95 protein-coding genes, 1 tRNA gene, 4 pseudogenes and 1 riboswitch (2 of these 101 only partly in view) are annotated in these 114,901 nt (G+C 62.3%); of the genes and pseudogenes, 53 read left to right on the top strand and 47 right to left on the bottom strand.

Annotated elements, in window-relative coordinates; all coding sequences use genetic code 11:
• The 3 genes in view from AC0L2B_RS32200 to AC0L2B_RS32210 are tightly spaced (at most 29 nt apart) and all read left to right on the top strand, a layout consistent with a single transcriptional unit that may run on beyond the window.
• Positions 1–1,169 carry the 3' portion of a CpaF family protein gene (locus AC0L2B_RS32200; RefSeq protein WP_473510190.1) on the top strand. It extends 346 nt beyond the left edge of the window, so the window shows 1,169 of its 1,515 coding nt (coding positions 347–1,515); its start codon lies beyond the left edge, outside the window; it ends in the stop codon at positions 1,167–1,169.
• A 29-nt stretch (positions 1,170–1,198) separates the two neighbouring features.
• Positions 1,199–2,212: a type II secretion system F family protein gene (locus AC0L2B_RS32205; RefSeq protein WP_473748201.1), complete on the top strand. Its 1,014-nt coding sequence runs from the start codon at positions 1,199–1,201 to the stop codon at positions 2,210–2,212.
• A gap of 12 nt (positions 2,213–2,224) precedes the next feature.
• A complete protein-coding gene (locus tag AC0L2B_RS32210; protein WP_287055824.1) occupies positions 2,225–3,241 on the top strand; it encodes a type II secretion system F family protein in 1,017 nt (338 codons plus the stop codon).
• A gap of 249 nt (positions 3,242–3,490) precedes the next feature.
• On the opposite strand, the gene AC0L2B_RS32215 is transcribed toward AC0L2B_RS32210, so the two are convergent.
• On the bottom strand, positions 3,491–4,312 hold the full coding sequence (locus AC0L2B_RS32215) for a tetratricopeptide repeat protein (RefSeq protein WP_473748282.1): 822 nt from the start codon (positions 4,310–4,312) through the stop codon (positions 3,491–3,493).
• A gap of 122 nt (positions 4,313–4,434) precedes the next feature.
• On the opposite strand from AC0L2B_RS32215, the gene AC0L2B_RS32220 reads away from it, so the two are divergent.
• The 5 genes from AC0L2B_RS32220 to pdeM all read left to right on the top strand — a co-directional run bounded on the left by AC0L2B_RS32220 (position 4,435) and on the right by pdeM (position 10,704).
• Positions 4,435–5,799 (top strand): leucyl aminopeptidase family protein, encoded by a 1,365-nt coding sequence (locus tag AC0L2B_RS32220; RefSeq protein ID WP_473748202.1) that lies wholly within the window; start codon positions 4,435–4,437, stop codon positions 5,797–5,799.
• Between the two features lie 66 nt (positions 5,800–5,865).
• Entirely contained in the window at positions 5,866–6,216 is a 351-nt protein-coding gene (locus tag AC0L2B_RS32225; protein WP_095493569.1) for a MarR family winged helix-turn-helix transcriptional regulator, read from the top strand.
• A 32-nt stretch (positions 6,217–6,248) separates the two neighbouring features.
• Positions 6,249–7,109, top strand: coding sequence for a C40 family peptidase (locus AC0L2B_RS32230; RefSeq protein WP_473748203.1), 861 nt, complete (start codon positions 6,249–6,251; stop codon positions 7,107–7,109).
• A gap of 359 nt (positions 7,110–7,468) precedes the next feature.
• The gene (locus AC0L2B_RS32235; RefSeq protein WP_473748204.1) at positions 7,469–9,991 is read left to right on the top strand and encodes a ligase-associated DNA damage response DEXH box helicase; all 2,523 of its coding nucleotides are present in this window, start codon (positions 7,469–7,471) and stop codon (positions 9,989–9,991) included.
• Entirely contained in the window at positions 9,988–10,704 is a 717-nt protein-coding gene (pdeM, locus tag AC0L2B_RS32240) for a ligase-associated DNA damage response endonuclease PdeM (RefSeq protein ID WP_473748205.1), read from the top strand. Before AC0L2B_RS32235 ends, pdeM begins: the two co-directional genes overlap by 4 nt.
• 6 nt (positions 10,705–10,710) lie before the next feature.
• Here the strand turns inward: pdeM and AC0L2B_RS32245 are convergent, their stop codons facing one another.
• The 3 genes from AC0L2B_RS32245 to AC0L2B_RS32255 are packed head-to-tail and all read right to left on the bottom strand — an operon-like array spanning position 10,711 to position 15,320.
• The gene (locus AC0L2B_RS32245; RefSeq protein WP_473748206.1) at positions 10,711–11,646 is read right to left on the bottom strand and encodes a dimethyl sulfoxide reductase anchor subunit family protein; all 936 of its coding nucleotides are present in this window, start codon (positions 11,644–11,646) and stop codon (positions 10,711–10,713) included.
• A gap of 9 nt (positions 11,647–11,655) precedes the next feature.
• On the bottom strand, positions 11,656–12,390 hold the full coding sequence (locus AC0L2B_RS32250; protein ID WP_473748207.1) for a 4Fe-4S dicluster domain-containing protein: 735 nt from the start codon (positions 12,388–12,390) through the stop codon (positions 11,656–11,658).
• The gene (locus tag AC0L2B_RS32255) at positions 12,387–15,320 is read right to left on the bottom strand and encodes a molybdopterin oxidoreductase family protein (protein WP_473748208.1); all 2,934 of its coding nucleotides are present in this window, start codon (positions 15,318–15,320) and stop codon (positions 12,387–12,389) included. The genes AC0L2B_RS32250 and AC0L2B_RS32255 overlap by 4 nt, the downstream gene beginning before the upstream one ends.
• A gap of 279 nt (positions 15,321–15,599) precedes the next feature.
• Between AC0L2B_RS32255 and AC0L2B_RS32260 the strand changes: the two genes are divergently transcribed.
• Positions 15,600–16,502, top strand: a complete 903-nt coding sequence (locus tag AC0L2B_RS32260; protein WP_473748209.1) for a LysR substrate-binding domain-containing protein — start codon at positions 15,600–15,602, stop codon at positions 16,500–16,502.
• Positions 16,503–16,508: 6 nt separating this feature from the next.
• Here AC0L2B_RS32260 and AC0L2B_RS32265 read toward each other — a convergent pair whose 3' ends face one another.
• The 4 genes from AC0L2B_RS32265 to AC0L2B_RS32280 all read right to left on the bottom strand — a co-directional run bounded on the left by AC0L2B_RS32265 (position 16,509) and on the right by AC0L2B_RS32280 (position 23,774).
• A complete protein-coding gene (locus AC0L2B_RS32265; protein WP_473748210.1) occupies positions 16,509–17,765 on the bottom strand; it encodes an Hsp70 family protein in 1,257 nt (418 codons plus the stop codon).
• Between the two features lie 109 nt (positions 17,766–17,874).
• Positions 17,875–18,666 carry a TIGR02186 family protein gene (locus tag AC0L2B_RS32270; protein ID WP_473510170.1) on the bottom strand — a complete coding sequence of 264 codons (792 nt, stop codon included), beginning with the start codon at positions 18,664–18,666 and terminating at the stop codon, positions 17,875–17,877.
• Entirely contained in the window at positions 18,666–19,589 is a 924-nt protein-coding gene (locus AC0L2B_RS32275; protein ID WP_091600326.1) for a sulfite exporter TauE/SafE family protein, read from the bottom strand. The genes AC0L2B_RS32270 and AC0L2B_RS32275 overlap by 1 nt, the downstream gene beginning before the upstream one ends.
• Positions 19,590–19,778: 189 nt before the next feature.
• Positions 19,779–23,774 carry a peptidoglycan-binding protein gene (locus AC0L2B_RS32280; RefSeq protein ID WP_473748211.1) on the bottom strand — a complete coding sequence of 1,332 codons (3,996 nt, stop codon included), beginning with the start codon at positions 23,772–23,774 and terminating at the stop codon, positions 19,779–19,781.
• Between the two features lie 447 nt (positions 23,775–24,221).
• Here AC0L2B_RS32280 and AC0L2B_RS32285 point away from each other — a divergent pair, with 447 nt between their 5' ends.
• The 7 genes from AC0L2B_RS32285 to AC0L2B_RS32315 all read left to right on the top strand — a co-directional run bounded on the left by AC0L2B_RS32285 (position 24,222) and on the right by AC0L2B_RS32315 (position 33,047).
• Positions 24,222–24,683 (top strand): MerR family transcriptional regulator, encoded by a 462-nt coding sequence (locus AC0L2B_RS32285; RefSeq protein ID WP_023802166.1) that lies wholly within the window; start codon positions 24,222–24,224, stop codon positions 24,681–24,683.
• 289 nt (positions 24,684–24,972) lie between these two features.
• The gene (locus AC0L2B_RS32290; protein WP_473748212.1) at positions 24,973–26,769 is read left to right on the top strand and encodes an acyl-CoA dehydrogenase; all 1,797 of its coding nucleotides are present in this window, start codon (positions 24,973–24,975) and stop codon (positions 26,767–26,769) included.
• A 56-nt stretch (positions 26,770–26,825) separates the two neighbouring features.
• Positions 26,826–27,995: an acyl-CoA dehydrogenase family protein gene (locus AC0L2B_RS32295; RefSeq protein ID WP_473748213.1), complete on the top strand. Its 1,170-nt coding sequence runs from the start codon at positions 26,826–26,828 to the stop codon at positions 27,993–27,995.
• Positions 27,996–28,025: 30 nt separating this feature from the next.
• A complete protein-coding gene (locus AC0L2B_RS32300) occupies positions 28,026–29,234 on the top strand; it encodes an acetyl-CoA C-acetyltransferase (protein ID WP_473490486.1) in 1,209 nt (402 codons plus the stop codon).
• Positions 29,235–29,248: 14 nt separating this feature from the next.
• Positions 29,249–31,468, top strand: a complete 2,220-nt coding sequence (locus AC0L2B_RS32305) for an FAD-dependent oxidoreductase (RefSeq protein WP_473748214.1) — start codon at positions 29,249–29,251, stop codon at positions 31,466–31,468.
• An 82-nt stretch (positions 31,469–31,550) separates the two neighbouring features.
• On the top strand, positions 31,551–32,201 hold the full coding sequence (locus tag AC0L2B_RS32310; RefSeq protein ID WP_091600331.1) for a S24 family peptidase: 651 nt from the start codon (positions 31,551–31,553) through the stop codon (positions 32,199–32,201).
• A 9-nt stretch (positions 32,202–32,210) separates the two neighbouring features.
• On the top strand, positions 32,211–33,047 hold the full coding sequence (locus AC0L2B_RS32315; RefSeq protein WP_473748215.1) for a thermonuclease family protein: 837 nt from the start codon (positions 32,211–32,213) through the stop codon (positions 33,045–33,047).
• On the opposite strand, the gene AC0L2B_RS32320 is transcribed toward AC0L2B_RS32315, so the two are convergent.
• Entirely contained in the window at positions 33,010–34,659 is a 1,650-nt protein-coding gene (locus tag AC0L2B_RS32320) for a lysine--tRNA ligase (RefSeq protein WP_473748216.1), read from the bottom strand. The two genes, AC0L2B_RS32315 and AC0L2B_RS32320, sit on opposite strands and share 38 nt — an antisense overlap.
• A gap of 168 nt (positions 34,660–34,827) precedes the next feature.
• On the opposite strand from AC0L2B_RS32320, the gene AC0L2B_RS32325 reads away from it, so the two are divergent.
• Together AC0L2B_RS32325 and AC0L2B_RS32330 are read left to right on the top strand one after the other, a co-directional pair.
• The gene (locus AC0L2B_RS32325) at positions 34,828–35,238 is read left to right on the top strand and encodes a tellurite resistance TerB family protein (RefSeq protein WP_091600334.1); all 411 of its coding nucleotides are present in this window, start codon (positions 34,828–34,830) and stop codon (positions 35,236–35,238) included.
• Positions 35,239–35,252: 14 nt separating this feature from the next.
• Positions 35,253–35,717, top strand: coding sequence for an Imm26 family immunity protein (locus tag AC0L2B_RS32330; protein ID WP_473748217.1), 465 nt, complete (start codon positions 35,253–35,255; stop codon positions 35,715–35,717).
• Between the two features lie 19 nt (positions 35,718–35,736).
• On the opposite strand, the pseudogene AC0L2B_RS32335 reads toward AC0L2B_RS32330, so the two are convergent.
• The 5 genes and pseudogenes from AC0L2B_RS32335 to AC0L2B_RS32355 all read right to left on the bottom strand — a co-directional run.
• A pseudogene (locus tag AC0L2B_RS32335) lies at positions 35,737–35,889 on the bottom strand (transporter substrate-binding domain-containing protein); the annotation flags it as partial.
• Between the two features lie 203 nt (positions 35,890–36,092).
• Complete coding sequence (locus AC0L2B_RS32340) at positions 36,093–36,449, bottom strand: hypothetical protein (protein WP_473748218.1); 357 nt, start codon at positions 36,447–36,449, stop codon at positions 36,093–36,095.
• 30 nt (positions 36,450–36,479) lie between these two features.
• Positions 36,480–36,731 carry a prevent-host-death protein gene (locus AC0L2B_RS32345; protein WP_473748219.1) on the bottom strand — a complete coding sequence of 84 codons (252 nt, stop codon included), beginning with the start codon at positions 36,729–36,731 and terminating at the stop codon, positions 36,480–36,482.
• A 23-nt stretch (positions 36,732–36,754) separates the two neighbouring features.
• Entirely contained in the window at positions 36,755–37,264 is a 510-nt protein-coding gene (locus AC0L2B_RS32350; RefSeq protein ID WP_473748220.1) for a hypothetical protein, read from the bottom strand.
• Between the two features lie 108 nt (positions 37,265–37,372).
• Complete coding sequence (locus tag AC0L2B_RS32355) at positions 37,373–38,191, bottom strand: transporter substrate-binding domain-containing protein (protein ID WP_091600345.1); 819 nt, start codon at positions 38,189–38,191, stop codon at positions 37,373–37,375.
• A gap of 291 nt (positions 38,192–38,482) precedes the next feature.
• On the opposite strand from AC0L2B_RS32355, the gene AC0L2B_RS32360 reads away from it, so the two are divergent.
• The 3 genes from AC0L2B_RS32360 to AC0L2B_RS32370 all read left to right on the top strand — a co-directional run bounded on the left by AC0L2B_RS32360 (position 38,483) and on the right by AC0L2B_RS32370 (position 40,715).
• Positions 38,483–39,217, top strand: a complete 735-nt coding sequence (locus AC0L2B_RS32360) for a helix-turn-helix transcriptional regulator (protein ID WP_023802176.1) — start codon at positions 38,483–38,485, stop codon at positions 39,215–39,217.
• 97 nt (positions 39,218–39,314) lie between these two features.
• The gene (locus AC0L2B_RS32365; RefSeq protein ID WP_027155170.1) at positions 39,315–39,953 is read left to right on the top strand and encodes an acyl-homoserine-lactone synthase; all 639 of its coding nucleotides are present in this window, start codon (positions 39,315–39,317) and stop codon (positions 39,951–39,953) included.
• Positions 39,954–39,968: 15 nt separating this feature from the next.
• Positions 39,969–40,715 (top strand): enoyl-CoA hydratase-related protein, encoded by a 747-nt coding sequence (locus tag AC0L2B_RS32370; protein WP_084646899.1) that lies wholly within the window; start codon positions 39,969–39,971, stop codon positions 40,713–40,715.
• A gap of 70 nt (positions 40,716–40,785) precedes the next feature.
• Here AC0L2B_RS32370 and ppk2 read toward each other — a convergent pair whose 3' ends face one another.
• Positions 40,786–41,694 (bottom strand): polyphosphate kinase 2, encoded by a 909-nt coding sequence (gene ppk2, locus AC0L2B_RS32375; RefSeq protein ID WP_473748221.1) that lies wholly within the window; start codon positions 41,692–41,694, stop codon positions 40,786–40,788.
• 194 nt (positions 41,695–41,888) lie between these two features.
• Between ppk2 and AC0L2B_RS32380 the strand changes: the two genes are divergently transcribed.
• The 3 genes from AC0L2B_RS32380 to AC0L2B_RS32390 all read left to right on the top strand — a co-directional run bounded on the left by AC0L2B_RS32380 (position 41,889) and on the right by AC0L2B_RS32390 (position 45,187).
• Positions 41,889–43,160, top strand: coding sequence for a sensor histidine kinase (locus tag AC0L2B_RS32380; RefSeq protein WP_473748222.1), 1,272 nt, complete (start codon positions 41,889–41,891; stop codon positions 43,158–43,160).
• 202 nt (positions 43,161–43,362) lie between these two features.
• Positions 43,363–44,088 carry a phosphate signaling complex protein PhoU gene (gene phoU / locus AC0L2B_RS32385; protein ID WP_023802181.1) on the top strand — a complete coding sequence of 242 codons (726 nt, stop codon included), beginning with the start codon at positions 43,363–43,365 and terminating at the stop codon, positions 44,086–44,088.
• Positions 44,089–44,179: 91 nt separating this feature from the next.
• Positions 44,180–45,187, top strand: coding sequence for a magnesium and cobalt transport protein CorA (locus AC0L2B_RS32390; RefSeq protein WP_023802182.1), 1,008 nt, complete (start codon positions 44,180–44,182; stop codon positions 45,185–45,187).
• Between the two features lie 119 nt (positions 45,188–45,306).
• Here the strand turns inward: AC0L2B_RS32390 and AC0L2B_RS32395 are convergent, their stop codons facing one another.
• On the bottom strand, positions 45,307–45,825 hold the full coding sequence (locus AC0L2B_RS32395) for a GcrA family cell cycle regulator (protein ID WP_027155176.1): 519 nt from the start codon (positions 45,823–45,825) through the stop codon (positions 45,307–45,309).
• A gap of 355 nt (positions 45,826–46,180) precedes the next feature.
• Between AC0L2B_RS32395 and AC0L2B_RS32400 the strand changes: the two genes are divergently transcribed.
• From AC0L2B_RS32400 to AC0L2B_RS32410, 3 genes are all read left to right on the top strand, one after another.
• A complete protein-coding gene (locus AC0L2B_RS32400; protein WP_287174605.1) occupies positions 46,181–47,380 on the top strand; it encodes an aspartate aminotransferase family protein in 1,200 nt (399 codons plus the stop codon).
• Positions 47,381–47,396: 16 nt separating this feature from the next.
• Positions 47,397–48,308, top strand: a complete 912-nt coding sequence (gene argF / locus AC0L2B_RS32405; RefSeq protein ID WP_128177925.1) for an ornithine carbamoyltransferase — start codon at positions 47,397–47,399, stop codon at positions 48,306–48,308.
• A 147-nt stretch (positions 48,309–48,455) separates the two neighbouring features.
• Positions 48,456–49,466, top strand: coding sequence for an Hsp33 family molecular chaperone (locus tag AC0L2B_RS32410; protein ID WP_023802186.1), 1,011 nt, complete (start codon positions 48,456–48,458; stop codon positions 49,464–49,466).
• Positions 49,467–49,667: 201 nt separating this feature from the next.
• On the opposite strand, the gene apaG is transcribed toward AC0L2B_RS32410, so the two are convergent.
• Complete coding sequence (gene apaG / locus AC0L2B_RS32415; RefSeq protein WP_023802187.1) at positions 49,668–50,060, bottom strand: Co2+/Mg2+ efflux protein ApaG; 393 nt, start codon at positions 50,058–50,060, stop codon at positions 49,668–49,670.
• 257 nt (positions 50,061–50,317) lie between these two features.
• Here apaG and AC0L2B_RS32420 point away from each other — a divergent pair, with 257 nt between their 5' ends.
• A complete protein-coding gene (locus tag AC0L2B_RS32420; protein ID WP_473627990.1) occupies positions 50,318–51,472 on the top strand; it encodes a ceramide glucosyltransferase in 1,155 nt (384 codons plus the stop codon).
• A 45-nt stretch (positions 51,473–51,517) separates the two neighbouring features.
• Here the strand turns inward: AC0L2B_RS32420 and AC0L2B_RS32425 are convergent, their stop codons facing one another.
• Positions 51,518–52,705, bottom strand: a complete 1,188-nt coding sequence (locus tag AC0L2B_RS32425; protein WP_128169183.1) for an O-succinylhomoserine sulfhydrylase — start codon at positions 52,703–52,705, stop codon at positions 51,518–51,520.
• Between the two features lie 73 nt (positions 52,706–52,778).
• Positions 52,779–52,856: riboswitch (SAM riboswitch) on the bottom strand.
• Between the two features lie 125 nt (positions 52,857–52,981).
• Between AC0L2B_RS32425 and AC0L2B_RS32430 the strand changes: the two genes are divergently transcribed.
• Together AC0L2B_RS32430 and AC0L2B_RS32435 are read left to right on the top strand one after the other, a co-directional pair.
• A complete protein-coding gene (locus AC0L2B_RS32430) occupies positions 52,982–54,076 on the top strand; it encodes a 2'-deoxycytidine 5'-triphosphate deaminase (protein ID WP_473627991.1) in 1,095 nt (364 codons plus the stop codon).
• Positions 54,077–54,169: 93 nt separating this feature from the next.
• Positions 54,170–54,943, top strand: a complete 774-nt coding sequence (locus AC0L2B_RS32435) for an ABC transporter substrate-binding protein (protein WP_473748223.1) — start codon at positions 54,170–54,172, stop codon at positions 54,941–54,943.
• A 182-nt stretch (positions 54,944–55,125) separates the two neighbouring features.
• On the opposite strand, the gene araD1 is transcribed toward AC0L2B_RS32435, so the two are convergent.
• From araD1 to chvE, 4 genes are all read right to left on the bottom strand, one after another.
• Entirely contained in the window at positions 55,126–56,118 is a 993-nt protein-coding gene (gene araD1, locus AC0L2B_RS32440) for an AraD1 family protein (RefSeq protein WP_473627995.1), read from the bottom strand.
• Positions 56,119–56,398: 280 nt separating this feature from the next.
• Positions 56,399–57,691: a multiple monosaccharide ABC transporter permease gene (gene mmsB, locus AC0L2B_RS32445; protein WP_128169181.1), complete on the bottom strand. Its 1,293-nt coding sequence runs from the start codon at positions 57,689–57,691 to the stop codon at positions 56,399–56,401.
• Positions 57,688–59,295, bottom strand: coding sequence for a multiple monosaccharide ABC transporter ATP-binding protein (mmsA, locus tag AC0L2B_RS32450; RefSeq protein ID WP_373420473.1), 1,608 nt, complete (start codon positions 59,293–59,295; stop codon positions 57,688–57,690). The genes mmsB and mmsA overlap by 4 nt, the downstream gene beginning before the upstream one ends.
• 23 nt (positions 59,296–59,318) lie before the next feature.
• Complete coding sequence (gene chvE, locus AC0L2B_RS32455) at positions 59,319–60,383, bottom strand: multiple monosaccharide ABC transporter substrate-binding protein (RefSeq protein ID WP_023802196.1); 1,065 nt, start codon at positions 60,381–60,383, stop codon at positions 59,319–59,321.
• A 335-nt stretch (positions 60,384–60,718) separates the two neighbouring features.
• Here chvE and AC0L2B_RS32460 point away from each other — a divergent pair, with 335 nt between their 5' ends.
• Together AC0L2B_RS32460 and AC0L2B_RS32465 are read left to right on the top strand one after the other, a co-directional pair.
• Positions 60,719–61,708 carry a LysR family transcriptional regulator gene (locus AC0L2B_RS32460; protein WP_473748283.1) on the top strand — a complete coding sequence of 330 codons (990 nt, stop codon included), beginning with the start codon at positions 60,719–60,721 and terminating at the stop codon, positions 61,706–61,708.
• 158 nt (positions 61,709–61,866) lie between these two features.
• On the top strand, positions 61,867–62,871 hold the full coding sequence (locus tag AC0L2B_RS32465; RefSeq protein WP_473748224.1) for a L,D-transpeptidase family protein: 1,005 nt from the start codon (positions 61,867–61,869) through the stop codon (positions 62,869–62,871).
• A 655-nt stretch (positions 62,872–63,526) separates the two neighbouring features.
• Here the strand turns inward: AC0L2B_RS32465 and AC0L2B_RS32470 are convergent.
• The 4 genes from AC0L2B_RS32470 to AC0L2B_RS32485 all read right to left on the bottom strand — a co-directional run bounded on the left by AC0L2B_RS32470 (position 63,527) and on the right by AC0L2B_RS32485 (position 66,856).
• Positions 63,527–64,252: a Crp/Fnr family transcriptional regulator gene (locus AC0L2B_RS32470; protein WP_287345642.1), complete on the bottom strand. Its 726-nt coding sequence runs from the start codon at positions 64,250–64,252 to the stop codon at positions 63,527–63,529.
• Between the two features lie 154 nt (positions 64,253–64,406).
• Complete coding sequence (locus tag AC0L2B_RS32475) at positions 64,407–64,655, bottom strand: DUF3606 domain-containing protein (protein ID WP_473490470.1); 249 nt, start codon at positions 64,653–64,655, stop codon at positions 64,407–64,409.
• A 166-nt stretch (positions 64,656–64,821) separates the two neighbouring features.
• A tRNA-Gly gene (locus AC0L2B_RS32480) sits at positions 64,822–64,895 on the bottom strand.
• Between the two features lie 89 nt (positions 64,896–64,984).
• The gene (locus AC0L2B_RS32485; RefSeq protein ID WP_473748225.1) at positions 64,985–66,856 is read right to left on the bottom strand and encodes an acyltransferase family protein; all 1,872 of its coding nucleotides are present in this window, start codon (positions 66,854–66,856) and stop codon (positions 64,985–64,987) included.
• Between the two features lie 264 nt (positions 66,857–67,120).
• On the opposite strand from AC0L2B_RS32485, the gene AC0L2B_RS32490 reads away from it, so the two are divergent.
• The gene (locus tag AC0L2B_RS32490; protein ID WP_027155530.1) at positions 67,121–67,384 is read left to right on the top strand and encodes a DUF6460 domain-containing protein; all 264 of its coding nucleotides are present in this window, start codon (positions 67,121–67,123) and stop codon (positions 67,382–67,384) included.
• 69 nt (positions 67,385–67,453) lie between these two features.
• Here the strand turns inward: AC0L2B_RS32490 and AC0L2B_RS32495 are convergent, their stop codons facing one another.
• The 3 genes from AC0L2B_RS32495 to AC0L2B_RS32505 are packed head-to-tail and all read right to left on the bottom strand — an operon-like array spanning position 67,454 to position 69,812.
• Entirely contained in the window at positions 67,454–68,356 is a 903-nt protein-coding gene (locus AC0L2B_RS32495) for a histone deacetylase family protein (protein WP_473748226.1), read from the bottom strand.
• Between the two features lie 32 nt (positions 68,357–68,388).
• A complete protein-coding gene (locus tag AC0L2B_RS32500) occupies positions 68,389–69,465 on the bottom strand; it encodes a quinone-dependent dihydroorotate dehydrogenase (protein ID WP_473748227.1) in 1,077 nt (358 codons plus the stop codon).
• Complete coding sequence (locus AC0L2B_RS32505; RefSeq protein ID WP_473748228.1) at positions 69,462–69,812, bottom strand: DUF952 domain-containing protein; 351 nt, start codon at positions 69,810–69,812, stop codon at positions 69,462–69,464. The genes AC0L2B_RS32500 and AC0L2B_RS32505 overlap by 4 nt, the downstream gene beginning before the upstream one ends.
• Before the next feature lie 173 nt (positions 69,813–69,985).
• Here AC0L2B_RS32505 and AC0L2B_RS32510 point away from each other — a divergent pair, with 173 nt between their 5' ends.
• Positions 69,986–70,423: a hypothetical protein gene (locus tag AC0L2B_RS32510; RefSeq protein ID WP_128169125.1), complete on the top strand. Its 438-nt coding sequence runs from the start codon at positions 69,986–69,988 to the stop codon at positions 70,421–70,423.
• 125 nt (positions 70,424–70,548) lie between these two features.
• Positions 70,549–71,208 carry a response regulator transcription factor gene (locus AC0L2B_RS32515; RefSeq protein ID WP_287221996.1) on the top strand — a complete coding sequence of 220 codons (660 nt, stop codon included), beginning with the start codon at positions 70,549–70,551 and terminating at the stop codon, positions 71,206–71,208.
• A 9-nt stretch (positions 71,209–71,217) separates the two neighbouring features.
• On the opposite strand, the gene AC0L2B_RS32520 is transcribed toward AC0L2B_RS32515, so the two are convergent.
• Positions 71,218–74,706: a hybrid sensor histidine kinase/response regulator gene (locus tag AC0L2B_RS32520; protein WP_473748284.1), complete on the bottom strand. Its 3,489-nt coding sequence runs from the start codon at positions 74,704–74,706 to the stop codon at positions 71,218–71,220.
• 247 nt (positions 74,707–74,953) lie between these two features.
• Between AC0L2B_RS32520 and mscL the strand changes: the two genes are divergently transcribed.
• Both mscL and AC0L2B_RS32530 read left to right on the top strand, forming a co-directional pair.
• On the top strand, positions 74,954–75,376 hold the full coding sequence (mscL, locus tag AC0L2B_RS32525; RefSeq protein WP_473584950.1) for a large conductance mechanosensitive channel protein MscL: 423 nt from the start codon (positions 74,954–74,956) through the stop codon (positions 75,374–75,376).
• Positions 75,377–75,488: 112 nt separating this feature from the next.
• Positions 75,489–76,655 carry a pyridoxal phosphate-dependent aminotransferase gene (locus tag AC0L2B_RS32530; protein ID WP_473748229.1) on the top strand — a complete coding sequence of 389 codons (1,167 nt, stop codon included), beginning with the start codon at positions 75,489–75,491 and terminating at the stop codon, positions 76,653–76,655.
• A 138-nt stretch (positions 76,656–76,793) separates the two neighbouring features.
• Here the strand turns inward: AC0L2B_RS32530 and hemA are convergent, their stop codons facing one another.
• Positions 76,794–78,071: a 5-aminolevulinate synthase gene (gene hemA, locus AC0L2B_RS32535; RefSeq protein ID WP_077376755.1), complete on the bottom strand. Its 1,278-nt coding sequence runs from the start codon at positions 78,069–78,071 to the stop codon at positions 76,794–76,796.
• Positions 78,072–78,352: 281 nt separating this feature from the next.
• On the opposite strand from hemA, the gene galE reads away from it, so the two are divergent.
• The 3 genes from galE (at position 78,353) to AC0L2B_RS32550 (ending at position 82,613) form a co-directional block, all read left to right on the top strand.
• A complete protein-coding gene (gene galE / locus AC0L2B_RS32540) occupies positions 78,353–79,348 on the top strand; it encodes a UDP-glucose 4-epimerase GalE (RefSeq protein ID WP_473748230.1) in 996 nt (331 codons plus the stop codon).
• Positions 79,349–79,461: 113 nt separating this feature from the next.
• Entirely contained in the window at positions 79,462–80,712 is a 1,251-nt protein-coding gene (locus AC0L2B_RS32545) for a D-amino acid dehydrogenase (protein WP_473748231.1), read from the top strand.
• A gap of 74 nt (positions 80,713–80,786) precedes the next feature.
• Positions 80,787–82,613: an alanine racemase gene (locus AC0L2B_RS32550; RefSeq protein WP_473748232.1), complete on the top strand. Its 1,827-nt coding sequence runs from the start codon at positions 80,787–80,789 to the stop codon at positions 82,611–82,613.
• Here the strand turns inward: AC0L2B_RS32550 and AC0L2B_RS32555 are convergent, their stop codons facing one another.
• The 7 genes from AC0L2B_RS32555 to AC0L2B_RS32585 all read right to left on the bottom strand — a co-directional run bounded on the left by AC0L2B_RS32555 (position 82,614) and on the right by AC0L2B_RS32585 (position 89,746).
• Positions 82,614–83,984: an FGGY-family carbohydrate kinase gene (locus tag AC0L2B_RS32555; RefSeq protein ID WP_473748233.1), complete on the bottom strand. Its 1,371-nt coding sequence runs from the start codon at positions 83,982–83,984 to the stop codon at positions 82,614–82,616.
• The gene (locus tag AC0L2B_RS32560) at positions 83,981–84,298 is read right to left on the bottom strand and encodes an L-rhamnose mutarotase (RefSeq protein ID WP_473748234.1); all 318 of its coding nucleotides are present in this window, start codon (positions 84,296–84,298) and stop codon (positions 83,981–83,983) included. Before AC0L2B_RS32560 ends, AC0L2B_RS32555 begins: the two co-directional genes overlap by 4 nt.
• Complete coding sequence (locus tag AC0L2B_RS32565) at positions 84,298–85,299, bottom strand: ABC transporter permease (protein ID WP_023803290.1); 1,002 nt, start codon at positions 85,297–85,299, stop codon at positions 84,298–84,300. Before AC0L2B_RS32565 ends, AC0L2B_RS32560 begins: the two co-directional genes overlap by 1 nt.
• Entirely contained in the window at positions 85,296–86,273 is a 978-nt protein-coding gene (locus tag AC0L2B_RS32570; protein WP_473748235.1) for an ABC transporter permease, read from the bottom strand. Before AC0L2B_RS32570 ends, AC0L2B_RS32565 begins: the two co-directional genes overlap by 4 nt.
• Positions 86,270–87,811 carry a sugar ABC transporter ATP-binding protein gene (locus AC0L2B_RS32575; protein ID WP_473748236.1) on the bottom strand — a complete coding sequence of 514 codons (1,542 nt, stop codon included), beginning with the start codon at positions 87,809–87,811 and terminating at the stop codon, positions 86,270–86,272. The genes AC0L2B_RS32570 and AC0L2B_RS32575 overlap by 4 nt, the downstream gene beginning before the upstream one ends.
• An 83-nt stretch (positions 87,812–87,894) precedes the next feature.
• A complete protein-coding gene (rhaS, locus tag AC0L2B_RS32580) occupies positions 87,895–88,890 on the bottom strand; it encodes a rhamnose ABC transporter substrate-binding protein (RefSeq protein WP_023803287.1) in 996 nt (331 codons plus the stop codon).
• Between the two features lie 46 nt (positions 88,891–88,936).
• A complete protein-coding gene (locus AC0L2B_RS32585) occupies positions 88,937–89,746 on the bottom strand; it encodes a DeoR/GlpR family DNA-binding transcription regulator (protein ID WP_473748237.1) in 810 nt (269 codons plus the stop codon).
• Between the two features lie 191 nt (positions 89,747–89,937).
• Here AC0L2B_RS32585 and AC0L2B_RS32590 point away from each other — a divergent pair, with 191 nt between their 5' ends.
• From AC0L2B_RS32590 to ggt, 3 genes are all read left to right on the top strand, one after another.
• Positions 89,938–92,040: a bifunctional rhamnulose-1-phosphate aldolase/short-chain dehydrogenase gene (locus AC0L2B_RS32590; RefSeq protein ID WP_473748238.1), complete on the top strand. Its 2,103-nt coding sequence runs from the start codon at positions 89,938–89,940 to the stop codon at positions 92,038–92,040.
• Positions 92,041–92,218: 178 nt separating this feature from the next.
• Positions 92,219–93,511: an L-rhamnose catabolism isomerase gene (gene rhaI, locus AC0L2B_RS32595; RefSeq protein ID WP_473748239.1), complete on the top strand. Its 1,293-nt coding sequence runs from the start codon at positions 92,219–92,221 to the stop codon at positions 93,509–93,511.
• A 362-nt stretch (positions 93,512–93,873) separates the two neighbouring features.
• Positions 93,874–95,607: a gamma-glutamyltransferase gene (gene ggt, locus AC0L2B_RS32600; protein ID WP_473748240.1), complete on the top strand. Its 1,734-nt coding sequence runs from the start codon at positions 93,874–93,876 to the stop codon at positions 95,605–95,607.
• Positions 95,608–95,617: 10 nt separating this feature from the next.
• Here ggt and AC0L2B_RS32605 read toward each other — a convergent pair whose 3' ends face one another.
• From AC0L2B_RS32605 to AC0L2B_RS32620, 4 genes are all read right to left on the bottom strand, one after another.
• Positions 95,618–95,962 (bottom strand): hypothetical protein, encoded by a 345-nt coding sequence (locus AC0L2B_RS32605; RefSeq protein WP_036263803.1) that lies wholly within the window; start codon positions 95,960–95,962, stop codon positions 95,618–95,620.
• A gap of 794 nt (positions 95,963–96,756) precedes the next feature.
• Complete coding sequence (locus tag AC0L2B_RS32610; RefSeq protein ID WP_128177700.1) at positions 96,757–97,197, bottom strand: hypothetical protein; 441 nt, start codon at positions 97,195–97,197, stop codon at positions 96,757–96,759.
• A 435-nt stretch (positions 97,198–97,632) separates the two neighbouring features.
• Positions 97,633–99,273: a P-loop ATPase, Sll1717 family gene (locus tag AC0L2B_RS32615; protein ID WP_473748241.1), complete on the bottom strand. Its 1,641-nt coding sequence runs from the start codon at positions 99,271–99,273 to the stop codon at positions 97,633–97,635.
• Positions 99,274–99,852: 579 nt separating this feature from the next.
• Positions 99,853–100,257 carry a hypothetical protein gene (locus AC0L2B_RS32620; protein WP_473748242.1) on the bottom strand — a complete coding sequence of 135 codons (405 nt, stop codon included), beginning with the start codon at positions 100,255–100,257 and terminating at the stop codon, positions 99,853–99,855.
• Positions 100,258–100,449: 192 nt separating this feature from the next.
• Here AC0L2B_RS32620 and AC0L2B_RS32625 point away from each other — a divergent pair, with 192 nt between their 5' ends.
• Entirely contained in the window at positions 100,450–101,085 is a 636-nt protein-coding gene (locus AC0L2B_RS32625) for a recombinase family protein (RefSeq protein WP_473748243.1), read from the top strand.
• Between the two features lie 78 nt (positions 101,086–101,163).
• Here AC0L2B_RS32625 and AC0L2B_RS32630 read toward each other — a convergent pair whose 3' ends face one another.
• Complete coding sequence (locus AC0L2B_RS32630) at positions 101,164–102,126, bottom strand: DUF429 domain-containing protein (RefSeq protein ID WP_473748244.1); 963 nt, start codon at positions 102,124–102,126, stop codon at positions 101,164–101,166.
• Positions 102,127–103,011: 885 nt separating this feature from the next.
• Between AC0L2B_RS32630 and AC0L2B_RS32635 the strand changes: the two genes are divergently transcribed.
• From AC0L2B_RS32635 to rnhA, 3 genes and pseudogenes are all read left to right on the top strand, one after another.
• Positions 103,012–103,377 (top strand): hypothetical protein, encoded by a 366-nt coding sequence (locus AC0L2B_RS32635; protein WP_473748245.1) that lies wholly within the window; start codon positions 103,012–103,014, stop codon positions 103,375–103,377.
• 73 nt (positions 103,378–103,450) lie between these two features.
• On the top strand, positions 103,451–104,146 hold the full coding sequence (locus AC0L2B_RS32640; RefSeq protein ID WP_473748246.1) for a hypothetical protein: 696 nt from the start codon (positions 103,451–103,453) through the stop codon (positions 104,144–104,146).
• A 126-nt stretch (positions 104,147–104,272) separates the two neighbouring features.
• Positions 104,273–104,743, top strand: a pseudogene (gene rnhA / locus AC0L2B_RS32645) (ribonuclease HI); the annotation flags it as partial.
• Positions 104,744–104,884: 141 nt separating this feature from the next.
• On the opposite strand, the gene AC0L2B_RS32650 reads toward rnhA, so the two are convergent.
• The 4 genes and pseudogenes from AC0L2B_RS32650 to AC0L2B_RS32665 form a co-directional block, all read right to left on the bottom strand.
• Entirely contained in the window at positions 104,885–105,697 is an 813-nt protein-coding gene (locus tag AC0L2B_RS32650) for a competence protein CoiA (protein ID WP_473748247.1), read from the bottom strand.
• A gap of 272 nt (positions 105,698–105,969) precedes the next feature.
• On the bottom strand, positions 105,970–107,199 hold the full coding sequence (locus AC0L2B_RS32655; RefSeq protein WP_473748248.1) for a DUF6538 domain-containing protein: 1,230 nt from the start codon (positions 107,197–107,199) through the stop codon (positions 105,970–105,972).
• Positions 107,200–107,649: 450 nt separating this feature from the next.
• A pseudogene (locus AC0L2B_RS32660) lies at positions 107,650–107,922 on the bottom strand (hypothetical protein); the annotation flags it as partial.
• 10 nt (positions 107,923–107,932) lie between these two features.
• Positions 107,933–108,061 (bottom strand): annotated as a pseudogene (locus AC0L2B_RS32665) (hypothetical protein); the annotation flags it as partial.
• 622 nt (positions 108,062–108,683) lie between these two features.
• Between AC0L2B_RS32665 and AC0L2B_RS32670 the strand changes: the two are divergent.
• From AC0L2B_RS32670 to AC0L2B_RS32695, 6 genes are all read left to right on the top strand, one after another.
• On the top strand, positions 108,684–109,430 hold the full coding sequence (locus AC0L2B_RS32670; RefSeq protein WP_473510108.1) for a thermonuclease family protein: 747 nt from the start codon (positions 108,684–108,686) through the stop codon (positions 109,428–109,430).
• Positions 109,431–109,474: 44 nt separating this feature from the next.
• Positions 109,475–110,938, top strand: coding sequence for a hypothetical protein (locus tag AC0L2B_RS32675; protein WP_473510106.1), 1,464 nt, complete (start codon positions 109,475–109,477; stop codon positions 110,936–110,938).
• The gene (locus tag AC0L2B_RS32680; RefSeq protein WP_473748249.1) at positions 110,919–111,758 is read left to right on the top strand and encodes a hypothetical protein; all 840 of its coding nucleotides are present in this window, start codon (positions 110,919–110,921) and stop codon (positions 111,756–111,758) included. The genes AC0L2B_RS32675 and AC0L2B_RS32680 overlap by 20 nt, the downstream gene beginning before the upstream one ends.
• Positions 111,758–113,068: a hypothetical protein gene (locus AC0L2B_RS32685; RefSeq protein WP_473510102.1), complete on the top strand. Its 1,311-nt coding sequence runs from the start codon at positions 111,758–111,760 to the stop codon at positions 113,066–113,068. The genes AC0L2B_RS32680 and AC0L2B_RS32685 overlap by 1 nt, the downstream gene beginning before the upstream one ends.
• Complete coding sequence (locus AC0L2B_RS32690; RefSeq protein WP_473510100.1) at positions 113,065–114,186, top strand: OmpA family protein; 1,122 nt, start codon at positions 113,065–113,067, stop codon at positions 114,184–114,186. Before AC0L2B_RS32685 ends, AC0L2B_RS32690 begins: the two co-directional genes overlap by 4 nt.
• 178 nt (positions 114,187–114,364) lie before the next feature.
• Positions 114,365–114,901, top strand: partial view of a hypothetical protein gene (locus AC0L2B_RS32695; RefSeq protein ID WP_473510098.1) — the 5' portion only. The gene runs 135 nt beyond the window's last position; only the first 537 of its 672 coding nucleotides appear in the window; the start codon lies at positions 114,365–114,367; its stop codon lies beyond the right edge, outside the window.

Consider the following 114,901-nt stretch of genomic DNA (forward strand, 5'->3'; position numbering starts at 1 on the left):
TAGTCAACGACATCATCGCGATCAAGAATTTCGCGATGTCGATCGCCGAGCAGGAAGAACTGCTCGAGGACATCTGCAATGACGTGCTCGGTTACGGGCCACTGGAGCCGTTGCTCGCTCGCGACGACATTGCCGACATCATGGTCAACGGCTCCAAGGACGTCTATATCGAGGTCAACGGCAAGGTCGAGCAGACCGGCATCCGTTTTCGCGATAACCAGCAGCTCCTCAACATCTGTCAGCGCATCGTCAGCCAGGTTGGCCGCCGCGTCGATGAATCGAGCCCGATCTGCGACGCGCGCCTTCCCGACGGCTCCCGCGTCAACGTCATCGCGCCGCCCCTCGCCATCGACGGCGCCGCTCTCACCATCCGCAAGTTCAAGAAGGACAAGCTGACACTCGACCAGTTGGTCAAGTTCGGCGCCATTTCGCCGCCCGGCGCCGAGATTCTCAAGATCATTGGCCGCGTCCGCTGCAACATCGTCATTTCAGGCGGTACCGGTTCGGGCAAGACGACGCTGCTCAATTGCCTGACCAACTATATCGACCGCGATGAGCGCGTCATCACCTGCGAGGACTCGGCCGAGCTGCAACTGCAGCAGCCGCATGTCGTGCGTCTGGAAACCCGCCCGCCCAACCTCGAGGGCGAGGGCGAGGTGACCATGCGTGATCTGGTCAAGAACTGCCTGCGCATGCGGCCCGAGCGCATCATCGTCGGCGAAGTGCGCGGACCTGAAGTGTTCGATCTTCTGCAGGCGATGAACACCGGCCATGACGGCTCGATGGGCACGATTCACTCGAACAGCCCGCGCGAATGCCTGAACCGCATCGAATCGATGATCGCGATGGGCGGTTACACGCTGCCGCAGAAAACCGTGCGTGAAATCGTGGTCGGTTCCGTCGACGTGATCATCCAGGCCGCACGCCTGCGCGACGGATCGCGGCGCATCACCCACATCACCGAGGTGATCGGAATGGAGGGCGACGTCATCATCACGCAGGACATCGTTCTCTACAACATCAAAGGCGAGGACGCGAACGGCAGGCTGCTGGGCGAGCACGTTTCGACAGGCATCGGTCGTCCGCATTTCTGGGAGCGCGCCCGCTACTATGGCGAGGAACAGCGCCTCGCCAATGCGCTCGAGGCGATGGAGAAACGCGCTGACTGATGCATTTGGAGGCGTAGGGGCCAGGGCCGATGTTTGGAATTGACGGCACCGTGTTGGCATTCATCGTGCTCGCCGGCTTCAGCGCCGGCGCGGTCGCCTATGCTTTTCTGTTCAACCGGATCAGCACCGAAAAGCAGGTCGGCAGGCGGCTTGAAACGATCAAGACCGCCGAGACGGATGGTGCCGTCGTCAAGGCTTCGCGCGATCGCGTGGCGGAAGCGGCCAAGCGGCGCAAATCGGTTCAGGATTCACTGAAGGACCTCGAACAGAAGCACAAAACCAGCCAGAGCCTCGCCAAAAAGCCGCCCCTGAAGGCCCAGATCCGTCAGGCAGGCATGAAGGTCTCGCTCGAGCGCTTCTATCTCTACTCGGCGGTTTGCGGCGTCGTCCTGACGTTTCTTGCCTATTTCGCCGGTGCGCCTTTGTATGTCTTGCCGGGTGCGCTGCTGGTCGGTGGCCTCGGCCTGCCACGCTGGTTCGTTTCGTTTAGCCGCGCCCGCCGGGTCAAGGCGTTCCTCAACGAATTTCCGAACGCGCTCGACATCATCGTGCGTGCGGTCAAATCCGGCCTGCCGCTGAACGACGCCGTCCGCCTGATCGCCAATGAATCGCCCGAACCGGTCAAGACCGAGTTCCGCCGCATCATCGATTCGCAGCAGATGGGCCTGTCGATCCCCGACGCCAGCATTCGAATGGCCGAGACGATGCCGTGCACCGAGGCGAGCTTCTTCGGCATCGTCATCCAGATCCAGTCCCAGGCCGGCGGCAATCTTTCCGAGGCTCTGGGCAATCTTTCGCGGGTACTTCGCGACCGCAAGAAGATGAAGGCCAAGGTCCAGGCGCTGTCCATGGAAGCGAAGGCGTCCGCGGTGATCATCGGCGCCTTGCCTTTCGTCGTCGCCTGTCTCGTCTACCTGACAAGCCCGAACTACATCATGCCATTGTTCACCACCAGCGTCGGCAATCTGATCCTCGGCTGCTCCGCGGTCTGGATGTCGATCGGCATCCTGGTGATGCGCAAGATGATGAACTTCGAGGTTTAGGATTTCGAGCGCATGACCGAGAACGTCGTCAAAACCCTTACCGATCCGGCATTTCTGATTGCCCTGCTGGTCGGCATTGCGGTGTTTGCCACCGTGTTCACGCTGCTGCCTGCCTTTGGCGGAAACCAGCTCAAGGCGCGCATGAAATCGGTGGCGCTGGAGCGCGACGAACTGCGCGCCAAGCAGCGTGCGCGGCTTGCCCTCGATGCCGATCGCCGCCGCAAGGGCCTGCGCGAGCAACAGTCGATCGGCATGCGCAATATTGTCGACCGGCTGGACCTCAGGCGCGCCCTGGCCGATGAAGGCACCTTGCAGAAACTCAAGGTGGCTGGCTTCCGCGGGCAGAATCCGTTGACGCGTTTCCTTTTCTTCCGTCTGATCCTGCCCTTTGTCGGCTTTGCCCTGGCTGCGATCTATCTGTTCGTGCTCGGCGGGTTGCCGGAGCAGCCGCCTCTCATCAAGTTGTTCGTCTGTATCGTCGTCGCCTATGCCGGTTTTTACGCGCCGGTGCTCTATGTCAACAACCGCGCCACCAAGCGCAAGCAGTCGATCCAGATGGCGTGGCCGGACGCGCTCGATCTGATGCTGATCTGCGTCGAATCCGGCATGTCGGTGGAGGCGGCGTTTCGTAAGGTCGCCGACGAGATCGGCGCGCAGTCGGTGGCGCTTGCCGAAGAGTTCATCCTGACCAATGCCGAGCTTTCCTATTTGCAGGAACGCAAGCAGGCCTACGAGAACCTTGCAAGCCGCACCGGCCTGGAATCGGTCAAGTCGGTGTCGCAGGCGCTGGTCCAGGCCGAGCGCTACGGCACGCCGGTGGCGCACGCACTGCGCGTGCTTGCCGGCGAAAGCCGCGACATGCGCATGAACGCCGCCGAGAAGAAGGCCGCGGCCTTGCCGCCGAAGCTCACCGTGCCGATGATCCTGTTCTTCCTGCCGGTGCTGTTCGCCATCATTCTGGGTCCCGCCGGCATCCAGGTCAGCGAGCGCGGCATTTTCGGCGACCAGCCGACATCGAGCAGCCAGTAGGCGACAATGCCTTCGGCGTCTCGTACCCGATCGTTTCGCACCCGTATGCTGGCTGCCGTCGATCTCGACGATCAGCGATCGGCTCCCCCTTCTCCCCTTGTGGGAGAAGGTGGCCGCGAAGCGGTCGGATGAGGGGTGCTCCAGCTTGGCACCGACGGCGCTCCGGCCAACACCCCTCAACCGTCTTGGCGCTGCGCGCCAATCCACCTTCTCCCACAAGGGGAGAAGGCAAGACCGCGCCGAAGCCCGTCAGTTGGTGGCGGGCTTTGTCTTGTCCTGGTCCTTGAGCTGGCTCCAGGCGTTCTGCTGGGCGAGCATCTGGCGAAGGTAAGTCACGTTCGCCTGCGCCTGTTCGGGCGACAGCTCCTGCGAGGCGATCGTCTCGGCCTCGTCGAAGCGGCCCTGCAGGCCGACGACCAGCGCCAGGTTCTGGCGGACGCGGCTGTCGGCATTCGGCTGCTGGGCGGCCGAGCGCATATAGGTTTCAGCCGTGCGCAGGTCACCTTCCAGCACATAGGACATGCCGAGATTGGAAAGGATCGAAGCTTCGTTCGGCTTGAGGTCAAGCGCCTTGCGGTAATTCTGGCGCGCCTCGTCTCTCCGGCCAAGCTGGTCGAGAATAGCGGCTTCCGCCGACACCAGCTTCCAGTCGGGATATTCCGGTGTCTGCGCGCGGCGCACCGCATCGAGCGCCGGCTCGAACTGCCCGTTGGCGGCAAGTGCCTTGCCATAGGCGGCGAGCACGTCGCGGTCCTTCGGCAGCGCGATCGCCAGTTTGCGCATCACGGCGAGCGACTGGTCGGCGTCGCCATCCATTTGCAGCGCCGCGGCGTAATTCGTCGCGATCCGCTTGTCGTTGGGGTTCTTGGCGTAGGACTGACCCAGCGCGATCGTCGCCTTGTGCAACTCGCCGGCCGACATGGTTTCCAAGGGTTTGCCGCTGGGGCGTCCGATCGAGCCGGTCGTCAGCTTGCTGGTCCCGCAGCCTGCAACGCTGGCCGCGAGCGCTATTATGAACGCCGTGGTGATCAGCCGCTTGGCCGTGGCGTTGGTCATGCGGTTGGTCGGCATCTGCACCAGGGCCTCCATTCGTCAAATTGGCTTTTACGTGGCCATCTTCCCTCTCGCAGAAATATTCTGTTAACCCTAACGGATCGTTAAAAAGCGCCGACTCGGAAGCCGGAGATCATCGAATGCCAGTCGAACTCATCGAGGGAAAACTGAAGACCACTTTGCCGGTGTATCTGGTGGCGAAGGATCGACTGGATGCGGCAGGGCTTGCCTCCTCCTCGCGCGCCTGGGCCAGGGCCAACGGCTTTTCCGGTCAGGCCGGCCGGACGCTGATCCTGCCCGACGAAAACGGCGCGCTTGCCGGCGCCCTGTTCGGCACGGGCGACGGCGAAGGCGCGCTTGCCATCGGCGCGCTGGCGAGAGCCTTGCCCGCAGGCGACTGGCATTTCGCCTCCACACTGGCCGAGCCGGAAATCGCGGCCATCGCATTGGCGCTCGGCGGCTATGTCTTCACCCGCTACGGCAAAAAGCCTGGCAAGACGCTGCGTTTTTCGCTGCCGCCCGGCGCTGAAGGGGCTTATGTTCGCCGCATCGCCGAGGGCGTTTTCCTGACGCGCGATCTGGTCAACACGCCGACCAGCGACATGGGACCTGACGAGCTGGAGAAGGCAGTTCGGACGCTGGCCGGGACGTACGACGCCGAAGTGTCGGTGACCAGGGGCGACGACCTGCTCAAGAACAATTTCCCGATGATCCATGCGGTCGGCCGCGCTTCAACAGGCGCACCGCGGCTGATCGACATGATCTGGGGACCGGAGAGCGCCCCGAAGATGACGCTGGTCGGCAAGGGCGTCTGCTTCGACACCGGTGGCCTCGACATCAAGCCGTCCTCGGGCATGCTGTTGATGAAAAAGGACATGGGCGGCGCGGCCAACGTGTTGGGCCTCGCCTCGATGATCATGGCCGCCGGGCTGAAGGTCCGGCTGCGTGTGCTGATCCCGGCAGTCGAAAATTCGATTGCCGGCAACGCCTTCCGACCCGGCGACGTGTTGGTGAGCCGTAAGGGCATCACCGTCGAGATCGGCAACACCGACGCCGAGGGACGGCTGGTGCTGGCGGACGCCCTGGCTCTGGCGGACGACGACGAGCCGCAACTGCTGATCGACATGGCGACCTTGACCGGGGCTGCTCGCGTCGCGCTCGGTCCCGATCTGCCACCGTTCTACACCGGCGATGAAGCGCTGGCCTCCGACCTGGCTGCGGCGTCCGTCGCAGTCGAGGATCCACTGTGGCGCATGCCGCTGTGGAAACCCTATGGCGCAAAGCTGTCGTCGAAGATCGCCGACATCAACAATGTCACGTCAGACAGTTTCGCCGGCTCGATTACCGCGGCGCTTTTCCTGAAGCGCTTCGTCGAGAAGACCGCCGCCTGGGCGCATTTCGACATCTTCGCCTGGAACCCGTCCGATCGTCCGTACGGTCTCGCCGGCGGCGAGGCGCAAGGCATCCGCGCGCTGGAAAGGGTGATCTCGAAACGCTACGCCTGACGGTGCGGTGCAGGACATTCTCGTGACTGAAACGGAACCGAAACAATTTGCCGTCATTGTGGCCGGATGTCGATTTCGATGCGCCCGAGCCAGGCCTTGCGACTGTGGCAGCAGGTGATGCTGTCGCAGGTGCGCGATGATGCGCCGGACCTCACCATGCGCCAGACGGCGATCCTGTTCACCATCTATCTCGATCCACCGCCGCATACGGTGCGCGGCCTCGCCGCCCGGCTCAACGTCACCAAGCCGGTGATCACCCGGGCGCTCGACACGATGGGCGCAATGAAGCTGGTTTCGCGCCATCGCGATGAGCTCGACAAGCGCAACGTGCTGGTCAAGCGAACCGTGGAAGGTGCTCTCTTTGTCGAGCGCTTCGGCGATGTTATCATCGCCAGAGCCCAGGAATTGCCCATCTGACCGAACCGCCCTTCTGACATCGAGTTGCCGATTTGACCGCTAGGGATGCCCGCCTTCACGCCTTCCGTTCCGATCTCGCCGATATCAGGCTGAAAGGCGAGGTCGCCGCCGATCGCTTCGTCGCCGGGCGGCCAGCGCGGGTTTCAGCCGCAGTGGCCGACATCCGCAAGGCGCCGCGGCCGGATGCCGGCGTCAACACGCAGCTTCTGTTCGGTGACGACGTCCTCGTCTTCGAAGATGCCGAGGGCTGGGCCTGGATCCAGTCGGAGCGCGACGGCTATGTCGGCTATGTCGCCGACACCGTGCTGGGCAGACGGGACCATGCGCCCACCCATGTCGTCTCGGTGCCGCGCACCTTCCTCTATCCGGGACCTGATTTGCGGCTTCCGCTGAGCGGGCAACTGTCGATGGGATCGGCGCTGACGGTGACCGGCGCGGCAGAAACGCGCGGCACGCATTATGCGTTGCTGCCGTCCGGCGAGGCAGTCATCTCAGGCCATCTCAGGCCTCTAGGAGAGCCGGCTGCCGACTATGTCGCGGTCGCGGAGACTTTTCTCGGCACCCCCTATCTGTGGGGCGGCGCCTCCGGCTTCGGCATCGATTGCTCCGGCCTCGTGCAATTGGCGATGCACATGACCGGCAGGCAAGTGCTGCGCGATTCCGACATGCAGGCGGCGACCATCGGCGAGCCGCTCGACCCGGGTCCGGATCTTGCCGGGTTGCGGCGCGGCGACCTGGTGTTCTGGAAAGGCCATGTCGCTGTCATGACCGATCCGGAAACGATGATCCACGCCAACGGCCACACCATGCTGGTCTCGCGTGAAGGGTTCAGGCAAGCCGTCGCCCGCATCGGCTATCTCTATGGCGGTCCGACAGCGTTTAGGCGGCCGTAATGTAGCGCTCTCCTTCTCCCCTTGTGGGAGAAGGTGGCCGCGCAGCGGCCGGATGAGGGGTGTTCCAGGGAACGCCAACGCCTCATTTCTTCCAGCACGCCCCATTCGTCTTGCCGCTTCGCGGCAATCCACCTGGCGCGGTTCTTCCTTCTCCCCTTGTGGGAGAAGGTGGCCGCGAAGCGGCCGGATGAGGGGTGTTCCAGGGATCGCCAACGCCTCATTCCTTCCAACACCCCTCATCCGTCTTGGCGCTAACGCGCCAATCCACCTTCCCCCACAAGGGGGGAAGGAAAAGAAAACGATCACCTTTTGTTCCGATTTTGCTTGGCGATTGCACGGCGCCGCGCTACCTCTGGCGGGTGACAGAGCAACCGCGCCTCGCCGAACAGAATGCCGCCGTGCGCTTGCCCGAGCCATTCCTCAAATGGTTCGCGCAAAGAGGCTGGTCGCCGCGCGCCCACCAGATAGAATTGCTGGCGACTGCCCAGGCCGGGCAATCGGTTCTGCTGATCGCGCCGACCGGCGCCGGCAAGACGCTGGCCGGGTTTCTGCCTTCACTAACCGAGTTGGCCGGGCGGCCAGGGAGAAAGCCAGGGCAGGCGCGTCGCGGCATCCACACGCTGTACATCTCGCCGCTGAAAGCGCTGGCCGTCGACATCGAGCGCAATCTCGGCAAACCGGTGGAAGAGATCGGCCTATCTCTCACCATCGAGACGCGCACCGGCGACACGCCCGCGCACAAGCGCCAGCGGCAGAAGCTGGCCCCGCCCGACATCCTTCTGACCACGCCCGAGCAACTGGCGCTGCTGATCGCTGCGCCCGACGCCAGGCGCTTCTTCGAGGATCTGCGCTATGTCGTGCTCGACGAACTGCATTCCTTGGTGACGTCGAAGCGCGGGCATCTCCTGTCGCTCGGGCTGGCTCGGCTGCGATCCTTTGTTCCCGGCTTGCCGACGATCGGCCTGTCGGCGACGGTCGCCGAGCCGGACGAATTGCGGCGCTGGCTGGTCAGCCAGAATCCACCCGGCGGCATGGCCGAATTGATCGTCGTCAGCGGCGGCGCCAAGCCCGACATCTCCATCCTCGACTCGGAACAGCACGTGCCGTGGGCCGGACATTCGGCCCGCTACGCGACACCGGAGATCTATAGCGAGATCAAGCGACACAAGACGACCCTGCTGTTCGTCAACACGCGCAGCCAGGCCGAACTGCTGTTCCAAGAATTGTGGCGGGTCAACGAGGACACTTTGCCGATCGCGCTGCATCACGGCTCGCTTGATGTCGCCCAGCGCCGGCGCGTCGAAAAAGCCATGGGCGAGAATGCCTTGCGTGCCATCGTCGCCACGTCGACGCTCGACCTCGGCATCGACTGGGGCGATGTCGACCTGGTCGTGCATGTCGGCGCACCGAAGGGTGCGAGCCGGCTGGCGCAGCGCATCGGCCGCGCCAACCACCGCATGGATGAGCCGTCGAAGGCGATCCTGATTCCGGCCAACCGCTTCGAGGTGCTGGAATGCCGGGCGGCGCTCGACGCCAATTACCTCGGCGCCCAGGACACGCCGCCGCTGGTCAATGGCGGGCTCGATGTGCTGGCGCAGCATGTCCTGGGTTGCGCCTGCGGCGCGCCTTTTCATGCCGATGCGCTGTTCCAGGAGGTGCGAACCGCCGCGCCCTATGCCGAACTCGACCGGCCGACGTTCGATCGTGTCGTCGACTTCGTCGCCACCGGCGGCTATGCGCTGAAGAACTACGAGCGCTACGCCCGCATCCGCCTGAACAAGGACGGGCTGTGGCGCGTCTCCAATCCTCGCATCGCCCAGCAGTACCGGCTGAATGTCGGCACCATCATCGAGGTGCCGGCGCTCAACGTGCGTTATGTCAAGGCCGGCAGCAAAGGCTCTGCCTCGCGCGGCGGTCGGGTTCTCGGCAAGATCGAGGAGGCGTTCCTCGAAACGCTGACGCATGGCGATACCTTCATGTTCGCCGGCAAGGTGCTGCGCTTCGAGGGCATCCGCGACAATGAGTGCTTCGTGTCGAATGCGCCCGGCAGTGACGCCAAGGTGCCCTATTATGGCGGCGGCAAATTCCCGCTTTCGACTTACCTCGCCGAACAGGTCCGCATCATGCTGGATGACCCGCAGCGCTGGAAGAAGCTGCCGGAACAGGTCGCCGACTGGCTGCGCTTCCAGGCCGACAAATCGGTGCTGCCGAAGCGCGACGACCTGCTGATCGAGACCTTTCCGCGCGGCAACCGCTACTATCTGGTGGCCTACCCGTTCGAGGGCAGGCTGGCGCACCAGACGCTTGGCATGCTGCTCACCCGCCGCCTCGACCGGGCGGGAGCCAGGCCGCTCGGCTTCGTCGCCACCGACTATGCGCTTGCCGTATGGTCGCTGGCCGATATGGGCAGGATGTTCCGGGCGAAGAAACCGTCGCTGGCCCCGCTTTTCGACCAGGACATGCTGGGCGACGATCTCGAAGCCTGGCTGGCCGACAGCTGGCTCTTGAAGCGCACCTTTCGCAATTGCGCGCTCATCTCCGGACTGATCGAAAAACGTCATCCGGGCCAGGAGAAGAGCGGCCGTCAGGTCACCGTCTCGACCGACCTCATCTACGACGTTCTGCGCAGCCATGAGCCCGACCACATCCTGCTGCAGGCGACGCGTGCCGACGCGGCTACGGGTCTGCTGGATGTCAGCAGACTTGCCGAGATGCTCTCGCGTATCCAGGGACGAATCGTGCATAAAGACCTCGAGCAGATTTCGCCGCTCGCCGTGCCGATCATGCTCGAGATCGGCAAGATGCCGGTGCATGGCGAGGCCGATGATACGCTGCTGATGGATGCCGCAACGCTGGTCGAGGAGGCCATGGGGACGAAATGACATTCGCACTCGCCATGACTGCGCTCCTGGCGGATGCCGATCCTATCGGCATCGCCGGCGAGCGTGCGATCTGCGATCGGCGCGGCGTGCTTTATTTTCCCGAGCTTCGGCTTCTGACCGTGTCCGACCTGCATCTGGAAAAGGGTTCGTCGCTGGCACGGCGCGGTACGTTGATCCCGCCTTATGATACCGGTGCGACGTTGCTGCGGTTGCAGGCGGTGATTGCCGATTATCAGCCGGCGATCGTCATCAGCCTCGGCGACAGCTTTCATGACGGCGGCGGCGCCGCGCGCATGCATGCAAGCTTTCGCGAACGCCTGGAAACGCTGATGGCCGGCCGCGACTGGTTCTGGGTTGCCGGCAATCATGACCCGGATGCGCCGGCCGACCTGCCCGGCGAGACGGTGCGCGAGCTGGCCATAGGCTCTCTCGTATTCCGGCACGAGCCTTCGGCGGTGAGAGTGGAAGGCGAGGTATCAGGTCATCTGCACCCTTGCGCCCGCATCGTGCAGCAAGGCCGCTCGGTGCGACGGCGCTGCTTTGCCGGCGACGGCGGCCGCATGATCATGCCGGCCTTCGGCGCCTATACCGGCTCGCTCAATGTGCTCGACCGCGCCTATGCCGGGCTGTTCCGCCGCGAGACGCTGATGGCCTATATGCTCGGCACCGAGCGCATTTTTGCGATTTCCCACGCGATGCTGCGACCGGGCTGAGCTGCTCTACCGGCCGTAGTAGAGGGTGACGGTGTGTTTCGCTTCGGCGAAGAACAGCCAGCGTTCGACCAGCATGCCGGCGAATTGGGCTGATGTGGCGAGTGCCGACGGCACCGCCGCATAGGGCCATGGCAAGGCGAATGCGGCAATCAGCAGCAAGACGGGCAGAGCGAAGGCCAGCACTTGCGTGATCTGGCGCAGCCGCGCCTTGTGCTTGCGGGCGATGCGAAAGCCCATCTCCTTGAGCAGGTAGTTTTCTTCGGTGTGCGGCCATTCCAGCGACCGCACCGTACCGCCGGCAAGTCCGGTCGCGGTGTTGGCGTTGGTCGGGATTTCCAGCCTGTCATTGTAGCGCCAATTTGCCAGCTTCCAGCCCCAGCCGAGCAAGGTCAGCAGCACGCAACCTGTCAGAACGATAGTCGAGCCGAGGGCGAAGCCCTGCAGCAGCGCGTTGAGAAGCACACTGCCGCTCATCGCCGAAAAGATCAGGTAGCCGGGCAAAGTGAAGCGGCTGTGCCACTGGGCGATCGGCTTCAGCGAGGCATAGATCATGCCGGTGGTGCAGACGGTGGCGACCGCGCCGACCGCAGCCAGCAGCCCGGCGACGGCCACCCAGCCGTTTGTGCGGCCGAGGAACAGCCAGCCGACGGCGAACAATCCCGCCGGCACGAAGGTCGCGACCGAGGCAACGCCTTCGCGCGACAGCCATGAGCTGCGCCATTGCGAAAATGCTCTCCATGCGCGTTCTGGTCGGCCGAGATGGTCGGCCGACGACAACAGGCCGGCCGAGATCAGGCCGAGAGCCAGCCCCATGCCGACGAGGCCGAGCCAGAAGTCAGGCGGGACAAATCCTTGTCCGGCCAGCACGCCGAGCAGCGCGAGCAGGCCGTAACCGGCGCCCGTGGCAGTGGTGAAGAAGACGACGGAGAAGGCTGGATGCATGGATGCTGATCAATGCGAAAGCATGCTGTCGACCCAGCCGAGGAAACCGCCTTCGGCCCGCACCGGTTCGAGCCTCGGCGCCGGCACCGATGCAGCGCGCGGCGTGTGGGCGCGCGGCGGCAAATATTTGTTGGTCGGGTGATAGCCGAGTTCGGGCATCAGGTCGACGCCGCCGCGTTCGGCCACCAGTTGCGAGATCGCCGATGCCGGGTCGCCGAGATCGCCAAAGTGCCGCGCGCTGGTCGGACAGGCGGCGACGCAGGCCGGCACGCGGTCTTCTTCCGCCAGATTGTCGTTGTAGATGCGGTCGACGCACAGCGTGCACTTCTTCATCACGCCGACATCGGTGTCGAACTCACGCGCGCCATAAGGGCAGGCCCAGCTGCACAATTTGCAGCCGATGCACTTGTCTTCGTCGACCAGCACGATGCCGTCCGAGGCCCGTTTGTACGAGGCGCCGGTCGGGCAGACGGTGACGCAGGCCGGTGTCTCGCAATGCAGGCAGGAGCGTGGGAAATTGACCGTGCGCCCACCCATCTCCGTCATGTGCTCATAGCTGTGCACGCGGTTGAACCAGACCCCATCGGCATCGCCGCCATAGGGATCGATGTCGGTCAGCGGCGCCATGTGGCCGCCGGTGTTCCATTCCTTGCAGGCGGTAACGCAGGCCTGGCAACCGACGCAGGTGTCGAGGTCGATGACCAGGCCGAGCTTCTTGTCGGTATGGGCGGGAAGGCAGGTCATGGTCTGGAAGCTTCTCTTGCCCGGCGAAACTCGGCGCCAAAACTGAGCTTGTCGGGCGAGGGTTTGAAATGCGGTGGCTGCCGGAAGCGCTCGAACTGCGGCTCGGTGAAGCCGGCTTCTTCAGCCGCGCATTTGACAATGCGGACGCGCAGGTCGAACCATGCCGCCTGGCCGGTGACCGGATCGGAATTCGAGTAGCGCTTGCCGTTCGCATCGGCAGAGATCTGGTCGCCGATGATGTGGTTGAGCAGGAAGCCGCGGTTGGATTCGGCCGCGTCGTCCTTCAGGCCCCAGCTGCCGCGCCGCTTGCCGATCGCGTTCCAGGTCCACACCGTGTCGGCGTTGACCCCGTCGACCAGCTTGATCTGTCCCTTGACCCTGCCGTTGATGCTCTCGATCCAAACCCAGTCGTCATCGGCAAGCCCGAGGCCGGCGGCGGTTTGGCTGTGCACGAACAGCCGGTTCTGGCTGGTGATCTGCCTGAGCCAGGCGTTCTGCGAGCCCCAGGAATGATACATGTGCATCGGCCGCTGCGTCAGCGCATGCAGAGGGTATTTCTCAACGTCGACAACCGCCTCCTCGAAGGGCGTGTACCAGAACGGCAACGGGTCCATATAGGTTTCGATGCGGCTGCGCTCCGCCTCCGGCGGCAGCACCCTGCCATGGCCGCGCGCGGCGAGGCGAAACCGCTGCATCGGCTCGGAATAGAGCTGGAACACGATCGGCTCGGCCTTCGGGATGAAACCCATGGTCTCGGCAAACTCGAGGTAGGATCGGTTGGCCATCTTGTAGTAGCGCTGGTCGTCGGCAAAATCGTGGTGCCAGAAGCCGCCATTGTCGATGTAGCGCTGAAGCTGGTCGGGATTGGCATCGCCCCTGCCGATCAAAATCCCGTCCTTGCCGCGCCAGCCGGCGAGCGGGCCGATGCCTGGCGTGCGCTCATGATTGACGATGTAATCGGCATAGTCGCGGTATTTGGCCGAGCCGTCGTCGGCGACGAAGCCGGGCAGGCCGAGCCGCGCGCCGAGATCGATCAGCACCGTCTGGAACGCCCGCACGTCGCGGTCCGGCTCGACAACCGGATGGCGGATGGCGTCACCCGGTCCATCGGCGTGGCTGATCGGCCGGTCGAGCAGGCTGATGCAGTCATGACGCTCGAGATAGGTCGTGTCGGGAAGCACGAGATCGGCGAACGGCACGGTCTCGGAATAATAGGCGTCGGAATAGATGATGAACGGGATCCTGTACTCGCCTGACGCATCCATATCGGTCAGCATCGCCATCGTCTCGACGGTATTCATCGACGAGTTCCAGGCCATGTTGGACATGTACATGAACAGCATATCGATCCTGTAGGGATCGCCGGCCCAGGCGTTGCGGATGACCGTGTGCATGAGCCCGTGTGCTGCCAGCGGCGCATCCCAGGAATAGGCCTTATCGATGCGGATCGGCGTGCCGACGTCATCGACCAGCAGATCGTCCGGGCCGCAGACGAAACCGAGCGGCATGCCTTCGAGCGGCGTCATCGGCCTGACGTCCTTGCCCGCCGGCTTCGGCCCCGGCGGCGCCGACCGCGGATAAGGCGGCTTGAAGCGAAACCCGCCGGGCACGTCCACCGTACCCAGGAGTACTTGGAGCAGGTGGATGGCGCGGCAGGTGTGAAAACCGTTCGAATGGGCCGAGATGCCGCGCATCGCGTGCATCGACACCGGCCGGCCCTTGATCGTCTCGTGTCGGCGGCCGGCCCAGTCGGTCCACGCCACCGGCAGTTCGATCGCCTGCTCGAAGGCGACATGCGCCAGTTCGGCGGCGATGCGGCGGATGGTGTCGGCGGTAACGCCGCAGCGTTCGGCGACCGCATCGGGAGAATAACTCTCGTGCAGGTAGCGGTCTGCGATAAGCTGGAAGACCGGTACGCAGCGGCGGCCATCGACCTGGAAGTTGCCGGTCAGCGCCGGCTTTGCGTCGGTATCGGTGGCGCTGACGGAGACTTTGGCCAGCCTGTCCCAGGCCAGCGGATTGCCGCCGCTGTCGCGTGCGAACAGCCCGTCATCTGCTGCACCCGGCTCCTGGATGACGAGGACATGGGCGTTGGTGTAGCGCAGCAAATAATCGAGATCGACGCGGCCGGCCTTCAGCAGTTCATGGATGAGAGCAAACACGAACAGGCCGTCGGTGCCGGGCCGGATGCCGATCCAGTCATCGGCAATGGCGTTGTAGCCGGTGCGGCATGGATTGATCGAGACCACCTTGGCGCCGCGCGCCTTGAGCTTGCCGAGACCGATCTTGATCGGGTTGGAATCATGGTCCTCGGCGACGCCGAACAGCATGAAGTATTTGGTGTTGTCCCAGTCGGGTTCGCCGAACTCCCAGAACGAGCCGCCGATCGTATAGAGCCCGCCGGCCGCCATGTTGACCGAGCAGAAGCCGCCATGGGCGGCGAAATTCGGCGTGCCGAACTGGCTCGCCCACCAGCCGGTCAACGATTGCGACTGGTCCCGGCCGGTGAAGAAGGCGAGTTTCTTCGGATCGGTGCGGCGGATTTTCGAAAGCCGTTCCGTCGCGATCGAGAAGGCCTCCTCCCACTCGATCTCGCGAAATTCTCCCGAGCCGCGCGGACCGCTGCGCAGCAACGGTTTCTTCAGCCGGGCCGGGCTGTAGTGCTGCATGATGCCGGCGCTGCCTTTGCCGCACAGCACGCCGCGATTGACCGGATGGTCCTTGTTGCCGTTGATGTAGCGGACCTTGCCGTCCTTGATGTGGACGTCGATGCCGCAGCGGCAGGCGCACATGTAGCAGGTGGTCTTGGCAATGCTGTCGGAGACGTCAGGTGAGGTATCGACGCCGTCGCCCTCGTCGGGCGCGCGGGTGTCGGCAAGCGACCGTTGGGACGGTGCGGAATTGGCGCCGCGCAGCGGTCCGTGGTTCATGATTCGGGGCTTTTGCGGTCTACGAATTTGGCTCTCGTCTTCGGCCCGGGGCCGCGCATGTAGTGTTCTTCCGGATGATAACGGTCGTCGGCAAGCCGACGCCGCAGACCGCGGGTCCAATGGGCAAACAAGGATTTGAACCGCCCGATCACTTTTCTACCCGTTGCAGTTTGGCCGCGATTTTTTTCCAACTCCTCCGGGAAAATTAGAACAAAGCAATCGATCTGTCTAACAAGTTGCTCTTGTAATTCCAATCGAACTTGTTTCTTAATTCTCCGCATGACCCTGGACCAACTGCGGATATTCGTTGCCGTCGCCGAACGGGCGCACATGACCAAGGCGGCCGAACTGCTGGGCATTTCCCAGTCGGCCGCCTCGGCCGCCATCCGCTCGCTCGAACAGCAGCATGGCGTCCAGCTGTTCAACCGGGTCGGTCGCAACATCGAACTGGCGCAGACCGGGCGCAGGTTTCTGCCCGAGGCCAAGGCCGTGCTCGAACGGGCGGCTGCCGCCCACGACGTGCTGGAGCACGTCTCGCAGACGATCACCGGCAGCCTTTCCATCGCCGCCAGCCAGACCATCGCCAGCTACTGGCTGCCGCGCCGGCTGGCCTCCTTCCACGAGGCCTATCCCGCCGTCAGGCTGAGCGTGACCATCGGCAACACCAGGCAGGTTGAGACCACCGTACTCGACGGTACGGCTGATTTTGGCCTGGTCGAGGGGCGCACTGAATCGGACATATTGCGGCGCGCCAAGGTCGATGTGGATCGCCTGATGCTGGTCGTGGCACATTCGCATCCCGAGATCGCCGAAGTCTCGCGCGGGCATCCCGATATCAGGGAACTCCGCTGGATCATCAGGGAAGGCGGATCGGGCACGCGCGAGGTGCTGGAAGATCTTGCCCGCCGCGAAGGGATCTCGTTCGCGGACCTGCGGATATTCCTGGTGCTGCCGAGCAACGAGGCGGTCCGTCAGGCGGTCGAGGCCGGCGCCGGCGCCACCATCATTTCGGAGCTCGTTGTCGAACGCGCGATCGCCGAGGGCAGCCTGCGAGCCGTGCCGATCGATCTCCCAAAGCGCGATTTCGCCATGATCACGCATCGTGACCGGCAGGCAAGTCTGGCCCAGATGGCGCTCAAGGCGCATCTGGGCGCGAGGGCCGGCGAGACCGTCCGCGGGTAAGCCGGGTCAGCCGAATTTCCGCTGCGCATCGAGCGCCAGCCCAAGCCCGACCGAGCCGAACATATCACCTTCGATGACCGACGCCTGCGGCACCAGGGCCACTATCTGCTGCCTTGCCAGCGGGATGGCGGTCGATCCGCCGGTCAGGAACACCGCGGTGATGTCGGACGGTTTCACCTGCGCGTCGCGGATCGTCTCGCCAACCGTCGCAGCCACCCGTTCGATGTCCCTGGCGATCGTGTCGTCGATCCCGGCGCGCGTAATTTCGGTCGCAAACTTCGCTCCCGTCAGCGCGACCATCACCTCGGCGGACGGTTGCTCCGTCAGCTCGATCTTGGCCCTCTCGACCAAAGCGGCCAGCGCGTGCCCGTAACGATGCTCGACGATGTCGATGAAGCGGTCGACCAGGTCGGCGCGTTCCGCCTCGTAGCGGATTTGGCGCAGATGCGTCATCGCGCGGGCGGTGTAGACCAGATTGATGCGCTGCCATGTCGCCAGGTCGATGAAGTAGCTGGCCGGCAAGTTGCGCTTGCCGTCCTTGGTCGGCGAGAGGTAGCCGAGTTGCGGCATCACATGGGCGATGCTCAACAGCCGGTCGAAGTCGGTGCCGCCGATGTGGATGCCTCGGCTGGCCAGGATGTCGTCCTTGCGATCGAGGGAGCGGGCGCGCTGCGGCGAGACCCGCACGATCGAGAAATCGGACGTGCCGCCGCCCATGTCGACGATCAGCGCCAGCTCTTCGCCCGTCACCGTCTGCTCGTAGTCGAGCGCCGCCGCGATCGGCTCGAACTGGAAGGCGATATGCTTGAAGCCCTGGCTGCGGGCCGCGTTTTCGAGTTCACCTTCGGCCTTGGCATCGGCCTCGGCATCGTCGTCGACGAACTGCACGGGACGACCGAGCACCACGCTTTCAACCGTATCGTCCGCATCCTCTTCCAGCCTTTCCCTGAGGTGGCCGACGAACAGGCCGATGATCTCGGTGAAGGCGATCGATCGGGTTTTGATGCGCGTCTTTTCATGGACCAGCGTACCGCCGAGTACGCTCTTCAGCGAGCGCATTAGGCGACCTTCGATGCTGTCGGTATAGTTGGCGATGGCGCGGCGCCCGAAGTAGGTGCGGTTGTCCTCGAAATTGAAGAACACCGCGCTGGGCAGCGTCACCTCGCCGTCTTCCAGCGCCACCAGTTGCGGCTGCCCGTCCCTGATCACGCCGACGGTGGAATTCGAAGTGCCGAAGTCGATACCGCCGAATGCTGGTCGCATCGCAAAGTCCTGTATTTTTTATTTGGGGAGCGACAGCCGGTGTTCGGCCGGGCCGGGGTCGCGGTCTAACCCACGAGCGTAAAAAGGGGAACCGCCTTTTGAAGAGAGTTTAATCCTTCCGGAAGACGAGCCTTCCGAGCCAGCCTGTCAGCATGGCCAACGACACCGCGAAGACGCCATACAGGAAAGAATAATCGTGGGCGACGCGGAAGATCGACTGTTCGAAACCGGATTTGCGGATTTCGAGCTGGGCGGAGCTTTCCTTGATGAACAGGCCGCTCTTGAACAGGAACGCACGAGCCTTGTGGGTGCCGACCGGAACATTGGGGGCGAGCCTGACGGTGGCGCGGAACAGGTTCTGCGACAGGAATTGCACGCCGCCGACATTCACGCTGTAGAGGCCGGTCGCCGTCTTGCGCTCGCGCAGCGCTGCGGTGAATTCCTGGATGGTCGCCGGACTGTCGCCAGCGTCGGCCGGCTGCATATAGATGTTGGCGGCGCCGAGCGACAGTTGCTTGTAGCTGTTGGGGTCGGTGACGTCCTGCAGCGGCCGCGTCGTCGCCACCGAATAGGACACCGGCACATTCTTGAAGGTCTCGGACTCCAGATTGATCCAGATGCCGAGCACCCGGTCCTTGCGGCGCACGACGACCTTCCGGGCCGGACCCTCAAGCACGACGACGATGTCGTAGCGCCCCTGGCGCGCGACACGCGGGTCGGCATTTTCCAATGAGCCGAAGATGGTGAGGTCGGCGCCGGAAAAGCCGGCGGTGATCGAGACATGGTCGGTGGACAGGCCGATCTGGATGTTTTCGGTAACCGGCGTCTGCGTTCTTGCCGGTGACGAGGCGGCGAACAGCGACAGCGAGGCAACGGCCAGGAACGTCCTAAAACCCGCCATCAGGTCGGATCCGCGCCGGACAGCGAATAGAGGCTGGGCGGCGTCACGAACAGATCGATGGCGAGCCGGATGGCAACCGCTAGGACCAGCAGTGCGAGCAGCGCCCTGAGCTGCTCGCCGCGCAGCCTTTGGCCGGCCTTGGCGCCGTATTGCGCGCCGGCGACGCCGCCCGCCATCAACAAGAAGGCGAGCATGACGTCGACCGTCTGGTTGGTGGTGGCATGGACCAGCGTGGTGTAGGCCGAGGTGAAGATGATCTGGAACAGCGAGGTGCCGACGACCACGTTGGTCGGCACTTTCAAGAGATAGATCAGCGCCGGCACCATGATGAAGCCGCCGCCGACGCCCATGATCGACGACAGGAAACCGATGCCGGCGCCGAGGCCGAGCACCGGGATGACGCTGACGAAAAGCTTTGAGGCCCTGAACCGCATCTTCAGCGGCAAGCGGTGGATCCAGTTGTGCTGGCCGGATTTCTTCAGCACCGGTGCCGCGCCGCTGCGCGCGGCGCGCAGCGCATTGACACTCTCGACCAGCATCAGCCCGCCAACGGTGCCGAGCAGCACGACGTAGAGCAGCGAGATGAACAGGTCGAGCTGGCCGAGCCGGCGCAAGAAGCCAAAGACGAAGATGCCGCCGGTCGAGCCGACGATGCCGCCGGCCAAAAGCACACCGCCGAGCTTGAAGTCGAGCGTGCCGCGCTTCACGTGCGACAATGCGCCGGAGAAGGAGGAGGCGATGACCTGGTTGGCGCCGGTGGCGACTGCGATCGCCGGCGGTATGTTGTAGAAGATCAGCAGCGGCGTGATCAGGAAGCCGCCGCCCACTCCGAACATGCCCGAGAGGAAACCCACCGCCGCGCCCATGGCCAGCAGCACGAAGATGTTGACGGAAATTTCCGCGATCGGGAGATAGATGCCCACCCGTCAGTCTCGATCAGTTTGCCCGTCGGCGAATGCAACCGTGGCGGGCATTCGCGCCAAAAGCCTGTCCGTTCTTGCGCCGGCCGGGCGGCGAAGTCAAACCTCGCCACGTCGCCGAAACAAAAAACAACTCAATCAGTTAACAGGCAAATGTGTGGCAAAGGCGTCGCGGAAACGACGCATCTGACGTTATTTGCGCGCAAGCAGCGCCTTGACCAGCTTTTCGTCGACCGTGCCGGTGGGCTTCAGGTCGTTGTCAGTCTGGAAAGCCATGATGGCATCCTTGGTTTTCTGGCCCATCACGCCATCGTCATTGCCGGCCTCGTAGCCGTTCTTGTTGAGAATGCGCTGGATGTTCTGAACGACCTTCTTCATGTCGACGCTGGCGGTCGTCTGCGGCGTGCCGTCCTGCCACGATTCGGGAATATCGGCCGAATTGGCCGCGGGATCGAGCGGCTTTGCCTTCCACAGCTCCGTGGCGGCGCGTGCGCGTTCGAGCTGCTCGGGCCTGAGCGCCTTGGCGATCTCGTCGCGCTTTGCCGCCGCATCCTTGTCGCCGGTCTTGGCGACGAGCGCGAACCATTTGTAGGACTCTTCGAGATTCTGCTTCATGCCGACGCCCTTCGCCGCCAGGATGCCGAGATTGAACTGGCTGTCCTTGACGCCGAGATCGGCGGCGGCCTGGAACCAGTGCGCGGCCGATTCATTGTCGGTCACGCCGTCCGCCGCCATGGCGAAGAGCACGGCGAGGTTGTGCATGGCGCTGGCGTTGCCCTGCGCGGCGGCGAGCTGGTACCAGGTCTTCGCCTTCTTGACGTCGCGCGCGACGCCGGTGCCCTTCTCGTAGAAGTTGCCGATGCGGTATTCCGCCGGTGCGAAGCCGAGCTCGGCTGATTTCTCGTACCATTTGGCGGCCGCTGCCATGTCTTGCTTGACGCCGCGCGATTCGGCGTAGCGCGAGCCGATCTCGAACAGTGCCTTGGCGTCGCCGCCGGCCGCTGCGTCACGCAAGGCAGCCGGGCCGGCATCGGCTGGAATGTCGATCTTGGCAGTGGCCGCCGCCGTCGAAGCAACCGCTGACGTGACCGTGCCGGTCATGTCCTGGGTCGCGGGCGTGGCGTCCGGCGCGGTGGCCATTGGTTCGGCGTCCGCAGCCGTCGGGCCCGCAGGTGCCGACGCTGTCACGTTCGCCGCCGCCGGATCGGGCGACGTCGTTGAAGCCATTGGCGCAGGAACAGGCTCGGCCGCGGACCCTGAGTCGATCGGCGTTTCGGCATCCGCCGATCTTTCGCCATATGACGGCGTGACGATGGCGGCCTGCGCCGGCATGTCGTCCTCGGCTACCGATTCGGATGGCTCTGCCTGTCGGACAGCGTGGTCTGGTGCGCTAGCCCCTGCAGTTTCTGTGTCCGTCTTCGGCTCGTTGACGGTACCGACCGATGCGGTTTCCGCTGGCTGCGCGGCCGCCATCGGCGCCGTATCGTTGCTGGCTATTTCGACCGGGTCGGAGACAAAGGCCTTGCCCAATTGCAGGCCGGCGAGCGCCAGCATGACCGCGGCGGCTGCCATCAGAATCGGCTTGCGTCGCGCCTTGAGCAAGTCGCCGATCCTGAGCGCTTTTACCGGCCCCCTCATCGTCGATTGCCGCTTGAGAGCGTCGGCCTCGGCAGCGGCCGCTTGCGCCGCGCGCCTGGCAGCGGCGATGAAGTCGGATTTCGAAGCGTCGGCATTGCCGGCCCCGCCGGGCGGGCCGCGTTCGTCGCGCACGCGCTTCATGATGGCGTTGAGGTCAGGTGGGCCGGAGCCGGGCTCCAGCGGCCGGTTGGCAACCTTCGGGTCCAGCGGCTCGTCGAGATCGGCAATCGGTATCTCGACATCAGGCGCGGAGCCGGCAAGCGGTGGAACAATCGTCTCCTTCTTGGCCTTGAAGGCGCGCGCCAGTCCGCCGAGCATCGACTTCCGGCCGCCGGTCGGCTGGCTTTTTTCCGCCGTGTCCGAGCCAAGCGCCGCCATGGCCGCGGCCGCGGCGGCTTCGGCCGGCGTACGCGTGCCCGGGTCGCTACGCGTGCCCAGGTCGCTACGCGTGCCCGGTTCGCTATGGGAACCTGGTTCATCACTGATCATGGCAGAGACATGGCTGTCGAGGTCGGCCATGTCTTCCGTCAGCGGCGATGGCTGGTCTATGTCCATGGACGGCGCGTCACGTACGGCCATCTTTGACGATCGCACGCCGCGCCAGCTGTCCGGCTCGGCCGGCTGCGTATTCAGAAGTTCGCTCACAGCGTCGGCCGGCTCGTCGGTTTCCAGCGAGCCCAGCCGGTCGACGATCTTGAGCAGCGTGTCGTGGATGGCTTCGAAGGTCCTCGAATTGCGCTCGTCGGAACGGCGCGTCAGTGCTTCGAGCGTCTTCAGATCCTGGGCGAGGCCAGAGACGGCCGCCGTGTTGGCACTGGAGCCCGCCAACGAACGGACGGCGCTCTCGGCTGCCTCGCGCGCCGCGCTGAGGATGGAATCGCGGGTGCCAGCCAGCGACTTCTCGATTTCGTTGAGACGAGGGCTGATATCCTCCAATTCCGGCAGTGGCGCGCCGGGTTTCGAAAGGTGCGCCGACAGGCCCGCGACCTGCGCTTCCAGGCTGCGGATCAGGGCCGGGTCGATGCCGGCGACTTGTGCCGCCGATGAATCCAGCCGGACTGAAATGTCTTCGAGCCGGCTTTCCAGGCCACGGATCGCCGCTTCACCTGCGTGATCAGGAACGCGCGTCTCCAAGCGCTTGGCCAGCGCGCTGAAGCGGGCGTCGAGGGCGTCCATGATGCCGGCCCCGTCGATCTGCGGCATGCGCTGGTCCAGCCTGTCGGCAACTTCATCCAGCCGGCGCTCGAGATCGCGAAACAGCATGTTGCCTTGTTCGATCGCGTCGCCCTGGCGGCGCTCCATCATGCCGGACAGCACGTCGAAACGCTGTTCCAGCCCCTGGAAGATATAGTCGGCGTCCGGCATGGCAGGCGCCCGGTCGATCTTGTCGGCAATAAGCGCGATCTGCTTGTCGAGACGCTCCATCGCCTGCTCAGGCAAATTGGCCCGGTTGGCAAGATCGTCGACCCGGCTCGACAGCATGTTGAGGCGGTCGATGACCTCGCCGCTGGGGTGGACTTGCGTCACTTCCTCGATCTGTTCGGCAAGCGAGGCGATCCGCTTCTCGATACGCTCGAATGCTTCGGGGTCGAATGAATTGGCCTGCGCAGCGACGGTCGAGGCGACGATGGCGCGGGAAATCTCGTCCAGCCGCTCGTCGATCATCGCCAATGTGCTGCTGCCGAGGCTGTCCTGCTGGCGGGCGAAATGCTCAACGGCGCCGGCAAGCGTGCGGACCTTCTCTTCGAGCGAGCGCAGCGACAGCGATTCTGGCAGATTGTTGACGGCATTGCTGATCTGTTCGAGCCGTTCGGTCAGCATCGAAAGACCGGGTGCGTCCGACCGCTGTCGCTGATCGGCATCGACACGATCCTCGAACGCGGTCCAGCGGCGGTCGAACTCGTCCCAGCGGCGGCCGACCTCCTGCACACTCTCCTCGCGCGCCAATGTGTCGAGCGCGGCCTTGACCTGCTCCAGATCGAGCCGGAGCATGTTGACGCTTCTGTCGTCGCTCTTTTCGGCCAGGGACTGGATGGCGCCGGAAAGCCGCTCGAACTCGACGCCGAGTTCGGCGCTGCCTTTGCCTCCCGCCGATAGGCCACCCGTCTGGGTGCTTGCCTGGAAAGCCCGCTCGATGTCGTTGCGCAGCGCTTCGAATTCGCGCTGCAGGCCGGCGGTCATCTGGTGGCGCAGTTCCTCGCGCAGGCCGCGCAATTCGCCGGCGATCTTGCCGACCACGGCGACGCCGTCCTCCTGGCCGCGCACGCGGTCGATGTCGCGGGCGATCGCCTGGTAATTCTGGTCGAAGGCAGCCGGCGCTGGGCTTTTCGGCGGCTGCTCGGGGCGCGGATCCTCATAGGGCCGGGCGCTGGCATAGCGCGGCTCCGCGCTCAGCCGGCGCGGATCGGGACGTTCGCTCAAGTCCTCGCGCGTCCGCTCCAGCCGTTGCTCCAGCGTTTCCAGGGAACGGTTGAGCTGTTCAAGCGTGGTGTACGGCCTGCGCTGCCGGCCGGTGTTGAGTGTATCGAGATAGGACCGCTTGCTGTTCATCGATGCGCCCGTTCAGTTTCACTGCTGGCTTTATAACCAGTGTTCCCAAAGTCCTGCCGGAAACGAAGGCGGCCGCGGTTTTGCTGCGGTGGACTCCGAAAAACCGTGAAAAATTCGCTACAGGATAAACACGGGGAACCGACATGCGTACATTTCGCCCAACGTGGTAAACAACGCGTTAACCAAGCTTAAGAAGTTGCAACGATGTTGACGAGCGCCTGAAGCGCCTGGCCATGCGCTGGCGGATGCGGCAAAAAGGTCCTCCCGCACGACGCCCTTGCTTCGTGAGGCGGCTATCGGTATAGAATTGACGTAAACGTAAGGGTGCAAGATTGTGCCGTTTGCGATTTGTTTGTTGAAACCACGAGTGGAAGCACGCCCCCGCTTCGACTCAGGCGACGCACGGTCCAGGACCGCGGCGCCACCAGATGGGGAAAGCCAGTGACCATGAAACTTGTTTCGCCCGGCGAAGCCGCGGCCAATACCAATGACATGTCCGATAAAGCCGGCGAGGATCTTGTCCGCATCGGCGAGATGGCCAAGAAATACGGAGTAACGCTGCGTACGCTGCGTTTCTACGAGGACAAGGGCCTTCTCAATCCGCAGCGCGACGGCTCGACCCGTCTCTACACGCGCCGCGACAAGGCGCGGCTGAAGCTGATCCTGCTCGGCCGCAAGGTCGGGTTCTCGCTGCGCGACGTCAAGCAGATGATGGACCTCTACGACCCCAGCGGTTCCAACACCAAGCAGTTGCGACTGACGCTCGACAAGTCGGAGAAGCAGCTTGCCCGTCTGCAGAAGCAGCGGGCCCTGATCGACGATGCCATCAACGAGTTGAGCAACTCGATGGCGGCGGTGCGTCAGATGCTGAGCGAACGCTCGGCGCCGCAGGCCAGCGTCGCCGGATAATTCTTCGCCGGCTTCCGGTGAACGGCCTTCTGGGAGAGAGCCGCGTGTGCCCTGGCTGCGCGGCTCTTCCCGTTGTCTTGCGGCTGCGCCGGGATTTTCAATCTGTTCGGACTGGCTACGGCCAGCGCCGTTACGCTATGAGCGAGCGCCGGGGAAAATTTGTCGCATCAAAAAATTGACGTTTACGCAAACGTCAACTTTTGCTATTCCGACCTGAACATTGGTCCGCATGCCCGTCTGACTTCACATTGGGGGATTCGGGGCCAAGGCCGCATGGTGGAGGAAATGCATGCCGATCTACAGGGCGCCGGTCCAGGACACGCTGTTTGTGCTGAACGAAGTGCTGGGCTACCAGCGCTATTCCAATCTTCCCGGATTTTCCGACGCGACGCCGGACGTGGTCGAGGCCATCCTTGCCGAGGGCGCCAAGCTCGCTGAAAATGTCATGCAGCCGCTGAACCGCGTCGGCGACATGGAAGGCTGCGAGCGCCATGGCGACGGTTCGGTGACGACGCCGAAGGGCTTCAAGGAGGCCTTCAACCAATACCGCGAGGGCGGCTGGTTGGGGCTGGCCGCACCCGTCGAATTTGGCGGCCAGGGTCTGCCTTACGCGGTGCATACCGCTGTTTCCGAATATATGATTTCGGCCAACATGTCGCTGATGATGTACCCCGGCCTGACGCAGGGCGCCATCGCCGCGATCATTACCCATGGCACCGACGAGCAGAAGGCGCTCTGGTTGCCGAAGCTGGTCGAAGGCGTCTGGACTGGCACCATGAACCTGACCGAGCCGCATTGCGGCACCGATCTCGGCCTGCTGCGCACCAGGGCGGTTCCCAATGGCGACGGCACCTACAGGATCTCAGGTCAGAAGATCTTCATATCGGCCGGCGAGCACGACATGGCGGACAACATCGTCCACCTGGTGCTGGCCCGCATCGACGGCGCGCCGGAAGGCGTGAAGGGCATTTCGCTGTTCATCGTGCCGAAGCTCAAGCTCGATGCATCTGGCAATCCTGGCGAGAAGAACGCCGTCTCCTGCGGCTCGATCGAGGAGAAGATGGGCATCCATGGCAATTCGACCTGCGTCATGAATTATGACGAGGCACAAGGCACGCTGCTTGGCGAGACGAATGGCGGGCTGAAAGCCATGTTCACGATGATGAATGAAGCGAGGCTCGGCGTCGGCCTGCAGGGGCTTTCTGTGTCGGAGGTCGCCTACCAGAACGCTGTGTCCTATGCCAAGGATCGCCTGCAGGGACGCTCGCTGTCTGGGCCGAAGGCGCCGGACAAGAAGGCCGACCCGATCATCGTCCACCCCGATATCCGCCGCAGCCTGATGACCATGAAGGCCTTCAACGAGGCCGGTCGCGCACTGGCACTGTGGACGGCGATCAAGTCCGATATCGCCCACCGTGCCAGTGACGACAAGGACCGCCAGGCTGCCGACGACTACACCGGGCTGATGACGCCGGTGGTCAAGGGCGTGCTCACCGACAAGGGTTTCGACCACGCGGTGATGGCGCAGCAAGTGCTCGGCGGGCACGGCTATATCGAAGAGCACGGCATGAGCCAGTTCGTGCGCGATGCCCGCATCGCCATGATCTACGAGGGCGCCAACGGCATCCAGGCGCTCGACCTCGTCGGCCGCAAGCTGGCCTTGAATGGCGGCCGTGCCGTGCAGGCCTTCTTCAGGGAGGTCGGCGAGTTCTGCGAGGAGAACCGCACTGATGAGAAGATGGCGCCCTTTACCAAGGCGCTGAAGAAGGGCCTCAACGATCTGCAGGCGGCGACGATGTGGCTGATGCAGAACGGCATGGCCAAGCCCGATAACGCCGGCGCCGCCTCGACCGACTACATGCATCTCTTCGGCCTGGTGGCGCTGGGCTATATGTGGGCACAGATGGCCAAGGCAGCCGGGGCAAAATTGGCGAATGGCGCCAATGGTTCTTCGGCCTTCTACGACAGCAAGCTGGTGACGGCGCGCTTCTTCATGGAGCGGATCATGCCGGAAACGTCGGCACACCTCGCCTGCATCTCCAGCGGCGCCGATACATTGATGGCACTGCCGGCGGAAGCGTTCTAAGCTCGATTTTCCCTCCCCTCGAGGGGAGGGGAACGTCGGCGCAAGGGAGAAACAGCATGACCAACCCCGCCGAAATTCTTTGCCTTCCCAAACCTGCCTGGGCGGCGGACGAGGTCGGCATGCTCTATGACATGGCGCACCGCTTCATGTCGGAAGAGATCGTGCCGCGCTATGACGAGTTCGAGAAGAACGAGATGGTCGACCGCGAGAGCTGGCTGAAGGCGGGCGCGGCCGGTCTGCTCTGTGCCTCGATGCCGGAGGAATATGGCGGTTCGGGCGGGACGTTCGCGCATGAGAGCGCCATCATCGAGGCGATCGGCCATGTCGGCGTCGACGGTTTCGGCATCGGCCTGCACAATTCGATCGTCGCCCCTTACATCCTCCACTACGGCTCGGAGGAGCAGAAGAAGAAGTGGCTGCCGAAACTGGCGACCGGCGAGCTGATCGGCGCCATCGCCATGACCGAGCCCGGCGCCGGTTCCGACCTGCAAGGCGTCAAAACGCGCGCCGAGAAGGACGGCAACCAGTACAAGGTCAACGGCTCAAAAACCTTCATCACCAACGGCCAGCTCGCCCATTTCATCATAATCGTCACCAAGACCGACCCGGAGAAGGGCGCCAAGGGCACTTCGCTGATCGTCGTCGAGACCGACGAGGTGGAAGGGTTCGAGCGCGGCCGCAACCTCGACAAGATCGGGCTCAAGGCCAACGACACGTCGGAACTGTTCTTCAACGATATGCGCGTGCCGACCTCCAATCTGCTCGGCCACGAGGAAGGCCAGGGCTTCGTCCAGTTGATGCAGCAATTGCCGCAGGAGCGGCTGCAGATCGGCACCGGCGCCATCGCCATGGTCGAACGGGCGCTGGCGTTGACCATCGACTACGTCAAGGAGCGCAAGGCTTTCGGCAAGGCGATTATCGATTTCCAGAACACCCAGTTCAAGCTGGCCGAACTGAAGACCGAGGCGACCATCGGCCGGGTCTTCTACAATGACTGCGTCGCCCGCCATATCAATGGAGGCCTCGACCCGGTGACGGCCTCGATGGCCAAATACTGGCTATCAGACCTGCAGGGAAAAGTCGTCGACGAATGCCTTCAACTGCATGGCGGCTATGGCTACATGAATGAGTATCCGATCGCCCGCATGTTCCGCGACGCCCGCGTCCAGCGCATCTACGGCGGCACCAACGAGATCATGAAATTGCTGATCGGGCGCTCTCTCTGAGAGACCTTCAGCAAACCAAGGAGCAGGAAAATGGCCGAAGCTTATGTCTATGACGCCGTGCGCACGCCGCGCGGCAGGGGCAAGAAGGATGGCTCGCTGCACGAGGTGCCGGCGGTACGGCTCGGCGCCAAGGTGCTTGCGGCGATCCGTGACCGCAATGGGCTGGACACCGGCGCCGTCGACGACATCATCTTCGGCTGCGTCGATCCGGTCGGCGAGGCGGGTTCTGTCATTCCGCGCGCCGCCGCCTTCGAGGCCGGTTACGACACGAAAGCGCCCGGCATGCAGATCTCGCGTTTCTGCGCCTCTGGTCTGGACGCCATCAATTTCGGCGCCGCCAAGATCGCGCAGGGCGCCGACGAGATCGTCATCGCCGGCGGCGTCGAATCGATGTCGCGCGTCGGCATGGGCGCGTCCGGCGGCGCCTGGTTCATGGACCCCTCGGTCGGCCTGCCGGGCTGGTTTGTGCCGCAAGGCATCTCGGCCGATCTGATCGCCACGAAATACGGCTTTTCGCGCGACGACGTCGACGCCTATGCGGTCGAAAGCCAGAAGCGCGCCGCCAAAGCCTGGGGCGAAGGCCGCTTCAAGAATTCGGTGATCTCGATCAAGGACCAGAACGGCCTGACCATCCTCGACCACGATGAGCATATGCGGCCTTCGACCGATATGCAGTCGCTGGCGGCCCTCAACCCGTCTTTCGTCATGCCCGGCGAAATGGGCGGCTTCGATGCCGTCGCGGTGCAGAAGCACCCCGAGGTGGAGGAGGTCAATCACGTCCATCACGCCGGCAATTCGTCCGGCATCGTCGACGGCGCGGCGGCCGTTCTGCTCGGCTCGAAGAAGGCTGGAAAGTCGCTCGATCTGAAGCCGCGCGCTCGCATCCGTGCATTCGCCAATATCGGTTCGGAGCCGGTGCTGATGCTGACCGGTCCGGTCGACGTGACCGAGAAGCTGCTGAAGCGCGCCAGGATGAAGCTGTCGGACATCGATCTGTTCGAGCTCAACGAGGCGTTCGCCTCGGTGGTACTGCGCTACATGCAGGCTTTCGACATTTCGCACGACAGGATCAACGTCAATGGCGGCGCCATCGCCATGGGCCATCCGCTCGGCGCAACCGGTGCGATGATCTTCGGAACCGTGCTGGACGAACTGGAGCGCCGCGACCTGAACACCGCGCTGGTGACGCTCTGCATCGGCGCCGGCATGGGCACCGCAACGATCATCGAACGCGTCTGACGGGAGAGAGACCGATGAGCTACACCAACTTCACCCTCGACATCGACGCCGATGGCATCGCGCTGGTCACCTGGGACATGCCCGACCGCTCGATGAACGTCTTCACCGAAGAGGCGATGCTGGAACTGAACGCCATCGTGGACAAGGTGGCGAGCGACGCGTCGATAAAGGGGGCGGTGATTACCTCCGGCAAGGACACGTTCTCCGGCGGTGCAGACATCACCATGCTGCAGAAGATGCTGTCGAAGTTCGCAGCCGATAAAGCCAAGGACCTGGACAAGGCGACCAAGGCATTGTTCGACAATGCCGGCTACATGACCGGCCTGTTCCGCAAGCTGGAGACCTCAGGCAAGCCGTGGGTATCGGCGATCAACGGCACCTGCATGGGCGGTGCGTTCGAGCTGTCGCTCGCTTGCCATGGCCGTGTCGCGGCCGATTCCGACAAGGTCAAGATGGCGCTCCCCGAAGTGAAGATCGGCATCTTCCCGGGTGCCGGCGGCACTCAGCGCGTGCCGCGGCTGACCGACCAGCAGCAGGCGCTGCAGATGCTGACTTCCGGCCAGACGCTGTCGCCGCAGAAGGCCAGGTCGATGGGCCTGATCCATGAGATTGCCGAACCGACGAAGTTGGTCGAAACCGCCAAAGCCATGATCAAAAATGGCTTGAAGCCAGTGGCGCCGTGGGACGAGAAGGGCTTCAAGCTGCCCGGCGGCCCGGTCTATTCGGTGGCCGGCGCCAATCTGTGGCCACCGGCAATCGCCATCCTGCGTCGCGAGACCTATGGCAACTATCCGGCTGCCGCAGCCATCCTGAAATGCGTCTATGAAGGCCTACTGGTGCCGTTCGATACCGGCTTGCGCATCGAGCAGCGTTATTTCACCGAGATCATGCAGACCAGGGAAGCGGCGGCGATGATCCGCTCGCTGTTCGTGTCGCTGCAGGAACTGAACAAGGGCGCGCGTCGTCCGGCCGGCGTGCCGGAAACCAAGTTCAAGAAGATCGGCGTAATCGGCGCCGGCTTCATGGGCGCCGGCATCGCCTATGTCACGGCCAAGGCCGGCATTCCGGTGGTGCTGCTCGACCGCGACATGGACGCTGCCGCCAAGGGCAAGGCGCATTCGGACAGCCTGATCTCGGATCAGGTCAGGAAGGGCCGCGCCAAGCCGGAGGATAAGGACAGGCTGCTGTCGCTGATCACGCCGACGGCGGACTATGCCGACCTCGCAGGCTGCGACCTGGTGGTCGAGGCGGTGTTCGAGGAATCGGGCGTCAAGAAGGACGCCACCGAAAAGGCGGAGGCCGTGCTGAAGCCGGCGGCGGTCTTTGCGTCGAACACGTCCACCATCCCGATCACGTCGCTGGCGAAGAATTCGGCGCGGCCGAAGAATTTCATCGGCATCCATTTCTTCTCGCCGGTCGACAAGATGATGCTGGTCGAAATCATTTTGGGCAAGAAGACGGGCGACAAGGCGCTGGCCACTGCGATCGACTTCGTCCGCGCGATCAAGAAGACGCCGATCGTCGTCAACGACACGCGCGGCTTCTACGTCAACCGCTGCGTGCTGCGCTACATGTCGGAAGCCTACAAGATGCTCATCGAGGGGATTCCGGCGCCGATGATCGAGAACGCGGCGAAGGCCGCCGGCATGCCGGTCGGCCCCTTGGCGCTGACGGACGAAACGGCGATCGACCTCGCGCAGAAGATCATGAAGCAGACCATGCGCGATCTCGGCGACAAGGCGGTCGACCCGAAGCAGATGACGCTGATCAACACGCTGGTCGACACGCATGGCCGCTTCGGCCGCAAGAACGGCAAGGGTTTTTACGACTATCCGCAAAAGCCTGCCAAGAAGAAGCTGTGGCCGGGCCTGAAGGATCTCTATCGGCAGTTGCCGCCTGAAGAGGTCGACTATGAGGAACTGAAGCAGCGGCTCCTGGTCACCATCGCGTTGGAGGCGGCCCGGGTGATGGAGGAGGGCATCGTCACCGATCCGCGCGAGGCCGATGTCGGCTCGATCCTCGCTTTCGGCTTCGCGCCCTTTACCGGCGGCGTGCTGTCCTACATCGACGGCATCGGCGCAAAAAAATTCGTCAAGATCGCCAAGGGTCTTCAGAAGAAGTATGGCGGCGAGTTCAAAGCGCCGAAGCTCCTGCTCGAGATGGCAGAGAAGGGCGAGACTTTCTACGAACGCTTTGATCCCTATGCCAGGAGCGAGGCCAAGAAGGCGGCGTGACGCCGCCTTCGGTGGTGGACAAAATCACGGCCACCGGTTAGAACGGAGAAGGTATTTTTTCCTGTTCGGAAGGGGAGCAAAAGTGCTCTCGCATGATCGCGTTTGGGCCGCCATCGATGCTCTCGCCGAGCGCTATTCGCTCTCGGCGTCGGGGCTGGCGAAACGCGCGGGCCTCGATTCGACCGCCTTCAACAAGTCGAAGCGGCTGTCCTCGGACGGGCGGCCGCGCTGGCCGTCGACCGAGTCGCTGGCCAAAATCATCGAGGCGACCGGCGCCTCGCTCGACGAATTCACCGGACTGGTCGAAGGCCGGGGCAAGACCGTCCCCGGATCTCTGCCGGCACAGACGTCTTCGGTGCCGCTGCTCGGCTTCGCCCAGGCCGGCGCCGGCGGCTTCTTCGACGATGCCGGCTTTCCCGTGGGGCAGGGCTGGGACCTGATCGAGCTTCCAGCGCGGGCGACCGAAACCTCCTATGCGCTGCAGGTCCAGGGCGATTCCATGCTGCCGCTCTACCGCAACGGCGACGTGCTGATCGTCGAGCCGGGCGCCGCCACCCGCAAGGGCGATCGCGTCGTCGTCAAGACCAATGCCGGCGAGGTAATGGCCAAGGTGCTGGACCGTCAGACGGCGAAGTCGATCATGCTGGTCTCGCTCAATCCCGATCACCCGGATCGCGACATCCCGATGCGCGATGTCGAATGGGTGGCGCGGATTGTCTGGGCAAGCCAGTAGGGGCCGCCGGTGAGTCCGCTTCATGCCGCCGCCGCGGTATTGACGATCCTGGCAATGGGGGCTGCGATTGCCGCAGGTGGCCGCGCCGTGCTGCAGGACGAAAATGGGCGCGTCGCGGCTCGGGCGCAGGCCAGCATCGCGGCGCAATCCCAAGCGCCTGCTACATCAGCAAATCCGCGACCCAAGGCGGCGAGCCCAGAGGCGCGTTCCAGGGCCATCGATCCCGAAGTCGTCGCGCCGCCGCAGCTTCAGCCGCAAGAGCTTGAGCGGGTCGAGCCGCGCGCGCCGCTGAGTGAGTTGGCGCTGGCTGGACCGCCCAAGCCGCCCAAAACGAAAATGCCCGACGACTGGAACGGGACAAAACTGTTCCAGCCGGTTGCATCGGCCGCCGGTGTGATCGAGGCCAAGGGCTACTCCGTCGCGATTTCCGGCGTCGACATCGTCAGGCAGGACGAAACGTGCACCGACGGCGGCAAGTCGTGGACGTGTGGCACCCGGGCGCGAACGGCGTTCCGTGCCTTCCTGCGCGGTCGGGCGGTGGTCTGCACGGTGCCACCCGAGGGCGGCCGCGACCTGATCACCGCCGAATGCCGCGTCGGCAACCAGGATGTCGGCCAGTGGTTGATCGAAAACGGCTGGGCGCGCGCCGCCAAGGGTGGCCCTTACGTCGAGGCCGGCGAGAAGGCCCGTATGGCGAGGACGGGCATTTTCGGGCCGGCGCCCAGTCTCTCCGGCCTGCCTCCGGCACCAGCCCCCTTTGCGGCCACAGCGCAGCCGACGCAGCCGATTCTCGATCCTTCGGCGGCGGCTACGCCGCCAGCTGACCAGCCAGCGCCTTCTGAATGAGCGCGCGGGTTTCTGCTATTCCGTAGAGCGCAGCGAAGGAACCGAAGCGCGGGCCGCGCTCCTGTCCGATCAAAATCTGGTAGATCATCTGGAAGAAGGCGACGGAGACGCCCGGCCCGCCTTCCGGGCTCTGCTTCGAATGGTCCTGATAGCGCTCGATCTTGCGCGCGACGTTGAGAGCGGCATTCTGGATCGCCTCGCCATCGGCATCTGTCGGCAATGCGGCGAGCGCTTCGGACAGTTTCGTCAGCGCCTCGCGCTCGACCGCATCGGCGGCCCGGTACACCTTGGCCGGCTTCACGAAATCGTCGAAATAGCGGATCGCATACTCGGCCAGCCGGTCGAGCTCGGGATGGGTCTTCGGCGTCACGCCTGACGTGTGGCGCAAAATGAACCCCCACAGCACGTCCTTGTTCTGGGCGTTCGAGGCGCTGACCAGATTGAGCAGCAGCGCGAACGATACCGGCAGGTCGACGACAGGCGGGTTGCCGTCATGCATGTGCCAGACGGGATTTCCCAGCCGCTCCTTCCACTCCTGCCGGCGATAGGCGGACAGAAAGGCGTAATACTCGTCCACCGCCTTCGGAATGACGTCGAAATAGAGCTTCTTGGCCTGCCGCGGCCGCTGGTACATATAGAGCTCGAGGCTTTCGGTCGGCGCGTAGGTCAGCCACTCGTCGATGGTCAGTCCGTTGCCCTTCGACTTCGAAATCTTCTGGCCGTTCTCGTCCAGGAACAGCTCATAGACGAAATGCTCGGGAGCGCGCCCGCCCAGGATATTGCAGATACGGTCGTAGATCACCGCATTCGTCTGGTGGTCTTTGCCGAACATTTCGAAATCGACGCCGAGCGCGGCCCAGCGCATGCCGAAATCCGGCTTCCACTGCAGCTTCACCCTGCCGCCGGTTATGGGCAGCGTGGTTTCGGTGCCGTCATCGTCGAAGGTGATAGTGCCGGCCTTGGCGTCGACATGCTTCATGGGGACGTAAAGCACGCGGCCGCTTTTGGGGGAAATCGGCAAGAACGGACTGTAGGTCGCCTGACGCTCCTCTCCGAGCGTCGGCAGCATCACGTCCATGATTTTGTCGAAACGTTCGGCAGCGCGCAGCAGAACGTCGTCGAAATGGCCAGCCTTGTAGTATTCCGTCGCGCTGGCGAACTCATAGTCGAAGCCGAACGTGTCCAGGAAACGGCAAAGCATTGCGTTGTTGTGGTCTGCGAAGCTCGCATAGTCGCCGCCAAAAGGATTGGGAACGGACGAGAGCGGCTTGTGCAGGTGCGGCTCGAGTGCGGCGCGATCGGGGACGCTGTCCGGAATCTTGCGCATGCCGTCCATGTCGTCGGAAAAGCACAAGATCTTGGTCTTGACGGTGTCCCGGGTGAGGACGCGGAAGGCGTGGCGCACCATCGAGGTGCGTGCGACCTCGCCGAAAGTACCGATGTGCGGCAGCCCCGACGGACCGTAGCCGGTCTCAAACAGGACAGTCTCGGGAAAGTCAGCCCCTTTGTAGCGATCGACGATCTTCCTGGCTTCCTCGAACGGCCACGCCTTGCTTTCGGCCGCTGCCGCAAGCACCTCGGGATTGAGATCGATGATGTTTGATCCCGCCATGTCACTGTTTTCCAAATTATTCGCTGGCATCGTCGCAAGAAGGGGCCGGATGATTTTTTCAACCGGTCTCTAGGCGTGCCTGCCGTGGGCGTCAACGATCGCGGCGCTTTTTCCTTGCGACGCCGGTGCCGCGTTCCTAACTTCGGAGCCCGTTTGAGGAGTTTTTAAATGCCATTGCCACCGCACGAAGCCCTGATCTATCTTATGGTCATCACTTCCGCGTCCGATCGTGACATGACCAATGTCGAATTGGCGCGGATTGGCGACGTCGTCCGCTCATGGCCGGTGTTCGAGGACTTCGACCACAACCGGCTGGTCGGCGTCGCCCAGGACTGCCAGAAGTTGCTGCACGAAAAGGACGGGTTGGAAGGCGTTTTGGCGCACGTCGCTGAAGCACTGCCCGAGCGCCTGCTTGACACCGCCTATGCCGCAGCCTTCGAGGTCGCGGCCGTCGACCTCGAAATGCGCCTGGAGGAGGTGAGGGTGCTGCAGCTTATCCGTCGCCAGCTCGATCTCGACACGCTCACCGTCGCCGCCATCGCCCGTGCTGCCAAGGCTCGCCTGCGCACGCTGACTTAGAGCGCTGTTCTCAAATGAAACGCCTCAACTATCAGGAAGGAACGTGGTTCCTTGTTCCCCTGAGAAGCAGTGGCTATGCCGTAGGCCTCGTTAGTCGAATGGCGCCCAAAGGGAGGATAATATTGGCATATTTCTTCGGCCCGAGACTCGATAGCCTCCCCACCCTTGACGAAATACGCGGATTTCAGCCGAAAGACTCGGTGAGATGTCTGCACGTTGGTGACCTGGGACTCGTCAATGGCGATTGGCGAATTCTTGGAAGATCGCCGGATTGGGATGGCAGCCAATGGCCCGTGCCCCAGTTTGTCAGACGGGACGAGCTTTCGAAGCGCAGTTGGCTAGTCACGTACTCTGATTTCGACCCCAGTGTGGTCGAGAAGGAGGAGCCGTTTCGATCCGATCAGGTGCTGGAGCGTGATGCCCTGTATGGGTACGGAGCGGTAGAACTCTTACTCACAAAAGTGATCGAAACTCGCTGAACATTGCTCGTTCAAGTGATCAGAAAAAGCTGACCGAGAAATAGCGCAGATAAAATTCGGCGAAGATGCCCTGCACCGAAATCTGCTGCAGTGCGTAGTCGAACGCTGCGGCCAGCGCTGGATCGTTGGCCCTGGTGGCGATGGCCATACCCGATCCCAGATAGCCAGGCGCTTTTCGAACGCGCCGCCAGCTCGATTTTCATCTTTCTGTAGCGTTGCGACTTCCTCTACTATCCCGACTGGGGTCTCCGGCAGGGAGGCAAGCGGGGCAAGCTTCTCATGGACGGTTCGCAGAGTTGTCAGGCGCGGTAGGCAGCGAGCAGACGTTGAATCTCGTCGATACGCGACTGGTGCGCCGCGAGGCGGACAGTCCGGCTATTTGCGAACGATGCCACGCAATCGACGCTGCGCCGCCGTCTCTTTAATCACGCCAGCAATCTTGCGGACAAATGCCGGACTGAACGCGCCGATCGGCCTCGTCGTCATCAGATCATAGGCTTTATCGACCTGCACCCGGTTATATTCGTCCAGGACCAGCCATGACGGATAGTCGAGGCCGCCGCGGCGGCATTCGATTTCGCTGATGGCGAGGTGCGGGCGCGACCGGTCGGGTTTTGCGAAGTCAGCGGAAAGAGAAACAAGGCTGCTGGCGTTGCGGGCGTCCGAACCACGATACAGACCGGCCTCGCCTTGCGTCCGGATTCCTCGCCGGCGTCTGCTTCCCGCGCCCATAGGTAATAAAATCGGAGCAGGTCGCCGGCTTTAAGCATCGGGCGTGTCGCCGGAAATTATTGCATCCAGTCCAGTCATGAGTTCATTGTGGACTTCATCCGGTGCGTCCTCGATCGTAAAAGCGGCCGAATGCGGCTGGCCGACGAGCTGATGGTACTGAGCAGCGGACAGGATGACGAGCTTTTCCTTGCCGCGCTTGGTCAGGGCCACCGGCTCGATCAAAGCCGTTTCGAGGATTTCGCCTGACACGCGATTCATGTCCGAGAATGTGAATTGCTTCATGATCGTACTTCCTTTTGAAGTACCTATAGTAGGTAATTCACGTAAGAATAGCAAGGATGGGTGGCGCGCGCGCCACCATTCTTATCAGGATCGATCCGCTCGAAAGAGCGGGATTGCTCGTTCAATTCTTTTGCTGCTTGCCGTCGCGCCCCAGTATCCAGCCCTGCAGCGTTACGAAAGGCAGATCGGCGGCGGTCACCAGCCCCGCATTTTCCTTGATCTCGACGGCTCCCGGCCTGTGTCCCGACCTTTTGGCTTTGCGTTCCGCGCTTAAGCATCCGAGAAAGAGATTTCAGACGCCCTGCGGGCGAACGGATTCCTGCATGGTTGCCCGCCGTGTCGAATCCGCGTTTCCATTGCCGGTCGGCCGGCACGACTCCGCGTGCCGGCACTTCTGCCGAAAGGTGGGGCCGGGCGACGATCACCGCAATCATGGCTGCGTCGTCGGCGCCGTCTTTTTCCATGCGCGGATAATGGAGTTCGCGGCCTTCATTTTGCCGATCGACAAGGCCAAGTTCCTCGATCTTCGCCATGATCCGTTGCAACACCGATGGATCGCCCAAGCGGATCGGCTCGTCATCTGCGCGGGGACAACTCGTCAGTTCGCCGTTCGCGCGGATCAAAAAGCTGACCGGGCCGGATCAGAAAAAGCTGACCGGGAAATAGCGCAGATAGAATTCGGCGAAGATGCCCTTCACCGAAATCTCCTGCAGTGCGTAGTCGAACGCTGCGGCCAGCGCTGGATCGTTGGCCCTGGTGGCGATGGCCATACCCGACCCCAGATATTCGGGCGCCAGATAGGGACCGCCGGCAAAGCGGCAGCAGGCTGCGGCATTCGAACTGCCCAGCCAGAAGGCGAAGCGCATGCCGTCGCCGAAGCCGGCATCGACCTTGCCGGCCTTGAGACCGTCGTAGAGCTCTTCCAGCTGCGCGAAAGGAACGACCTGGACGGTGCCGAAGTAATCGCGCAGCATCCGCTCATGCGCGGAGCCTGCGACGACGCCGACGCGCTTGCCACGCAGTCTGTCGAAGATAGGCTCCGTGAGCGCCTTTGCCTTCGGCATGATGAAGCGCGCCGGAAACTGCAGGTAGGAACGCGAGAAGGCATATTTTGACCGCGACTCCGGCGTGGCGGCAATGCCGGCAATGATCGCTTCCCCTTCGCCCTTCTGCAGTGCCCCTTCGAGCTCGGCCCAAGGCAGCGCCTGGATCTGGCATTTTTCGGCGATGCCGAGCTCGGCGCAGATCGCGCGCGCCAGATCGACATGGAAGCCGGACAAGCGGCCCGCTCCGTCGAGGAAGTTGAACGGCGGGAAATCGGTGGTGGTCAGGAATCTCAGACGCGGCAGCGCGGACAGGTCAGGCTTCGGCAGCCGCTCCTTGGCATCCCACAGCACCGGCACTTGCGGCTCCGCGGCACGCGCTCCCGTGAGCCACGCTGCCCCCGTCATTGCCAGCATCAAGACGATGGTCATCCACCGAATCGTCACGATCGAGCTCCGCCCTGTCCTGTCCAATGTGGCTTTTGGTACGAAAATGCCACAGGCACAACGGTTTTTGATTTCATCACGCCGATTTAGGGCTATGCTTCAGCGAGCTTGCAAACATGTGTGGCGGTCGGCTGGAGGGTAGCCGCAAGCCGCTGCAAACTGAGGGGAGCAGGTTTGTAATCCGGGGTCGAGGGCAAAGTGCGGGTCAAGCACTGGGCCGTTGATCTCAACGCGGGAAGGCAACATGGGGTAGATGTTGCAATGGGCCACTTCGATCGCACACTGGAATTCATAGATCAGCTGCAGCACGCCGATACGGCGGCCGCGGTCTGCGAAAAGCTGCTTGGCATAACCTCGGAGTTCGGCCTGACGGCGCTGATGGCCGGAACGGTTCCGCAGCCGGGCACGCCAAGAGGCCAGCAAAAGGACCATGTGCTGCTTTGCGAGTGGCCGGGAGAATGGCTGGAGCGCTATGTGGCGCGCAACTATGTCGACCATGACCCCGTCGTCAGCCATATGAAGCAGCTGCAGGCGCCGTTCCAGTGGCGGGAAGCGTCCCAGAGCATCCGCATCGACAAGAGCAGCGGCGAAGTGATGGGCGACGCCGGCGAATTCAAGCTGCGCGACGGATTGGCCTTCCCGCTGATCACGCTCGATGGCCAGATCGTCATGGTGTCGCTGGGCGGCGAGGCCGTCGAATTGTCGGGCGCCGATTTTGGGCTGGTGTCGCTGGTGGCGACCTATGCGATTGGCCGCGCCATGCAGATCCACACGATGGCGGCCAAGACCCTCGACCACCACGTCGAACTGACGCCGCGTGAGCGCGAATGCATGCAATGGGCCGCCGTCGGCAAGTCCGAATGGGAGATTTCACAGATTCTCGGCATTTCGGAACACACATCAGAGAAACACCTTCTTAACGCCAAAAGCAAACTCGGTGCCGTCAACCGGGTGCAGGCGGTCGCGGAAGCGATAAGGCGCGGCTATATTAGCTAGCTCGGCCGTGCCGGCCTAGAAATTCTTGCCTACGTGATCGCGTAATTTCCTCGGGACAGCCCGGCCGTATCTTCCTATTGAACCTAGGAGACGGCAGATGCTTTTTTCCCTTACAACACAGGAACTTATGGAACGTCCCGACCTTTGGGAGGCCGTTCATCGCTTACGCTACAAGATTTTCGTCGAGGAGATGGGGTGGACCGATCTGCAGCGCCCCGACGGCCTTGAGATCGATCAGTTCGATCATGACGAGGCGGTGCACCAACTCGTCATCCGCAATGGCGAGCTCGCCGGCTATCAGCGGATGTTGCCGACAACGCGTGCGCATCTTCTGACCGAGGTGCTGGCGGACCTCTTTGAAGGGACGCCGCCATCCGGGCCGAACGTGTGGGAACTGACCCGCTATGCGGTCGCGCCGGGCTTTCGTGACGGCAAGCGCGGCGTCTCGACGGTCGGCACCGAGCTCATTGCCGGCTTCGTCGAGTGGGGGCTGAAGCGGAATGTCAACCAGGTGATCATCGAGTTCGAACCGATGTGGGTCCTGCGGGCGCTGCAGTTGCACTTCCTGGCGAAGCCGCTTGGCTACCAGCGCACCTATGGCAACCAGCAAGTCGTCGCCACACTGCTCACCTTCAACGAGCACACGCTTGAGGTGGTGCGGTCGCGTCGCAGTCATTTCGCGCCGGTTCTGGCCAGGGGATATCCCGACAGGCTCGGAATGAGGCAGGCCTCGTGAGAATTGGAGACAGCCATGAACATCCACCCGCAAACAGAGTTCCGCAATCATTCGTTGATCGTCACGGTGTCGTCGGATGACGGCCGGCCGGTGCTGGACGGGCGAGCCTATGAAAGCCTGGCCAGGATCTTCCACGAAGCTGCAATCGACGATGATGTGCGCGTCGTGGTGCTGCGCGGCCTCGCCGGCTGCTTCTGCCTCGGCGGCGATTTCTCCGAGTTCCTCGACGCCACCAAGCATCAACGGTTGATCGCTGCCGTCACCGACATGTTCCGCACGTTGGCGACGTTCCCCAAACCGGTCCTTGCCTGTGTCGACGGCGATGCCGTCGGTGTCGGCTGCACCATCCTGTTCCATTGCGACATGGTGATCGCATCTGACGAAAGCACGTTCCGGGTGCCGTTCGTCGATTTCGGCCTCGTGCCGGACGCGGCGACCAGCATCCTGGCGCCGCAGAAACTCGGTTATGCCGGCGCTTTCCGCTTCTTCTGCCTGGGCGACACGCTCAGTGCCGCGGACGCCAGGATGCTGGGCCTGGTCACGGAGATCGTGGTCGGCGACGTCGAGGAAGCCGCACTTGGCAGAGCCAGGCAACTCGCCAAGAAGCCGGTTGCCGCACTGCTGCAGACGCGCGACCTGCTCAAGGGCGACACAGGCGCACTCTGCGATCGCATCGACCAGGAGATTTCTCTGTTTCAGCAGGCTTTGCAGGACGATACCACACTGCGGCGGCTGCAGCGGATTGCCCGGCTGGCGGCATGAGACGTCATTCGGCAGAATGACAGGAATATCCGGAATCGTGCCGCGCGTCTTTGGGGCGCGCGGCAGCGCTTCAGGCCTGTCTTCCCAGGAAGGAAGGCGCTTCCCCGATGATCTTCTTGTCTTCCTTGCCGATGGCGTCGAGATCGCGGCCGTCATAGGGAAGCGACAACAGGATGCGCCGGATGATGGCAAGTCGCGCGCGCCGCTTGTCGTTGGCCTGTATGATGATCCAGGGCGCGAATTCCTTATGCGTGCGTTCGAACATGAGATCGCGCGCTTTGGTGTAGTCGTCCCATTTGGCGATGCCGGCAATATCGATCGGCGAGAATTTCCAGTTCTTCAAAGGACTCCAGCGGCGATCGTGAAACCGCTCGAGCTGTGTTTCCCGACCGATGTTCAGCCAGAATTTGAAGAAATGGATGCCCTCGTTACAGATCATCCGTTCAAAATACGGCGTCTCGTCCAGGAATTTCTGATGCTGCTCCGGCGTGCAGAAGCCCATAACCGGCTCGACGCCGGCGCGATTGTACCAGGAGCGGTCGAAGGTGACGAACTCGCCGGATGTCGGAAAGTGCGCGACATAGCGTTGGAAATACCATTGCCCGATTTCGGTTGGGCTAGGCTTGGTCAGCGCCACGTTGCGCGCTGTCCTGGGGTTCATGTACTGGCGCAGCGCGAAGATTGTGCCGCCCTTGCCGGCGGCATCGCGTCCTTCGAACAGCGACATCACCCGCTTGCCCGTCGATTGCAGCCATGCCTGCGCCTTGACCAACTCGATCTGCAGCCGCTCGAGCGTCTCGTCATACTCGTCGCTTTTCATTTTCTTGTCGTAGGGGTAGCCGCCGGCGGTCAGCTTGTTGTCCTCGATCCAGTCCGGAAGCTTGGGATCCTCTATGTCGAACTCGAACTCCTTGCCGTTGATCCGGATCTTTTGCGGACCTGGAACAGGCGCGGCGGCATCTTCCTTGGGGTTTTTCATCGAGATGAACCTTTCCAGCTTCCGGACTCATGCTATTGGGAGCCTTACTGCATCGGCCCGAAAATCGGAATCGATTTTCGAAAGGAACGATGCAGCAGATTTAGTAATAGCGCCGGTCAGCGGGAAGTTTCCAACCTGCCGGTCGGGGTGGGGACGGAGGCACAGTGCGCGCGAATGGCTGACAGTAGCTGACAATGGCTGATATGGGCGGCGCAGAACAGCGAACCACGGCGCAAGCCGTCGCCACCCGGTTGTGGAACAGCCGCTGGCTGCTTGCGACCGGCATCGTCGCGATCTTGACGGTCTATGGTTTCGCAGACATGTCCTTCCATGTTGTGCTGCTGGCATGTGCTGTGCTGCTGCTCGCCGCCGCGATGCTGCCGGCCGGCGTAGCGCGCCAATCCGCGGAGGATGCCGCGGCGATCGAGGCGGGCGGGCTACAACAGCTGTCGGGAGAATATCTGGCGGCCGCCGTTGCCGATCCGCTGATCATCTTCGATCGCACCGCGACGATCGTCCATGCCAACGCCGCCGCCTTCGCTGCCTTCGCCGGCATCGCACCGGGCATGTCGCTGTCGCTGAAATTCCGCGCGCCCGAGATGCAGGCCCTGCTGGACAGTATCCTGTCGGGCGCCGCCGCTGCGGACGTCGTCGAATACACCGAAAAGCTGCCGGTCGAACGGGCCTATCGGGTGAGTGCCTCTTCGGTCGGCCACGGCACCGACCTCTATGTGCTGGTCTTCAAGGACCAGAGCGAGGCGCGCCGGATCGACCGGATGCGGGCCGACTTCATCGCCAATGCCAGCCATGAGCTGCGAACTCCGCTCGCCTCGATCTCCGGTTTCATCGAGACGCTGCGCGGCCCGGCCCGCAACGACCCGGCGGCGCGCGAGCAGTTCCTGCAGATCATGCACAACCAGACCGGCCGCATGGCGCGTCTGATCGACGACCTGCTGTCGCTGTCGCGGCTGGAGATGAAACCCTATCTGAAGCCGGGAACCGAGGTCGATCTCCGCCAGACCCTCGACAGCGTCATCGATTCGCTGGGTCCGCTTGCCCGCGAAAACGGCGTTGCCATCGAGCGGGATTTCGCGAAAGGACCACTCAATGTGCCGGGGGATCGCGATGAACTTTTCCAGGTTTTCGAAAATCTGCTGGAAAACGCCTGCAAATATGGACAGTCGGGTGGACGTGTCGTGGTGACGATTGCCCACAGCGATGACGGTCCCGAACCGGGCATCGACGTCACCATCCGGGACTTCGGCCCCGGCATTCCCGAGGAGCACATCCCGCGCATCACCGAACGTTTCTACCGCGTCGACGTCGAAAACAGCCGGACCCAGAAGGGCACCGGCCTTGGCCTGTCCATCGTCAAGCATATCCTGACGCGCCACAATGCCAGGCTGTCGATCACATCGGAGGTCGGCAACGGCGCAGCTTTCACGGTGCATTTGCTGGCGCACTGACATCTCACTATCTAAGTACGCGCCGGCCCGAGTACCGGAAGACTTTAGGACCGCCGGATGCGTGGATACAGGACTTTAGAGCCTATTCTGTGGCCTAGTGGACGCACGTCGCTCTAACGGTTTCTTTTTTCTGTCATCCGGCTAGCGTATCAGCGGGGATTCGAGGAACGACTCGGACCAGAAGACCCGGGAAGGCATCTCCATGCAGTCCGTGCACATCGTCAGCGCCTATGACGAGGAGCTGAAATATCTGTCGAAGCGCATTGCCGCGATGGGCGGGCATGCCGAACGCATGGTCGAACAGGCGATTGCCGCTCTGGTCAACGCCGACCCTGGCCTTGCCCAGAAGGTCATCCGCGACGATGCCGTTCTTGACCAGGGGCAGCGCGAGATCGACGATAAGGCGATCATCATCATCGCCAAGCGCCAGCCGATGGCGACGGATTTGCGCGAGATCGTTGGCGCCATCCGCATCTCGGCGGATCTCGAACGGGTCGGCGACCTCGGCAAGAATGTCGCCAAGCGCGTGGTTGCCGTCATAGAAGGGCGCCAGCCGACCAGCCTGTTCCGCGGCATCGAGGCTTTGGCGGACCTGGCGTTGACGCAGCTCAAGGAAGTGCTCGACGTCTACGCGTCGCGCTCGGTGGAAAAGATCGGCTTCGTGCGTGACCGCGACGATCAGATCGACGCCGTGTACACCTCGCTGTTTCGCGAGTTGCTGACCTACATGATGGAAGATCCGCGCAACATCACGCCCTGCACGCACCTGCTGTTCTGCGCCAAGAACATCGAGCGGATCGGCGACCACGCCACCAATATCGCCGAGACGATCTACTACATCGTCACCGGCGACCAGATGCCGGCCGAGCGGCCGAAGGGCGACAAGACAGACAAGATTGTGCTTCCCGCAACGCTACCGGCGAAGTGAGCGGCTGCCTCTCGAACCCATTGCTGATTTAGGCTAAGCTTTACCGAACGTTCCTGATCCTGACCCGAGGCCATGCCTCCAGGAGGTAGCGATGGAAACCGTTCGGAACCTGACGCCGGCCCCGCCGACATCGGCCATCGTCGCTTCCAGCGTCTATACCGCCGGCCGGCGTGTCGCCGACATTCCGATCGAGGAAGCCGGCGAATGGGCCAAGAAGCCAGGTCATGTCGTCTGGATCGGCCTGCTGGAGCCGGACCGCGACCTGTTGCTTCGTGTCCAGGCGCAATTCCACCTGCACGATCTGGCGATCGAGGACGCCGAGCATCCGCATCAGCGGCCGAAGATCGAGCAATATGGCGATGCGTTGTTCATCGTTGCCCGCACGGCTCAACTGATCGACAGGCGCGTCACCTTCGGCGAGACGCATCTGTTCGTCGGCGCCGGCTACATCGTCAGCGTCAGGCACGGTCCGTCGACTTCTTATGCCGCCGTTCGCCAGCATTGGGAAAGCTGCCCGCATTCGCTAGCCAAAGGCGAGGATTTCGTCCTCTATGCCATTCTCGATTTCATCGTCGACAACTACATGCCGGTGCTCGAGCAGATCGAGGACGAGGTCGAGGCGATCGAGGACAGGGTTCTGCTGAAGCCGATGACCGGCTCCGACATAGAGCGGCTCTACATGCTGCGCCGCGATCTCTTGCGCCTGCGCAACGCCGCGCTGCCGCTGGTGGAAGTCTGCCGCCGGTTGACCAGCGCCGACCTGCCGCAGATCCATGCGGCCATGCACCCGCTGTTCCGCGACGTCACCGACCACATCCGCACCGTCCAGGAGAAGATCGACAGCTTGCGGGAGGTGCTCGCATTTGCCTTCGAGGCGAGCCTCCTGGTTGGCCAGAGCCAGGAAACGGCGATCACCAAGAAGCTCGCCTCATGGGCTGCAATCCTGGCGGTGCCGACGGCGCTCGCAGGCATCTACGGCATGAACTTCAACGACATGCCGGAACTTAGGATGGAATATGGATATCCGGTCGTTCTGGGAGCGATTATTTTGGTCTGCTCGGTTCTCTACTGGCGCTTCCGCAAGAGCGGCTGGCTGTGAAAGAGAAGGGAGTAAGGGAGTAGGGCAGTAAGGGAGTATGTAGTGCGTTGCCTTGCCAAGGTCGCACTCACTAAGCCTGATCTTTACCTACTCCCATACTGCCCTACTCCCTTATTCCCTTATCTGCTCCGCCGCCGCTCCGAAGCGGGCTGAAACGCAACGCGAGCGTGATACTTGCAATAGGGTCCGGTTTCGGCCGCGTCGTTGCCGCAGAAATGGAACTCTTCCGAAAGCGGATCGCCATTCGGCCATTTGCATGTCCGCTCGGTCAACTCGACGAGCTGCAGATGCCGCGAGATCGGTACGACGACGTTCTCGACCGGACGGACATAATGACGCGTCACCGGTACGGCGTCGAATTGCGCCTGCAGCGCGGTCGCGCCGATCGACGTGGTGATATGCCGCGCAGTGCTCGCGGCCCGCGACACCGATTTCTGCACGGTCGATCCCTGCACGCTCTTCTTCTGGCGTGCCGGCGTGGCAGTCGCGCGTCCGCGGCCCGACAGTTTCAGCCGATGCACCTTGCCGATGACGGCATTGCGGCTGACACCCCCAAGCTGTGCGGCGATCTGGCTGGCGCTCAGCCCCTCCGACCACAATTTTCTAAGAAGTTCGACCCGCTCGTCAGTCCAATTCATGAGACCGCGCTCCTGCTGAAATGTGCGGCGATCGGAATCCTTCCACGATCCGGCTTCCGCCGGGCAGACACCACATATATCGGGTGATTAGGTCCGCCGCACGAAATCTAGTTATTTCTCGACCTACAATTACCTTATGCGCTGACTCGGTGACAAGAGTCCGAGGGCCAACACGAATCGGTTTTTTCGGTTTTCCCCAACTTGCCCGGTCGCTGATGAGCCGGCGTCTCGCTGGAAAGCTTGCCGCGCGTCCTTGCACGACGTTTTCGTTGACTTCATGGCCGAAAAACACGATAAGCCGCACAGGCCGCCGCTTTGGCGGCTTTTTGATTTTCCGGTTCCGGAGACGCATATAATGAGCGGTTCGGCGCTTTTCGAGACCTTTACCCGCGCACCCCTGGCCTTCGACCATGGGGAAGGCACTTGGCTGGTCACCGACAAGGGCGAGCGATATCTCGATTTTGGCGGCGGCGTTGCCGTGAATTCGCTGGGCCACAGCCATCCGCATCTGGTCTCGGCACTCACCGAGCAGGCGGCCAAGCTCTGGCATGTCTCCAACCTCTACGAGATTCCGGGGCAGAGCCGTCTGGGCGAGCGGCTGGCCGACGCAACCTTCGCCGACAAGGTGTTCTTCACCAATTCCGGCGCCGAGGCGCTGGAATGCGCCATCAAGACGGCGCGGCGCTACCATTTCGTCAAGGGCCATCCCGAGCGCTTTCGCATCGTCACCTTCGAAGGCGCTTTTCATGGCCGCACGCTGGCGACCATCGCCGCCGGCGGCCAGTACAAATACCTGGAAGGTTTCGGCCCCAAGGTCGAAGGTTTCGACCAGGTCGGTTTCGACGACATCGAGGCCGTCGAAAAGGCGATCACATCAGAGACCGCCGCGATCCTGATCGAGCCGGTGCAGGGCGAGGGCGGTATTCGCCCGGTGCCGACACAGTCGCTGAAGCGGTTGAGGCAGCTCTGCGAACAGCATGATCTGCTGCTGATCTTCGACGAGGTCCAGTGCGGCATCGGCCGCACTGGAAAACTGTTCGCGCATGAATGGGCTGGCGTCACGCCCGACATCATGGCCGTCGCCAAGGGCATCGGCGGCGGCTTCCCGGTGGGCGCCTGCCTTGCCACCGACGAGGCCGCCGTCGGCATGACCGCCGGCGTGCACGGCACCACTTTCGGCGGCAATCCGCTGGCGATGGCGGTCGGCAACGCCGTGCTCGACGTCGTGCTGGCAGACGGTTTTCTGGAGGATGTGCAGCGCAAGGCGTTGCTGCTGAAGCAGGGGCTGGCGGGCGTCGCCGACGAATTTCCCGATGTCATCGAAGACATCAGAGGCAGCGGCCTGATGCTCGGCCTGAAATGCGCCGCGCCCAACACCAAGGTGAACATGGCATTGCGCGACCAGCATCTGCTGGCGGTTCCTGCCGGCGACAACGTTCTTCGCCTGCTGCCGCCGCTCACCGTCACCGACGCCGAGATCCATGCGGCGCTCGACCGCATCCGCGCCGGCGCCCGGGGCCTGTCGGACGCCATCGCCGCGGCTGCGGCGAAATAACAGTCGGAAGACCCACATGAGCCTTCGCCATTTCACCGATCTTTCCGCCGTTTCCGAGGGCGATCTGCGCCTTATGCTGGACGATGCCGTCGTGCGAAAGGCAAGGCTCAAGGCTGGCGAGCGGACAAAACCGCTTGAAGGCAAGGTGCTGGCGATGATCTTCGACAAGCCGTCGACGCGCACGCGCGTGTCCTTCGACGTCGGCATGCGTCAGCTCGGCGGCGAGACCATCATGCTGACCGGCGCCGAGATGCAACTCGGCCGCTCCGAAACCATCGCCGACACGGCCAAGGTGCTGTCGCGCTATGTCGACGCGATCATGATCCGCACCACATCGCATGACCGGCTGCTGGAACTGACCGAGAACGCCACCGTCCCCGTCATCAACGGGCTGACCGACGATACCCATCCCTGCCAGCTGATGGCCGACATCATGACCTTCGAGGAGCATCGCGGCCCGGTCGCCGGCAAGACCATCGCCTGGACCGGCGACGGCAACAACGTGCTGCATTCACTGCTGGAGGCCTCGGCGCGGTTCCGCTTCAACCTCAACGTCGCCGTGCCGGAAGGCAGCGAGCCGGCGCAGAAGCATGTCGACTGGTCGAGGGCGCATGGCGGCAAGTTGAACTTCACCCGCTCGCCCGAGGAGGCCGTCCACGAGGCCGACTGTGTCGTTACCGATTGCTGGGTGTCGATGGGCCAGGAGCACCGTGCTCGCGGCCACAATGTCTTCTCACCCTATCAGGTCAATGCGGCACTGATGGCGAAGGCAAAGTCCGACGCCTTGTTCATGCACTGCCTGCCGGCGCATCGCGGCGAGGAGGTCACCGACGAAGTCATCGACGGCCCGCATTCGGTGGTGTTCGACGAGGCCGAGAACCGGCTCCACGCGCAGAAGGCGGTTTTGGCCTGGTGCCTCGGCGCTTGATCCGGGTCACCGTGATCCGGGCCGCCGTTATCCCAGCCGCCTTGATCCGGGAGTGCGTGATGCCTATCTCAGGCGCATCACGCAAATCGAGCGCGTTTCGACGCATGCGCCCCGGAGGGCGGCATCGCCGCGCCCCGGAGCTTTGTCATGTTGGAAACCCGTCAATTGGCTGAACATCAACCCAAACTCGGCGAATTCGGCTACGCCGGCGACGATCATGTCGTGCCTTTCGAGGTCGGCCCGCTCGACGTGCGCGGCCGTACCGTCCAGCTCGGGCCGATGCTCGACGCGATCCTCGGTCGGCATGACTATCCCGAGCCGGTCGCCCGCCTGCTGGCGGAAGCTTGCGTGCTGACGGTGCTGCTCGGCACCTCGCTCAAATTCGAAGGCAAGTTCATCCTGCAGACCCGCACCGACGGGCCGGTCGACATGCTGGTGGCGGATTTTTCCACGCCGCATGCGCTGCGTGCCTATGCCCGCTTCGACGCCGACCGGCTGGAGGCACTGACGTCTGCCGGCGAGACCTCGCAGCGGACGCTGCTTGGCAGCGGTGTCCTGGCGCTGACCATCGACCAGGGCGCCCACACGCAGCGCTATCAGGGGATCGTCCAGCTCGACGGCGAGACGCTCGAGGAGGCCGCGCGCACCTATTTCCGGCAGTCGGAGCAGATCCCGACCGATCTCAGGCTTTCGGTGGCCAAGCTGTTGACGCCCGGCATCGGCGGTGCCCGCGAGCAATGGCGCGCCGGCGGCATCCTGGCGCAGTTCCTGCCGCAATCGCCCGAACGCATGCGCGTGCCCGACCTTCCGGGTGGCGACGGCGATCCGCGCGAGGAGATCCATGATCCGGCCGACAATTCCTGGCAGGAACTGCTCGCGTTGCTTGGCACCATCGAGCCGACGGAACTGATCGACCCGACGATCGGCGCCGAGCGGTTGCTTTACCGGCTGTTCCACGAGCACGGCGTGCGCGTCTTCGGCGGCGTGCCGGTAGCCGACCAGTGCTCATGCTCCAGGGAGAAGATCCGCGGCATTCTCGGAGGCTTCTCCGCCGACGAGATCAGGGACAGCACCGAGGATGGCGGCATTCACGTCGCCTGCGAATTCTGCTCGAAGCAATATGACTTCGACCCGGCGGAATTTGCTGCGGCTCAATAGAATTGAAATCACCGACGAAGCGTTGGCGCTGCCCCTCACCCTTACCGTCTCCCCGTGAAGAACGGGGAGAGGGGGCGCCAGCGTTGCGACAGGTTGTCCAGTTGATAGATAGATGGGTTCCCTTTTCCCCGTTCACTATACGGGGAGAAGGTGCCGGCAGGCGGATGAGGGGCAGCACGACCTTCCGGCCATCTATCTCTCTCAGTTCACCGTCCGCCGCGTGCCCGGCAGGTCGAGCGAAAAGGCGGGGATGGCGACGTCGAACGTTTCGCCCCGCTTGTTGCGCATCGTGTAGTGGCCGACCATGATGCCGGATGGCGTCGAGAGTGGGCAGCCAGACGTATACTGATAACTGTCGCCTGGATTGAGTTCAGGCTGGTCGCCGACAACGCCGGCGCCGCGCACCTCCTCGACCCGGCCGGTGCCGTCGGTGATCTGCCAGTAGCGCGACAGAAGCTGCACGAATTCATCCGACTGGTTGTCGATGGTCACCTGGTAGCCCCAGACATAGCGGTTCTCCGAAGGGTCGGAGCGATCTTCCAGATAGAACGGCCTGACCTGCACTTCGATGTCGCGCGTGACGGCGCTGTACATAAATCACTCCACACTATGCAGACGGAACATTCGACCCTCTCCGCAGTTCGGTCAACGGGGTGCGTCGCCTCGGTGTCTGCCATCGTTGCCCGAATTTGTTAAGCGCAGGTGCCGAACAACAATGTCATTTAAGTGACACGTGACAATGATGGTGTGCAGGGCCGGGGATGGTGTGCAGGGCCGGGCGACTCAGCATTCTGTCGAACTGTTGAAAACGGCTTCATGCGGCCGGTTTTTTCTGGAGCGACCAGATATTGATGGAATTGACAGTCACAGCCGCCTTGCTTTCCATAGTTCTGCTTGTTGTCAATCTCGCCAGCATCCTGCTCGCTTCGTTGAAGCTGAAGCGGCCTGGCAGGATCACGCCGCCAGCCGCCAAGGCGCCGCCGGTGTCGATCGTCGTGCCGTCGCGCGGCGTCGAGCCGTTTACCGAGGAGACGCTCGAGCGCGCCTTCTCGCTCGACTGGCCGCACTATGAGCTCATCTTCTGCGTCGCCCATGCCGACGACCCGGTGGTCGGGCGGATCACCGATGCGATCGCCCGCTTTCCGGCCGTGCCGGCCCGGCTGCTCGTCGGCGACGACCGCATCAGCGGCAATCCGAAACTCAACAATTGCGTGAAGGGCTGGGAGGCCGCGCGCCACCACTGGGTCGTCCTTGCCGATTCCAACGTCCTGATGCGGAGGGACTATGTCCAGCATCTGATGACGGCATGGCGGCAGGACACCGGCCTCGTCTGCTCGACGCCGATCGGCTCGCGGCCGGACGGGATCTGGGCGGAGGTCGAATGCGCTTTCCTCAATACGCTGCAGGCGCGCTGGCAATATACCGGCGAGGCGCTCGGCCTCGGTTTTGCCCAGGGCAAGAGCATGCTGTGGAACAAGCCATTGCTCGACGCCAATGGCGGCATCCGTGCGCTTGCTGCGGAGATTGCCGAGGATGCCGCTGCGACCAAGCTTGTCAACGGGCTCGGACTGCGCGTCAATCTCGTTGCCTCGCCGTTCGAGCAGCCGCTCGGCTTGCGCACATTTGGCGAAATCTGGTCGCGCCAGGCCCGCTGGGCACGCCTGCGTCGCGTCACATTCCCACTGTTCTTCGCGCCCGAGATCCTGATCGGAGCGGCGCCGCCGCTGGTGCTGGCGCTGGTTGCGGCAGCAGGCGCCGGTTTCAGCCTGCCGGCTACCGCCGTCGCCGTGCTGATAGTCGCCTATCTGCCGGAATGCGCTCTCGCCTCGGCCAAGGGCTGGCACCTGTCGCTGCGCATGATCCCGGCGATGGTTGCGCGGGACGTGATGCTTCCCGCCATCTGGGTGCGCGGCTGGCTCAGCGGTGCCGTCGACTGGCGCGGCAACACGATGACCATCCAAACCAGCGCCGTTGCGGAATTGGAAGAGTCGCCGTCGGGCGCCTGACCGCGCCGCTTTGCAGATCAGAGCGCAGCAGTTCGGCGCGTATCCCTATCTGGCGGCTAAGGCCTGCTCGATGTCTTCGAGCAAGTCGTCAGTGTCCTCTAGTCCGACGGACAGCCTGAGCGTGCCTGGCCCGATGCCAAGTTCGGCCCGCGCCTCGTCGCTCAGATTCTTGTGTGTCGTCGTCGCCGGATGGGTGATCAGGCTCTTGGCGTCACCGAGATTGTTGGAGATCAGCACGACATCGAGCGCGTTCTGGAAGGCGAAGGCCGCCTGCTTGCCCCCCTTGACGTCGAGGCAGATCAGCGTCGAGCCGCCCGACATCTGCTTCTTGACGATCGCCGCCTGCGGGTGATCGGCGCGGCCGGGATAGATGACGCGGACAATTTCCGATCGCTCGGCGAGGAAGTCAGCGATCCGGCCGGCACTTTCCGTCTGCTGGCGAACGCGCAGCGGCAGCGTCTCCAGCCCCTTCAGCAGCGTCCAGGCATTGAAGGGCGAGAGGCTGGGACCGGTGTGGCGGAAGTAGTCGTGCAAATTCTCGTCGATCCACTTCTTGTCCGACAGGATGATGCCGCCGAGGCAGCGTCCCTGGCCGTCGATGTGCTTGGTCGCCGAATAGACGACGATATGGGCGCCGAGCTGCAACGGCTTCTGCTGCAAGGGCGTGGCAAAGACGTTGTCGACGATCAGCCGCGCGCCGATCGAATCGGCAAGCGAGGCTACGGCTGCGATGTCGACGACCTCCAGCGTTGGATTGGTCGGGCTTTCAAGGAAGAACAACTTGGTGTTGGGCCTGACCGCCTTTTCCCAATTGGCGATGTCGGTGCCGTCGACCAGCGTCGCCTCGATGCCGTATTTCGGCGCCAGCGTCTCGACCACCCAGCGGCAGGAGCCGAACAGCGCGCGCGCCGCCACGATGTGGTCGCCGGCCCGGGCGCTGCACAGCAACGCCGCCGTCACCGCCGCCATGCCGGATGCGGTGGCGCGGGCATCTTCGGCACCTTCCAGCGCACACATGCGCTTCTCGAACATGTCGACCGTCGGATTGGCATAGCGCGAATAGATGAAGCCCGGTTCCTCGCCCTTGAAGCGGGCTTCCGCCGCCTGCGCCGTGTCGTAGACATAGCCTTGCGTGAGATACATCGCCTCGGAGGTTTCGCCGAAGCCGGAACGCAGCGTTCCTGCATGCACGAGGGCGGTCTGAGGCTTCCAGTTGCGCGTTTTGCTCGTCATCACCTTGTTCCAAACACAAAAAATGGTCCAAACACAAAAAAACCGGCCGCGAAAGTCGCAACCGGTCGTACGGCCTTTCGGCCCGACGGTCCTTTAGCGACTTGTTTAACGTGGCTGCAAGCCGACCGGCCAAATCACCACGGGATAACGATCCTTTAGACCTGCACCGCGCTTGCGTCAATTGCCGGCATGATTAAGAGGTTTGTACCAGCGGGTTCCACGGCAAGAACCTGCGACAAGACGAGACCACGCCCGGCCTTCGAGCGGAGCCAGACTTTGCGGCAGACAGGCATTCTTCCGGATCAGGATATTTCCGCGCTGTACCAGTCGGGCGCGCTGAAGTCGCCGCGCGCGCTCGACGCCGACCAGGTCCAGCCGGCCAGCCTGGACCTCAGGCTTGGCGACAAGGCCTGGCGGGTGCGCGCCTCCTTCCTGCCCGGCCCCAACCACAGGGTTGCTGAAAAACTCGACCGCCTGAAGCTGCACGAAATCAATCTCACCGATGGTGCGGTGCTGGAGACGGGCTGCGTCTATATCGTGCCGCTGCTCGAGAGCCTGGCGCTTCCGGCAAACATTTCCGCCTCGGCCAACCCAAAAAGCTCGACCGGGCGGCTCGACATCTTCACCCGCGTGATGACCGATCGCGGCCACGAGTTCGACAAGATCGCTGCCGGCTACAACGGCCCGCTCTATCTCGAAGTCAGCCCGCGCACCTTTCCGATCGTCGTCCGCACCGGCTCGCGGCTGTCGCAGATCCGGTTCCGCACCGGCAACGCGCTTTTGTCGGAAAGCGAGCTGCACGAATTGCACCGTGCCGAGACGCTCGTCGCCACCGAGCCGCCGAACATTTCCGGCGGCGGCATCGCACTGTCGATCGACCTCGATGGTGACAAGGACGGGCTGGTCGGCTACCGCGGCAAGCACCACACCGGCCTGGTCGATGTCGACAAGCGCGCCGCGCAGGATGTCGTCGATTTCTGGGACCCGCTCTACAAGAGCGGTGCCGGCGAACTGGTGCTCGACCCGGACGAATTTTATATCCTCGTCAGCCAGGAAGCGGTGCATGTGCCGCCGCTCTATGCCGCCGAGATGACGCCCTTCGATCCGCTGGTCGGCGAATTCCGCGTCCACTATGCCGGTTTCTTCGATCCGGGTTTCGGCCATTCGGCCTCGGGCGGCACCGGCAGCCGGGCCGTGCTCGAAGTGCGCAGCCACGAAGTGCCGTTCATCCTCGATCACGGCCAGATCGTCGGACGGCTGGTCTACGAGCACATGCTGAAGCGGCCGCAGGCGCTCTACGGCACAGATCTCGGCTCGAACTATCAGGCGCAGGGCCTGAAACTGTCCAAGCATTTTCGCGCCGCGCGCTGATCGCCCGCTATGATCAGACCATGCTTGCCTGACCTTACGGGTCGTGCTTGGCTGTCTTAGCCGTCAATACGGTTGGAACAAGGGGAACAGAAAATGCAGATTTCAAGATGGATCGCATCGGCAGCAACAGCCGTCATGCTGGCGATGTCAGCCGGGTCGCTGTCGGCGCAAGCACAGGAAAAGTTGAAGATCGCCACTGAAGGCGCCTATCCGCCGTTCAACACCATCACCGCGGATGGCAAGCTCGTCGGCTTCGACATCGACATCACCAAAGCGCTTTGCGCTCAGATGAAGGTCGAATGCGAACTTGTCACGCAGGACTGGGACGGCATGATCCCGGCGCTCCAGGCCAAAAAGTTCGACGCCATCATCGCGTCCATGAGCATTACCGAGGAGCGCAAGAAGCAGGTCTCCTTCACCAACAAATACTATACGACGCCGCTTTCGCTGGTGGCCTTGAAGGACAGCGATATTGCCTCGACCGAACCGGCGGCACTCGCCGGCAAGACAGTCGGCGCCCAGGCTTCGACCACCCAGGCCGACTATGCCCAGGATGTCTATGGCAAGGCCGGCGCCGAGGCGAAGCTCTATCCAACCCAGGAGGAGGCGGTCGCCGACCTGATGAACGGCCGTCTCGATGCCGTCCTTTCAGACAAATTCGTGCTGATGGACTGGATGAAGAAGTCGAGCGACGACTGCTGCAAGATGGTCGGCGACGTCAAGGGCACGGAGACCGAAGCCGGTATCGCCGTGCGCCAGGAAGACAATGCGCTGCGCGAAAAGCTCAACGCCGCAATCGACGCGATCGTCGCAGACGGCACCTACAAGAAGATCCAGGCCAAATATTTCGACTTCGATATTTATTGAGGCGCTGAAGCTGCGCGTTCTTCCTTCTCCCCTTGTGGGAGAAGGTGGCCGAGCGAAGCTCGGTCGGATGAGGGGTGTTCCAGGGAACACCAACGTCTCATTCCTTCCAGCACCCCTCATCCGTCTCGGCGCTGCGCGCCGATCCACCTTCTCCCACAAGGGTAGAAGGAGAAGGTTGGCGCCTAAAGCGCCTTGACCGCCACCTTCACCGGCTGCTCGATTTCAAGCGGGTTGCGCAGCGGCAGGCCAAAATCCTTGGCCTCGATCTCGAAGACGTCGCCGGCCTCGGTCCTGACGCCGTCGGCGAAGGACAGTGTCGCGGTGCCGAACATGTGCACATGCACGTCGCCCGGCTGGCGGAAGGCCGAATATTTGAAGTGGTGATGTTCGAGATTGGCGATGGTGTGTGACATGTTCGCCTCGCCCGACAGGAAAGGCTTTTCCCACAGCACCTGGCCGTCGCGGAGGATGCGCGATGAACCCCTGACGTCGGACGGCAGCTCGCCGATCAGGATTTCCGGCCCGAACGAAGCGTTGCGCAGCTTGGAATGCGCGAGGAAAAGATAGTTCACGCGCTCGGTGACGTGATCGGAAAACTCATTTGACAGCGTGAAGCCGACGCGGAACGGGACGCCGTCGTCGCCGATGATATAGATGCCGGCGACTTCCGGCTCTTCGCCGGCATCCTCGGCGAAGGCGGGCGACAGAAGTGCCGCACCGGGCGCCACTGCCATGGTGCCGTTGCCCTTGTAGAACCATTCCGGCTGCACGCCGGTCTGGCCCTTGGCCGGCTTGCCGCCCTCCAGCCCCATGCGGAACATCTTCATGGAATCGGTGAGCTGCTTCTCGCCGTCGCTGCTGAGCTTCTTGTGCATGGAATCGCGGGTCGCGGCGGAGCCGAGATGTGTCAGCCCGGTGCCGGTGAGGTGGAGATGCGCCGGGTCGGGATGGTTGATCGGCGACAGCAGCCGCCCCTTCTTGTAGGCGGCATCGAGGTCGACCGCTTCACCAAAACCCTTGCGCTCGATGAGGGCGACGAGCCCGGTGCCAGTGCGCGCGGCCTCCATTGCCAGCGAATAGACGCTGCGGGCGCCGTTGATGATTCTGGTCTTGCCGCCGTTGCGGGCGACGACGCGGATGGTCTCCGCCTCGTCGAGGATCTGGGAAATCAGCATGACGTACCCTCTCTCAATTGCCTTGGCCGGCCTGCCGGTCTGGCAAGCTTTTCCTGGCGCAGCTCGGACGGTGTCCGCGCCACGGGTGAAATTCTTCGTCCGGATTGCTCGCGGGCCCGGTCCCCTGGGGGACTTCCTTGCGCCGCCCGGCAGCGCCGCGATGTGACCCGTGCCTCCTAAAAGCGCGCCGCCTTTGAAAAGCGGCCCACTTTAATCCTTGCTTTCATGCATGCCGTTGTCCCAACACGCTGCACACGTTTGGCGACATGCATGAGTTCCCTCAAGCCTTGTTCTTGTTGTAGACGTCGAAGACCACGGCGCCGAGCAGCACCAGGCCTTTGACCACCTGCTGCCAATCGACATTGACGCCCATGATCGACATGCCGTTGTTCATGACGCCCATGATGAAACCGCCGACCACCGCGCCAACAACCTGACCGACGCCGCCCATCGCCGAAGCGCCGCCGATGAACACGGCGGCGATGACGTCGAGCTCGCTGCCGAGGCCGGCCGCCGGCACCGCCTGGCCAAGGCGCGCCGCAATAATCAGCCCGCCGAGCGCCGAGAGCACGCCCATATTGATGAACACCATCAGGGTCAGCCGCTCGGTCTTGATACCCGATAGCTGCGCCGCCTTGGCATTGCCGCCCATTGCGTAGATGCGGCGGCCGACCGTCATGCGTTTGGTGACGAACACGAACAGCGCGATCAGCACGCCCATCACCACGAGAACGATTGGCAGACCCCTGTAGGTGGCGAATTGGTAGACCAGGAACAGCGCCAGGGCGCTGGTCACCAAGGTCTTGACGACGAACAGCGAGAAGGGCTCGGCTTCGTAGCCATGCCGCTCGCGGCTGCGCCGTGCCCTGAGCCCGAAATAAGCATAGGCGACCACGGCGACGATGCCGAGCACGATCGTCGTCATGTGCAGCGTCAGGCCGCTGCCGACGATTGTCTTGCCGGCGGCGTTCACCACCGGCGGTATCAGCGTCAATGAGCCGATCACGTCGGGAATGAAGCCGGAACTGAGCGCCTTGAAGCCGACCGGAAGCGGCCCCACGGAAGACCCCCCACCCAGCAGCGCCTGGCAGATGCCGCGGAAGATCAGCATCCCCGCCAGCGTGACGATGAAGCTCGGTATTCGGTGATAGGCAATCCAGTAGCCTTGTGCCGCGCCGATTGCACCCCCGACGATCAGGCAGATGATCGACACCACCAGCGGATTGCTGAAAGGGCCGAGAGGCCAGATGACCATCATCATCGCCGCCAGCGCGCCGATGAAACCGGCGACGGAGCCGACGCTGAGATCGATATGGCCGGAGACGATCACCAGAAGCATGCCCAGCGCCATCACGATGATGAAGCTGTTCTGCTGCACCAGGTTGCTCAAGTTCACCGGCTTGAACAGCGTTCCGGACGTCGTGTACTGGAAGAACACCATGATGGCGATAAGCGCCAGGATCAGGCCGTATTCGCGCAGGTTGGTGACCAGCGCCGAGACAGCGATGCGCGGCCCTTGCTGCACATCTTCGGCGACGCCGCTTTTCGGGACGGGACCGCTTTCGGTGCTCATGATGCTTTTCCTTCTCCGCGAACGATGGCGCGCATGATCTTTTCCTGGCTGGCATCACTCGCCGCCATTTCGCCGACGATACGTCCTTCGTTCATGACATAGATACGGTCGGTGATGCCGAGCAGTTCGGGCATCTCGGACGAGATGACGATGATCGCCTTACCCTCCGAGGCGAGCCGCGCGATGATCGTGTAGATTTCATACTTGGCGCCAACGTCGATGCCGCGCGTCGGCTCGTCGAGGATCAGCACCTCCGGATTGGCGAACAGCCATTTCGACAGCACCACCTTCTGTTGATTGCCGCCCGATAGATTGCCGGTCATCTGATAAACGCTGGACGAGCGGATGTTGGTCTTGGCCTTGTAGTCGTTGGCGACGGCGAGCTCGCGCATGTCGTCGATCACGCTGTGGCGCGACACGCCGGGAAGATTGGCCAGCGTGATGTTGTGCTTGATATGATCGATCAGATTGAGACCGTAGGTCTTGCGGTCTTCGGTGACGTAAGCAATGCCGTGTTCGACTGCCTTGCTGACAGAGGAGACATCGATGGGCTTGCCCTTAAGCAGCACCTCGCCGGTGATGCGGCGGCCATAGGAGCGGCCGAACAGGCTCATCGCGAATTCGGTGCGTCCGGCGCCCATCAGCCCGGCGATACCTACCACCTCGCCCTTGCGGACGTCGATATCGATACCCTTGATCACTTGCCGCTCGGCATGGATCGGATGATAGACCGACCAGTTCTTCACCTGGAGCACGACCTCACCGATGTCAGGCTCGCGCGACGGATAGCGGTCGTCCAGCGAGCGGCCGACCATCGAGGTGATGATGCGGTCTTCCGAGATGTCCTTCTTGGGCAGCGTCTCGATCGTCCGCCCGTCGCGGATGATCGTGACCTTGTCGGCGACCCGGTTGATTTCGTTGAGCTTGTGCGAGATCAGGATCGAGGTGATGCCCTGCCGCTTGAATTCGAGCAGCAGGTCGAGCAGCGCCTGGCTGTCCTTTTCGGACAGGCTCGCCGTCGGCTCGTCGAGGATCAGCAACTGCACTTCCTTGCTGAGCGCTTTGGCGATCTCGACCAGTTGCTGCTTGCCGACGCCGATATTGGTAATCAGCGTCTTGGGGTCTTCCTTGAGGCCCACCTTCTTGAGCAGAGCGCTGGTGCGCGTCTCGTTGGAATTCCAGTCGATGATGCCGTAGCTGGCGTGTTCGTTGCCGAGGAAGATGTTTTCGGCGATCGACAGCATCGGCACCAGCGCGAGTTCCTGGTGGATGATGACGATGCCGCGGCGCTCGCTGTCGTGGATGCCTTTGAAATGGCACTCATCGCCGCGATAGACGATTTCGCCATCATAGGTGCCGGCTGGATAGACGCCCGACAGCACCTTCATCAGAGTCGACTTGCCGGCGCCGTTCTCGCCGACAACGGCGTGGATCTCGCCTTCCTCGACGCTGAGGTTGACATTCGAAAGCGCCTTGACGCCGGGAAACGTCTTGGTGATGTCACGCATCTCCAAAATCGTCTGGGCCATCGGGAATACCACTCCTGCGAGGTCCGGAAACATACCGGGTCGTTCACTGGCGAAGCGGGGCCCTGCGTTGCGCAGGACCCCGGGTTTTACGTCTGCGGTTACTTCAGCTCTTCGGCCTTGATGTAGCCGGAATCGACCACCAGGGCCTGGTAGTTCGACTTGTCGACATCATGCGGCGTCAGCAGGATCGAGGGGACGACCTTGACGTCGTTGTTGTAGGTCTTGGTGTCGAGGCCCTCCGGCTTGCCGCCCGAGAGCACCTTGTCGACGAGCTCGACCGTCGCCTTGGCGAGTTCGCGGGTGTCCTTGAACACGGTCGAGTACTGCTCGCCGGCGATGATCGCCTTGACCGAAGCGGTTTCGGCGTCCTGGCCGGTGACGATTGGCCATGGCTGATCGGCCGTGCCGTAACCAACGGCGCGCAGCGAGGCGATGATGCCGCGCGACAGGCCGTCATATGGCGAGAGCACGCCATCGACGCGGCTGCCATCCGAGTAGTGGGCGGAGAGCAGATTGTCCATGCGGGCCTGGGCGGTGGCTGCCAGCCAGCGGAGCGTGCCGACCTTGTCCATGCCCATCTGGCCGGACTTCACGACGAGGGTCTTGTCGTCGATCAGCGGCTGCAGAACGGACATGGCGCCGTCGTAGAAGAAGAAGGCGTTGTTGTCGTCAGGCGAGCCGCCGAACAGTTCGACGTTGAACGGCCCCTTGTTCTCGGGATAGCCGAGGCCCTTGAGCAGCGATTTCGCCTGGATGACGCCGACGCCGAAATTGTCGAACGTGGTGTAGTAGTCGACATTCGGGGTTTTCTTGATCAGCCGGTCATAGGCGACGACGACGACGCCGGCGTCAGCCGCCTTCTGCAGCGCGTCCGACAAGGTGGTGCCGTCGATCGAGGCGATGATCAGCGCCTTTGGGCCCTTGGTGATTTCGTTTTCGAGCTGGCTGAGCTGATTGGGGATATCGTCCTGCGCATATTGCAGGTCGACAGTGTAGCCCAGAGCCTCGAGCTGGGACTTGACGGCGTCGCCGTCGTTGATCCAGCGCTGCGAGGTCTTGGTCGGCATCAGCACGCCGATGAGGCCTTCGCCTGCCTGCGCCGGGACCGTCATGGCCGCGATGCTAAGGGCCGCGACGGCGGCCAGTGTCTTGATGATCTTCACATTAACTCTCCCTGGTTGATGGACGCGCACCCTGGGTTTCGTGGGCCGCGCGATCGTGCAGGAGCGCCAAAACGCGCCGCTGCCGCCATATCGATCTCCGGTATCCTCCCAATCGGCCCTGAGACTCTGGTTCCGGTCGATGCGATTTTTCTCGCTGGCGACGGTCAGGTTTCAGGACGCGCAAAGGTGTGGCGCTTTGCCATAACTGTCAAATGCGATCTTTGGTAGTTGCTATACCCAAACTGGTATACTGAAAGTGGCCAAAAGAATTGAAAGTGGCCAAAAGATCGGGCCGGGATTGCCGGCCGGCCACCAGCGAGGAGCAAACAGACATCATGGCGGCGCTACGGGATTCTGGCGGACTTTCAGAGGGTTATGGGGAACGTCCCGGCAGGAGTGAGACCTTGCTGCGCAGCGGCCTCAGTCTGCGCCACATGCGCATGATCGCAGCCCTCGACGAACATGGCCGGGTCAGCGCGGCAGCCCAGGTCATGAACATCTCCCAGCCCGCCGCCTCGCGCATGATCGCCGAGATGGAGGCGGTGCTCGACGTCAAGCTGTGCGAGAGGCTGCCGCGCGGCATCACGCTGACGCCCTATGGCAAGGCGTTGGCGAGGCGCGCGCGTTCGATCCTGCTCGAGATGCGCGAAGTCGACCGCGAGATATCCGAGCTCAAGGCAGGCAAGGGCGGCTCGGTGTTCCTGGGCGCGGTGACGGCCCCTGCAATCGAGCTCGCCGTGCCGGCGATCCGCGAGATCCGGCGCATCTATCCGCGTATCGAGATCACCATGCAGGTCGAGACCTCCAATGTGCTGGCGCGCGAACTGATCGCCACACGTCACGATTTCATCATCGCGCGCATCCCCGAGGACCTCAATCCGCGGCTGTTCGAGGCCCGCGTCATCGGCGTCGAGAAAGCCTGCCTCATCGTGCGCCGCGGCCACCCGCTGGCCAAGGGCAAGGCGGTGCGGCTGGAGGAGACCGCCGCCTATGACTGGGTTTTCCAGTCGGGCGGCTCGCCGCTGCGCCAGGCGATGGAGAGCAATTTCCTGAACCGCAACATCGCGCTGCCGGACCGCATCCTCAACACCAGCTCGCTGCTGCTCACCCTGGTCATGGTCGCGCAGTCGGACGCCATCGCGCCGGTGTCGATCCAGGTGGCGAAGTTCATCCAGAACCCCGAGGGGCTGGCCGGCGCCATCGACGTCGTCCAGACCGAATTCGACATCGAGGTCAGGCCATACAGTCTGATCACCGTAAAAAATCGCGTGCTTTCGCCGGCGGCCAAGATGCTGCACGACTTCATTTTGCGCGAGGTGGGCTGACGGCGTTAAATCAAGCGATCCATTGCCAATCCACTCTTCGGCCATGTCGCTTCAATCCCGGGTCGCTTCAATCAGAATATCGCTCGAGCGAAGGAACCACACCGGGCCGTGCCGCGTCATAGAAGCGGGCTCCTGTTGCAGGGCCCAGGGAGCTATCGATGATCAGGCTTCTCCTCGTCTTCGCCGCGATGCTTGCCGTCGCGTGCGGCGGGGCGCGTTCGGCCACGCTGGACCTGGCGACCGTCAATCAGGCCCAATTCAGCGCTGGCGAACCGAAGGAGGTCGATCCGACGGTGCTCAAGGCGCAGATTCTTTTGGATCGCGCCCGCTTCTCGCCGGGGCTGATCGACGGTCGCCTCTCAGAGAACTTCGCCAAGGCACTCGCCGCCTTTCAGCAGGCGAACGGACTCCGATCCGATGGCAAGCTCACTGCGGAGACCTGGCGCAAGCTCACGGCGACCTCCGCCGACCCGGTGCTGGTCACCCATGAGGTGACGCGCAAGGATTTGCGCGGACCTTTCACCAGGCGTATTCCGGCTCGCATGGAGAGGATGGCCCGTCTGCGGCGGCTCGCCTATCGCAACGCGTTGGAGAGGCTGGCGGAGCGCTTCCATGTCAGCGAAAAGTTGCTCAGGATGCTCAATCCGGGCGCCGGCTTCAGGAAGCCCGGCAAGACCTTGATCGTGCCTGATGTTGGCCGCGGCGATCCTCCCGCGGCCGTTGCCGGCATTGAGGTCGACAAGGGCGCTCGCCTGGTGCGCGTGCTCGATGCTTCCGGCAAATGGCTCGCAGTCTACCCCGCCTCGATCGGCAGCGATGAAAAGCCGGCACCAAGCGGCACGGCGCAGGTCAAGCGCGTGGTGCGCAATCCGACCTATCACTACGATCCGGATTTTGCCTTTAAGGGAGTCAAGACCAAGCGTCCCTTCACCATCGCCGCCGGGCCGAACAATCCCGTGGGATCGGTGTGGATCGATCTCTCCATCGAAAGCTACGGCATCCACGGCTCGCCCGAACCTGGCAAGATCGGCACAACCTTCTCGCATGGCTGCATCCGATTGACCAACTGGGATGTCGAAGATCTCGGCTCCATCGTGCAGCCGGGCACGAAAGTCGAGTTCAAGGACGAGATCGCCCGCGCCGTCGACGAGCTTGCCCCGTAGCAAAGCGGACTGGCCAGCCGGATGCTCTCGCAAGGCCCGGGCGCGCGCCGGAGACGATGCCGGATGACGTCCTATGGACCTGGCCTTCAGGCCGGTGGCGAGCTACGAGGTGGCTGAAGACCCGTCCGACGACCCCGGCAAACGATCGCGAATGGCTTCCTCAGTTCTGTTTGCGGTCGATTCCACAACTTTGCCGACCTTGCCTGCTAGGGTGCCGGCATCTCCACCCGAGCCTTGCCGGTCGGCCTCTTCCTTGACCGTTTCGTAGGCCTCGGAAGGCTCATGGTCGGACTGCATAATGACGTGCCACGCCTAGCTCTCATTAAGGTCAAAGCTCACCGGAAGGTTGTAGTCTATTGCACGATTGGCAATCATGTTCGCCAGGTCGGAATCTGAGACCGAACATGCCGGTACGATCTGTTTGAGCGCCTTAACGGCGAGCCCCGTCGATATGAAACTATGGCGCCGCCTCCGACTATTTACATACTGTTCGATGAGATTTTCGAGCTCACGCATGTGCAATCCTTCTTTGACGTCAACTGTGCCAATTGAATCCAGCCGTAATCGATCCGGAGCGAGGGCTCATTCACATTGTTTATTTGACGAGAAATCTTGATGCCGCATCAGTGCGCCGACGCGTCTTGGCCGAGGGCGGTCACCGTGGCTCATGGAAGAGATTTAGGTAAGTCGTATCAAAGTCGGCCAGTAAGGCCAATCGCTGGAAATCAAGGATAACAATCCTCCGGTCTTTCCAGATAACCAGGTCCTTCGCTCGAAGCTCCTGCAGTGTCCGATTCACGTGAACTACAGATAGACCAAGCACGTCCCCCATTTCCGCTTGCGTCAGTGGAATAGCGAACTTCTGGTCAGAGGCCAATCCGACTATCTCTAATCGGACATACAACTCGCAAATTATATGTGCGAGATGCTGTTTGGCGGAGCGACGCCCGAGGCAGGTTATCCAGGTCCTTTGGATCGAGGCGTCGATAGTCGTCGAAAGCCAGAGCATCCGGGTGAGATGTGGACTTCCACCCATTGCTGTAAGCAGGTCTTTGTGTCGAATGAAAACTACATCGCACGAACCCAGCGCGCTCACGCTGTGGTCCATCACTTTTAGCAGTAAACTATGCAGATCGACAAAGTCACCCGGCACGTGAATTGCCGTTATTTGACGCTTTCCTTCCCGAATAGCCTGGTTTCGAACTGCGAACCCATTCGCGACAAGGCAGCTTTCGGTGGGTCGGGATCCCTCCCTGACGATCTCCTCATCGGGTCCGAAAGTTACCGGCCGAACCGGAAGAGCCTCAATGAGCGCGATCTCGTCTGGCGGCAGGGTGTCGCGGCGGTCGAGCATGTGAACCAGGAGGTCTTTGCCGAACATCGCGGTGCCTTTTGAGCAGATCAGGCATCGAGTTCCAGCGGCTCGTGCCAATTGACATGCCGCAGGTCCCGAGCATCTACGACTTGGCCGCCTGTCGGACACAGACAGAAAAGGTCGCTCTCATGTTCGACTTCTTCGCTATGTCGCTTGCCGGTCATGGGCGGCTCTGGTTGTGAAAAGTTCGGTCGTCGTTCGAGATCCGTTCTTGTGTGGTCACGGCGTTTCCGAGCTTCCGAGCCTCCCGATACAGGGTCTCGCGATCATTGCCGTGCTTGCCAAAAAGCTCGCGGATCTGCGGTATTGAGAGGCCGAACTTGGTAGCGAAATAGCGGAATTCATAGTCTTGGTCGCGCGCGACGCGGTTTCCGTCGCCAGAACCTCTATTGCCCTTGTCGTCGGCCATTTTGGTTCCTCCCTGGCTGGCCTTCAGATCAAACGCAACGCGGATCGGCATCTTTTGTTGCCGCCTCTTATTAGAATCACGTTATGTTCTATCCGGCTGATGTTTGCCGCTCACCTGATCATGTGGTCCTGTGAGGTGCGGCGCCGGCCGGCCCGACTGGGCAAGCTGGAGCGGGTAGCGGGAATCGAACCCGCGCGTTCAGCTTGGGAAGCTGACAAGCTACCATTACATCATACCCGCGCAGCAGCCTCGTTACCACGCAAGCCGGCATTCGGGCAATCGTTATGCGTATACTCGTGTGCACTCGTGCCTTGCCAGCGGGCCGACTGTTACTCCGTCGTGGCAACGGCATCGTCTGTGGCAAAGGCCGGCCAGTATTTCGAAATGGCCAGAGTGGCCCCGATGGTAGAAAAATGGCCATAGTCGAAATAGAGGAACTGGCCTGCGTCGGCGTAAGAGCAGCGTCCGGCGCTACAGAGGAAATTCAGCGGATCGATAAAGGTGGCGCCTTTGGTAAATGCGCGCACACGGTTGTTGATGTCGGGATCCATGGCCATTGGCCACGACGTATCATCGAGATTTTCGCGCTTTGCGAAGAACGCGATTTTCCGAACATCGGTTATGAACTGCGGGGACTGGCCGATGACAAACACACGCACACCCAGACCACGAACGGTATCGATCGTTTGCTGGAGACCGTCGAAACTTCTGGCCTCATAATCGGTCCACCGACCGCTGAGCACGACCGTCTTGATGCCAGCGTCCTGGATAATCTTCAGGGCTTGCTGATTGAACCGCATGCAATCCGGGCGTCCATAGGAGAAGTAGGAGAGAATCGGGGGACAGCCCGCGTAGGTGTATTCCACGATATTGGCCCGGAGTTGATTTATGTTGGCGTCCAGGCCAGGAACATAGTGGGCGGCGAACGAGTCACCCCACAACAAAACGGTTGTAGGGAAGCCGCGTGTGCGCGTGCAATCCTCGATATTCCAGTTTTCGATCCGGCTGAAGCCCTCGTTGAAACAGGTGCCATTGCCCCAGTCCCCGACAGGAATCCGCTGTTGGACATAGTCTGGAAAGCGTTGCGGAAAGCCGTTGCCGAGCGCCCCCGCCGCCCCGCCAAGGCAAAGAACAGCGATTGCGCCCGCTGAAAAGGCGAAGATGGGCGCCGGGGCGGTGAAGCTCCTTTTCTGCCGAAACGGCTGCTCGACGTACTTCCAGGAAAACGCAGCCAGCGCGAGGCTTGCTACCGTCAACGCAACGGTCATCGACGGGTCGAATTCTTCTAGTGAGAGATAGTGCGCGAACGCATTGATCGGCCAGTGAACAAGATACAGCGAATAGGAGATGAGGCCGATCCAGACCAGCGGCCGGACTTCTAGTATGCGGCTGGCGATCGTCGAGGGGCTGTTTTGGCCAACATAGATAAGCAGGACCGTTCCGACGCAGGGATACAAGGCGTTGTAGCCCGGGAACGGATCGCTCTCCGAGATCGCAAAGAACCCGATAGCGAGAAGGCCAAATCCGGCCAACCCGAGCAGTTCCATAAGAAACCGGCTGCTCAGGGGCGGGGGGCGTTTCAGCATGAGCACGGCGCCCAGCATGAGCTCCCAGATCCGTGTCGGCAGCAGGTAGAATCCCGCGTTTGGCGCCAGCCACGTCGCCATGACCGCCAGCACGAAACTGCCGAGGATGATCGGCAGGAGTATCGTCAGCCAGCGTTTGGCAAAAAAGCGGTAGATCAGGAACATCAGGATCGGGGCAAAGATATAGTACTGCTCCTCGACCGAAAGCGACCACGTATGCAACAGCGGTCGGAGCTCGGCATCGATCGAGAAGTAATTTGACGTTTTCCAGAAATAGATGTTCGACCAGAAAGTCGAAGCCGCTATGACGCTGAGACTGAATTCATGCAGATCCGACGGCAGAAGAATGAACAAGGCCGCAACGCAGGTGAGAAGCGTGACAAAGATCAGCGCCGGCAGAATGCGCCGGGCGCGGCGCCAGTAGAAGCTGACGATCGAAAACTGGCCGCGTTCAAGGTCGTCCAGAAGGCTTCCGGTGATCAGGTAACCAGATATGACGAAGAAGATATCGACGCCGGTAAAACCGCCTGGAATTGCCGAGATGCCGAAATGGAAGAGTACGACCGGCAGTACCGCAACGGCCCGAAGACCATCGATATCGCGCCTGTACTTCATTCAAGAAGCCCTGTGTTGGCGAGCCAGGGTAAGACGGCGCAGTCCGTCCATCACCGGGCGATGAGTCTGGCAGTTCGATATCAACTGGTTACCCTCTGTCGCCCAATTTTGCTGCACTGCAACATAAGTGTCAAGAGCACAATTCGGCAAAGCGCCGCCCAGAGCAACTGAGTAGCAACTGAGCGATCGCCTTGATGCCGGGCGGCCAAGTGCGTATTTCTGGAGTTGTGCCCGAATCGGGGCAACCGAATCTGGAGACACGCCTTGTCCGCACTGACGCGCTTTCTCGGCGACACGCCGCTCCGGGTGCTCCTGAAACTGCTGGTGCTGTCGTTCCTCGTCGGCCTTGTCATGAACGCTTTCGGCTGGTCGCCGATGGATGTGCTCTACGGCATCCGCAATGTCTTCGTCGATCTCTGGAACCTGGGCTTCCGCGCTATTGACCGTTTCCTCGGCTACATCCTTCTCGGCGCGGCGATCGTCATTCCAGCCTTCATCCTGCTCAGGATCGCCAACTACCGGAAATAGAGCAGACGCCGAACCGAAGGTTAGCGTGCGATAACGGAAGCCGGATTCGAGGCCAAAACCGTAAGGCGGTTAGGCGAAGCCTGAGGCCGTTTCGAACAGGATGGCGTGGCGCGCGGCCAAAGCCGCCACGTCAGTCGAATAGCCGCCGCCGATAACGCCGCAGACCGGGATGCCGAGCGCGCGGAAATGACGGATCACCATGTCGTCGCGCGCACGCAGCCCGTTGTTCGACAGCGACAACCTGCCGAGCCGGTCCTCGGCATGAACGTCGACGCCGGCATTGTAGAAAACGATATCCCAGCGCGCCCTGGCGGTGAGTTCCGGCAGCATGCCGCCCAACCTTTCGAGATAGGCCGCATCGCCGATGCCGTCGGGCAGGGCGATATCGAGGTCGGAAGCGATCTTGCGCGTCGGATAGTTACGATCGCCATGCATGGAAAAGGTGAAAACGCGCCGTTCATCGCCCAAAATGTCGGCCGTGCCGTCGCCCTGATGCACGTCGAGATCGACGATCAGGATATTGTCGGCGGCGGCTTCGGCAAGCAGCACCAGTGAAGCCACCGCAACATCGTTGAAGGTGCAGAAGCCGGCGCCTTGCGCGCGCCGCGCATGATGGCTGCCGCCGGCGGTATTGCAGGCGATGCCGTTCAGCAACGCCAGCCGCGCCGCCAGCACGGTGCCACCCGTTGCGAGCTGCGCCCTGAGCGAGACGCGCGGGCCCACCGGAAAGCCGATCTCGCGTTCGATTTTTTCTGGCACTTCGCAGGTCAGCACCTGGTCGACATAGCCGGCGGCATGGGCAAGCTTCAGCCATGATGCCGGGGCCGGCTCGGGCATGTTGAGCGCGGCGTGGCCGGCCAGTCCGCGCGCGCCCAAGGCTTCCATCAGCAGCTTGTATTTGCTCATCGGAAAACGATGGTTGACGGCAAAACCGGCGTCGTAGTCGGGATGATGAACGATCTGCAGGGGCATGAGCGGCAGGTGCTTTTTAGAGCGACTTCGGGTTAGAGCGGCTTGGATGCCCATCGGTCGAGGCTGGTGTCGCGCAACTCGCGCAGTGATTTGAGCCGTTGCATGTCGGCGAACCGGACCATACCCGCAACAATGCGGCCCGGCAGTGCCGGCCCGGCATAGATCATGCCGGTGTAGAGCTGGACGAGATCGGCGCCGGCGCGGATCTTTTCGAGTGCCGTCTCCGCGGAATCGACGCCGCCGACGCCGATGATGGCGGGGTCCGGGCCAAGCAGTTTGCGCATCTTTGCCAGCACGATGGTCGAGCGCTCGAACAGCGGTTTTCCCGAAAGCCCGCCGGTCTCGCCGGCAAGATCGGCGCTGCGCAGCCGCGGCCGCGCGATGGTGGTGTTGGAGACGATGACGCCGTCTATTGCTTTCTCGGTGACCTCGGCGGCGATGTCCTCCAGTTCGGCCTCAACCAGATCCGGCGCGATCTTCAGAAAGATGGCCGGCTGCGCGGCCGCTGCCGCACGTGCGGCCACGACGCGCGACAGCAACTCGCCAAGCTGTTCACGCGCCTGCATGTTGCGCAGGCCCGGCGTGTTCGGCGAGGAGATGTTGACCGTCAGATAGCTGGCGTAGGGCGCAAACCTGGCAACGCCGCGTTCATAGTCACCGACGCGGTCTGTGCTGTCCTTGTTGGCGCCGATATTGACGCCGACGATGCCGGCGCGGCCCTTGCGGGCGGCAAGCCGTTGTTCGGCGGCCGCGTGACCCTCGTTGTTGAAGCCCAGCCGGTTGATCACCGCGTCGTCGGATGTCAGCCGGAAAATGCGCGGCTTCGGGTTGCCGGCCTGCGGCAGCGGCGTGATCGTGCCGACCTCGGCAAAGCCGAAGCCAAGGCCAAGCAGCGCATCGGGAACCTCGGCGTTCTTGTCGTAGCCGGCGGCCATGCCGAGCGGATTGGGGAAATCGATGCCGCAGACGCTGACTTTCAGCCTGTCGTCGCGCACGGGTCTCCCGCCTATCGGCAGCCCGCATTTCAGCGCCGCGATCGACAGGCCGTGGGCGGCTTCCGGATCGAATGCGAACAGGAACCTCTGGCCGAGCCGGTCGAGCACGCTCATTCGGCCTCCAGCGTCGGGAATTGGTGCCGGCCATCGGTGCCGAGCGGCAATGGTTGCACCCAGACGACGGCGTTGAGGTCGAGCGGGCCGTAAAGATGCGGGAACCGCGCACCACCGCGCGAGACCTCGTATTTCAGCGCATCACCCAGTCTGGCGCCATCGACGGCGACCAGCAGCAGCCCGGTCCGGCCGGCAAAGTGTTTTGCCGCGGTTTCCCTAGCCTGGCCGGCGGTGGAAAAATGAATGAAGCCGTCGGCGACATCGATCGGCGCGCCGGTGAAGCGGCGATTTCTTTCGGCCTCGCGCCACAGCGGTTCAGGTACTATCTTGTAGATAAGCTGAGACATGGTTGCGCTATAGTCCGAACCAATCGTACGGGGAAGAGGCAAGCAGGTTCCGGAAAAGTGTCACACGGTTTTCCGACAGGAACCTGCGTCAAGGTAAAGGCCAGGGTTCTTCCCCATTTCCGGCGCAAACATGCGATAAGATTGCGCTTACTGGCCTATGGAGGACAAACAATATGCGTCCGCAGCACGTCTTGATCCCTGCAGCCCTCGTCTCGCTCGTCGCGGCATCAGCCTTTTCCGAGGAAGCCGACCGCTACCGGTTGGAAAAGTCGGCCACCGGCTATGTCCGCATGGACACGCAGACCGGTGCGATGTCGATCTGTGAGGAGCGTTCCGGCCAGCTCGTCTGCAAGATGGCGGCCGATGAACGCGCCGCATTCCAGGACGAGATCGACCGGCTGCAAAATTCGGTGAAGGCGCTCGACCAGCGCGTCGTCAAGCTCGAGAACTCGCTTGCCGCCCGCTTTGAGTCGACATTGCCCAGCGAGGAGGATTTCAACAAGACGATGAGCTACATGGAGCGCTTCCTGCGCGGCTTCATGGGCATCGTCAAGGACATGGAAAAGGACAGCGGCGAGGATGGCGCCAAGCCCAATTCGCAAAAAACCTGAGCACCGTTCACCGGGGAAGCCCGGCGCACCGGCTTGCCGCTTGAAAACGGCTGATATCGCCGCATAATCGTTCGACTGATCCCGTAAGAAGCAGACAATCACCAATGGGATTCGGGGAGGGCCATGTGCCGTCGGGCTATACTTTCGTCGTCGCTGACGATCATCCGCTTTTTCGCGGCGCGCTGAGAGAGGCGCTTGCCGGCATCGGCGACGTCGCCGGCATTCATGAGGCCGGCGATTTCGAAAGCGCCAAGGCGCTGGTCGTGGCCAATGAGGACGTCGATCTGGTGCTGCTCGACCTGTCGATGCCGGGCGCGAGCGGCCTTTCCGGCCTGATCTCGCTGCGCGGCATCCATCCGACGGTGCCGCTGGTGGTGGTGTCGGCGCATGACGATCCGGTGACCATCCGGCGCGCGCTCGACCTCGGCGCTTCGGGTTTCATCTCCAAATCGGCCAGCATGGAGGAGATCCGCAGCGCCGTGCAGTCGGTGCTTGCCGGCGACATCGCTGCGCCCACCGGCATCGATCTCGGCGTCGAGCGCGATCCCGAGATATCCGATCTGATCAAGCGGCTGCAGACGCTGACGCCGCAGCAGACGCGCGTGCTCGGCATGCTGGCCGAAGGTCTGCTCAACAAGCAGATCGCCTACGAGCTCGGTGTCTCCGAAGCGACGATCAAGGCGCATGTCTCGGCCATTCTGCAGAAGCTTGGCGTCGACAGCCGCACCCAGGCGGTGATCCTGCTGTCCAAGATCGGCAGCGACCCGCTGGCGGCGGCCGGCTGACCTCCGGCGCTACTCGGCTGCCGACGCCAGCGGTCTGACCCTCGCCATCATCGAGCGCAGCACCGCTGGTTTGAGCGGCTTGTTGATCACCGGCACGTCGATCCTGCCGGCGCTGGCGCGCACCTCGCTCGAGCGGTCGGCGGTGACCAGCACCGCCGGCATATCATGGCCATGGATAGCGCGCAGTTTGGCGATGGCGTCAAGGCCGGTCTCGCCGTCGAGATGATAGTCGGCAAGCACGATGTCGGGCCGACGCATGCCGGACCCCTCGAGATCCCTCGAGCCGGCAAACGTGTCGACGCTGCAGCCCCAGCCTTCGAGCAGCAGCCGCATGCCGTCGAGGATGCGGGCGTCGTTGTCGATGCAGAGCACGCGGAGCCCGGCAAGCGAAGCAGCCGTGCGGACCGGCGCCTTGGCCTCGATCTCGCGCCGCGGCTCCTGCACTGCCGCGACCGGCAGGACGACGGAAAAGCGTGTGCCCTTGCTCGGGCTTGAAAATATCTGGAGTTCGAGGCGCAAGACACGAGCGATGCGGTCGACGATCGAAAGGCCGAGCCCCAGGCCTTCGGCTTCGCGGGCGCCCTCATCGAGCCGGGTGAATTCGTGAAAGACCGTGTTCAGCTTGTCGGCGGCAATGCCGATGCCGGTGTCGATCACCTGTATCTCGGCCAGTTCGCCGCGCCGCCGCACGCCGACCAGGATGCGGCCATGGCGGGTGTATTTGATGGCATTGGATACGAGGTTCTGGATCAGGCGGCGCAACAGATTGCGGTCAGTCGTCACGCTGAGCGACGATGGCATGATCGTCAGGCTGAGTTTCTTCTCGGCGGCAAGCGGCTGAAAGTCGTTGCCGATCTGGCGCAGCAGTCCGTCCAGGCTGAAGGCCGTGTCGTCCGGTTTCATCGCGCCGGCGTCGAGACGGGAAATGTCGAGGACTGCGCCGAGAATGGTCTCGACCGATTCCAGCGAGGATTCGATGTTGATCGCGGCCTTGCCCGCAGGTCCCTTGCCGGCCTTTTCGATCAGCGACGAGCAATAGAGACGAGCAGCGTTCAGCGGTTGCAGGATGTCATGGCCGGCGGCAGCGAGGAAGCGGGTCTTGCCGAGATTGGCCTCCTCCGCCAGCATCTGCGCCTGTGCCAGCTCCTCGTTGACGCGGGTCAGTTCGACGGTGCGGTTCTTGACGCGCTGTTCGAGCGTTTCATTGGCGCGCTTCAGCGCCAGGTCCTGTTCAACGCGCCCGGAAATGTCGGCATAGGTGGCAACGATGCCGCCATCCGGCATCGGGTTGGAGCGCAATTCCAGGATGCGGCCGCTGGTCTTCAGCTCCATCTGCCAAGGGCTGACGAAGCTGGTGAGGCGGTTGAGCATCGCCACCCGCTGGTCGGCCGGAATGTCGCCGCGCTCGGCAAGGTGGCGCAGGATGCGGTCGAGCGAGACGCCGACCTGGCCCATCTCGTCGGGCAGGTCGAACAGCGCCCGATATTGGCGGTTCCAGCAGATCAGCCGGAAATCCCTGTCGAAGACGGTGATGCCCTGTTCCATCTGGTCGAGCGCGATCTGCAGCAGGTCGCGGTTGTGCTGCAGCGCTTCGGTGGCGTCGTCGAGCAGGCGAAAGGCGTCCTTGGCCTCTCGATCATTGCGGCGCAGCAGCAGCGACAGGATCAGCCGCGCCGAAGAGGAGCCGACGGCACTTGCCAGAAGCTGCTCGGAGAAACGGATGACGTCCATGCTGGCCTGCTCGTTGCCGTGCAGCGAAGCGCCGTTGCTCTTTTCGAACGACTGAAACGACCGTTCAGTGCGTTCGACGCCGAGATAGCGCGCGATGGTGTCCTTGAGGTCGTTGACGGTGACGGTGGTGCGGAAGCGGCGCAGGCTCGGCATCGGGCTCGCCTCGCGCGGCACGAAAATCGACGCCTGGATGCGCTCCAGCGGCACCGACGCGCGCGACAGCGAGCCTAGCACGAAGAACAGCGTGTTGACCGACAGGCTCCACAGGACACCGTGGTTCAGCGGCTCGGCGACGGTGCCGAACAGTGCTTGCGGCCGCAACGCTTCGAAACCGAACAGGCCGTGGACGACGATGCCGGTATCGGACGCGGCGAGCGAAGGAAGCAGCAGCGTATAGCTCCAGACGACGATGCCGGCGACCATGCCGAGCGCCGCCCCCCTGCCGTTGGCGCCGCGCCAGATCAGTCCGCCGATCAAGGCCGGCGCGAACTGCGCGATCGCGGCGAACGACATCAGGCCGATCGAGGAGAGCCGCGCGCTGTTGGTGCTCTCGCGATAATAGAGGAATGCGACGAACAGCATGATGAAGATCGCCGCCCGTCGCACGTTGAGGATGAGCGCTGACCAGTCCTCGTTCTCGGATGTCGTGGTCTTGAGCAGGCGACGCACAAACAGTGGAATGACGAGATCGTTGGAGATCATGATCGACAGCGCGACGCTTTCGACGATCACCATCGCGGTCGCCGCCGACAGGCCGCCGATGAACGCCGCCATGGCCAACACATCGTGACCGCTGAGCAGCGGCAGCGACAGGACATAGAGGTCGCTGCTGGTCCTGGTGCCGACCAGCGCCAGGCCGGCGAGCGCGATCGGCAGCACGAAAAGGTTGATCGCCACCAGATAGAGCGGAAACACCCATGTCGCGGTGCGCAGTTCGGCCTCGCTGCGGTTCTCGACGATGGTGACATAGAACTGGCGCGGCAGCATGATGATGGCGAAACCGCTCAAACACGTCAGCACCAGCCAGGTTGCGAGCGAGGTGCTGTAGCTCATCGCTTGCTGAACTTGCGAATTCTCGGCGAGCTTGTCGACCATATCGCCCGGGCCGCCGAAGATCAGGAAGGTCACCATCAGGCCGATCGCCAGGAAGGCGGCGAGCTTGACCACAGTTTCGACCGCTACCGCCAGCACCAGCCCGTCCTGGTGTTCGGTGGCGTCGGCGTGTCGCGTGCCGAACAGCACCGCAAATAGCGCAAGCAGCATGGCGACGACCAGCGAGATGTCGCTGACGAATGGATCGAACGAAGGCGGCGAGCCGGTATAATGCTCGACCATCAGGCTGACCGAGCCGGAAATCGCCTTCAACTGCAGTGCCATGTAAGGCACCGCGCCGATCGTCGCGATCAGCGTGGCGATCGCTGCCACGGCAAAACTCTTGCCGTAGCGGGCGCCGAGGAAGTCGGCGATCGAAGTGATCTTCTCTGTCTTGGCCAGCCTGACGATGCGCCGAAGCAGCGGAAAGCCGAACACGAACACCAGCACCGGGCCGATATAGATGCCGAGGAATTCGAGGCCGCGCTCGGAGGAAAGGCCGACCGAACCGAAGAAGGTCCAGGAGGTGCAGTAGATCGCCAGGCTGAGCGCATAGATGAAGGGCCGGGCCCGGTCAGGCCCGGATGTCGTCGAGCGTTGGTCGCCGAGGCTGGCGATGACGAACAGCAACGTCACATAGGCGATCGCGATGATGACGATGAACCAGCCCTGCACGGCCCAAAAATCCTCCCTTGCCGGTTTTTGCATCCGGCCTGCTGAGACGCAATCACAGCTTGGCGATCAAGTCCATCGCGGCTTTCGGCGCAGGATGGCTGCGGCTTCGGGAAATTTTGGCCGGAACCGGTCTATTGCCGATGCTGCAACCGCAGGTTTTTGCTATTGTGCCAGTGGGGGGAACGAAGCGGCGCCGAACGAAGCGGGCAGAGGCGGCGGCCTGGCCCGTCAGGACAAGGAGGGTCGGATGCTGAAAGAATTCCAGGAATTCATTTCCAGGGGCAATGTCATGGACCTGGCCGTCGGCGTCATCATCGGCGCCGCCTTCGGCAAGATCGTCGAATCCCTAGTCAACGACATCATCATGCCGATAATCGGGGCGATTTTCGGCGGACTCGACTTCAACAATTATTTCCTGCCCTTGTCCTCAGCGGTCAACGCCACATCGCTGGCGGAAGCCAAGAGGCAGGGCGCAGTCTTCGCCTATGGCAGTTTCATCACCGTGGCGCTGAACTTCATCATCCTCGCCTTCATCATCTTCCTGATGGTCAAAGCGGTGAACGATCTGCGCAGGCGGCTGGAGCGTGAGAAGCCCGTTGCGCCTGCTGCCGCTCCGCCGGCCGATGTCGCGCTGCTCACCGAAATTCGCGATCTCCTCGCCAGGAAATAGCGCAGGGGCAAGATCTCTGGACCAAAACCCCGGTCGATTTCGGCCGGGGTTTTCTATTTTCGCCTGTCGCAAAACACGCTAGCTGTCCGGAAGGCGAAAAACGGATCCATCCATGACCCTGATCGAGAATTTGCGCGCCGCGGCCCGGGCTGCGCCCGAAAGCGGCATTGTCGCCGTCATGAACCGCGGCCGCGACCGCGACGGCATGATCCCGCTCTGGGCCGGCGAGGGCGACCTACCGACGCCCGCCTTCATCACCGATGCCGCTGCCCGGGCGCTGGCCGGCGGTGAAACCTTTTATACCTGGCAGAAAGGCATCCCCGAACTGCGGCAGGCGCTCGCCCGCTATTATATCAGGCATTTCGGCAAGAGCTTCGCCGAGCAAGAATTCATCGTCACCGGCTCTGGCATGCATGCCATCCAGCTGGCGCTCGACGCTGTCGCCGGCAATGGCGACGAGGTCGTCTATCTGTCGCCGGCCTGGCCGAACTTCGCCGCAGCCGCCGGCGTGGCGGGCGCCGTCCCGGTCGCAGTCACGCTTGACCAGTCCGGCAATGGCTGGTCCTGCGACATCGGCAAGATCGAGGCGGCGATCACGCCAAGGACAAAGGCGCTGTTTGTCAACACACCGTCCAACCCGACCGGTTGGACCGCCGACAGGCAGACGCTGCAGGCGATCCTCGACCTTGCCCGCGAACGGGGGCTGTGGATCATCGCCGACGAGATCTATTCGCTGTTCCACTACGGCGACAGCCGCGCGCCGTCCTTCATCGACATCATGGCCGACGAGGATCGCATCCTGTTCGTCAACAGTTTTTCCAAGAACTGGTCGATGACCGGCTGGCGGGTCGGCTGGATCAAGGCCCATCCCTGCCTGCAGCAGGTGTTCGAGAACCTGGTCCAGTATTCGACCTCCGGCGTTGCCCAGTTCATGCAGCGCGGCGCGGTCGTCGCCCTCGACGAAGGCGACGCCTTCATCGTCGAGCAGGTGGAGCGGGCGAGGGCGGCGCGTGACCTGGTCTGCGGCATCCTGGCTGCGACCGGCAGGGCACGCTTTACCGTGCCGCAGGGCGCGTTCTATCTGTTCTTCGCAGTCGACGGCATCACCGATTCACGCGCCGCCGCCTTCGACATCGTCGACCGCGCCAATGTCGGCCTGGCGCCCGGAACCGCGTTCGGTCCTGGCGGCGAAACCTTCCTCAGGCTATGCTTCCACCGCCGCCTCGACCAGCTCGAGGAGGCCGCGCACCGGCTGGCGAAGTGGATGAAAAGTGTGTGAGGTTGTTGAGGTCCGCGCCAAGCCGGACAGCTGCGAACCGTTGCACTCCTTGGCCAACGTAACGGCATGGGTCCTAGGGGTCTGCGCCGCGTCGCTTCGCTCCTTGCTACGCCCTAGGAAGACGAAGGTAGCGGAAGCTCAGCCGCCGGACTTCGGCACCAGCAGCGGAATGACGCGGTCGCTTTCCCTCACCGCCGGCCGGCCCGCAGAACCGTAAGAGATGCCCAAGGCATCCCAGGTCTCGACCAGCGCGTCCTGAAGCGCCGCGATCAGCTGATCCGAATGGAATGGCGTCGGGGTGATGCGCAGCCGTTCGGTGCCGCGCGGCACGGTCGGGTAGTTGATCGGCTGGATGTAGATGCCGTGGACGCCGAGCAGGCGGTCGCTGGCCATCTTGCACAGTTCGGGATCGCCGACGAGCAGCGGCACGATGTGGGTAGCGGAGTCCATCACCGGCAGGCCCGCGGCGGTAAGAACCTGCTTCGTCCGCGTCGCCTGGCGCTGCTGCGCGGCGCGTTCGGCCTGTGAGCGCTTGAGATGGCGGATCGACGTGGTCGCCGCGGCGGCAATGGCCGGCGGCAGTGCCGTGGTGAAGATGAAGCCCGGCGCATAGGAGCGCACGGCATCGATCACCGCACTTGTGCCGGTGATATAGCCGCCGAGCGTGCCGAACGCCTTGGCCAGCGTGCCTTCGATGATGTCGATACGGTCGGCCAGCCCTTCGCGCTCGGTGATGCCGCCGCCGCGCGGTCCGTACATGCCGACGGCATGCACCTCGTCGATATAGGTCATGGCGTTGTAGCGCTCGGCAAGTTCGACGATCTGTTTGATCGGCGCGATATCGCCATCCATCGAATAGACGCTCTCGAAGACGATCAACTTGGCGCGCTCGCGGCCCGCCGCCTGCAGCAGGCTTTCGAGATGCGCAACGTCGTTGTGGCGGAAGATCTTCTTCTCGGCGCCCGAACGCCGCACGCCCTCGATCATCGAGGCGTGGTTCAACTCGTCCGAGACGATCAGGCAGTTGGGCAGCAGCCGCGCAATGGTCGAGATCGAAGCTTCGTTGGAGACGAAGCCGGAGGTAAAGACGAGCGCGGCTTCCTTGTCGTGCAGGTCGGCCAGTTCCAGTTCGAGCTCGACCAGCGGATTGCTGGTGCCGGAGATGTTGCGGGTGCCACCGGCGCCGGATCCCATCTTGCCGGCGGCGTTCTGCATCGCGGCGATGACGTCGGGATGCTGGCCCATGCCGAGATAGTCGTTGGAGCACCAGACGGTGATTTCCTGGGCGCGGCCGTTGGCGCGCCAGATGGCGCGTGGGAAGTTCCCCACGATGCGCTCGAGGTCGGCGAAGATGCGATAGCGACGCTCGGCGTGGAGCTGGTCGATCGCGTCTTCGAAGAACCGCTGATAGTTCATTTCGGCTTCCCAATTTTTCCGTGGGATCATAATCATTGCCCTATTCGCCGTCTACTTGGCCTTTTTGGTCAAAATGCCACGCCCCAAGCCTGTTCCTAACGGCCACGGATCATGGCCTATTCCCTTGATGTAGATCAATTTTGTTTCAGGACGATGCCATGCGCCGATGAGACTGGTTACCGCAGGCACTGATGGACATGGACTAATGGCCTGGCGGCAGACTTTCCAGTAAGGCGGGTGTTGAGACAGCTTCCGACAAATCTTGAGCAGCGAGGACACGGATGACGGTTTTGGTGACAGGCGGCGCCGGCTATATCGGCAGCCATATGGTCTGGGAACTGCTGGACGCGGGCGAGAGCGTTGTCGTTCTCGACCGGCTTTCGACCGGCTTCGAATGGGCGGTGGCGCCGGAGGCAAGGCTTGTCGTCGGCGATGTCGCCGACAAGGAGCTGGTCGGCGGGGTCATCCGCGACAATCATGTCGATGCGATCATCCATTTTGCCGGCTCCATCGTGGTTCCCGAATCGGTCGCCGACCCGCTCGGCTATTACGAGAACAACACCTGCAAGACGCGCACGCTGATCGAGACCGCGGTGCGCGAAGGCGTGCCCAATTTCATCTTTTCCTCGACCGCCGCCGTCTATGGCGGCGCCGGGCTGGAGCCGGTGCGCGAGGATGCGCGCCTTGCACCGGAATCGCCCTATGGCCTGTCCAAGCTGATGAGCGAATGGATGCTGCGCGACGCCGCAATCGCCCACGGCTTGCGCTATACGGCGTTGCGCTACTTCAACGTCGCCGGCGCCGATCCGAGGGGCCGCACCGGCCAGTCGACGCCGGGCGCCACGCATCTGATCAAGGTCGCCTGCGAGACGGCGCTCGGCAAGCGGCCCTTCATGGAGGTGTTCGGCACCGACTATCCGACGCCCGACGGCACTTGCATGCGCGACTACATCCATGTCAGCGATCTGGCGGCGGCGCATCGGCTGGCGCTGGAACGGCTGCGCGCCGGGGGACCAAGCCTCGTCGCCAATTGCGGCTACAGCCACGGCTATTCGGTGCTCGAAGTTATCGACAGCGTGCGCCGCGTCTTTGGCCATGATTTCGACGTGCGGATCGGCGAGCGCCGTGCGGGCGACGCGGCGGCGGTGGTCGCCAATTCGGAGCTGGCGCGCCGCGAGCTCGGCTGGACCCCGCAACGCGATGACCTCGACCAGATCGTCGCCGACGCGCTGGCTTGGGAGCGTATCCTGACCGGCAAGAATTCGGCGCGGAGCTGAAGTCCCGGTTTTTCCTCCGTGGGCTCGTAGATCGAGCGTGGAAGCGCTATTGAAGGAGCTGCGCGGCTGAAACGTGGAGGCGTTTCGGCCGCGTCTGATCCTTTGGGGGTTGCATGAAGATATTGGTCCTTGGCGCTGGCGTCGTCGGCACGGCGGCGGCCTACTATCTGGCGAGCGACGGCCACGAGGTGACCGTGATCGAGCGCCATCCGATGGCGGCGCGAGGCACCAGCCAATCGAATGCCGGCCTGGTGTCGCCCGGCGACGCCACCGCTTGGGCCTCGCCCGCTGCGCTGAGGACGTTTTTGCGCGCGCTCTACAACCACGATCTCGGCATCAAGGTGCGGCTGCGCTTCGATCCTTATTTCTTCGCCTGGAGTCTGCGCTTCCTGCGCCAATGCACGCATGCGCGACTGCGCGCCAACACCGACATCAAGCTGCGCCTGGCGCTTTATTCGCGCGACTGCATCAACGCCATCTCGGCCGACACCGGTATTCACTATGACGAGCGCAAGAAGGGCATTCTCTATTTCTTCCGCTCGCAGCAGAGTTTTGATACCGGCACCGACAATTACCGCTATCTCGCCGAGCACGGTCTGCCGATCGAGATCGTCGGCCGCGAGCGGCTGGTCGAGCTCGAGCCCGGCCTTGCCGGCGCCAGGGACAGAATAGCCGGCGGCGTCTATTCACCGATCGACCAGACCGGCGACTCCAGCCAGTTCACCCGAAACCTCGCTGCCTATGCCGCCGAGAAACTCGGCGTTCAATTCCTCTACGCCACGACGGTCGAAGGCCTCGACATCGAAGGTGATCGGGTGCGCGCGGTGATGACCTCGGCCGGCCCAATAACAGGCGACGCCGTGGTCATCTCGATGGGGCCGGAGAGCGGGCTGCTCGGCCGCCGCTACGGCGTCGACCTGCCGGTCTATCCGGTCAAGGGCTATACCGCGACCGTGCCGCTGGAGGACGAGAGCAAGGGCCCGACCATGGGCGGCGCCGACGAGGATCAGCTTATCGGCTATTCCAGGCTCGGCAACCGGCTGCGGCTTGCTTCGACCGCCGAGTTCACCGGCTTCGACCGCAGCCACAAGCCGAGCGATTTCGCCGCCATGTTCAGGACCGGCAAGGAGCTTTTCCCGGGCGCCTTCGACGAGAACAAGGCCGAGCTCTGGGCCGGTCTGCGGCCGATGATGCCGAACTCGGTCCCGGTCATCGGCCGGGCGCGCTACAGCAATCTCTATCTCGATACCGGCCACGGCCATGTCGGCTGGACCATGGCCTGCGGCTCGGGAAAATTCCTTGCCGATGTGGTCGCCGGCCGCAAGCCGGAGATCGATCCGCAAGGGCTGGTCTATGTCAATTGAGGGAGAATTAACCGTCGTGTCGGCACCGGGAAGATAAATGCGTCTAATACCGTGCACAAATTCTGAGTAGAAAAATGTCGGGACCGCAAGTCGCCATCGACCTTGGCCGCATCGAGCGCAATGCGCGCACCGTCGTCGACCGCTGCGCCCTGTCCGGCATCAGGGTATTCGGCGTTACCAAGGGCACCTGCGGCATGCCGCAGGTGGCGCGCGCCATGCTGCGCGGCGGCGTCGCCGGCATCGCCGAATCGCGGTTCGAAAACATCCGCCGGCTGCGCGAAAGCGGTATCAATGCCCCGATCATGCTGCTGCGCAGTCCGCCGATGGCACGCATCGAGGAGGTTGTGCGCACCGTCGACATCAGCCTGCAATCCGAACTCGCCACCATCCGCGAACTATCGCGCATCGCCGAGCGTATGGACCGCGTCCACGACATCATGCTGATGATCGATCTTGGCGACCTCAGGGAAGGCATCTGGCCGAACGACCTCATTCCGACGGTCGAACAGATACTGGCGCTCAGCGGCGTGCGCATCGCCGGCATCGGCACCAATCTCGGCTGCTTCGGCGCCATCATGCCGACGCAGGAAAATCTTGGACAGCTCGTCGCCCATGCCTACAAGACCGAGCGCCTGTCCGGCGCAAGGCTCGACTGGATCTCGGGCGGCGCGTCATCGTCGCTGACGCTGCTGCTCGAAGGCAGGCTGCCCGCCGGCATCAACAATCTGCGGGTCGGCGAGGCGATCCTTCAGGGTGGCGTCGAAACCTTCCGCGAGACGCCGTGGGCCGAACTCGAACCCGATGCCTGCCGGCTGACCAGCGACATCATCGAGGTCAAGTTGAAGCCGTCGCGGCCGATCGGCCAATCCGGCTACGACGCTTTCGGCAACCAGCCGGTGTTTGCCGACGATGGCGACCGGTTGCGCGCCATCGCCAATATCGGCCGCGAGGATGTCTTGATCGAAGGTTTGACGCCGATTGTCAAGGGCGTGCGGGTGCTTGGCGCCTCCAGCGACCATCTGCTTCTCGACGTGACCGATGCCGAGCCGCCACCCGCCGTCGGCGATCGTGTCGCCTTCCGCATGAGCTATGGCGCCATGCTGCTGGCAATGACCTCGGAATATGTCGAAAAGGCCCCGATGCACGATGTCGAGGATTTCTCCGGCCGCAAGATGGTGTCGATTTCAGCCGAACCGGCGGCCGCCGGCATCCTCGCCAGGGAGGTGACCGGCGCCCGGCTGGAGGCGATGAATTTCGATGTCGTCGAACTGGCCGATATCGAGCGGCCGCCGTCCGGCCTGGTCCGGCTCACCGCCGGCAGCGACCGGCGCATCGCCCACAAGGCGCTGACGGCGACCGCGCGGGCGACGCACTCGTTTGGCCTGATCTGGATCGATTCCATCGCCGCGCTCATGCCCGAGGAAGAGGATGGCATCGACCTGCCGGAACGTTCGGTGCTGGCGCGGGCGCTGGGTCTCGATCACAAGCCCGGCGCGCTGCAGCCGCAGCTCTCGCCGGAAAATGTCGTCATCATCGGGCTCCGCCATGCAGATCCGGCCGAGGCCCGGGTGCTGAAGGATTCGCGCGTCTGCGCCTTCACCATGACCGACATCGACGCCATGGGCATGCGCGATGTGATGCACGAGGCGATCCGCATCGCCTCCTCCGGCACGCAAGGCTTTCATGTCAGCTATTCGCCTGAGGTGACCGAATTCGCCGGCTGGGCGGCGGGCTCCGGCGGCATCACGGTGCGCGAAACGCATCAGGCGATGGAGGCGATCGCGTTGTCCGGCGGGCTGTTGTCGATGGACGTTTCCGGCCTGACATCAGGTCTGGAACGGCGATTGGCGGCGGAAACGGTCAATTTCGTCATGTCGGCGTTTGGCAAGCGGATTTTGTGATCAGCCCTGTGCGTCGACCGCCGCGCGCCATGAACGTGCATAATCCGCCCAGGCCGGGTCGGCTGGCAGTTCGACCCTTTCGCCTTTGCCTTGGATTTTTCTTTGGTCCGACGCCAGCAAGGCAGCGCCGATGCTGGTGCCGGTGGCCGCATCGGACGCGATGACGGCACGCGCCGTCGCTGCAGCGAGCATGCGCGTGAAAAGCCGGTTGCGGGCGAACGGCCCCTCGACGGTCGTCGGGCCGCCGGCGTCGATCAGTTCGAGGCAGGTCGCGGTCATCAGCGCCAGGTGGAAAGAGATGGCGGCAAAGCGCTGGCCGCCGTTGATGCCGTCGGCGTCGAGCCATGCTGCCCTGTGATGCGGGAACGGCCCCGAACCCTGTTGGGTCGAAGGCAGCAGGGACGTCTTCCGCGCGAGCACTGTGGCGATATCCGCTTCGGTCCAGTCTTCCGATTGGCCTTCCCTCAGCAGCGAAAACTCACGGCCGCCCATGAAACGCGCCGACGGCACCGGATCACCGAGCGCGTTGACGTTGACGAGCGTGTCGCGGGCCGGGTCGAGCGCGATCTTGTTGCCGCCAACCGCCATCGACACCACCCAGGTGCCGGTCGAGACGACCGAGAACGGCGGCGTATCGGACAGGAGGTGCGGCAGCAGCGAGGCGTTGGAATCGTGCAAGCCGCAAAACACCGGCGTTTGCGGATCAAGCCCGGTCCGTATCGCAAGCGCGGGCAGGATCGGGCCAAGGCGATCTTTCGCCGGCCGCACCGGCGCCATCAGATGACGCCATTGCATCTTGTCGACCAGCGACGAAAAATCGGCCTTCCACGGGTTCCACAGATCGGTGTGGCAGCCAAGCGAAGTCACTTCGTTGGCGGCGACGCCGGTCAGGCGCAAGGCCCAGTATTGCGGGTACATCAGTATCGCGGCGGACTTGGCGAACTCCGCCGGGAAGCGCTTCTGCTGCCAGAACAGCTGCGCGCCGAGATTGAGGCCGACCGGCAGGCGCGGCGTGCCCGTCTCGGCGAAGGCCGGACGGTTCGTGTCATAGTCCTCGGCAAGGGTGTCGGGCCCGGCAAATTCATAGTCGAGCACCGGCAGCGCCAACTCGCCGGCAGTGTCCACCAGCACGCCCGTCGCGCCATGGGTGGTGATCGATATCGCGTCGATGCGCTGTTCGCGATTGATCTCGGCGAGGCTGTCGAGGATGAACGACCACAGAAGCTCAACATCGTGGTGCGGGTAGGGACCGTCAAGGACAGGCGCGTTCGCCATGCGGCGCAGCGCGATTTCGCGTACATCGGCGAGATCGACCAGCGCCACCTTGGCGTTGGTCTTGCCGATATCGATGACGGCGACGTAGCGGGTCATTCCATATGGAACATTGTTTCCAGCGGCACTGCCACCGGCTCGTTATCAGGCCCGGTCTCCATGATGTCGGCCATTTCAGCCCACCAGCGCTGCATCACCTTGTGCTTCGGCAGGTCGTCCATGCCGTGGCCGTCGCGCCGCCACAGCACGCCGAACAAGGTGTTGGTCTCATCGTCGAGATGGATCGAATAGTCGGAAACGCCGGCCTGTTTCAGCAGTGCGGCCAGCGACGGCGAGATGTCGTCATGACGCCTTTTGTATTCGGCCCTCATGCCGGGATTGAGCTTCATCTTGAACGCGTATTTCTCGGCCATCAGGTAAAACGCTCCCGCCGCACCCGCCGCCAGACGATCGGCAGCGCGATGACGATGATCAGCAGCAGGCCGATGAAGATCGACATGACGATGCCCGGCACATTGAGCAGCCCGAGGCCGAAAGTCACCAGCCCCATGATGAAGGCGGCGAGCACCACGCCCAAAATGCTGCCGGCGCCGCCCAGGATGCTGACACCACCCAGCACCACCATGGTGATGACTTCCAATTCATAGCCTTGCGCGATCGATGGCCGGGTCGAGCCGAGCCGCGAGGTGATCAGCACCGAGGCGATGCCCGCCATCAGCCCGGTCAGGCAGAACAGGATGAACTTGATGCGGCCGACACGCACGCCGGAAAACTGTGCCGCGACCGGGTTGTTGCCGATTGCGAAGACGCGGCGGCCGAAGCTGGTCCGGTGCAGAAGGAACCAGTAGATGACCGCCGCGACGAGGAACAGCGTCAGCTCGAACGACACCACCCACCAGACATAGCCCTGGCCGAAGAAGGCGAAGCTGGAGGGATAGCCTTTGTAGGCCTGGTCGCCGAGGACGATGAAGGCGATGCCGCGAAACAGGCTCATCGTGCCGATGGTGACGACGATCGACGGGAGGCCGAGCCTGGTGACGAGCAGCCCGTTGAAGGCGCCGCAGCCGAGCCCGACCAGGATGCCGATCGCCACCAGCACCGGCGTGCCGGCGCCGGCCTGCACCGCCATGCCCATCATCGTCGAGGCAAGCGCAATGATGGCGGCGACCGACAGGTCGATCTCGCCGGAAATGATCAGCAACGCCATGGCAAGCGCGATCAGCGCCTTCTCGGTGAAGTTGAAGGTCAGGTCCGACAGCGACCACGCGTCGAGGAAATAGGGCGAGGCGAAGCTGTTGACGGCGAAGATGGCGACCGCCACCGCGACCAGCAGCGCCTCCCACGAGAAGATCGCCGAGTTGAGCGGCGTGTCGAGCCGGTCGGGAATGTGGCGCGGGGCTGGGGTGTCGGTCATGCCGCTTCCGCCTTCTTGAGAATAATGCGGCCTTGCCGGCGTTCGCCGCGCGCGTTGAGCACAACGGCCAGGATGATAGCGCTGCCCGAAATCGCCATCTGCCAGAACGGCGAGATGTTGATGACCGGCAGCGCGTTGGAGATGATGCCGAGGAACAGCGCACCAAGCACCGCGCCACCGACCGAGCCGATGCCGCCGGCGATCGAGATGCCGCCGATGACGCAGGCGGCGATGATGTTGAGCTCGTAGCCATTGGCGACCTCGACCGAGGCGATGACATAGCGCGAGATCCAGAGATAGCCGCACAGACCGGCGGCCATCCCCGAGATGCAGAAGACGATGAACTTGGTGCGGCCGACATCGATGCCGGCGTAGATCGATGCTGTCGGATTGACGCCGATGGCATAGATCGAGCGGCCGAGCGCGGTGCGCGTCATCAACAGGAAGAACAAGGCGATGACCAGTATGGCGATCCACGACAGCACTGGAATGCCGAGAAAGGCCGCGCGCTGCAGGCCGATGAAATCAGGGCTCATCTGATCGGCATTGACCCAGGCGCCGCCTGAAATGACGAAGGTGGCGCCGCGATAGATGGTGAGCGTGCCGAGCGTCACCACGATCGAGGGAATGTTCAGCCGCCATACCAGCAGGCCGTTGATCGCGCCGAGCACCAGACCGATCAGAAGTGCGATGACGATCAGCAGCGGGATTGGGATTGCCGGATGCGCGGCGTTCAGCATCGCCACCACCATGCCGGTGAAGCACAGGTTCGACGCCATCGACAGGTCGATCGAGCGGGTCAGGATCACCACCATCTGCCCCAGCGCCAGGATCATCAGGATCGAGGTGTCGTTGAACACCTGGCGCAGATTGCCGAAGGTGGCAAAGCCCGGAAAGCGCATCGAGATCAGCCCGATCAGCACGACGATTGCCGCGAGCAGCCAGACTTCGCGATATTTGAGAAAAACCTTCATGCCGCGATCCCTGCTGCCGTCTTGACCAGCGTTTCGGCGTCGAGCCCCTTGTTGTCATAGACCGAGGCGATGCGGCCCTCGCGCATGACGACGACCCGGTCGGACATACCGAGGATCTCGGGCAGTTCGGAAGACACCATGATCACCGACAACCCTTGAGCGACCAGCTCAGCCATGAAGCCGTGCACGGCGGCCTTCGAGCCGATGTCGATGCCTTTGGTGGGCTCGTCGAGGATGATCACCTTGGGCGCGGTCGCCAGCCATTTGGCGATGACGATCTTCTGCTGGTTGCCGCCCGACAGCGTGCCGACATCCTGGCTGAGCGAGGCGGCGCGCAGGTCGAGCCGCTCGGTGTAGGCACGGGCTAGCGCGAACTCTTCGGCCAGCTGCAACACACCTGATTTGGACGTCCGCTTGAGCGAGGGCAGCGAGATATTCTGGAAGATCGGCAGGCCGATCACCACGCCTTGCTTGCCGCGCTCTTCCGGCACGTAGACGATGCCGGCGTCGATCGAATCCGCCGCCGATTTCGGCATGATCGTCTTGCCTTCCAGCGTGATGGTGCCGCTGCTGGTGCGGGTGATGCCTGATATCGCCTGCATCACCTCGCTGCGCCCGGCGCCGACAAGGCCGTAGAAGCCGAGGATCTCGCCTCTGTGCAGCTCGAAGCCGATGTCGTCGAACTCGGTCGGGTGCGACAGGCCGGAGACGGCAAGCACCGGCGCGCCGATCTCGGCCTTGCGTTGCGGAAAGATGTGATCGACGGCGCGGCCGACCATCATGCGCACGATCTGGCTCTGGCCGGCATCCCTGATCAGGCCTTCGCCGACCATCTCGCCGTCGCGGAACACCGTGTAACGATCGGCGATGCGATAGATCTCGTCGAACTTGTGGCTGATGAACAGGATCGCCTTGCCTTCGCTCTTCAGGAACTCGACCAGCAAAAACAGCTCCTCGATCTCCTTCAGCGACAGCGCTGCGGTCGGCTCGTCCATAATGACGATCTGGGCGTCGATCGACATGGCGCGGGCGACTGCGACGAGGTGCTTGTTGGCGATGCCGAGATCCTTCAGCCGCGCATCGGCGTCGATGTGGCCGGCGCCCATGGTGTTCAGTACTTCACGGGCATTCTTGCGCATGGTGCGCCAGTCGATGGTGCCGAGGCGCGATCGCGGCGCATGGCCGAGAAAGATGTTCTCGGCCACCGTCAGGTCGTCGAACAGCACGGTTTCCTGGTGGATGGCGGTGATGCCGTGCCCGAAGGCGGCATGCGCGCTGGGCAAGGTCACGGCCTGGCCATCGATGCTGATCGTGCCTGTATCAGGCTGGTAGATGCCTGTCATGATCTTGACCAGCGTCGACTTGCCGGCGCCGTTCTCACCGATCAGCGCGGTCACCTGGCCGGGGTAGAGCGACAGGCTGACATCATGCAGCGCGCGCACGCCGGGAAAACTCTTCGAGATGCCGGCCAGGGTCAGGCGCGGAGCCGCAGCCAAAGGCTGCTCAGTGGTCGGGTCGAGTTGGGCTGTCGTGTCCATAGTCGTATCAAGCCCTTAAGCAGGTCCGTTTGAGGACGCGGCGGAACTTGAGCTCCGCCGCGCCGGCTTGAAGGGCTCCAGGATCAATAGATCTTGGAGAACTCTTCGATGTTCGACTTGTCGAACTTGAAGGGCGGAGCCATCGCGGCCGAGTTGGTGTCGTCGAGGGTGACCTTGCCGACACGGCCGATCGACAGCGTCGCACCCGGCTTGGCTTCTTCCTTCTTCACCGCCAGATCATGGGCGAGGTAGACGGCCGAGTAGCCGAGATCGATCGGGTTCCACAGTGCGACAGCCTGGCTGGCGCCGTTGTCGATGAACTTCTTGAACTCCGACGGCAGCGCCAGGCCGGTGACATTGACCTTGCCGATCAGGCCCTGGTCGGTCACCACCTGGGCGGCGGCCACGACGCCGACGGTGGTCGGTGCGATGATCGCCTTGAGGTTCGGATAGGATTTCAGCAGGCCCTTGGCCTCGTCCGTGCTCTTGGCCGAGTCGTCGTCGCCATAGACGGTGGCGACGAGATTGATCTTGGGGAATTTCTCCGGCAGCACCTTCTTGGCCGCTTCGATCCAGGCGTTCTGGTTGGTCGCGGTCGACGAAGCCGACAGTATGGCGACATCGCCGCCTTCCGGCAGATAGTCGGCGGCAAGCTTGATGATGGTCTCGCCGATCAGGTTGGTGTCCGAGGGGTTGAGGTGGAGTTGGCGGCCTTCCGGAGCGACGCCGGAATCCCACGAAATGACGGTGATGCCGCGATCCATCGCCTTCTTCAGCGCCGGCACCAGCGCGTCGGCGTCATTGGCCGAAATGGCGATCGCGTTGACCTTTTGGGCGATCAGCGAATTGATCACCTCGATCTGCGCTTCGGCGGTCGCCTTGGTCGGGCCGGTGTAGATGATATCGACGTCGCCGAGTTCCTTGGCCGCCTCTTCGGCGCCCTTGTTGGCGGCATCGAAGAAGCCGTTGCCGAGCGACTTCACCACCAGCGCGATCTTGACGTTCTCGGCATAGGCCGCATTCACGAAGATGGCGGCGGAGAACGCCGCCGTAACCATCAATTTCTTCAGAAAGCTCATCGAATATCCTCCCTTGAGCGTTGCATTCCATCGCCGCTGCGAACCCTCAGGCCTGCAGCGAAGATTCTTCCCTATTGCCTGCCGTTATGCGGGCGACGACCAGCGTCACACCGGCCTCCTCCAACATCTTGGCCTCGCGATCCTCGATGCCGTCGTCGGTGATGACCGTGGCAATGCGCGACAGGCCGCACAGGATCAGGCTCGAGCGTTTGCGGAATTTTGACGAGTCGACCAGCACCACCAGTTCGTCGGCCTGATCGATCAGTTTCTGCTCGGCCTGGATCAGCAGCGGATCGCCTTCCATCAGGCCGAGTGGCCCGAGCCCTTGCGCGCCCATGAACATGCGGCGCGCATAGAAATTGCGCGTCACGTCATTGTCGAAGGGCGACAGGATGATGTTCTGCTCGCGGTAGATGGTGCCGCCCGACAGCATCACCGTGTTCTTGGAGTGCTTGAGCAGGTGCTCGGCGATCGGAAAGGAATTGGTGAAGATCGGCATGCGGCGACCGGTCAGGAAATGCACCATCTGGAAGGTGGTGGTGCCGCCATTGATGATGATCGGCTCGCCGTCCTTGCACAGTTCCACGGCGTCCCGCGCGATCGCCCGCTTCTGCGCAGCGTTGATCGTCTCGTTGACGGAAAAAGGCCGGCCGGCAAGGCCGATGAATTGCGGCGGGGTGATCGCCTCGGCGCCGCCACGCACCCGGCGCAGGCGCTTTTGCACATGCAGTGCGGCGATGTCGCGCCGGATCGTCGCCTCGGACGAGTCCGTCAGGTCGACCATCTCCTGCACCGTCACCACAGGCTTTTCCTGGACGGCGGACAAAATGATCCTGTGGCGCTCTTTTTCGTGCATGGTTCCTCCCTGCCAGCACATCTAGGCACTCAAAACGCGCAGTGTCAATCATTTCCGATCAGATAAATTCATTGTGCAGTGCAATATGATCGATGTTGATCGTTTGTGATTGACAACGCCGCCGCTTGCGTAGAAATTCGGCCCAAAGGGACCGCACCGTTTGCGCGTCTCACGTCACGGGAGGATTACCTATGCTTGACAAGCGCTCCGGCACGCGCCTCGCCAATCTTTGGGATGAGGCGACAGCCCTGGGAATGAGCGAGCCGGAACGTCTCGTCTATCGCTCGAATGTTCTTGGCTCCGACAAGCGCGTCACCAACTATGGCGGCGGCAACACCTCTTCCAAGATCTGGCAAAAGGATCCGCTCACCGGCGAAAGCGTGGAAGTGCTGTGGGTGAAGGGCTCGGGCGGCGACAGCGCCTCGATTAAAACAGACGGTTTCGCCACCCTCTACATGGACAAGTTGCGCGCGCTGAAGGGTCTCTATCGCGGCCTCGAGCATGAGGACGAGATGGTCGCCTATCTGCCCCATTGCACCTTCAATCTTAACCCTCGCGCGGCCTCGATCGACACGCCGCTGCACGCCTTCGTGCCGAAGCCGCATGTCGACCACATGCATCCCGACGCCATCATCGCGATTGCCGCCGCCAAGGATTCGCAGGCGCTGACCAGGGAGATCTTCGGTGACGCGATCGGCTGGCTGCCATGGAAGCGTCCGGGCTTCGAGCTCGGCCTGTGGCTGGAAAAATTCTGCTCCGAAAACCCTGAGGCCAAGGGCGTTGTGCTGGCAAGCCATGGCCTGTTCACCTGGGGCGACACTCCAAAGGAATGCTACGAGACGACGATCTCGGTGATCAACCAGGCGATCGGCTGGTTCGAGCGCAAGTCTGAAGGCAAGCCGATCTTCGGCGGCGAAGTCGTCAAATCGCTCGATGCGCCGGCGCGTCGCGCCGTGGCGGCAAGGCTGATGCCGAGGATCCGCGGCCTGATCTCGGAGAAAAGCCACAAGCTCGGCCATTTCGACGATTCGCCGGCCGTGCTCGAATTCGTCAACTCGAAGGATTTGCGCCCGCTGGCGGCGCTCGGCACCTCCTGCCCGGATCATTTCCTGCGCACCAAGATCCGGCCGCTGGTCATCGAATTCGACCCCAAAAATTCTGATGTCGACGCCGTCATCGCCCGTCTCGCCGACGATCTGGCGGAGTATCGCGTTGGCTACCAGGCCTATTATGACAGGTGCAAGCATGCGGATTCGCCGCCGGTGCGTGATCCGAACGCCGTGGTCTATCTGATGCCCGGCGTCGGCATGTTCACCTTCGCCGGCGACAAGGCGACGGCGCGCATTTCGGGCGAATTCTACGTCAATGCCATCAATGTCATGCGCGGTGCCTCGACAGTGTCGACCTATGTCGGCCTGCCCGAGCAGGAAGCCTTCGACATCGAATACTGGCTGCTCGAAGAGGCAAAGCTGCAGCGCCTGCCCAAGCCGAAATCGCTTGCCGGCCAGATCGCGCTGGTCACCGGCGGCGCCGGCGGCATCGGCCGGGCGACGGCCAACCGGTTGCTGCGCGAGGGCGCCTGCGTCGTGCTGGCCGACATCGACGAGACCGCCCTTGCCAGCGCCAATGACGAATTGACCAAGGCCCATGGCAAGGATTTCGTGCGGCCGGTGGTGATCGACGTCACGTCAGAGGACCAGGTGATCTCCGGTTTCGCCGAGACGGCGGTCGAGTTCGGCGGCATCGACATCCTGGTGTCGAATGCCGGCCTGGCAACCTCGGCGCCGATCGAGGAGACGACGCTGGCGCTGTGGAACAAGAACATGGACATCTTGTCGACCGGCTATTTCCTCGCGTCGCGCGAAGCATTCCGGCTGTTTCGGGCGCAGAAGATCGGCGGCAATGTCGTCTTCGTCGCCTCCAAGAACGGGCTTGCCGCATCGCCCAATGCCGCCGCCTATTGCACGGCCAAGGCCGCCGAAATCCATCTGGCGCGCTGCCTGGCGCTGGAAGGCGCGGAGGCCCAGATCAGGGTCAATGTCGTCAATCCCGACGCCGTGCTGCGCGGCTCGAAGATCTGGACCGGCGAGTGGAAGGAACAGCGCGCCGCCGCCTACAAGATGTCGACTGACGACCTCGAGGAACACTACCGCTCACGCTCGATGCTGAAGCGTTCGGTGTTCCCCGAAGACATCGCCGAGGCGATCTATTTCTTCGCCTCCGACATGTCGGCCAAGTCGACCGGCAATATCGTCAATGTCGACGCCGGCAACGCCCAGAGTTTTACGCGCTAGGCGATCATTTTTTGAGGGTGGCGCTGCCCCTCACCCTTACCCTCTCCCCGTGAAGAACGGGGAGAGGGGGTCGCCAATGCCGGACACGCTTGTCCTTCTCCCCGTCGCTATACGGGGAGAAGGTGCCGGCAGGCGGATGAGGGGCAGCGCCAACCGAACGCATTTGGGAGGAAGCACCATGTCCGAAACCATCATCTCCGCCGACATCGTCGACAAGGGCAATCTCGCGCGCGCGGCCGAGCTCAAGCGCGATTACGATGCGCTCGGCGAACGCCTCGACCGCCGCGGCATCGCCGTCGACGCCATCCGCGGCAAGGTCGAAAAATTCGCCGTGGCGATCCCGTCCTGGGGCGTCGGCACCGGTGGCACCCGCTTTGCCCGCTTTCCCGGCGCCGGCGAGCCGCGCGATATCTTCGACAAGATCGAGGACTGCGCCGTCATCCGGCAGTTGACGCAGGCGACACCCACCGTCTCGCTGCACATTCCCTGGGACACGGCCGACCCGAACCGGCTGAAACAGGCGGCCTCGCGCTTCGGCCTCGGCTTCGACGCCATGAACTCCAACACCTTCTCCGACGCCAAGGACCAAAAACTGTCCTATAAATTCGGCTCGCTGTCGCATGCCGACGCCGGCACCCGCCGGCAGGCGGTCGAGCACAATCTCGAATGCATCGAGATCGGCAAGAAGCTGGGCTCCAAGGCGCTGACGGTGTGGATCGGCGACGGCTCGAATTTCCCGGGCCAGGTCAATTTCGCCAAGGCGTTCGAGCGTTATCTCGACGCAATGAAGGAGATCTACGCCGCGCTGCCTGACGACTGGAAGCTGTTCACCGAGCACAAAATGTACGAGCCGGCCTTCTATTCGACGGTCGTGCAGGATTGGGGCACCAACTACATCATCGCCAAAGAGCTCGGCGACAAGGCCTTTTGCCTGGTCGACCTCGGCCATCATGCGCCCAACGTCAATATCGAGATGATCGTGTCGCGGCTGATCCAGTTCAAGAAACTCGGCGGCTTCCATTTCAACGATTCGAAATATGGCGACGACGATCTCGATGCCGGCTCGATCGATCCCTACCGGCTGTTCCTCGTCTTTAACGAGCTGGTCGATGCCGAGCTTGCCGGTGCCGAAGGTTTTGATCCGGCTCACATGCTCGACCAGAGCCACAATGTCACCGACCCGATCGAAAGCCTGATGTTGTCGGCGGTCGAGGTGCAGCGCGCCTATGCGCAGGCGCTGCTGGTCGATCGCCAGGCGCTGGAAGGCTATCAGGATGCCAACGACGCGCTGATGGCGACGCAGACGCTGAAGTCCGCCTATCGCACCGACGTCGAGCCGATCCTCGCCATGGCGCGGGTGAACACGGGCGGCGCCATCGATCCGGTCGCCACCTATCGTGCCGCCGGCTACCGAGCCAAAATCGCGGCGGAACGGCCGCCGGTTGCCGGCGGCAGCGGTGGGATTGTTTGATGTCGGCTTGAAACAAAAAAACCCGCCTGAGGCGGGTCGCGGCGCGATGCGAGAGGCGTCGGCTAATTTCGAAAGCCTTCGCTTGTCATCAGCCTACCTACGCTGCGACGCAACTGCCAAATCTCCGCCATCTGCGATTAGCTACAAGCCAACACGCCTTCGTCATCCTAGGGCGGAGCAGGAGCGAAGCGACGTCGCGGAGATCCTAGGATCCATGCCGTTACATCAGCCGAAGATCGCAACTGTGGTTACGAACCGAACCGGCGCAGGCGTGCAAGCCCGCCGAAATCTTCCTTATTGTCAGTAGACTCGCCCGCTCCAAACGGCTTTTCTAGGCGCATCCCACGCATCGGAGAACGGCCATGCACCGCCGCACCCTAATCGCACTCAGTCTTTCCCTCACCTTGACCTTTGCGCCGCTGGCGGCCGCATTAGCCGCCTCGCCGCAGCCGGCGAAGGGCGAGCATGGCATGGTGGTGACCGCCCAGCATCTGGCGTCTGAAGTCGGCGTCGAGGTGCTGAAGAAGGGCGGCAACGCCGTCGATGCCGCGGTCGCCGTCGGCTACGCACTGGCTGTGGTCTATCCAAACGCCGGCAATATCGGCGGTGGCGGCTTCATGACCATCCGCTTCAAGGACGGCCGCTCGACGTTCCTCGATTTCCGCGAGCGCGCGCCGCTCGCCTCGACGAAAACCATGTATCTCGACAAGGACGGCAAGCCGGTGAAAGGCGCCAGCCTCGACGGCTATCTCGCTGTCGGCGTGCCGGGCTCGGTGGCAGGCTTCGAGACCGCACGGGAAAAATACGGCACGCTGACGCGGCAGGACTTGATGGCGCCGGCCATCCGCTATGCCCGGGATGGTTTTGTGCTGGAGCAGGGCGATGTCGCCTCGCTCGAAGGCGGCGCCGCGCGGCTGGCCAAGGACCCGGCCGCGGCCGCCATCTTCCTGAAGCCTGACGGCAAGCCCTATGCCGTCGGCGAGCGCCTTGTCCAGGCCGATCTCGCCGCCTCGCTCTCGGCCATCTCGGAACGAGGTCGTGATGCCTTCTACAAAGGACCGATCGCCGACGGCATCGTCAAGGCGAGCGCGCAGAAGGGCGGCATTCTGGCCAAGGCGGATTTCGAGACCTACGCGATCCGCGAACTCGAGCCGGTGACCTGCAATTACCGCGGCTATGAGATCACCTCCTCGCCGCCGCCGAGCTCGGGCGGCGTCATCATCTGCGAGATCCTCAACGTGTTGGAATTCTATCCGCTGTCCTATCTCGGCGCGGGTTCTGCCGAAACCGTCAAAGTCATGGTCGAGGCGATGCGCCATGCCTATGTCGACCGCAATTCGGCGCTCGGCGATCCCGACTTCGTCGACAATCCGGTCGAAAAGCTGCTCGACAAGAACTATGCGAAAGAAATCCGCGAAAAGATCGATCCGTTCCGGGCCGGCGTGTCGCAGGATCTGATGCCGAAGGGTTTTGGCGAGAGCCAGGAGACGACGCATTATTCGATCGTCGACAATGAAGGCAACGCCGTCGCGGTGACCTATACGCTGAACGGCTCGTTCGGCGCCGCCGTCGTCGCCGACGGCACCGGCATCCTGCTCAACAACGAGATGGACGATTTCACCCAGAAGCCGGGCGTGCCCAATCTCTACGGCCTCGTCCAGGGCGAGGCGAATGCGATCGCCCCGAGGAAGACGCCGCTGTCGTCGATGAGCCCGACCATCGTCGCCAAGGAAGGCAAGCCGTTCATGGTTATCGGCAGCCCCGGCGGATCGCGCATCATCACCATCACGCTGGCAGCGATCGTCAATGTCGTCGATCACGGCATGAACATCCAGGAGGCGATCGACGCGCCGCGCATCCATCACCAATGGCTGCCCGACACGGTCTATGTCGAACCGTTCGGCCTGTCGCCCGATACCGAAAAACTGCTTGCCGGGATGGGCTACCGCCTCGACGTCACCGATGCGACCTGGGGTCAGGCGGCCGGTATCCTGGTCGGCGGCAAGAGCCTGGCCGAGATCGAAAAGGGCGGCGGCGCCCGCTACAATGGCGCCATCGACAGCCGCGCCGCGTCCGGCGAGGCGATCGGATATTAATTTCTTTCGGTCAGATGACCAGCGTGATGGTGGACGCAATCAGCATCACCGCCGCGATGCCGACGAACAAGGCATAGATACGCGGCCGATCGAGCAGCAGCGCATTTCCCGATATCCACGCCGCGGTGGCGCCGCCAAGCGCGTACAGGAAGCCGTTGCGGTGCCCCAGGGCAAGGTTTGCGGCCATCAAGCCGCCAATGATGAGGGCGCCGAACACGATGATCACGGCGACCGCGTATTTCTCGAAATCGTTGCTGGCCACACCCGGACCCATCACGTTCAACGTCGTCAGGTCGTCCGGGTCGAAGGGGCTGGCCGACCCATATTCGTCTTGACCGGCAGGCTCGTGCATCATTCATTCTCCTTGAAGCGGCAACAAATCATCAAGCCTTGCCGAGTGCAACCGGATCGCGACGCGTTCAATGCCATCGGCACGGTCTTCAACACTTTCTGGCCGCGGCTTGCTACCGTCTTTTTGGATTTAATGCATGTCGCGCACAAGCATGCCCTCGGGCCTGACCCGAGGGTGTGCAGCGGTTTTGCGGTAACGACATGCAAAAAAACAACAACCTGAAGCGCGTCGCCGGTCAAACGCGACGCGCTTCAGGTCGGATCGTGCTGCCGCTCTAGGCGATCTGTCGCACTGGAATCGCCAGTCAGGGCGTTTTGACATGAAAGGCCGCCGCTCTGGAGCAGAACCGCTGTCCTGGCTTCGGCCTGGCCGCGCGTGACGTTGCCGGTGGCGAAGATTGGGCCGGTGGCCAAGATTGGGCCGGCGGCGAAGATTGGGTTGGTGGTGAAGAGTGGCCGGCGCCACCTTGGGGGGGCGTTGGGGTAGATTGCCTGATGGGCGCCGGCCAAGCGGAAATCAGGTCCGCCGCGAGCAAACATAGCAAGGAATGGCGCGGTATGGCAGTGGTGTGATCGCGGAAGATGGTTCGCGCTTTCCCGGTGCGGTGTCCCATTATCGGTCAACCCGTCTGGCACCTGAATTGCACAGTAACCAATGCCGGGGCAACGGCCCGGAAGTCGTTCCCGAATATCGGGCCTCGCCGCTTCGCAAATGGAGCGGCGGGCCTTTTTGGCTAGAGCATCGGCCCCGAACGTGGCTACCGGTTGCGGCAGCGTTTCGCAGCCCGCCGAGATTTGTCAGGCGGCGGGAGCCGGCGGCAGTTCGAACAGATGGGCGCCATTCTCCTGGCCCCGCTCGACATAACCGATTATCCGGAACCATTTTGCGACGTCCGGTCTCTGCAGCCAGCTGCGCGAGTGAATGGGGAGGTTGCCTGCAAGCGCCTGGATATGGCGAATGTGCCGCTTGCAGAAGCGAACGGTCGCGGCGCTGAAGAAATCTTCCTGCGCGGCGAACAGCGTATCGGCAGCGTCGCTATTCTCGTGCCAGGCGATGAGCGCTACGGTTTTTTCGCCCTGCACGAGCGCATGAGCACGGCCTTCCTTCAAGTTCATCATCAGATTGTCGTAGGCGATCTTGCTGTCCTTGCCGGCCGCGACGTACTCGTCCGATATCCGCTTCGACAGATCACGGAAAACACTTTCCAGATCTCCAACCGTTGCTGCGCGTGCTCTCATTTCGCCTCCTGGAGCCCCAGCGGGCAGTTTGCCCTAAGGATAGGGGATCACCAAGCAAATCAAATCCGTCATTCGCCCAATGCGAGCAAACAGTTTCGGCAGTGCCGGCCCGGTCGGGCGCGGGAAAAATGATTGGAGGTCGCCGAGAACCGCTACGCAACCTGCCGCAACACGGCGACCTGAATTCCCCCAACCGATTTCAGCCAAGCGGGCGTTATGCGCAACTTGCTGAAATTGCCTTGGAAAAATGGTGCCCAGAGGCGGATTAGGGAACCAAAATCAAACCGTAGGCGAAAGCCTGATTTCTCTTTGATTTACAGGTGCTTAGCCTGAACCGACGTTGTGGCCTCATTCCGCTATTGTGGACCTCTCGCGGTGCGAATGTGTACCGCGCCTTAGGATGCTAGCTGATCGAGAAAGATAAACAAGCCCGTGCTAAGCCCGAAGCTTTGATCGAGGCTTCTCGTTGATCCGGAAGAAGGAGTGCAACATTTTGACCACCCTGGCGCTGGCCTCGTCACCGACCTCTTGCACGCCAACTATCGGGCGGCCACGATGAGAGTACATAAAGGGCTCATCCGGTGAAAGCTTCAGACCTACGGCACCCACCCTGTATAAGACCGCTGCTGCGGTTCTCACAAACTGCTTCCGGCTGTAGTCGGTGTTGGTGTCACAGTGTGCAACCGCCGACCTTGTTAGCGGGTCAGTAGCCGCTTTTCCTTGGCCCACCGCCTCCAGCGCGATGTGGTCAACCTCCCCATCGTCTAGGCCAGAGAGCTTAAATGACACCTCTTTGGTGCGGAGAATTTCAAGCGCCGCCGCTAGAGAAGGGAAAGCGACCCTCCATTCGTCTACCAGCGCCTCATACCTAAACTGGGAATAACTTGTCTCGGCGGCGTAGACATCGCTCGGCGATATGCTGCTCTTATTCTCCGCAAGTTTAAAGCATTCGTTTACAAAAGAGATCAAGTCTCTTGGGCGCAGCAGGGTTCTCTCCAGTAGATAATCGAACGGCATCTGGTTGCGAATTTTATCAGCAAAAACGTCCTCAAAAAGCACTTGTCGTTGTGGGGAATATTTTCTGCGGAACGACAAGCCTATTCGTTTGTCTATGAGTTCCTTAAGTTTCTTTTCATCCCATTCTATGGCGACCACATAGTCTCGGAACTTCTCCCTCTGAAAACCGCTGTCTGCGTTTTCTTGGATTGATCGTTCGATTACGTCAGACCTAAGAGCTACTATGACCTTTAGATTGCGAATTGTCCGGAATTTCGTAAGAGCTTCGACAAGGGAGTTGATCATCCGGTACTTCAAACTATCATCTATCCACCGCTCATCCAGATGATCGACCAACATGTAGTATTTTTCGTTATCAGTTCGTTCGGCAAGCAGCGCGATAACTCTGGAAAGGTCCTGCAATTGCTCAGAATTCATCACCTTTCTAACCCGAGCTATAAATTCACTCTTGTTTTGTTGGCTTAAGTTAGCGCCGTACCCTGCCTTCGTGGCGAACTTAGACACGTCAATGCCGAGCTCCGCCTGAAACTTCTTTTCGTATGACTGAGTGAATTGTCGAAGATTTTCATCCATCTCAATCCATAGGCTTCCCGCGTAATCACGCAGATATTCTATCGCCCGGCTTTTGCTTTTGTCGCCTTTGACGCGATCATAGATCGAAGAGAACCAATTCTGAGACTGTTGCTCATCGCGAATTTTGTATCGTAACCGAATGAACTCCACCAGCAGCGCGTGCTTCCAAACTGCTTGGAAGAAAAGGTTTAAATCAGCGCCAATGTCGTGGAGAAACCGCAATATGTCAGAATTCGCGATATGCGTCATCGCCATCTCGCTTGGTGATATAAATGCAGCATTTTTGGTCCGCGTTATATACTGGATAATGGCGCTTTTTCCGGAGCCCGTCCGGCCGGACAGTATCGACGCATTTCTCGTGACATCAAGCGTCTCCGATAAGGCAGAGTTGCCGACGAAACACTCATAGAGAAGATCTTCGTCTTCTTCGGCCGCGTTTTTTCCAACACGAATGTCTCTCGTTATAAGGTGATTATTTCGTGCCACGGCTTCTCCCCCTGAGGACATAGTGCACATGCGCGGTTTCGGCTGCAACCGCCCAATGTCGCCTCTGCACACGTTTTGTGGTCACCGACTTTGCCGGCGGCCTTTGGCAGGGGCCTCACGGAGAATACAGCGCTGACTTCTGCGCCCTCCGAAGGCCGTGGCCGGCTGTATGGGCACCTGCAGGGCAAGATCACGCCGGATGAACTGGGGCGCGTGTTGGCAAAGGTAGCGAAGGAAGAAGGCGTCTAGTGCTGCCCGCCGATTGACCAGAAGTGGCCCTGAAGGGGGCGTCTCAAAATGAAGGAAAAATCCGAGGGGTCGAACTCGACAGTTGCAGCGGCGCGATACCCCCGGTGGGGGTCGTTCCGCGCTCGCACCTTCGGCCACCAATAGGCCTCTTTCATGCCCGGTAGCGGCTGGAGTGGCTTCAAGGGTCCGGAAGGTAGAATGTACCGTCCGGACCCGAACGGCGCTCCAGCCACGCTCTATTTGTCAGCACAACGAACGTTGGAATTAGACACACGCCTACTAGGCGCTTTGTCAGGCACAACTGGCAAGGGCCAAGTGATTAGCATGCACCTATCCTCCGGTTGGCCGCCCAACTAACCACGCCAACGCAATAACGAGAGCAGGCAGAAGTATCATGATCATGATATTGACGGCCGCGCTTCGGCGCCCTTCAGGACTAGAGCGTTGTGCATACAGAGCATAAGTCTCACGATCTGCCGAATGTTTGTTGCGCTCGGCCGTTTCTGCCTGCTCGCTAGCCTTTCTCTCCTGCTCTCTTGTCTCTTTCTCCTGCCTAGCGACTTGTGCTTCCTCCGCATCCTTTTTGTCCAAGCAAGCGGCGTCCTCATTCGACAGGCGAACACGTTGCCCGTCTATCCGCTCCGTGCGCTCATTGCGATAAGGATAGCCGCAGTGTGGGCAAGTTGCTGCCTTCAGACTTAGCTTTTGTTGGCATTCGTGACACAGCACCAGCATGTCGGCCCCTCCCATTTCCGACTGTGCCGCCAGGGGGGCAAGCATGTAAAGACCAAGAAATCCGCGGCTGTCCACTAGGGTATAGCCCAGCGTACAGACATGGCAGTGTCCGGAACGCTGTCCGTTAGGGTTGACATAGCTCAACGGACAAGTTAGTCAGCGTACATCACGCTAACGGACACCGAGTAGCACATGTCCAAGACCATTCTTTATGCCCGCGTATCGACTGCCGACCAGGCGCTCGATCACCAACGGACCCATGCGGAGGCCGCCGGGTTCACCATTGACGAGGTAGTGGCCGACCATGGGGTGTCCGGGGTGAGCACTACGCTTGCCGAGCGCCCCGAGGGCCGAAGGCTGCGGGACATGCTGCGCCGGGGCGATACGCTTGTGGTGCGCTGGGTGGACCGGCTTGGCCGCAACTATCAGGACGTTTGCGACACAATCCGGGAGTTCATGCGCAAGGGCGTGGTTGTCCGCACGGTGATCAATTCCATGACCTTCGACGGGGCAACTACAGACCCGATGCAGCAAGCCGTGAGGGACGCACTCATTGCCTTCATGGCCGCGACCGCCCAAGCACAGGCCGAGGCCACGAAGGAGGCCCAGCGGGCAGGCATAGAGGCCGCTCGGGCGCAGGAGGACCGCTATAGAGGCCGCAAGCCCAGCTACGACAGGGCCGCGCTACGGGCTGTCACTGACATGCTCGCGCAGGGACACGGCACGTCCGCCGTTGCCAAGTCGTCAGGGCTTACGCGGCAGACCGTGCTGCGGATCAAGGAAGACCCTGCGGCGGCCGAGAAGGCGCTCGCGGCTTGGGGCATGTGAAGGAGAGCACAGCAATGGCCTACACACTAGCAATGACCTTCATGGTCCTCTACGGAATTTGCGGAGCAGTTGCGGTTATCAGGATGATCGTGGGCCGGTAGAGAATGCTTCGGGGGTGGCCCGTTTCACGCGCGATCTGGCACTCCCCGGCTTTGGTATCCAAATCGCAGACTTGTCATCGCCGAAGGGCACCGCGCGTCCCTCCAACACGCAAATCGCGACCGCCGCGCAGACCACGGCGTCAAGCATGTCTTCGTAGGCTTTCCACTCTCGCCCGCTCGCTTTCGCATAGTCGAGTTCTGGCATCGCCGCTTCCACGCCCGAGATTTCGTTTTCCATCAGGGACGCAATACCCTTCATCTCGCGAAAGATGTTGAGGCTGCGGACCGTCGAGGGCTGGTCGGGCCAGTAGCTGCGTCGGTTGCCAAACTTGTACGGAAGACGCCGCTCGGCAGAAGCGAACTCGATGAGAGCTGGGTGGGGATAGACCTCAATTAGGCCGTGAGAGACGAGCCCAGAGGTGCGCAGCTGGTAGCCTATGTGCTCAAGGGCGGCCCGCAGAGTGTCACTTACGGCGCCGGGGCGGACGGCGCTCGGCGTATGCGTTCCGGCCCATCGCCCTCCGTACGCCCGAGAGACAGCATCGTCGCTTGCGCGGCGAGATACGATGGGCGTTCGCGAAAGCGGCATGTCGACCGCGACCAGATCGACCGGGCGTCCCGCCAAGGCGTGGGCTGCCTCTAACGCTTCGGAAGCACCTCCGATCAAGCCGGGTCGCGTCGTCGTGCTCTCTGGAAGCGCACAGAAGGCGCTGTAAGAGGACGCCGCTGCTCGTAAATGCCAGCCGCCGGGGACCTCAACCGCCAGTGCAACGCCGCTCGGCTGGGTCGACGTCCAGGCCGCATCTATTCCCAAGACCGCTCGCAAATCGTCCTCCTCCGAAAGACAACTATGGGCAATGATGTCGGCGCCATCAACTTTTTTCAGGCACCCTTGGGGCACAACGAGCCCGCCAATGCCTTGTGCTGCAAGGCTCCGCACTGGATTAGGTTTCCTGTGCAGAATAATCTAACGAATTCAGCTACTTAAAGATTGACATTGTGTCCGGATGGCCCCATATTGGCGCCACGCATACCCGAGCGGTGGGCTAGTCCTGACCGCTGAACCACCCCGAAGTCCAACCCGCTCAAGCGGCCCCGGCCCAAGAGCCCCAATCCAAAACCAGTTTGGCTGTACTGCGAACAGCCCGGTCGATTGCAGCCATGCCTGACGTGCCTTTAGGGGCCGTCAGCGGGACCGTACGGGGCAAGACGATGATCCCCGGCCGAACCATAAAATGGAAGCGGGCTAGTATTCGGGACTGGCAACTTTGCCAGACATGCGAGTGCCGCGTTTGCCGCCAATCCGGATTAGCCTCCGGAGCGGGAGCGGAACCAAGGGCTTACATCCCGAGGGGGAACCGTGAACCGGGCAGGTCAGGACGACACCCGGCGGCGACTGAAAACCAACAAATCATGGTCGGGGAAACTCGGCCTTTTTTCAACCTTCCGTCCCTGTGAACTTGGGGGCGGATACAAATATTAGGAGAAATGAATGCGAACATGTCGCGCTGCACACTGCGGCGCACCTACGTCTTCCCGCTTCAGCCCGCACTGTCGGCGCCACAAGAGCCAATTACGGCGCCAGGGCGATGTCGAGCAGTCCGCCATCAGGCGCAGCGAGCTTGCGCCATATGTTGCCCGCGTCCGCGAGCGTATCGCCAAGAACGCCCATAGTCCCCTTTGGGGCCACTTGGACGCCCGGTGGGCCACTCTGGCAAGCTCGGCAAGGGATTCTGCCGGCAACCGAGTGCAGAGCCGATACCAGCGACAGGCGGCGCATGAGGTTCTGAACCTCGATGCCGAATGCTCCGCAAGGGACATAGCCGTGACTGCAATGGCGATGTTCATGTTCTGGAGCGAGAGGCCGGAGCGGTTCCTGTCCGATGCCGCCTTTCGCCTCCAGCTCGTGAAGCGAGTGCGGGCACTCTCCAGTAGGCACTCGGGGCTTCGCTACGACCACCGAACGGGGAAGCAGGAGCGCGTTTACCGGGAGCTTAGTCCCAAGGCAGGGATGATTGTCGCGCGTGACCTGACAGCTGCCTTTGGGGGTGCCGGGCTACAATTCGCCGAACTCGAAAAACGTGACCAAGAAAGGAAACAAGCAATGACCGACGAAATCAACCAGCCCTTCGGGAGTTGGTGTGACGACAAGCCCCGAAACTATGCCCGCAACGTTCCGCGAGGCCGTTGATTGGCTACGCGCCAAAGCCGGACAGGAACCACTGACTACCAAGCCACGCCGGCTACCACTTGGGCGCATTCTCGTGGCCCCCACGGTGTTCCAAGTGCGCACAGGAGCAGCTGCCGGCGGCGTTACGGAGCCTATCCATGTCAAGGCTCTCCAGCATGCATTGGAGGCGAAGCCCGAGGATGGGCGCGTCCTTGATCCTGTCACAGTCTATGCGATCGGCAGCGGCGCCTACTGTATCGATGGGCACCACCGCTTGGCCGCCTATAGGGCTGCGAAGGTGAACGGGCCGGTGCCTGTCGAGTGGTTTGAAGGGAGCCTTGCCGAGGCCATTGCAGAGGCCGCCAAGCGGAACCAGAAGGTGAAGCTTCCGATGACCCAGGCGGAGCGTCTTGAGGCCGCGTGGCGTCTAGTGCTCTTGGGCGCACACTCCAAGCGGAGGACTGCGGAGGCGTCGGGCGTGAGTGAGCGAACTGTCGCCTCAATGCGGTCGTTCTACCGTCAACTGGCGGAACAAGGGTTGGAGGTGGGAAGCTATATGGAGGCCCTACGATGGGCCAAAGCGGGAGAGAACGACATCGACTACACGGACGCCATGCGAGAGGCTCAGATAGACCGCTACGTCAAGGGTTTCGTGAAACAGTTCGGACCACGAACACCTACTCATGCCGAGGAGTTCGCAGAGGCGGTGGAGAAGTGGGCGGGTAGTCAGTTCGCTGGAGCAGTCGCTTCTTGGCTGGCTCCGTCCGAGGACGAAGACACGGATTTCTGACCCCAGGCCTGGGGACCACCTATGCACCCTTTAGATGTGCAATTTGCACAGGCGGAGCGGTCCGCCAAACACGACTGAAAACAAGGAAAAACCAATGAATGCTTTCACCGAGGGGTCTTCGGACCTCCGGCCGTCGTCCATTGCGACGGCGCCTGTATTGGCAACCCCGGTCCCGGCGGCTGGGCTGCAACCATCAAAGTCATGGACGGCGACCAAGAGATCAGCCGGACACAAGTCGTCGGCTCTGAGCCGGCGCAGACAACCAACGTCCGAATGGAAATGAGCGGAGCCATCGGAGCCCTCCGCGCCCTTCCGGAGGACGATGACACGCCGGTCGCGGTATTCTGCGACAACGAGCTGGTAAGCAGGGGAATGAACGAATGGCTCTCGGGTTGGATTGCCCGAGGCTGGCGAACGGCAGGCAAGAAGCCAGTCAAAAACGTAGACCTATGGCAGGAGCTTTCCGCGCTTGCGACTGCCCGCACGATCACTTGGCATTGGGTGAAAGGCCATGCGGGTGACCCTCATAACGAGGAGGTGGATGCACTTGCCAACGCCGCTGCGGCAGAAGCATTACAGCAATCCCAAGTCGCCTAACAGCTCAAGAATAGATGTATCGGCCCCGGTGCAGTGACGTGCCGGGGCACACGCTGGGCGTTCCATAAGCGCTTGCTAACGGAACGCTTACGCGGTCAAATCGGGCCGGTGTTCCTATTCTTTTATCTCCGGTGCGGCCTATCAACTCAGCCCGGTGCGCCTTGCCCAGCGATACCGGCGCAGGCGATTCCGTTCCTCGACTTCTCGCTTGAGCAGGGCGAGCTGCTTTTCTCTATACTCGTCCTCCCGTTGACGAAGGATTTTTTCCCACTCGGGTAGCGGATGACCTGTTAGGGCATTGGCTATGAAGTCCGGTACAGGTATCTCCATTATGAGCCGACCACGAATCCCCTCACTTTCGAGGTGTTCGGGGAAGAGGCACCATAGCGTAGGGGGCCTCGGTACAGGGTCTTCGGGCGCTCGAATATCTTCTGGTCCAAAGTCAAAGAACACGGGGACTCTGCATTCAAGCCAGTCCTTTGGCAGAGCTTCATCGGTATAATCCAGCGCCCACATATTCGGGCGCAGGTTTCGCCAATCGAAAGTCGATTTCGAGAAGCGGGGCCTATCCCGGCTACGCCGCATACCGTCTACGACCCACGTCATATTACCGTAGAAGCCGGTTCGCGCGCTGCGCTCAATCTCCGTAATTGCCGAGTGCTGGAATTCAATAACAAGACCATGGGGGGCCTTGAGGTCCGCTATGTGTCTTTCCCCGTCAGGTGCGCGGTGCCCGACTTCATGCCAATCGGGAGGAAAATGTGCCTTCCACCGGCGATGCCATTCCGTTTCCGGTTCCCACCACGGGTCACATTGTCTCTTGCCCAAGTGGGACCAGTGCCAAATCTTATGCTTTCCGCATTTCGATAAGACAGGAGAGCCGCAGTGCGGGCATTCCCCACGTAGGCCGGGAGCGGCCGCCGCGCGGCTGCCCTCAACGATGGCATATTGCATGGTCAACTCGCGGTTTGTCTCATCAAGGCAACAAGATAAGCATTCAATACGGTGGGTGCGGAGCTATCACGTTTCGCAGTTGGCTTCGCCACACCGCCCTTCCACTACCCTCTAGGTCCTTTGCCGGGGCCGCTTGCCGGCGCCCAACGCAGCCCTAAGTCCCCGTTCGGCCACCTCCAGCCGAGCGTCTGGGCCGCCATACCGCTCGCTCATCCCGCCGCTTGAATGGCCCAATATGAGGTTTCGGTCAAACTCGCTCACGCCGGCAAGCGTCAGGCGGTCCTCCATGCGGTGGCGGAGAGAGTGGACAACGATCTTCGGGTCATCGGTGATCGCCCAACGTGCTTCATGAGAGAAGCCGACGCGGTATCAGCACCGCGCAGCCTCCCGTAGCTGGAGAACAGCGCGGGACCCTTTCCGGCCGCCTTAACGGCCTCTCGCGCGGCCTTGAGCGCGTCACCGATCAGCGGGACCCTCCTCACAGAGCCCGCCGTCTTGAGACGCCTGTGGGGGTGGGGGACGAGGTTGATGTAGGGAATGGTGGCATCGAGCATCACGTCAGAGAGGAGAAGCCCTGCCACCTCGCCGAGACGGCATCCGGTCCCCTCGACCATCCGCCATATGCGCCACAGGTCTTCCCCTGCATGGGCCTCTATGCGTTGCCGGAGGGGGGCCATCATCGTCTCCGGGATCGGCTTGCGCTCGTCGCTGGCCGCTGTGGTCGATGCTTCCGCCCCTCTGATAGGAAGGTTCTGGAAAGGGTTCGCCATCGTGTCCCGAAGGCCGAACTCCGTCATGCCGAGATTGATCACGGCGCGGATATCATTCATGTAGCGCCGCACGGTCGCGGCCTTCATACCAAGATCGCGCACAAGGTAGTCCCGGACTTTTCGGGCATCCTCTCTGGCGAGGCTGGTCAATGCCCTCTCCTTACCGACGCCCGCCGCAGATAGGTGCTCCATGTTGCGGTTTACCCGCGCCGTCTTCGCAGTTTCGTTGATGTCGCCGTCTACGCGCTCTTTCAGGTATAGCTTTCGGGCGTCCTCGACCGTGGGGGCGGGACGGGACAGCTTCCCGCCGCTGGAGAGAATAGCCACCGCGCGGCCCTCGACTTCATCCCCCGCCGCATCATTCTGTCTCGACAGGTAGCTTTCCCGGATCACGTCAGCGGCATCGGGGTCACTACCGGGCAACGTACGGCCTCCGATGTGGACGGTCATGGCCGCCAGCTCTTTCGCCCGCAGCTCTGCCATCCGGTGCAGTTCCATGGGTGTCAAGCTGGCAAGCGAAGCCGTAGACTCCTCCCTACGCGCAGCCGCCACCACTCTCTCAAATTCGGCATGAACCTTCGGGTAGTTGCGCAGCGCCTCACGCTCTGTTTCGCCGAGAAGGCGCTTGAACTCTCCCTTGCCGACGAGTGGCGCTACGTTTCGAGGCAGCCTTCTCCTGTAATGCCAAGTGCCGGCTTTCGTTTGGACTACGTGCTTCAAAACAAGCCCCATTGTGGACCTCCGGTGTACCGGAATGTGGACCGCGAGGAAAGGCTAAGCCTTGAAATCGTTGAGAAATAGGGATTTCCGAAGAGGGGATGGTGCCCAGAGGCGGAATCCAAACGATGGAAAACTCTCTCTGTTTCCAAATCGTTAGGACTCACGCTATAGCAGGACTAGCCAACAAAAATACCAACAAAATATTTCTGTGGATTGTTTCGGTTCCCGGATATAGCTCTATTTGCTCAATGCCATCGCGTCCCAACCTTATCTCAAAAGCCCATTGCTGTCGTTACTCGAGCTTGGTCCAGATAAGTCCTCTCGATCGCATTCCATGGTGCGTGAGCAAATCGCAGGTCCGCTGCCTCCGATTTCCCGACCTCTGATCGCTCTAGCCATCGAGGTTCCGGCCATCGCGGTGGCCGCCTTCTGCGTCATCTACGCTTCGGTCAGCAGCGCATGTCAGGCGCTCCCAGCCGAGCGGCCGGCCAGCCTCAGCAGACCGCGCAGGATCAAGGCGACCGCTTCGTCAGCGTGAACTGTCCGTACCAATTTGCGGTTCTCCTCCTCCGTCAGGCCATTGTTCAAGCTGGAAGGATCGAACCCAGCATTTCGGCCGGGCCAAGCCAGCGGCGCGGCTTTGGGCGCAAGCAGCTTCAATTTTTGCGCGATGTCGCGCGCGCATCCGCCAAAGCCTCCGAGGAGGAAAACTGGCTGTCCGGCCTGGAGCGCAAAGAGCGTCTCCTCAGGCGATACCCGGCATGCGCCCCTTGTAGCCGCTCACGCGCCCGCCGAGAACCACGCGCGCGTCTGCCGCGTCGGTCAGGACCGCGCGCATGGCCGTCCGCCCGTCCGCCCACTCCTCGTCCGTGGGAGTGGTGGGTTGAGGCGCGAGCGCGTCGAGCGGGCCATCTGAACCGTACCGATCGGGCTAATAGGGAATTGGGCGAAAGCTCGGTCATCATTTTTTCGTAGACAGCGGGGTCAGTGGCAGCTTTGCATTCGACATTTCCCAGCGCTGTCCGGGCGTTTTGCCTTTTGACTTTTCCGACCTCTTTGACAGTCAGTACTCTCTTGGTGCCATTTTCTTCGATAGTGCACTGATCGCCGTAGCAGGCGGTTACTTGGGCCAAAGCCGCCGGTGTGGCAAAGAGAAACCAAGAAAGGAAAAGCGGGGGTGACTGCTTGCTGCATCGAGATGGATAATCGAATGAGAGTGCTTATGTTCGAGCATGAAGCAGCAGTCGGTCAACGGGGCAAATCCATGAACCACCATATCGAAGAACTGTCGATGGGGGTGATCAAAGCTCGCCTTGATGGCCGCCACGCTCGACCGGGCAGCACGTCCTTGTAAGTTGGGAACAACCTAGTCTTTGAGATAGACGGAAGAGCGGGAGAGAAACCGGACTTTCTGATCTTCGCCGATTTGGAACATCAAGGATTGCATAATTGGCGGCTGTCGTTTAGGTAGCCGCATAACAGCCTGCGGGGGCTAAATGAAATCTTTTAGTGAGGGGGGATTCCCTCTTTCGGGCGTCCGGAATGCATTGCTGGCAGCGGCGTGCGCGGTTTCGTGCGCGTGGCCGGCTGCCTCCGCCGGGCAGGTGCTGAAGGGCAAGGCTTCCGTCGTTGACGGGGACACGATCGAAATCCACGGCGAAAGCATCCGCTTCAACGGGGTCGACGCGCCCGAATCGGCGCAGGTCTGCCTGAACGGCAAAGGGAAGAAATACGGCTGCGGCGCGAAGTCAGCCGACGCACTTGCCTCGTATCTCTCGAAATCTTCGCCGACCGCTTGCGAATTCGTTGAACGGGACCGCTACGGGCGGTTTGTCGGCAACTGCTTCAGGGCAGACGGTGCCAGCGTGCAGGAATGGCTCGTAGCGAACGGTCACGCTCTCGACTGGCCGCGCTACAGCAACGGAACCTATGCCGGGAAGCAGAAGGAAGCGCGCGCCTCAAAGCGCGGCCTGTGGTCCGGATCCTTCGACCTTCCCTGGGAATGGCGGGCAAGCAGGAGCGAGCCTGCCACAGCCCTCCCGCTGCTTACCCCGCTGGCCGAAGTTTCAGCCGCAAGCGGCTGCAAAATCAAGGGAAACATCAGCGCGAAGGGCGAGCGCATCTTCCATGTCCCCGGACAGGAGCACTACGCCCGCACCAGGATTTCTGAAGGCAAGGGCGAACGCTGGTTCTGCAGCGATGCCGAAGCGGTTGCCGCAGGCTGGCGGCCGGCCCGCAAGTAGCGGCCGCATCAAGAACATTGTGAATCTCGCTGTGGGGGTGGGACTTGGCAGTAAAATTCGAGGCGCTTGAAAAGCTGAGGGAAAGACTTCGGGAGTCCGACCACGACTTCCGCGGAGGAACCGAAATCTTCTCGAGCCTTAACGTCGACAAGGTCGCTCGGGATCTCGATCTCGTCGCCGCAGGGAAACGCCGCGGCGAGAGCAATCAGCCCGCCAAGGCATCCAGGAACCCGGACGACCTGGAGCACACGGTCATCGAGCTGGTCGAGGAAGAAAAGCGGAAATCCCACCAGACGATCGAGGACCAGCTGCAGTCCTTCTCGGGAAGGCTCGGCAGCCTCGAGTTCGACGAACAGTTCAGCGCTCTACGGCAGGCGAACGCGTCGGGACTGGCGGATTTCAAGGGCGAGATCGCCGTCGGCCTGGACATGCTGCACGGGCTGCGCAGGGCGCTCAACACGGCGGAAACCGAACATACCTGGTTCAAGGAGAAGCACGGACTTGTCCGGGCCGCGCGGCTGCACGAGGGACCCTGGCACATCTTCAGGTTCATGCTTCTCATCGTGATGTTCGGGCTGGAAACCATCGGCAACGCCAGCCTTCTCGCCACCGGCAGCGAGCAGGGCTTTTTCGGCGGCATCATGCTGGCGTGGATGTTTTCGTTCCTGAACATCGTCGTTGCGGTGCTCGCGGCTGTGTTCTGCGCCCGGCTTGTGACCCACAGGTCGTGGCTGAGGAGAGCCGTCGGAGGCACGGCCATCCTCCTCTACCTGGCGTTCGCATTCGGGCTGAACCTCCTCCTCGCGCACTACCGCGAGGTCAGCACCAGGATGTCGGAAGACTGGACAGGAAACGCGGGAACCCTCGTGCTGACCAGCATGAGGGAGAACCTTTTGGGCCTGACCGACGTAAACTCGATCCTGCTGTTCCTGATCGGTTTCGTCTTCTCCCTGATCGCGTTCATCGACGGTTGCTTCATCGTCGATCCCTACTGGGGCTACTCAAGCGTCGAGAAGCGGCTCCGCTCCGCGCGCGAGGAATACGTGAACGCCAAGGCCGACCTGATCGAAACGCTGAAGGATACGCGCGACGACCATAACGAAAAGGTCGAGGACGTGGTCAAGCAACTCGGCAGCAGGAAGCGGGAATTCAACGCCATAGTGGACCACCGGGCGAGGCTCGTTTCACTGTTCGAGCAGCACCAGGTCCAGCTTGAGCGCGCCTGCAACCAGCTGCTTGCCAAATACCGCGAGGCCAACATTGAGGCGCGCGCCGAACCGCCGCCGAAACATTTCTCGAACGCCTATAAGCTCGAACGCGTCAAGGTGAAGGTGTCGTCGGACGGGTCGTGGAACGACGCCGACCTGTCTGCCGACATCCGCACGGCGCAGGACGAGCTTTCTGCCCAGGTGAAGCTGATCGGGCTGGAATGCGAGAAGGGCATCGAACAGTACAAGGCACTCGACAACCTCTTTCCGGATAGCATGAATGTCCAGACGACCGCGTAGGCGAAGCGCCGCCAGGAAAAGAAGCGGCAAAGGCCACGGTTCCACGATCCTGGGAATCGCCGGACTGGGCGTCGTGCTCGCCGCGATGGCCGCAGGCCTCATTTTCCTCTTCGTCAAGTCGGGCGAAACGGTGGAGCTCGACCCCGACACGAACTGTCCTGTCGCCGGGCCGTCAAGCGCCACGGCGTTCCTTTTCGACACGACGGACCCGCTGTCTGAGGTCACCCTTAGCGACCTGAAGAACCATTTCAGGACCGAAGGATCGAAGGTCGGGCCGGGCGGGTACATCCGCATCGTCAGCTTGACCGCGGAGCCGGGGGAAGTCGTCACCTTGTTCGACGGCTGCAATCCGGGCGATGGGTCAACCGTGGACATCTGGACCAGCAATCCGAAGCGGCAGCAGAAGAAATGGGAAGAGGAATTCGGAAAAACGCTTGAAAAGCTCCCGGACGAAGTCGCCAACGGCTCGTCGGCGGACCAGTCGCCAATCATGGCGGCCATCCAGCAGGTCAAGCTGACGCTGTTCGACGCCGAAATATCGAGAAAGGCGGCGAAGCGCCTGATTGTCGCTTCCGACATGATCGAGCACACGAGCCTCTATTCGCAGTACCGGTCGAGCCTGGACTACGGCGCGTTCAAGGAGAGCAAGGCCGCGCAAATCTACGGCACGAGCCTCGACGGAATTGCCGTCAAGGTTCTCTACGTCAACCGCGAAAAGAAAGCCTTCAGCAGCCGCGAGCACGTGGAGTTCTGGGCAACGTGGGTCCGCGACGAAGGGGGCGACTGGGAAGAAGCCGAAAAGCTTGAAGGATTGAACTGATGGCAAGACGCCAAGGCTTTGCATTCCTGTCGAACCCCAGGCTGCCGCTGTTCGCATACGCCGGCGTCACGGTTTCGGGAATCCTGTTCATTGTCGCGTCAAAGACATACGGCATCGACAGGCTGGTCACGACTGCGACTCCGGTGTTGCTCATGCTCGCCTACGGCCTGCTGCCGATGTTTGTCGGCAGGCTCAGGCTCCACGACGAGCAGACAGGCGACAACCTGTACTACATGGGCTTCCTGTTCACGCTCACCAGCCTCGGCGTCGCCCTCTTCCAGTTCGGTTCGGAAACCTCGACCGATGAGATCGTCAGGAACTTCGGCGTCGCGATCACGTCCACGATCGCGGGCATCATGCTCAGGATCCTGTACAACCAGATGCGGCGCGATCCTGCCGACATCGAACGTTCCGCGCGGCACGAGCTGGCGACCATGACAAGGCGCGTCAGGGCCGAGCTTGAAAGCGTCTCGCGCGAATTCGCCGACTTCCGGCGCGTCAGCAACCAGATGCTGGAGGAAGGGTTCGGGGAGATCGCTGAACAGGCCGGCCGCAACGGCGAGCACATCAGGGCGTCGTTCGAAAAGATGGCGATGGAGGCCATAAAACCCGTGCAGGAGGCGTCGGGCAAGCTGGGAAACGCCATGGAGGAGAACTTCGGCAGGATCGAAACGCAGTTCTCCCAGATCGTGAAGAAGGTGGATTCGTCGGCGGAACTGCTCGACCGGGCGAACGGCGCGATGTCGGCGTCGGTCCTCAAGCTCGGCCAGCAGGCCGACAGCGTCGCCGGGAAGCTCGAGAAGGTCGTCATTCCTGACGAAGTCCTGAAAAACGAACTGGCACCGATGGTCAAGTCGCTGTCGGACGCCGTCGCCCAGTACGCCGTCAAGACGGAAGCCGCGTCGGTCGAGCAGCAGGCCCGGATTTCCGAGATCACGTCTGTCGTCCGCGAGATGGTCGAGAAGTCGGACAGGACCGCAGCGGCGGCGGAAAAATCCGCGGCGGCCGTCGAAAAGTCGATGGAGGCCGCGGCAAGCCAGCAGCGGGTCATGGAAGCGGTCGTCAAGCTAATGCAGCAGCAGTCGCAGGAGACGAAGCAGCTGATGACCCGTCTTGTGGACAGAAGCGAACGCGGTACGGCGCTCACGTCGGAGGCTGAAAAACTGATCGAAGATGCCGCGCAGGAATTTGTCGATCAAGGAACCGCATCCGTCGAACCGCCGCCGTATCCCGACACCTTCCGGACGCTAAACGGAGCGCCGCCTGCCGTCGAAGCCGAGGCACCGAGAAGAGCCTGGTGGAGCCGATGAACGGCCTCGGTTCAACGTCAGTCAACTTCGAGAGGAAAGGCTACGCACGCGGCCTGATCCTCGGCCTCACCATGGCCGAAACGATGCTGCTGCTCGTCTTCTGCCTCCTGCTGGCCGCCGGCGCGATCATCTCGAAGAAGGAAAAGGAAACCCAGGCAGCGCTCAAGGCGGTCGAGGCCGGTGAGGAACGCGTCCTGCAGGCCGAACTGGAGAAGTCGAAGGCGGAAAATGAGAGGGAACGGCTGCTTGCCGAAGTGGGGAAACTCATGCGGGCGGCAACCGGACGCCCGATTCCGGATGACGACTGGGACAAGCTGGTCACCGCCAGGAACGCCGCCGCCGCCATCGCCGAAACTGGGCTTACACTTGAGGAAGCCGTCGAGTACGCGGCCGCCACCAAAGTTCTGCGAGACAACGCCATCGTCGAAGAGATGGCGAAAGAACTCGTGTCCGCGATGAAGAAACTGGCGAAACACGGCATCTCACCGGAACAGGCGGCGGCAATGGCCGAATCCATGAAGGCTCTCAAGGACAGCGGCTATGCTGAGAAGACAGCCGCGGAATTGACGGCGGCATTGTCCAAAGCCGCAGACGGCGACGCCAAGCCGCATGAATGGCCGCCCATCATCAGTCTCAGCGAACTCGAGGGCTATAATTTCAGGGTCGGCAGCGCCGAGCTGTCAGAAACCTTCAGAACCAAGCTTAAGGACAAATCGGCGGAAATCGCGGAAACCGCCAAGCAGTATCGCGTCGACATCATCGAGGTAATCGGCCACACGGACGAACAGGTCATGGCAGGTGACTTTTCGAATATGGACAGCGGCCTAAAGCCAGTTCTCGACGGCGAGAAGCCGATCGGGTCGCTGCACCCGGCCGACAATGCAGGCTTGGGGCTCGCCCGAGCGATTTCGGTTGCAGAATTGCTCGAAAGGCTACCGGAACTAGACGGGTTCACCATTCTGCCGATGTCCGGCGGCCAACTCATCCTCCCCGGAGACAGGCTTACGGACGGCGCACAACAGGGTGACGTGAAAGCGCGGCGTCGTATCGAAATTCGGGTTCGTAAAAGGTCCGAGCAGCAAACGACCAAGATCCTTCCGCATTTTAGCGGCGGTTGAAAATCCCGCCATTAGGTAGCAACCGCCACCACAACTTCAACGGCCGATCTGGTATCCCTGAAACCAAGTTTCAGGGATCGGCGAAATGGGCGTGTCAGACGAGAAAGCAGTGACCGCCTGGATACGGCCATGAGAAAGCGGGCTTAGCAGTCACAGCGTTCCAAGACTAAGGGGCATCGTGGATCAAAATACTAAGACAATAAACGCTACAGCAAAGAAAAGTGGTGGTGGATCATTCGGCTGGGTTCTTCCGGGGATCGCTGCGTTGGTGCTGGCGAAAACGGTGGGCATGTTTCCCGCCATCGCTGCGTTCGTTACTTACTATGGACTGAAAGAGAAGTTCGGTATCGCTCTTTCGCTGCTGGTAAGCGTGGTGGTGGCCGGGGCTGTGCTTGTGGCAACACTCGCTTACTTCGTGCACTCCGAAGAATCCGCGCGACAACGAAGCGACCAGCACGACACGGATATCAAAAATCTATCTGTCTATCCTGTACTTTCGGAGAGAATGGCCAATCCAAGTTGGACTATCGCATATTGGATAAGCGCCGATAAAAAGGGAAGTGACTGCATCAGGGCTGACGAGTACATGGACGACAAAACGATGTCCAAGACGATCGGAACAAAGACTTACCATATTAACGACTATATTAGCTCCTGCCAGAACCGCATTGCTAGAAGTTTGGAATATGTTGAGCCTGCTGTACGGAAGTGGTGC

The sequence above is a fragment of the Mesorhizobium sp. WSM4815 genome, from assembly GCF_055811575.1.

Bases quoted from the DNA above. Each gene is read 5' to 3' on its own strand.
- AC0L2B_RS32650 (WP_473748247.1), bottom strand. From the start codon at position 105,697: ATGCAATATGCCATCGTTGAGGGCAGCCGCGCGGCGGCCGCTCCCGGC.
- AC0L2B_RS32330 (WP_473748217.1), top strand. From the start codon at position 35,253: ATGAAACGCCTCAACTATCAGGAAGGAACGTGGTTCCTTGTTCCCCTG.
- AC0L2B_RS32685 (WP_473510102.1), top strand. From the start codon at position 111,758: ATGGCAAGACGCCAAGGCTTTGCATTCCTGTCGAACCCCAGGCTGCCG.
- AC0L2B_RS32550 (WP_473748232.1), top strand. From the start codon at position 80,787: ATGTCGGGACCGCAAGTCGCCATCGACCTTGGCCGCATCGAGCGCAAT.
- AC0L2B_RS32465 (WP_473748224.1), top strand. From the start codon at position 61,867: ATGATCAGGCTTCTCCTCGTCTTCGCCGCGATGCTTGCCGTCGCGTGC.
- AC0L2B_RS32585 (WP_473748237.1), bottom strand. From the start codon at position 89,746: ATGCACGAAAAAGAGCGCCACAGGATCATTTTGTCCGCCGTCCAGGAA.
- rhaI (WP_473748239.1), top strand. From the start codon at position 92,219: ATGTCCGAAACCATCATCTCCGCCGACATCGTCGACAAGGGCAATCTC.
- AC0L2B_RS32360 (WP_023802176.1), top strand. From the start codon at position 38,483: ATGGGCCACTTCGATCGCACACTGGAATTCATAGATCAGCTGCAGCAC.
- AC0L2B_RS32210 (WP_287055824.1), top strand. From the start codon at position 2,225: ATGACCGAGAACGTCGTCAAAACCCTTACCGATCCGGCATTTCTGATT.
- AC0L2B_RS32620 (WP_473748242.1), bottom strand. From the start codon at position 100,257: ATGCTGGTGCTGTGTCACGAATGCCAACAAAAGCTAAGTCTGAAGGCA.
- AC0L2B_RS32500 (WP_473748227.1), bottom strand. From the start codon at position 69,465: ATGAGCGTGCTCGACCGGCTCGGCCAGAGGTTCCTGTTCGCATTCGAT.
- AC0L2B_RS32355 (WP_091600345.1), bottom strand. From the start codon at position 38,191: ATGCTGGCAATGACGGGGGCAGCGTGGCTCACGGGAGCGCGTGCCGCG.
- AC0L2B_RS32300 (WP_473490486.1), top strand. From the start codon at position 28,026: ATGGCCGAAGCTTATGTCTATGACGCCGTGCGCACGCCGCGCGGCAGG.
- AC0L2B_RS32575 (WP_473748236.1), bottom strand. From the start codon at position 87,811: ATGGACACGACAGCCCAACTCGACCCGACCACTGAGCAGCCTTTGGCT.
- ggt (WP_473748240.1), top strand. From the start codon at position 93,874: ATGCACCGCCGCACCCTAATCGCACTCAGTCTTTCCCTCACCTTGACC.
- AC0L2B_RS32395 (WP_027155176.1), bottom strand. From the start codon at position 45,825: ATGAATTGGACTGACGAGCGGGTCGAACTTCTTAGAAAATTGTGGTCG.
- AC0L2B_RS32220 (WP_473748202.1), top strand. From the start codon at position 4,435: ATGCCAGTCGAACTCATCGAGGGAAAACTGAAGACCACTTTGCCGGTG.
- hemA (WP_077376755.1), bottom strand. From the start codon at position 78,071: ATGAACTATCAGCGGTTCTTCGAAGACGCGATCGACCAGCTCCACGCC.
- AC0L2B_RS32510 (WP_128169125.1), top strand. From the start codon at position 69,986: ATGCGTCCGCAGCACGTCTTGATCCCTGCAGCCCTCGTCTCGCTCGTC.
- AC0L2B_RS32270 (WP_473510170.1), bottom strand. From the start codon at position 18,666: ATGGCGGGTTTTAGGACGTTCCTGGCCGTTGCCTCGCTGTCGCTGTTC.
- AC0L2B_RS32425 (WP_128169183.1), bottom strand. From the start codon at position 52,705: ATGACGAGCAAAACGCGCAACTGGAAGCCTCAGACCGCCCTCGTGCAT.
- AC0L2B_RS32555 (WP_473748233.1), bottom strand. From the start codon at position 83,984: ATGACCCGCTACGTCGCCGTCATCGATATCGGCAAGACCAACGCCAAG.
- AC0L2B_RS32530 (WP_473748229.1), top strand. From the start codon at position 75,489: ATGACCCTGATCGAGAATTTGCGCGCCGCGGCCCGGGCTGCGCCCGAA.
- AC0L2B_RS32370 (WP_084646899.1), top strand. From the start codon at position 39,969: ATGAACATCCACCCGCAAACAGAGTTCCGCAATCATTCGTTGATCGTC.
- AC0L2B_RS32505 (WP_473748228.1), bottom strand. From the start codon at position 69,812: ATGTCTCAGCTTATCTACAAGATAGTACCTGAACCGCTGTGGCGCGAG.
- AC0L2B_RS32350 (WP_473748220.1), bottom strand. From the start codon at position 37,264: ATGGCGAAGATCGAGGAACTTGGCCTTGTCGATCGGCAAAATGAAGGC.
- pdeM (WP_473748205.1), top strand. From the start codon at position 9,988: ATGACATTCGCACTCGCCATGACTGCGCTCCTGGCGGATGCCGATCCT.
- AC0L2B_RS32225 (WP_095493569.1), top strand. From the start codon at position 5,866: ATGTCGATTTCGATGCGCCCGAGCCAGGCCTTGCGACTGTGGCAGCAG.
- AC0L2B_RS32485 (WP_473748225.1), bottom strand. From the start codon at position 66,856: ATGAAGTACAGGCGCGATATCGATGGTCTTCGGGCCGTTGCGGTACTG.
- AC0L2B_RS32625 (WP_473748243.1), top strand. From the start codon at position 100,450: ATGTCCAAGACCATTCTTTATGCCCGCGTATCGACTGCCGACCAGGCG.
- AC0L2B_RS32340 (WP_473748218.1), bottom strand. From the start codon at position 36,449: ATGGGCGCGGGAAGCAGACGCCGGCGAGGAATCCGGACGCAAGGCGAG.
- AC0L2B_RS32380 (WP_473748222.1), top strand. From the start codon at position 41,889: ATGGCTGATATGGGCGGCGCAGAACAGCGAACCACGGCGCAAGCCGTC.
- AC0L2B_RS32680 (WP_473748249.1), top strand. From the start codon at position 110,919: ATGTCCAGACGACCGCGTAGGCGAAGCGCCGCCAGGAAAAGAAGCGGC.
- AC0L2B_RS32655 (WP_473748248.1), bottom strand. From the start codon at position 107,199: ATGGGGCTTGTTTTGAAGCACGTAGTCCAAACGAAAGCCGGCACTTGG.
- galE (WP_473748230.1), top strand. From the start codon at position 78,353: ATGACGGTTTTGGTGACAGGCGGCGCCGGCTATATCGGCAGCCATATG.
- rhaS (WP_023803287.1), bottom strand. From the start codon at position 88,890: ATGAGCTTTCTGAAGAAATTGATGGTTACGGCGGCGTTCTCCGCCGCC.
- argF (WP_128177925.1), top strand. From the start codon at position 47,397: ATGAGCCTTCGCCATTTCACCGATCTTTCCGCCGTTTCCGAGGGCGAT.
- AC0L2B_RS32390 (WP_023802182.1), top strand. From the start codon at position 44,180: ATGGAAACCGTTCGGAACCTGACGCCGGCCCCGCCGACATCGGCCATC.
- AC0L2B_RS32605 (WP_036263803.1), bottom strand. From the start codon at position 95,962: ATGATGCACGAGCCTGCCGGTCAAGACGAATATGGGTCGGCCAGCCCC.
- AC0L2B_RS32420 (WP_473627990.1), top strand. From the start codon at position 50,318: ATGGAATTGACAGTCACAGCCGCCTTGCTTTCCATAGTTCTGCTTGTT.
- AC0L2B_RS32205 (WP_473748201.1), top strand. From the start codon at position 1,199: ATGTTTGGAATTGACGGCACCGTGTTGGCATTCATCGTGCTCGCCGGC.
- AC0L2B_RS32545 (WP_473748231.1), top strand. From the start codon at position 79,462: ATGAAGATATTGGTCCTTGGCGCTGGCGTCGTCGGCACGGCGGCGGCC.
- apaG (WP_023802187.1), bottom strand. From the start codon at position 50,060: ATGTACAGCGCCGTCACGCGCGACATCGAAGTGCAGGTCAGGCCGTTC.
- mmsB (WP_128169181.1), bottom strand. From the start codon at position 57,691: ATGAGCACCGAAAGCGGTCCCGTCCCGAAAAGCGGCGTCGCCGAAGAT.
- AC0L2B_RS32345 (WP_473748219.1), bottom strand. From the start codon at position 36,731: ATGAAGCAATTCACATTCTCGGACATGAATCGCGTGTCAGGCGAAATC.
- AC0L2B_RS32475 (WP_473490470.1), bottom strand. From the start codon at position 64,655: ATGGCCGACGACAAGGGCAATAGAGGTTCTGGCGACGGAAACCGCGTC.
- AC0L2B_RS32280 (WP_473748211.1), bottom strand. From the start codon at position 23,774: ATGAACAGCAAGCGGTCCTATCTCGATACACTCAACACCGGCCGGCAG.
- AC0L2B_RS32690 (WP_473510100.1), top strand. From the start codon at position 113,065: ATGAACGGCCTCGGTTCAACGTCAGTCAACTTCGAGAGGAAAGGCTAC.
- AC0L2B_RS32590 (WP_473748238.1), top strand. From the start codon at position 89,938: ATGCTTGACAAGCGCTCCGGCACGCGCCTCGCCAATCTTTGGGATGAG.
- AC0L2B_RS32215 (WP_473748282.1), bottom strand. From the start codon at position 4,312: ATGCCGACCAACCGCATGACCAACGCCACGGCCAAGCGGCTGATCACC.
- phoU (WP_023802181.1), top strand. From the start codon at position 43,363: ATGCAGTCCGTGCACATCGTCAGCGCCTATGACGAGGAGCTGAAATAT.
- AC0L2B_RS32565 (WP_023803290.1), bottom strand. From the start codon at position 85,299: ATGACCGACACCCCAGCCCCGCGCCACATTCCCGACCGGCTCGACACG.
- AC0L2B_RS32410 (WP_023802186.1), top strand. From the start codon at position 48,456: ATGTTGGAAACCCGTCAATTGGCTGAACATCAACCCAAACTCGGCGAA.
- AC0L2B_RS32290 (WP_473748212.1), top strand. From the start codon at position 24,973: ATGCCGATCTACAGGGCGCCGGTCCAGGACACGCTGTTTGTGCTGAAC.
- AC0L2B_RS32560 (WP_473748234.1), bottom strand. From the start codon at position 84,298: ATGGCCGAGAAATACGCGTTCAAGATGAAGCTCAATCCCGGCATGAGG.
- AC0L2B_RS32305 (WP_473748214.1), top strand. From the start codon at position 29,249: ATGAGCTACACCAACTTCACCCTCGACATCGACGCCGATGGCATCGCG.
- AC0L2B_RS32610 (WP_128177700.1), bottom strand. From the start codon at position 97,197: ATGAGAGCACGCGCAGCAACGGTTGGAGATCTGGAAAGTGTTTTCCGT.
- AC0L2B_RS32400 (WP_287174605.1), top strand. From the start codon at position 46,181: ATGAGCGGTTCGGCGCTTTTCGAGACCTTTACCCGCGCACCCCTGGCC.
- AC0L2B_RS32470 (WP_287345642.1), bottom strand. From the start codon at position 64,252: ATGTTCGGCAAAGACCTCCTGGTTCACATGCTCGACCGCCGCGACACC.
- AC0L2B_RS32365 (WP_027155170.1), top strand. From the start codon at position 39,315: ATGCTTTTTTCCCTTACAACACAGGAACTTATGGAACGTCCCGACCTT.
- AC0L2B_RS32570 (WP_473748235.1), bottom strand. From the start codon at position 86,273: ATGAAGGTTTTTCTCAAATATCGCGAAGTCTGGCTGCTCGCGGCAATC.
- ppk2 (WP_473748221.1), bottom strand. From the start codon at position 41,694: ATGAAAAACCCCAAGGAAGATGCCGCCGCGCCTGTTCCAGGTCCGCAA.
- AC0L2B_RS32250 (WP_473748207.1), bottom strand. From the start codon at position 12,390: ATGACCTGCCTTCCCGCCCATACCGACAAGAAGCTCGGCCTGGTCATC.
- AC0L2B_RS32670 (WP_473510108.1), top strand. From the start codon at position 108,684: ATGAAATCTTTTAGTGAGGGGGGATTCCCTCTTTCGGGCGTCCGGAAT.
- AC0L2B_RS32245 (WP_473748206.1), bottom strand. From the start codon at position 11,646: ATGCATCCAGCCTTCTCCGTCGTCTTCTTCACCACTGCCACGGGCGCC.
- AC0L2B_RS32260 (WP_473748209.1), top strand. From the start codon at position 15,600: ATGACCCTGGACCAACTGCGGATATTCGTTGCCGTCGCCGAACGGGCG.
- AC0L2B_RS32460 (WP_473748283.1), top strand. From the start codon at position 60,719: ATGGCGGCGCTACGGGATTCTGGCGGACTTTCAGAGGGTTATGGGGAA.
- AC0L2B_RS32495 (WP_473748226.1), bottom strand. From the start codon at position 68,356: ATGCCCCTGCAGATCGTTCATCATCCCGACTACGACGCCGGTTTTGCC.
- AC0L2B_RS32320 (WP_473748216.1), bottom strand. From the start codon at position 34,659: ATGGCGGGATCAAACATCATCGATCTCAATCCCGAGGTGCTTGCGGCA.
- AC0L2B_RS32255 (WP_473748208.1), bottom strand. From the start codon at position 15,320: ATGAACCACGGACCGCTGCGCGGCGCCAATTCCGCACCGTCCCAACGG.
- mscL (WP_473584950.1), top strand. From the start codon at position 74,954: ATGCTGAAAGAATTCCAGGAATTCATTTCCAGGGGCAATGTCATGGAC.
- AC0L2B_RS32265 (WP_473748210.1), bottom strand. From the start codon at position 17,765: ATGCGACCAGCATTCGGCGGTATCGACTTCGGCACTTCGAATTCCACC.
- araD1 (WP_473627995.1), bottom strand. From the start codon at position 56,118: ATGCTGATTTCCCAGATCCTCGACGAGGCGGAGACCATCCGCGTCGTC.
- AC0L2B_RS32295 (WP_473748213.1), top strand. From the start codon at position 26,826: ATGACCAACCCCGCCGAAATTCTTTGCCTTCCCAAACCTGCCTGGGCG.
- AC0L2B_RS32435 (WP_473748223.1), top strand. From the start codon at position 54,170: ATGCAGATTTCAAGATGGATCGCATCGGCAGCAACAGCCGTCATGCTG.
- AC0L2B_RS32285 (WP_023802166.1), top strand. From the start codon at position 24,222: ATGAAACTTGTTTCGCCCGGCGAAGCCGCGGCCAATACCAATGACATG.
- AC0L2B_RS32325 (WP_091600334.1), top strand. From the start codon at position 34,828: ATGCCATTGCCACCGCACGAAGCCCTGATCTATCTTATGGTCATCACT.